This window comes from Variovorax frigidus (genome assembly GCF_051216515.1).
GTDB lineage: Bacteria > Pseudomonadota > Gammaproteobacteria > Burkholderiales > Burkholderiaceae_C > Variovorax.
On record NZ_JBPJZF010000007.1, the window covers coordinates 277,435 to 391,803 of the forward strand.

The following is a 114,369-nucleotide window of genomic DNA, read 5'->3' on the forward strand; positions in this document are numbered from 1 at the left end:
CGTCGCCGCGGATCGGCGGGCAGCGCTCGTCCAGCTCGCTGTGCAGCGCGATCGGACCGCTTTCGGCAACGTAGAGCTGGAGCACGTCGCCCACCAGCGCGTTCAGGTCGACCGGCTTGAGGTCGGCCGCCGGCAGGCGCGCGTAGTCGCGGAATTCGTTGACCAGCCGCTTCATGGCATCGACCTGGTCGACGATGGTCTTGACCGACTTGGTGAGGATGGCCTGCTCGGGCGGCGCGACCTTGCCGGCCAGCTTCATCTCCAGCCGTTCGGCCGACAGCTGGATCGGCGTGAGCGGGTTCTTGATCTCGTGCGCCAGCCGGCGCGCCACCTCGCCCCAGGCCTGCGCACGCTGGGCCGAGACGATCTCGGAGATGTCGTCGAACACCAGCAGCCGCGCGGCGCCCGGCAGCTCCGCGCCGCGCGCGACGATGTTGATCGCATCCTGCTGGGCCATGCCGAAGTTGTTGGCGTGCAGTTCGAAGGCATGCTGCCAGTGGTCGAGCCCGTGCTGGGCACGCTCGACTTCGAAGTCGTCGAACTGCTGCTGCACGTTGTGCGCGAAGGCGGCCAGGCCGGGCACGTCGCGCAGGGGCTGCCCCTCGTAGGCGGCCAGCGGCGCCCGCAGCACACGCGTGGCGCCGGGGTTGGTCGACAGCACGGTGCCGACCTGGTCGAGCACGATCACGCCGGAGGTCAGGTTGTCGAGAATGGTCTGCAGGTTGCCGCGCGCAGCATCGAGCTCGCCCACCGTCTGCTCGACGGCCGCACGCGCATCGGCGAGCTGCTGGGTCATGACGGCAAACGAGCGCGTGAGCCCGCCCAGCTCGTCCTTGCCCTGCAGCACCACGGTCGGCCGGAGGTCGCCGCCCGCCACCTGCCGCACGCCGTCGGCCAGCACCAGCAACGGCCGCGCGAGCCCGTTGCCGAACAGCACCGCCAGCAGCACCGCGCCGAACACGGCCAGGAACAGGCACAGCGTGAGCGTGCCGATGTACATGCGGCGCAGGCCTTCGCGCGCCAGCGAACGCTCCTGGTACTCGCGGTTGGCCTCCTGCACCGCCAGGGCATTGGCGACCACCGCGGGCGGCAGCGGCTGGGTGACCTGCAGGAAGCGGGGGTCGGTGTCGAAGTCGAAGCCGGGGCGCTGCACCAGCGCCAGCGCCCGGACGCTGGCGGGCGCCACGGGCGGGCCGGTGGTCTGGGACTGCACCTCGTCCAGGCCCTCGATGTGCGAGATCACGCGGTCGGTGCGCACCTGGCGAAACTGCTGCGGCGTGGGCCGCTCGGGGTTGAGCTGGAAACGCGAGGCGCCGGCGCCGGCGATCAACTGGCCGGTGCCGGTCCAGAGCACCACGTCGCTGGCGCCCAGTTGGTCGCGCATGCGTTCCAGCTGCAGACCGGCGCTGGTGTCGGGCACGTCGGCCAGCTGGCTGCTGGCCGCGCGGGTCTTGGTCGCGAGGTCGGCGGCCAGCGAGTCGAGCGTGGCGCGTCCCAGGTTCAGGCCGGCATCGAGCGCGCCTTCGACCTTGACGTCGAACCAGCTCTCGATCGAGCGCGAGACGAACTGGTAGGACACGAAATACACCAGCACGCCCGGCACCACGCCGACCAGCGCGAAGATGGCGGCCAGCTTGATCAGCAGCCGGCTGCCGAACTTTCCCTGGCGCAGCCGCCGCACCAGCCGGAACGCGACCCAGCCGATCACCAGCATCAGCAGCGTGGCGACCACCACGTTGATGCCGAAGAGGCGCGCATAGTTCTGCTCGTAGAGCGCGCGGTTGTTGGTGGCCACCGCCAGCAGGAACATCAGCACCAGGCCCATGGCCGTGACCAGTGCGGCGATCACGCCGACCGCCCAGCGCATCGCCCGCGCCCGGCCGGCGGCCTTGACCGCCGCGGCGGTGCGGGGGTCGACGGTGCTCATCGCGCCTTGTCCACGCTCAGCCGCGCACTGCGCTCGGCCGTGATGTCCCATTCGGACAGGCCGACCACGCCGATCTGGAACGGCCGCGGCAATTGCGAGGTGTCGAGCCGGAAGCGGAACACCACGGGATGGGAAACGTCCTCGCCGATCTCCGCCTCGTCGCCAAGGCGCAGCCGGCCGACCCGCTTGACGGCATCGAGGGCCTCGTCCAGCGTGTCGAAGTTCTGGTTGAGCGAAACGCCGAAACCCACGTTGCCGCTGATCGGCACCGGCGCCACGTTGAGCCGCCAGCGCCGCGTCAGGGGCTGATAGGCCAGCCGCATGTAGCGCGAGACCTGCGCGACCTTGCGGTCGGTCCAGTACCAGCGCTCGCGGTAGAGCTCGGCCTCGGCCACGAAATGCACCGCGATGCCTTTCATGAGCACGTCCTCGACCAGCGTCGGCAGTTCGAACTGCACGGCGGCGCTCAGGTAGACGCCGTCGTCGCCACGCTCGAGGCGGAGCTGGGTGACCGAGGCGCCATGCTGCTGAGCCGCCGCCGGGGCGGGCCAGAGGCTGCACAGCCACAGCAGACAGGCCAGCAACAACCACGACCAGCCGCCCGGCGCCCAGGCCGCGCCCCCGCCACGCCGGTCAGCGGGGCTTTTCGAGCAGGGCGTAGAAGAAGCCGTCGTGATCACCCAGGGGATTGTCCGGGACGCCGCGTCCATTGCCGCCGCCTTGGGGCAGCAAATGACCTGGGGAAGGGAGCAATCGGGCATCGGTGTTGTGCGCAAGAAACGCCTCGATCTGGTAGGAGCCCTCTTCCCGGAAGACCGAGCAGGTGCAGTAGAGCAGCCGTCCGCCGGGGCGGACCAGCGGCCAGAGCGCGGCCAGCAGCATCGCCTGCTGCTGCGCGAGCTGAGGGGTATCGCTCTCGCGTCGGAGCCAGCGCACGTCGGGATGGCGCCGCACGATGCCCGAGGCCGTGCAGGGCGCGTCGAGCAGGATCGCATCGTAGGGCTGGCCGTCCCACCACTCGCCCGGACGGCCCGCATCGGCGACCACCACCTTGGCCTGCAGGTCCAGCCGGGCCAGGGTTTCGTCGATCCGGCGGCTGCGCACGGCATCGACCTCCAGCGCGGTCACCTCGATCGCGGTCCGGCCCGCGCGTTCGAGCAGATGCGCGGTCTTGCCGCCCGGGGCCGCACACGCATCGAGCACGCGCAGGGGGGCGGCGCCCGGCTTGCCCAAGGGCAGCCCGTCGAGCAGCAGCGCAGCCGCCAACTGGGCCGCGGCGTCCTGCACCGACACCTCGCCGGCGGCGAAACCGGGCAACTGCAGCACGGGTCGGGCCTGCGCCAGCTGCACGCCGTCGTCGCCGACGGGCCAGCCTTGCTGGTCGTCGTGCCGCAAGGCGAGCAGATAGGAGGCGACCGAGGTCTTCTGGCGATTGACCCGCAGCGTCATCGGCGCCTGCTGGTTGTCGGCCGAGAGCATGCGTTGCCAGTCGCGCGGATGGTCGCGCCGCAGGCGTTCGATCCACCAGCGCGGATGGTTCCACTGCGCCACCGGCTCGTGGTCGGTGGCGGCGACCAGTTCGTCGCGCTCACGCAGGAAGCGACGCAGGCAGGCGTTGATGAAGCTGGCCTGCGCGCGCGTCGTGGGATTGCGTTTGGCGGCCTCGACCGCCTGGTCGACCAGCGTGAAGGGCTCGTAGGGCGAGGACGCCGGGTCCCACGCCAGCGCGAGCGCCGTGCACAGCAGCGCGTCGGCCGGCGGCGGCGGCGTGCGCTTGGCCAGATGGCGGCGCAATGCCTCGGCGCGGCCCAGCCGTCTCAGCACCTGGAAGCCCAGCGACTGCACGCCCGGCCGCAGCGCCGGTTCGACCAGCTCGAAGGCGACCGAGCCCGAGGTGCCCGCGCGGATGGCAGCCAACGCCTGGGCGGTGAGCTGGAGTTGCCGCCAGAGCGGCGGCGAGAGGGAGGGTTCGGAGAGGTCTGACAAGCGGTGGATGGTAACAATGGCGGAAGAAAGGATGTCGCGAACGGCAACACGTCGTGTCGGAAGTGCCCTGAAGCTCGGGCGGCGGCTTTACTTCATGGTGGCCGCCCGACGCAGCTGCATGACCCACGCCACCAGCAGCGCCGGAAACTGTCCGACGGCGCTGTTGTACTGCTGTACGGCGAGGTTGAACTGATGGCGCGCGATTTCGGCCGTGGCCGAGGGTTCGGGCCAGGCCACGGCATGCTCGGCGGCGACTGTCGTCGCGCCGGCATCCGGTCCGGACGGCGTGTCGGGCAGCGGCTGCCGGCGCGACAGGGTGCCGTCGACCTCGAAGCTGTTGACCGCATCGGGATAGAGCCTCTGCCAGCCCGTCAGCATCACATAGAGGGCCGTGTCGAGTGCCGCCATGCCGGCCGGGTCGAGCGGACGCAGCCGCGTGGCGGTCAGCAAGGTCGTCAACTGCAGCGTGCTTGCGCGCAGCGAGGCCACGGCAGGCGAAGCGGCGCCCTCGCCCTCCTTCAGCGCCTGCGCCTGCAGATGCGCCTGCACGAAGTCGAGCTGACGCAACAGCGCCGCGTCGAGCGCGGCGTAGGCCTGCAAGGCCGCCGAGCGCAAACGCATCAGCCGGTTGTACGCGCCGACGAACCAGAACAGCAGGATGGCCGCGCCGATCCAGTAGGGCAGCAAAGGCGGAAGACGACTCAGCACGTGCTCACACCCCAAAAAAGGACCTCGCGCGGCATGCCGCCCGAAGACCGTTCGAATGAAAAAACGCCCCCCGGCCGCAAAGGGGCAGGAGGGCGCAGGGGGCCGTTCATGGCCGAGGAAGAAGCCGCCGTTTACTCGGTGGCGGTGCCTTCGCCGGCATCGACCGTGGCCGTCGTCGCTTCGTCCGAGCCGTTGCCGGCCAGTTCAGCCGCTTCGGACTCGGCGATGGCGCGGCGCTCGGCCTCGTCCATCTGGTCCTTGGCACGACGGGCCTGGTGGTAGGCCATGCCGGTACCGGCCGGGATCAGACGACCCACGATCACGTTTTCCTTCAGGCCGCGCAGCTCGTCGCGCTTGCCCATGATCGCGGCTTCGGTCAGCACGCGCGTCGTTTCCTGGAACGATGCGGCGGAGATGAACGAGTCGGTCGACAGCGATGCCTTCGTGATACCCAGCAGCAGGTTGGTGAACGTCGCGGGGATCTTGCCTTCGGCGCGCAGGGCGTCGTTGGTGTTGAGCATTTCGCTGCGTTCGACCTGTTCACCGGAGATGTAGGTGGTGTCGCCGATGTTGTCGACCACGACGCGACGCAGCATCTGGCGAACGATCACCTCGATGTGCTTGTCGTTGATCTTCACGCCTTGCAGACGGTACACGTCCTGCACTTCGTCGACGATGTAGCGCGCCAGCTCTTCCGAACCCAGCAGGCGCAGGATGTCCTGCGGATCCGCCGGACCGTCGACCACCGACTCGCCCTTGTTCACCACCTGGCCTTCGTGCACCAGGATGTTCTTTTCCTTCGGCACGAGCTCTTCGTACACGCCGCCTTCAGGATCGGTGATCTGCAGGCGCAGCTTGCCCTTGGTCTCCTTGCCGAACGACACGGTACCGGTCATTTCGGCCAGCATGCCCTTGTCCTTCGGCGAACGGGCTTCGAACAGCTCGGCCACACGCGGCAGACCGCCGGTGATGTCGCGCGTCTTCTGGCCTTCGACCGGGATGCGGGCCAGCACTTCGCCGGGGCCCACGTCCTGACCGTCACGGATCTGCACCAGCGAGCCGATGGGGAAGCCGATGGTCACCGAGTGATCGGTGCCCGGGATCTTCACTTCCTGGCCTTGCGCGTCGATCAGCTTGACCTGCGGACGAACGATCTTGGCAGCGCCGCGGCGCTTCGGATCGATCACCACCAGCGTGGACAGACCGGTCACTTCGTCGACCTGCTTGGCCACGGTGAGGCCTTCCTCGACGTTCTCGAACAAGGCCTTGCCCGCGAACTCGGTGATGATGGGGCGCGTCAGCGGATCCCAGTTGGCCAGGATCAGACCGGCCTTGACCTGCTGGTCCGCCTTGACTGCCAGGATGGCGCCGTACGGCACCTTGTGGCGTTCGCGCTCACGGCCGTGCTCGTCATGGATGACGATCTCGCCCGAACGCGAAATCACGACCAGCTCGCTCTTGCTGTTGGTCACGTAGCGCATCGTGGCGTTGAAGCCGATCGAACCGTTCGACTTGGCTTCCACGCTCGAAGCGACGGCGGCGCGCGAAGCGGCACCACCGATGTGGAAGGTACGCATCGTCAGCTGCGTGCCGGGTTCGCCGATCGACTGGGCAGCGATCACGCCGACCGCTTCGCCGATGTTGATCAGGCCGCCGCGGCCCAGATCCCGGCCGTAGCAGGTGGCGCAGATGCCGAAGCGGGTTTCGCAGGTCAGCGCGGTACGCACCTTGACCTCGTCGACGCCTTGCGCCTCGAGCTCTTCGATGTTGTCCTCGTCGAACATCTCGCCGGCCTTGAGCAGCACCGAACGGTTTTCCGGGTGCAGCACGTCGTCGGCTGCCGAGCGGCCGAGGATTCGGTCGCGCAGCGATTCGATGACTTCACCGCCTTCGACGATGGCGCGCATCAGGTAGCCGCCGTGCGTGCCGCAGTCCTGCTCGATCACGACCAAGTCCTGCGTCACGTCGACCAGACGACGCGTCAGGTAACCCGAGTTCGCGGTCTTCAGCGCGGTGTCGGCCAGACCCTTGCGGGCACCGTGGGTGGAGATGAAGTACTCCAGCACGTTCAGACCTTCGCGGAAGTTCGCCGTGATAGGCGTCTCGATGATGGAGCCGTCGGGCTTGGCCATCAGGCCCCGCATGCCGGCCACCTGGCGGATCTGCGCAGCGGAACCGCGCGCGCCCGAGTCGGCCATCATGTAGATCGAGTTGAACGATTCCTGCTCGACGTCCTTGCCGTGGCGGTCGATCACGCGTTCCTTCGACAGCTTGGACATCATGACCTTCGACACTTCGTCGCCGGCCTTGCCCCAGATGTCCACCACCTTGTTGTAGCGCTCGCCGGAGGTCACCAGACCGGAGACGTACTGCTGTTCGATCTCCTTCACTTCCTTGGCCGAGCGCTCGATGATGCCGTGCTTTTCGGCAGGCACCAGCATGTCGCCGATGGCGATCGAGATGCCGGCCTTGGTCGCGAGACGGAAACCGTTCTGCAGCAGCTTGTCGGCGAACACCACGGTCTCTTTCAGACCGCACTTGCGGAACGAGACGTTGATGAGCTTGGAGATTTCCTTCTTCTTCAGCGCCTTGTTGATGTTCGAGAACGGCAGGCCCTTCGGCAGGATCTCGGACAGCAGCGCGCGGCCCACGGTGGTGTCCACGAGCGAGGTCGACGGCGTGAAGACGCCGGTTTCCTTGTCCTTCGTGTACTCCGTGATGCGCACGGCCACCTTGGCGGTGAGTTCGACTTCGTTGGCGTCGAGCGCGCGCTGGACTTCACCGATGTCGGAGAAGATCAAGCCCTCGCCCTTGCCGTTGATGCGGTCGCGGGTCGTGTAGTACAGACCCAGCACCACGTCCTGCGAAGGAACGATCGACGGTTCGCCCGAAGCCGGGAACAGCACGTTGTTGGAGGCCAGCATCAGCGTGCGGGCTTCCATTTGCGCTTCCACCGACAGCGGCACGTGGACGGCCATCTGGTCACCGTCGAAGTCGGCGTTGAATGCCGCGCAGACGAGCGGGTGCAGCTGGATCGCCTTGCCTTCGATCAGGATGGGTTCGAAGGCCTGGATGCCCAGACGGTGCAGCGTGGGCGCACGGTTCAGCATCACCGGGTGCTCTTTGATCACCTCTTCCAGGATGTCCCAGACCACCGGCGTGCCCGATTCGACTTCCTTCTTGGCCGCCTTGATCGTGGTCGCGATGCCCATGGCTTCGAGGCGCGAGAAGATGAAGGGCTTGAACAGTTCGAGCGCCATCAGCTTCGGCAGGCCGCACTGGTGCAGCTTGAGCGTCGGGCCCACCACGATGACCGAACGGCCCGAGTAGTCCACGCGCTTGCCCAGCAAGTTCTGGCGGAAACGACCGCTCTTGCCCTTGATCATGTCGGCCAGCGACTTCAGTGCGCGCTTGTTGGCGCCCGTCATGGCCTTGCCGCGACGACCGTTGTCCAGCAGCGAGTCGACCGCTTCCTGCAGCATCCGCTTCTCGTTGCGCGCGATGATTTCCGGGGCCTTGAGCTCCAGCAGGCGGCGCAGACGCGAGTTGCGGTTGATGACGCGGCGGTACAGGTCGTTCAGGTCGGAGGTCGCGAAGCGGCCGCCGTCCAGCGGCACCAGCGGACGCAGGTCCGGCGGCAGCACGGGCAGCACTTCGAGCACCATCCACTGGGGCTTGATGCCCGACTTGCGGAAGGCTTCCAGCACCTTGAGGCGCTTGGAGTTCTTCTTGACCTTGACTTCGGAACCGGTCAGGTCGCCACGCAGGCGTTCGATCTCGCTGTCGAGTTCGATGCCTTCGAGCAGGTCGCGAATGCCTTCGGCGCCCATCTTGGCGATGAACTCGTCACCGAATTCCTTGCGCTTCGTGTCGTAGTCGTCCTCGGACATGATGCTGAACTTCTTCAGCGGGGTCATGCCGGGGTCGGTCACCACGTACGCTTCGAAGTACAGCACGCGTTCGATGTCGCGCAGCGTCATGTCGAGCACCAAACCCAGACGCGATGGCAGCGACTTCAGGAACCAGATGTGGGCGCAAGGCGCGGCCAGGTCGATGTGACCCATGCGCTCGCGACGCACCTTGGTCTGCGTGACTTCAACGCCGCACTTCTCGCAGATCACGCCGCGGTGCTTGAGGCGCTTGTACTTGCCGCACAGGCACTCGTAGTCCTTGATGGGGCCGAAGATCTTGGCGCAGAACAGGCCGTCGCGTTCGGGCTTGAAGGTCCGGTAGTTGATCGTCTCGGGCTTCTTCACCTCGCCGAAAGACCACGAACGGATCTTCTCGGGCGAAGCCATGCCGATCTTGATGGCATCGAAATGCTCATCGGGCGTGAATTGCTTGAACAGGTCGAGTAAAGACTTCATGTGATTCTTTCCTTGTCTGCTTATGAACGTTCGAGTTCGATGTCCAGGCCCAGGGAACGGATTTCCTTGACCAGCACATTGAACGATTCCGGCATGCCGGCTTCGATGGAGTGTTCGCCCTTGACGATCGACTCGTACACCTTGGTACGGCCCACCACGTCATCGGACTTCACCGTCAGCATTTCCTGCAGAACGTAGGCGGCGCCATAGGCTTCCAGCGCCCACACTTCCATTTCACCGAAGCGCTGGCCACCGAACTGGGCCTTGCCGCCCAGCGGTTGCTGCGTCACGAGCGAGTACGGGCCGGTGGAACGTGCGTGCATCTTGTCGTCGACCAGGTGATGCAGCTTCAAGAAGTGCATGTAGCCCACGGTCACGGGACGCTCGAACTGGTCGCCGGTGCGGCCGTCGTACAGGTAGGCCTGCGTACGCGATTCGGTCAGGCCCTTGAGCTTGGCGATCTCTTCCGGGTACGCCAGCTGCAGCATGCCGCCGATTTCCTCTTCGGTCGCGCCGTCGAACACGGGGGTCGCGAAGGTCACGCCGGACGACAGGTTGGCGGCCATTTCGAGCACGTCGGTGTCGCTCAGCGCGCTGAGGTCTTCCTTGCGGCCCGAGCCGTTGTAGAGCTTGTCGAGGAAGGCGCGCAGTTCGGCGATCTTCGACTCGGCCTGCAGCAGGTCACCGATGCGCTGACCGATGCCCTTGCCGGCCCAGCCCAGATGCACTTCGAGCACCTGGCCCACGTTCATCCGCGAAGGCACGCCCAGCGGGTTCAGGCAGATGTCGCACGGCGTGCCGTCGGCCATGTGGGGCATGTCTTCGACCGGAACGATCTTGGACACCACACCCTTGTTGCCGTGGCGGCCGGCCATCTTGTCGCCGGGTTGCAGGCGGCGCTTGACGGCCAGGTAGACCTTGACCATCTTGAGCACGCCCGCGGGCAGCTCGTCGCCCTGCGTGAGCTTCTTGCGCTTTTCTTCGAACGCGAGGTCGAAGCTGTGGCGCGTCTGCTCCAGCGAGTTCTTGATCGACTCGAGCTGCGAAGCCACTTCGTCGTCCGCCGGACGGATGTCGAACCAGTGGAACTTCTCGATCGAGGCGAGGTACGCCTTGTCGAGCTTGGTGCCCTTGGCCAGCTTGTTCGGGCCGCCGTTGGCGGTCTTGCCGCTGAGCAGCTTCTCGATCCGGTCGAACGCGTCGGCTTCGACGATGCGCAGCTGGTCGTTCAGGTCGAGGCGGAAGCGCTTGAGTTCATCGTCGATGATCTGCTGAGCGCGCTTGTCGCGCGTGATGCCTTCGCGGGTGAACACCTGCACGTCGATCACGGTGCCTTGCGAGCCCTGGTCCACACGCAGCGAGGTGTCCTTCACGTCGGAAGCCTTCTCGCCGAAGATGGCGCGCAGCAGCTTCTCTTCAGGCGTCAGCGTGGTCTCGCCCTTCGGCGTGACCTTCCCCACCAGCGTGTCGCCCGGCTGCACTTCGGCGCCGACGTAGATGATCCCGGATTCGTCCAGGCGGTTGAGCTGCTGCTCGGCCAGGTTCGGGATGTCGCGCGTGATTTCTTCGGCGCCCAGCTTGGTGTCGCGGGCCATCACCACCAGTTCCTCGATGTGGATCGAGGTGTAGCGGTCTTCGGCGACCACGCGTTCGGAGATCAGGATCGAGTCTTCGAAGTTGTAGCCGTTCCACGGCATGAAGCCGATCAGCATGTTCTGGCCCAGGGCCAGTTCGCCGAGGTCGGTCGAGGCGCCGTCGGCCACCACGTCGCCCTTGGCGATCTTGTCGCCGCGCTTGACGATCGGGCGCTGATGGATGTTGGTGTTCTGGTTCGAACGCTGATACTTGATCAGGTTGTAGATGTCCACACCGACTTCACCGGCTGCCGCTTCGGCGTCGTTCACGCGCACCACGACACGGGTCGCATCGACGTAGTCGACGATACCGCCGCGGGTGGCCGTCACGACGGTGCCCGAGTCGACCGCGGAAACGCGCTCGATGCCGGTGCCGACGAAGGGCTTCTCGGGACGCAGCACGGGCACGGCCTGACGCTGCATGTTGGCGCCCATCAGTGCGCGGTTCGCATCGTCGTGCTCCAGGAAGGGCACGAGCGAAGCGGCCACCGACACGATCTGTGCGGGCGACACGTCCATGTACTGGACGCGCTCGGCGCCCACCAGGATCGATTCGCCGGCTTCACGCGCAGAAACCAGGTCGCCGGTCAGCACGCCGTCCTTGTCCAGGGCCGCATTGGCCTGGGCGATCACGTACTTGCCTTCTTCGATGGCCGACAGGTAGTCGATGTCCAGCGTGACCTTGCTGTCGACCACGCGACGGTACGGCGTCTCGATGAAGCCGTATTCGTTCAGGCGGGCATACAGGGCCAGCGAGTTGATCAGGCCGATGTTCGGGCCTTCGGGCGTTTCGATCGGGCAGACGCGGCCGTAATGGGTCACGTGCACGTCGCGCACTTCGAAGCCTGCACGTTCGCGCGTCAGACCACCCGGGCCAAGGGCCGACACGCGGCGCTTATGGGTGATTTCGGACAGCGGGTTCGTCTGGTCCATGAACTGCGACAGCTGCGAGGCGCCGAAGAATTCCTTCAGCGCGGCCGAGATCGGCTTGCTGTTGATCAGGTCGTGCGGCATCAGCGGCTCTTGCTCCGCTTGACCCAGACGTTCCTTCACCGCCTTCTCGATCCGTGCCAGACCGGTGCGGTACTGGTTCTCGGCCAGTTCGCCCACGCAACGCACGCGGCGGTTGCCCAGGTGATCGATGTCATCGACTTCGCCGTTGCCGTTGCGCAGGTCGACCAGGATCTTCACGACGTGAAGGATGTCCTCGTTGGTCAGCACCATCGGGCCGGTGGATTCGTCGCGACCGACCTTGGCGTTGAACTTCATGCGGCCCACGCGCGACAGGTCGTACGTGTCCGGGTTGTAGAACAGGCGCTGGAACAGGGCCTGCACCGCGTCTTCCGTCGGCGGCTCGCCGGGACGCATCATGCGGTAGATGGCTACGCGCGCAGCGAACTCGTCGACGGTTTCGTCGATGCGCAGGGTCTGCGAGATGTACGCGCCCTGGTCCAGTTCGTTGGTGTAGATGACCTGGATGTCCTGCACGCCCGAGGTGCGCAGCTTCTTCAGCAGCGCTTCGGTCAGCTCGTCGTTGGCCTTCGCCAGAATTTCACCGGAGTCGGCGTCGACGATGTTGCGGGCGATCACGCGGCCGACCAGGAAGTCTTCCGGCACGCTGATGTGCGTGGTGGCCGACTGCTCGAGTTCGCGCGTGTGGCGCGCGGTGACGCGCTTGTCCTTGGCGACCACGACCTTGCCGGCCTTGTCGGTGATGTCGAAACGGGCCACTTCGCCGCGCAGACGCTCGGCGACGAATTCCATTTGCGCGCCGCTGTCCATCAGGCGGAAGTTGTCGTTCACGAAGAAGTTCGCGAGGATCGATTCCGGGTTCAAGCCGATGGCCTTCAGCAGGATCGTGACCGGCATCTTGCGGCGACGGTCGACGCGGAAGTACAGCATGTCCTTCGGGTCGAACTCGAAGTCGAGCCACGAGCCGCGGTAGGGAATCACGCGGGCCGAGAACAGGAGCTTGCCCGAGCTGTGGGTCTTGCCCTTGTCGTGTTCGAAGAACACGCCAGGCGAACGGTGGAGCTGCGACACGATGACGCGCTCGGTGCCGTTGATGATGAACGAGCCCTTCTCGGTCATGAGCGGCACTTCGCCCATGTAGACCTCTTGCTCCTTCACTTCCTTGACCACCTTCGACTGCGACGTCGACGACTCGCGGTCATAGATGATGAGCTGGACCTTGGCGCGCACGGCCGAGGCGAAGGTCAGACCACGGGTCTGGCACTCGCGCACGTCGAACGCCGGCTTCGCCAGGTTGTACTCGAGGAACTTCATCTCGACGAAACCGTTGTGCGAGACGATCGGGAACGCGGCGGTGAACGCGGCTTGCAGGCCGTCGATGGTGCGCTTCGTTGGCGCGATGCCAGCTTGCAGGAACGCGGTGTAGGCGTCCTTTTGCATCTGCAGCAGGTAGGGGATTTCAACGACGCTGTCGCGGCTACCGAAATTCTTTCGGATGCGCTTGCGTTCGGTGTAACTGTACGTGGACGTTTGGGCCATGAGAGCTCCGGGGCTTGAGATCTTGCGCGACTTGTCAGCGGTGCTTGCGCACCCCTGCTTGGCGGCTGGCCACTACCAGCCGTTGGCGGACAGTGATGCGTTGCACATCACCCGAACCAAGGGGTCTTCTGCAGTCGGGGTCAGAAGACACTCGAAAACCGTTTGGGGGGCTTTCCACCGACCTCTGGATCGGTGAAAGCCGGCGAAACAGGCCGGTTTTCGGGTGCGCTCTGAAAGCGGCAAAGGCTGGAGGGCTCTTGCGAGCACCTCCAGCCCTTGAGGGGGACTGAATTACTTCAGTTCCACCTTGGCGCCAGCTTCTTCCAGCTTCTTCTTGGCAGCTTCAGCGTCAGCCTTCGACAGGCCTTCCTTGACAGCCTTGGGAGCGGCTTCCACCAGGTCCTTGGCTTCCTTGAGGCCCAGGCCGGTGATTTCGCGCACGGCCTTGATCGCCGACACCTTGTTCGCGCCAGCTTCCATCAGCATGACGTTGAACTCGGTCTGCTCTTCAGCAGCAGCGGCAGCGGGGCCTGCAGCAGCGGGGCCTGCCATGGCGGCAGCGCTCACGCCAAACTTCTCTTCGATGGCCTTCACCAGGTCGTTGAGTTCCAGGACCGTCATCGCGTCGAGTGCGGTCAGAAATGCGTCTTTATCGAATGCCATTTTTGTTTCCTAACAATTGGGTTGAATGTTCCAACGAAGCCGGCTTACGCGGGCTGCGCTTCGGCTTCTGCCGGTGCATCGGTTGCGGGTGCGCCTTCGCCACGCTTCGCCGACAGCGCCGCGAGAACGCGTGCGGTACGGGAAATCGGGGATTGCATCAAGCCCAGCAACTGCGCCAGCAACACTTCCTTCGAAGGGATGCTTGCGAGCTGCTTCACGCCGTTCACGTCCAGGACCTTGCCGCCAAACGCGCCACCGCGAATCACCAACTTGTCGTTGGTCTTCGCGAAGTCGGCCACCACCTTGGCGGCGGCCACTGCGTCTTCGGAAAAGCCGTAGATCAGCGGACCGGTCATCTGGTCACCGATGACTTCGAAAGCGCTTCCCGCGACAGCACGGCGTGCCAGCGTGTTCTTGAACACGCTGAGCGTCACGCCCTGGCTGCGCGCGGCATTGCGCAATTTCGTCATATCAGCGACCGTGATGCCACGGTATTCCGCCAGCACGAGCGTTTGAGCTTTTGCGGCGAGGCTGGTCACGTCACCGATGACCGCTTCTTTCTCACTGCGATTCAGACTCAAGGTCTACTCCTTTTAATGCGCCTTTCGGCCGGACTTTCGTCCGGGCCTCCAGACGCGCTTCATGCAGCGACCAACTGTTTCGGAAACGAATTCCTTGCAGTGGGATCGCCATCTGCGCTGGTTGAGGGCTCCGAAGAATCCTCGATTAAGTGCAGCGAACTGCACGCCAGCGGTCTTGGATGGCCCGTCGCGCTCGCTGCTGTGACACAGCGCCGCGTCGGCCCACCACATCGCCGCGTCCCGAGAGACACGGCAAATTCTTCAAATCAGCTCTGTGCGATCGATTGGGTGTCGACGCGAACGCCCAGACCCATGGTCGACGACACCGCCACCTTGCGCAGGTACACACCCTTGCTGGTCGCGGGCTTGGCCTTGACCAGCGCTTCGATCAGCGCTGCCAGGTTGCCCTGCAGCTTGTCGGTGTCGAACGAGCGACGGCCGATCGTGCCGTGCACGATGCCTGCCTTGTCGACGCGGAACTGCACCTGACCGGCCTTGGCATTGCGGACCGCCTGCGCGACGTCCGGCGTGACCGTGCCGACCTTCGGGTTGGGCATCAAACCGCGCGGGCCGAGGATCTGGCCGAGCGTACCGACGACGCGCATGGCGTCCGGTGCAGCGATGACCACATCGAAAGGCATGTCGCCAGCCTTGACCATGGCAGCCAGGTCGTCCATGCCGACGATGTCGGCGCCGGCGGCCTTGGCTTCTTCAGCCTTGGCGCCTTGGGCGAACACGGCGACGCGCTTGGTCTTGCCGGTGCCGTTGGGCAGCACGACGGCGCCACGCACGACCTGGTCCGACTTCTTCGCGTCGATGCCGAGTTGCACGGCCACGTCGATGGATTCATCGAACTTGGCGGTGGCGGAGTCCTTCACGAGACCGATGGCATCGACCAGTGCGTACAGCTTGTTGCTGTCGACCTTGCCGACCTGGGCTTTTTGCTTCTTGGTGATCTTGGCCATTACACGCCTTCCACAGTCACGCCCATCGAACGGGCAGAGCCGGCGATGGTACGAACGGCGGCATCCAGATCGGCTGCCGTCAAATCCTTCATCTTGGCCTTGGCGATCTCTTCGAGCTGAGCGCGCGTGATCTTGCCGACCTTCGTGGTGTGCGGCGTGGCCGAACCCTTGTCCAGCTTGATGGCCTTCTTGATCAAGGTGACCGCAGGCGGCGTCTTGATGATGAAGGTGAAGCTCTTGTCCGCGAACGCGGTGATGACCACCGGCAGCGGCAGACCCGGCTCGACGCCTTGGGTCTGGGCGTTGAACGCCTTGCAGAACTCCATGATGTTCAAACCGCGCTGGCCCAGTGCGGGACCGATGGGCGGTGACGGGTTGGCCTTACCAGCTGGCACTTGCAGCTTGATGAAGCCGACGATTTTTTTCGCCATGCTTTGCTCCTTGCGGGTGATATCGCCTCGGCGCTTGGCCGTGGCTCCCCGGGGGTTAACGGCTCTTCGATACGGTTGATTGCCGAGCCTGAGTGGCAATCAACACACAAGGACGAGGCTCGTTTCGAGCCTCGTTATTCTCTGTTTAAGTCTTTTCGACCTGGCTGAACTCGAGCTCGACGGGGGTGGCACGACCGAAGATCATGACCGACACGCGCACCTTGCTCTTTTCGTAATTGACTTCTTCGACGGTGCCGTTGAAATCGGTGAACGGGCCTTCCTTGACGCGAACGAACTCGCCCGGCATGAATTCGACCTTGTGGCGCGGCTTCTCGGTGCCCTGCTGCATCTGGCTCACGATGTCTTCGACTTCCTTCTGAGAAATCGGTGCGGGACGGTTCTTCGCGCCACCGACGAAACCGGTCACCTTGTTGGTGTGCTTCACCAGGTGCCAGCTCTCGTCGTCCATGATCATCTCGACCAACACGTAGCCCGGGAAGAAGCGACGCTCGGTGGTGCGCTTCTGGCCGTTCTTGATCTCGACCACTTCTTCGGTCGGCACCATGATGCGACCGAACTTGTCCTGCATCGCGGCGCGGTTGATGCGCTCCGTGATGTTGCGCTCCACGGCCTTTTCCATGCCCGAGTAGGCATGCACGACGTACCAGCGGAAATCCGGGTTGGTCGGGGCGGCAAGCAACGGGGTGCTTTCCGCCGCGGTTTCGACAGCGTCCGTCATTATTTTCTCCAGCCCAGAATGAGGTCGAAGAACACCCACTCGAGCGTCTTGTCGGTGAGCCAGAGGAACACCGACATGACCGCCACGAAAGCGAACACGTAGGCCGTCATCTGGATGGCTTCCTTGCGGGTCGGCCAGACGACCTTCTTGACCTCGCGCCAGGCGTCGCGGCCAAAGGCCAGCAGCTGGCGACCGCTTTCGGAACTTGCGAAGGCACCCACGGCCGCTGCCAGACCCACCAGCAGCACCGCCCACTGCACCAGGGAACCCTGGCGCGCCAGCAGGTAGAACGCCACGACGGCGCCCACTGCGAGCACGACCGCAGCCGCCAGCTTCGCCTTGTCGGCACTGGTGCTCACGGTCTCGATTTGTGTTGTAGCCATCTTCGGCAAGTTCCTGCGGCCTGTCGGCCTTCAATTCAATGCGCCTCTTGAGACGCCGAAGCCCGTCGGGTTGCGACGGGCCTTGGGGGCCACCCTCAGGTGGCAGGGGCAGTAGGAATCGAACCTACAACCTTCGGTTTTGGAGACCGACGCTCTGCCAATTGAGCTATACCCCTCCGGAATTACGCAATCACCTTGGCCACGACGCCCGAACCCACGGTGCGGCCGCCTTCGCGGATGGCGAAACGCAGGCCTTCTTCCATGGCGATCGGGTTGATCAGCTTCACGGTGATGCTGACGTTGTCGCCAGGCATGACCATTTCCTTGCCTTCAGGCAGCTCGATCGCACCGGTCACGTCCGTCGTGCGGAAGTAGAACTGCGGGCGGTAGTTGTTGAAGAAAGGCGTGTGACGGCCGCCTTCGTCCTTCGACAGCACATACACCTCGGCGGTGAAGTGCGTGTGCGGCTTGATCGAACCCGGCTTGCACAGCACTTGGCCGCGCTGGACGTCTTCGCGCTTCGTGCCGCGCAGCAGCACGCCCACGTTGTCGCCCGCTTGACCTTGGTCCAGCAGCTTGCGGAACATTTCCACGCCCGTGCAGATGGTCTTCTGGGTCGCTGCGATGCCGACGATCTCGATTTCTTCGCCGACCTTGATGATGCCGCGCTCGACAGCGCCGGTCACCACCGTGCCACGACCGGAGATCGAGAACACGTCTTCCACGGGCATCAGGAATGCACCGTCGATGGCGCGCTCAGGCGTCGGGATGTAGGTGTCCAGTGCGTCGGCCAGCTTCATGATGGCTTCTTCGCCCAGCTTGCCCTTGTCGCCTTCGAGGGCGAGCTTGGCCGAGCCGTGGATGATGGGGGTGTCGTCGCCCGGGAAGTCGTACTTGTCCAGCAGCTCGCGCACTTCCATCTCGACCAGCTCGAGCAGCTCGGCGTCGTCGACCATGTCGCACTTGTTCAGGAACACGATGATGTAGCCCACGCCCACCTGGCGCGCCAGCAGGATGTGCTCACGGGTCTGGGGCATCGGGCCGTCGGCGGCCGAGCACACCAGGATCGCGCCGTCCATCTGGGCGGCGCCGGTGATCATGTTCTTCACATAGTCGGCGTGACCAGGGCAGTCGACGTGTGCGTAGTGGCGGTTGGCCGTTTCGTACTCGACGTGCGCGGTGTTGATCGTGATGCCGCGGGCCTTTTCTTCAGGCGCTGCGTCGATCTGGTCGTAGGCCTTGGCTTCGCCGCCGAACTTGGCCGACAGCACCGTTGCGATCGCAGCGGTCAGCGTGGTCTTGCCATGGTCGACGTGACCAATCGTGCCCACGTTCACGTGCGGCTTGGTGCGGGTGAATTTACCTTTTGCCATTTTCTCGACTCCGAAAAAAACGAGATCAACACATTCACATGGAGTTGCGTGCTCTTGACAGCAACCCCGACAAATTGGTGCCCTTTGCGGGAATCGGACCCGCGACCTCCCCCTTACCAAGGGGGTGCTCTACCACTGAGCCAAAAGGGCTTTGCTTAACCAAACGTAACCAAAACGCATGCCAACCACGAACCGGACCTCTGGAGCGGGAGACGGGAATCGAACCCGCGTCATCAGCTTGGAAGGCTGGGGTTCTACCATTGAACTACTCCCGCATTCGGGGGCACTGCAAGGCACCCAAAGCGCTAGATCCAATCGCTCTTAGAAACCAAATTCATCGCTGGTGGAGAGGGCTGGATTCGAACCAGCGTACTCGTAAGAGGGCAGATTTACAGTCTGCTGCCATTAACCACTCGGCCACCTCTCCGGCGAACCTCGAAATATAGCACGATTTTGTGACTACACAGAAATCCCAGCGACAAGTTGAAGCAAGGCCCTCTGCCGAGGTGTGAACCCATCGATTATCAACCAGTTTTGACGTCTCCCGGCGCCTGCGCCTCACGCCAGGCCCGGGCTTCGCTGAAATGTCCGCAGCCGATGAACGGCACGGGCGGCCGCAGCGCCGACAGCGGCGAAGGATGATTCGACATCAGCACCTTATGGCGCGCAACGTCTATCAACGCCCGCTTACTTTGCGCATGCGCACCCCAAAGCATGAAAACGACCGATCGCTCGCCCTGCGCCACATGGCGAATCACGGCGTCGGTCAGCACTTCCCAGCCGCGGCCCGCATGGCTGGCCGGCTGGGCTTCCTCGACGGTGAGGCAGGTGTTGAGCAGCAGCACGCCGTGGGTCGCCCATTTCACGAGGCTGCCGCCCGGGTTCGGAAAGGGTGGCGGCGGCGTGCCCAGGTCGCGCTGGAGCTCCTTGAAGATGTTGCGCAGCGAAGGCGGCAGGGCCACGCCGGAAGCCACCGAGAAGGCCAGCCCCTCGGCCTGCCCGCGCCCGTGGTAAGGGTCCTGCCCCAGGATCACCACCCGCACGTCCCCGGGCGGCGTGAGCTCCAGGGCCCGCAAGGGTTGCGGCGGGAAGATCACCGCGCCGGCATCGAGACGCTCGCGCAGGAAGCCCTGCAGCTTCCGGCCGGCCGAACCCGCGAAGAAATCGTCGACCAGCGGCTGCCAACCCGGCGCCACGGGCCAGTCGGCAGGATCGCTGCTGGCCAGCTGATCCGGCCCGCTCATTGGAACAACGCCGCCAGCGCTTCGCCCGGTTCGTCCGCGCGCATGAACGCTTCGCCGACCAGGAAGGCCTGCACGCCGGCCGCGCGCAATTGCGCCACGTCGTCGCGCGAGGTGATGCCCGATTCGGTGACCAGCAAGCGCTCCGCCGGCACGCGCGCGCGCAGAGCGAGCGTGGTCTGGATCGACACCTCGAAGCTGCGCAGATTGCGGTTGTTGATGCCGATCAGCGGCGTCTTGAGCTTCAGCACGCGATCGAGCTCCGCAGCGTCGTGCACCTCGACCAGCACCGCCATGCCCAGGCCGAGTGCGATGGCCTCGAAGTCCTTCATCTGCGCATCGTCGAGGCAGGCCGCGATCAGCAGGACCGCATCGGCGCCCATCGCGCGCGATTCGTAGAGCTGGTAGGGGTCGACCATGAAGTCCTTGCGCAGCACCGGCAGGTCGCACGAAGCGCGCGCCTGCTTGAGGAAGTCGACGCTGCCCTGGAAGAACTGGCGATCGGTCAGCACCGACAGGCAGGCCGCGCTGACCGTGCCATCGCCTTCGGCATAGCTCTGCGCGATGTCGGCCGGGATGAACTCGGCGCGCAGCACGCCCTTGCTCGGGCTGGCCTTCTTGACCTCGGCGATCACCGCGGCCTGGCCGGCGGCGATCTTGCGACGCAGCGCGCCCACGAAGTCGCGCGTGAGCACACGGCTCTCGGCATCGAAGCGCACAGCCTCCAGCGGGCTGCGCTGCTTCGCGGCGGCGATCTCTTCGTGCTTGACGGCCACGATCTTGTTCAGGATGTCGGACATGGTTCTTTTCTCTCGCTGTCTGCGGTTCTGTGTCAGGCGGCCTGCGTGGCGGCCACGAGTTGCGCCAGCTTGGCTTTCGCGGCACCGCTGGCGATGGCGCTGCGCGATGTCTCCACGCCGGCCGCGATCGAATCCACCACGTTGGCGGCATACAGCGCGGCGCCGGCGTTGAGCAGCACGATGTCGCGTGCGGCGCCCGGTGTGTCGTCGAGCACGCCGCGCAGCATCGCCATCGACTGCTCGGGCGTCTCCACGCGCAGCGCGCGGTTGCTCGACATCTGGAAGCCGAAGTCCTCGGGGTGCAGCTCGTACTCGCGAATCTCGCCGTCCTTGAGTTCGCCCACCAGGGTGGCCGCGCCGAGCGAGATCTCGTCCATGCCGTCGCGGCCGTAGACCACCACCGCATGCTCCGCGCCCAGGCGTTGCAGCGCACGCACCTGGATGCCCACCAGGTCGGGATGGAACACGCCCATCAGGATGTTGGGCGCGCCGGCGGGATTGGTGAGCGGGCCCAGGATGTTGAAGATGGTCTTGATGCCCAGTTCCTTGCGCACCGGTGCCACGTTCTTCATGGCCGGGTGGTGGTTGGGCGCGAACATGAAGCCGATGCCCACGTCCGCGATGCATTGTGCGATCTGCTCGGGCTTCAGATTGATGTTCACACCCAGCGCCTCCAGCACGTCGGCACTGCCCGACTTGCTGCTCACGCTGCGCCCGCCGTGCTTGCTCACCTTGGCGCCGGCCGCGGCCGCGACGAACATCGAGCAGGTCGAGATGTTGAAGGTGTGCGAGCCGTCGCCACCCGTGCCCACGATGTCCACCAGGTGCATGGTGTCGGCCACCGGCACCTTGGTCGACACCTCGCGCATCACCTGCGCGGCGGCGGTGATCTCGCCGATGGTTTCCTTCTTCACGCGCAAGCCGGTGATCAGCGCGGCCATCATCACGGGCGAGCACTCGCCGCTCATGATGAGGCGCACGATGTGCAACATCTCGTCGTGGAAGACTTCGCGGTGTTCGATGGTGCGCTGCAGCGCTTCCTGGGGGGTGATCATGAGAGAGTTCTCCTCGAGATGGAATCAGCGGCCGACGTGGACGGCGGGTGCATCGGTGAACGCAAGCTTGAGGCCGAAGCCGATGAACAGCACGCCGGCCGCACGGTCGAGCCAGTGCAGGCCCTTCTGCACCGCGCCACGGCGCGCCATCCAGCCCGCGGCCAGGGCCCAGCCGACATTGACGGGAATGGCATTGAGGTTGAACAGCACGCCCAGCAGCACGAAGTACAGCGCCTTGTCGTCCGCGCCGGGGGCGATGAACTGCGGCACGAAGGCCAAGAAGAACAGTGCGACCTTGGGGTTGAGCACGTTGGTCCAGAAGCCGCCGAGGAAGATCGCCTGGAGGCTGCGTTGCTCGCCCACGGCAGCCACGGATTCCAGGTCGGCGGGCGCCTTCGGACGCGACAGCACCATGCGCACGCCGAGGTACAGCAGGTAGGCCGCGCCGATGTACTTGAGCACCGTGAACGCCGCCGCCGAGGTCGCCATCAGCGTGCCGACACCGACCGCGGCCGCGAAGATGTGGACGAAGCAGCCCGCGGTGATGCCCAGCCCCGCCACGATGCCCGCGCGCACGCCGGAGCGCAGCGCGTTCGACACGACGTACAGCACGTCGGGCCCGGGCGTGAGGTTCAGCAACCAGCCGGCGGCGATGAAGGCGAGCAGATGGGGAAGATCAGGCATCGCGCACTCCTGGGGCTCAGGCCTTGAAGAAGGCGCGGATCGCGGTGACCGCGCGGTCGACGCCCGCTGCATCGACGTCGAGGTGCGTGACGAAGCGCAGCCGGTAGAGGCCGGTCGCGAGGATGCCCTGGCTGTTCAGGCTCGCGAGCAACTCAGAGGACCGCGCCTGCGCAGCGCCCGTGAGGTCGACGAACACGATGTTGGTGTGCGGCGCCTCGACCGTCAGGCCTTCGATGCCTTCGAGCCCTTGCGCGAGCCGCTGCGCCAGTGCGTGGTCGTCGGCCAGGCGGTCGACGTGGTGGTCGAGCGCATGCGACGCGGCCGCCGCCAGCAGGCCGGCCTGGCGCATGCCGCCGCCCGCCATCTTGCGGATGCGGTGGGCACGTGCGATGAACTCGCGCGAGCCCAGCAGCGCCGAGCCGACGGGCGCGCCCAGGCCCTTGCTGAAGCACACCGACACGCTGTCGAAGCACTGCGCGATGCGACGTGCTTCGGCGCGGACGTCGGTGCTGTGGTTCAGTGCCGCCTGCGCGGTCGCCGCGTTGAAAAGACGCGCGCCGTCCAGATGCCGCTGCAGCCCCTTGCGCTTGGCCAGCTCGGTCGCGGCCTGCACGTACTCGAACGGCAGCAGCTTGCCACCCAGCGTGTTCTCCAGCGCCAGCAGCCGCGTGCGCGCGAAGTGCGCGTCGTCGGGCTTGATGGCGGCTTCGATCTGCGCGAGCGGCAGCGTACCGTCGGGCGCATGGTCCAGCGGCTGCGGCTGCACGCTGCCGAACACCGCGGCACCGCCGCCTTCCCAGCGGTAGCAGTGCGCCTGCTGGCCCACGATGTATTCGTCGCCACGGCCACAGTGCGACAGGATCGCGCACAGGTTGCTCTGCGTGCCGGTGGGCACGAACAGCGCCGCCTCGAAGCCCAGCAGCGCCGCAACCTTTTCCTGCAGCGCGTTGACGCTCGGGTCGGTGCCGAAGACGTCGTCGCCCAGCGGGGCCGCCATCATGGCTTCCCGCATCGCGGGCGTGGGCTGCGTGACGGTGTCGCTGCGCAGGTCGACGATGGGGGAACGGTCGGTCATGGTGGTCAGTCCAGGAAGTTTTTCAGCATCGCGTGGCCGTGCTCGGTGAGGATCGATTCGGGATGGAACTGCACGCCTTCGATGCGCACCTCATGCGCAAAGCCGGTGTGCCGCACGCCCATGATCTCGCCGTCGTCGGTCCACGCGGTGACGGCCAGCGCCTTCGGGCAGCTCTCGCGCTCGATCGAGAGCGAGTGGTAGCGATTGACCGTGAAGCGCTCCGGCAGCCCCGCGAACACGCCCTCACGCGTGGTCGTGATCTCGCTGGTCTTGCCGTGCATCAGTTGCTGCGCCCGCACGATCTTGCCGCCGAAGGCCGCGCCGATGGCCTGGTGGCCCAGGCACACGCCCAGGATCGGCAGCTGGCCCGCGAAGGCCTCGATGGCTGCCACCGACACACCCGCCTCGGCGGGAGAACAAGGCCCCGGCGAAATCACCAGCCGCGTCACGCCGCGGGCGATGCGTTCGCCGATCTGCGCCACGTCGATCTCGTCGTTTCGCACCACTTCGACCTCCGCACCCAGCTCGCCGAAGTACTGGACGATGTTGTAGGTGAAGGAATCGTAGTTGTCGATCATCAGCAGTTTCATGGCTTGCTCACAATCCTGTGCACGCCCTTCACCACGGGAAAGACGTTGAAGTTGATCAGAAGGCCCAGCTTGAGGCCCGACAGCCGCAGCGCCGCCAGCACCTGCGCGCGGTGCAGGTCGGTCAGCACGTCGACCGCCTTGAGCTCGACGATGACCGACTGCTCGATCACGAAGCCCGCGCGGTACACATCGCCCAGCGAGCGGCCCTTGTAGCTGGCCGACAACGCGACGTCGCGCGTGAAGCCGATCTCGCGCTCGGCCAGTTCGATCGCCAGCGCGGCGGCATAGGCACCCTCGTCGAGGCCCGTGCCGAGCACGCGCTGCACTTCGACGGCGGCGCCGATGATCTCGTGCGAGAAGTCGTTCTGAATATCGGGTGCGGTGCTCATGCTTACTCCAGGCCTTCCTCGACCAGCTCGGCCGCACGCAGGAGTGCGCGCGCCTTGGCCTCTGTTTCTTTCCATTCCAGCTCGGGCACCGAATCGGCGACCACCCCGGCCGCCGCCTGCACGTGCAGCATCTGGTCCTTCACGATGCCGGTGCGGATCGCGATGGCCACGTCCATGTCGCCCGCATAGCTGATGTAGCCGCAGGCGCCGCCGTAGAGGCCGCGCTTGGTGGGCTCGAGCTGGTCGATCAGTTCCATCGCATGCACCTTGGGCGCGCCGGTCAGCGTGCCGGCCGGGAAGGTGGCCTTGAGCACGTCGATGGCCGTCATGCCGTCCTTCAGCGTGCCTTCGACGTTGCTCACGATGTGCATCACGTGGCTGTAGCGTTCGACCGCGAAGGCCTCGGTCACCTTCACGGTGCCGGTCTTGGCGATGCGGCCGATGTCGTTGCGCGCCAGGTCGATCAGCATCACGTGCTCGGCGCGCTCCTTCGGGTCGTTGATGAGCTCCACCTCGGCCGCCTTGTCGAGCTCGATCGACGCACCGCGTGGCCGCGTACCGGCCAGCGGGCGGATGGTGATCTTCTGCTCGCCGTCGTCCGTGTTCTCCTGGCGCACCAGGATCTCGGGCGAGGCACCCACCACGTGGAAATCGCCCAGGTGGTAGTAGTACATGTAGGGCGACGGGTTCAGCGAACGCAGCGCGCGGTACAGCGACAGCGGCGACTCGGTGTAGCGCTTGCTGATGCGCTGGCCCACCTGCACCTGCATGAAGTCGCCGGCGGCGATCATTTCCTTGGCACGCTCGACGGCCGCGATGTAGTCGGCCCTGGCGAAGCTGCGCTCGGGCGGGTGCGGCTGCGTGGGCTTCACGATGGGCGCGCTCACCGAGTACTTGAGCTTTTCCTTGAGCTCGCGCAGGCGGCGCTTGGCGTTGGCATAGGCCTCGGGCTGCTTGGGATCGGCATAGACGATCAGGTACAGCTTGCCCGACAGGTTGTCGATGACGGCCAGTTCCTCGCACTGCAGCAGCAGGATGTCGGGGCAGCCCAGCGTGTCGGGCGGGCAGCTTTTTTCGAGCTTGCGCTCGATGTGGCGCACGGTGTCGTAGCCGAAGTAGCCCGCGAGGCCGCCGCAGAAACGCGGCAGGCCGGGCCGCAGCGCCACCTTGAAACGCTTCTGGTATTGCGCGATGAAGTCCAGCGGATTGCCCGTGGCGCTTTCCACCACCTGGCCGTTCGTCACGACCTCGGTCCGGGCCTCGGCGCCGAAGCCGGTGGCGCGCAAGAGCGTCTTGGCGGGCAGGCCGATGAAGCTGTAGCGCCCGAAGCGCTCGCCGCCCACCACCGATTCGAGCAGGAAGCTGTGCTTGCCGCCGCCTTCCGAATGGGCCAGCTTGAGGTACAGCGACAGCGGTGTCTCGAGGTCGGCAAAGGCCTCGGCCATCAACGGAATGCGGTTGTAGCCCTGAGCGCTGAGGCTCTTGAATTCAAGTTCGGTGATCACGGATTCGTTCTCCAGTTGCCTGCCGGCGCGTCTTCGGCCGGTGGCAAGGTCATTCACAGGGGGTTCCGGCGTCGTCGTACAGGGGCCGATCCGGAACCGCGGGCGCACGGCGTGCGCCGTGCCATCAAACAGTCAGCGATGGTTGGCGACGCCAGGGCCAGGCTCCCCGGCTGCCTTCACCTGTTTGATGGATGTGATGAACGAACATGTTGCCGGGAGTTTAGCCCACGAAAACATCGAAACGTGCAACCGGGGGCTTCAGGGTTCCCCCGGAGCGCGGTCGGAAAGCGAAACGATAGATTCGCACGACCGTTCGCAAAAGATCGAGGAAATCCCCCCATGTCCTGTGTTTCGCTCCCTGCCCTGTGTGGCCGGCTCGTGCTGGCCATCAGCCTGAGCATGGCCGCGTTCGGCGCCTCGGCCGCCGCCGTCGATGTGGCCGGCGTCAAGCTCGACGACCGCCTGACACTGGTCGGCAGCCCGTTGCTTCTCAACGGCGCGGGCGTGCGCTACAAGGCCGTGTTCAAGGTCTACACGGCCGGCCTGTACCTGGGCCGGAAAGCGTCGACCCCGGAAGAGGTGCTGGCGGCAACGGGCGCCAAGCGCGTGGCCATCACCATGCTGCGCGACATCGACGCCAACGAACTGGGCAAGCTGTTCACCAAAGGCGTCGAGGAGAACTCGCCGCGCAGCGAGATGGTGAACCTCATTCCCGGCCTGCTGCGCATGGGCCAGATGTTCGCGGACCAGAAGCAGCTCAAGACCGGCGACACCTTCACCATCGACTGGCTGCCCGGCACCGGCACGCTGATCACGGTGCGCGGCGTGCCGCAGCCCGACCCCGTGAAGGAGCCGGCCTTCTACAACGCGCTGTTGCGCATCTGGCTGGGGCCGAGCCCGGCCGACTGGAAGCTCAAGGACGCGCTGCTGGGCAAGCCGTAGCGCCGACTCAGGCGGCCGCGAGTTCGGCCAGCGAATCGACGAAGCCGTCGGCGTCCACATCGCGCACCGGTTTGCCGTGGTTGTAGCCGTAGCTCACCAGCACCACCGGGCAGCCCGCGGCGCGCGCCGCACGGGCATCGTTGCTCGAGTCGCCGACCATCAGCGTGCGCGCGGGCACCGTGCCCAGCGCCTCGCAGGTCTTCAGCAACGGCAGCGGATCGGGCTTCTTGCGCGCGAAGGCATCGCCGCCGAACACCTGCTCGAAGAAGCGGTCGAGCCCCTTGGCCGCGAGCAGCGGCACGGCGAAGGCCTGGGGCTTGTTGGTCAGGCACGCCAGCCGCAGGCCCCGCGCGCGCAATGCCGTCAACCCTTCGATCACGCCCGCATAGAGCGCGGAATGCTGGCCGTTGATCGCGATGTAGTGGTGCTGGTAGCGCGCGAAGGCCCGTTCGTAGAGCGCGACTTCCGTGGACGCGCCCACGTGCGCCAGCACCGATTGCACGAGGTGTTCGGAGCCCTTGCCGACCATCGTGCCGACGGCCTGCGCGTTCACGGCCGGCAGGCCGAGATCGCCGAGCATCGCGTTCAGCGCGGCGACGAAATCGCCGAGGGTGTCGACCATCGTGCCGTCGAGGTCGACGATGGCGGCATCGAAATCCGAGAGGTTCAGGTGGGAGGCGTTCAAAGCAGGCCGATCGAGTTCAGGACGTGAAGCGACGCAACGCGAAGGCGCTGCGCGCGGAGCCCGCATTCTCGATCAGCAGGCCGACCGACTCAGTCCCGCATGCCGCAGAGAGCCTGCAGCACGGCGGTCCGCGCCTGCCCCAGCACCATGCCGCGCCAGTCGTCGGCATCGCCGTAGAAGGCGTCGCGCATGGCGGTCTTGACGGCCAGGATCTGTTCGGCCGAGGCCTCGCCCTTGCGACGGTGCAGCCAGTGGTCGCCGCGCACCGCATCGAGCACCGGCAAGACGGGCACGGTGCCGTACTCCAGCGCCACGCTCGCCTGCTCTGCCCCGGGGCAGGCCTGCGCGAGCAACAGGCTGACCGGTCCGCTGACCGGTGCCGACTTCGAGGTGGTCTCGCTGAGCGAGAACACGTCGGCGCCCCAGCAGCGACGCGCGAAGGGCAGTTCGGCGACGGCACCGGTGTGGATCTTCTCCGCATGCCCGCGCGGACCCAGGCCCGTATGGATGTCGAGCCAGGCCACGCTGCGCTTGCCGCGGCCATGCGTCTCCAGGATCCGCTGCAGCGTGCGCAGACTCCACGCGCGTCCGGCGCCGCCGTAGAACAGACCCTCGGGATGGTCGTACTGGCCCAGCGTGACCGCGAACTGGTAAGCCTGCTCACCCCGCTCGCGGATGAAGTCGGCCAGCGCCTGACGGTTGGCGTCGGTGGGCGGCCATTCGGCGGGCAGCAGCAGGTCGTGCAGTTCCGCGTAGCCCCGATTGGCCGGGCGCGCGCGCGCGAAGTCGACGCAGTTGCGGTTGAGGTCGATGTTGTCCTCATTGACGCGCCGCAGGTGCGAGAAGCCGTAGGGGTTGACCGCGTGCACCAGCAGCAGCGCGATGCCTTCGGCCGCGAGCCGGCCGTGCAGTTCCGTGTCGTGCAGCAGTGCGACCTGGCTGCCCGAACCGCAGAAGCCTTCGGGGCCGTGCGTGCCGGAGCTCATCACGATCAGGCGGGTGGCGTCGGCCGGGCCGAGCACCGTCGCATCCATCGACAGCGACTCGCCCTGCGCGCCCTGGTGGCCTTCCAGGACATGGGCCTCGAGCTCGGCGCCGGCGGTGCGCACGCCCGCGCGGAATTTGGCGCGTGCGTCGTCGTAGGTGCTGCCGAAGCATTCGGTGGTGGTGGGCATGGCGTTTCCTTTGTCGTTCTCAGGGAGAGGGTCGGTCGTCGCCCGGGGGGCATCGTCGGCAGTGGTGGTGGGCATCGGTCTCCTCGCCGCAGCAAATGTTCCTTGGCATGGGACCTCTTGGGCCAGGCCGGAGCTTAGGGACATTGACTGCAAAGGAAAAGACAACAAAAAAGGGCTCGTGATAACCTGAAGATTGCACCTTCCTCGCCGCCGAAGTGCGGGCCGCCCCATGACCTTCAACCAATTGCGAGCCTTCCTTGCGGTCGCGGAAACACAGGCCCTGCGCGCGGCGGCACGCCGCCTCAACGTGTCGCAGCCGGCCGTCTCCAAGGCGATGCGCGAACTCGAAAGGCAACTCGACGTCTGCCTGTTCGAGCGCCATGCCAATGGCGTGGTGCTGACCGACTACGGCCATGCTTTCCGCCGGCGGGCTTCACTGCTGATCGAGGAGATGCGTCGCACCCACGAAGAGATGGACGCGATCCGCCACGGCACCACGGAGAGCCTGTCGATCGCGGTCAGCTCGGCCATCGCGCTGTCGGTGCTGCCCGCGGCCTTCGAGGCCTTCCGGCAGGCCATGCCGCGCTCGCAGATTCACTTCTCCGAAGGCGTGATGCCGATGGCCCTGGCGCAGCTGCGCGACGGCAGCGTCGATTTCGTGGCGACCCACGTGCTGCCCGGCATGGTGAGCGACGAGTTCGAGGTCGCGCACCTGTTCTCCACACCGGTGGCCGTGTGCGCACGCAGGGGCCATCCGCTGGCAAAGACCCGGCGACTCAAGAAACTCGTGGATGCCCACTGGCTCGCCCCCGGGTATGCCGAGGAGAACGGGGACGTGCTGCGCCAGCTGTTCTCGCAGCATGGCCTGCCTGTGCCCGCCCACGCGGTGCGCTGTCAGTCCTTCACCGTCGCGCTGGGCCTGCTCGCGCAGACCGACACGCTGTCGGTGCTGGCCGAACCCATGGTGCGCGGCACGCTGAACGCGCAGGGCATCGTGGCCCTGCCCCTGCAGGACCGGATGCCCACCGTCGCCGGGATCGTCGTCACCCGCAAGGGCGCGGCACTCAGCCGCAGCGCGCAACTGTTCGTGCAGTGCCTGCGCGACGCGTGACGGGCGCTCGAGAAACGCCAGACAGGAGGCTCAGGCCTCGGTCAGCGTCTGCGCCGCCAACACCGCCTCGGTGCGATTGCGCACGTTGAGCGCGCGGAAGATCGCGGCGAGGTGGATCTTCACGGTGCCCTCGCTGATGCCCAGGCTGCGGCCGATCAGCTTGTTGGGTTTGCCCTGCGACAGCAGCTGCAGCACCTCGACCTGGCGGTCGGTCAGCACGTTGCGCAGCAGGTCGAGCGTCTGCACGGCGCTCGGGCCGCGCACCGCGGCAGCGACCACCGCGCCGGGCATGCCCGCCACCACGCCGGGCGGCACGGCCGACAGCATCATCGGCGGCACGTACACGCCGCCAGCCAGCACCAGCCGCACCGCCGAGATCATCACCTGCGGCGGATAGGCCTTGGGAATGAAGCCCCGCACGCCGCACGCGAGCGCGCAGCGCATCACGTTCGGATCTTCGGTGCCCGACAGCACGATCACCTGCATGGCGGGATATCGGCGCCGCAGTTCCTCGACGTGCGACTGGCCCTGGGCACCGGGCATGTGAAGGTCGATCACCGCGAGGTCGATGTCGTCCGACACCACGGCCAGCAGCTCATCGACGCTCAGGGCCTGGACGAAGACGATGCCGGGCTCGATTTCCGACAGCTTGGCCTTGACCGCCTCGATGACGAGCCAGTGATCGTCGGCGATCAGCATTTTCATGGCGCAACCTCTGGCTCAAGCGAACTCTTGAAAACCAAAGATAACGTCGATTGCCACGCACGACAAGCGAGAGCTAACCCGAAAGGCATAGTCCCCAAGCGCTAAGGCGCGGGCGGACCTCAGTTGCGCGGCGTGCGGGCCGAGCCGGCCACCATGTCGAAGCGGAACAGCCGGCATTCGATCGGCCCATTCCACATCGGCACGCGGCGCGACTCCTTGAGCCGCATGCGCTTGGGCAGTTGCAGGTCGGGCGTGAGCATCCAGGCGGTCCAGCCGGCGTAGTTCTTCTTCCAGTGGCTCGCGAGCTGGCTGAAGAATTCGCCGCCGTCCTCGGTCGCGGCCTGTTCGCGCGCGCCGATGCGGGCCACGCCACTGACCTCGATGCGCTCGCCGTAGGGCGGATTGAGCACAATCACGCCGCCCTGTGGCGCACCTTCCGGCGGCATGCGCTGCAAGGCGTCGCCGCCGCGGAACTGGATCGCCTCGGCCACGCCCGCGCGTTCGGCGTTGCGCTCGGCGAAGTCGACCATGCGGTGCGACACGTCGCTGCCGAAGATCGGCGGCGATGCGGTCGCGGGCTGGTCGGCCGCCTCGTTCTGGATCGACTCCCAAACGTGCGGCTGGAAGGGCAGCAGCTTCTCGAAGCCGAAGCGCCGCAGCGCGCCGGCCGGGATGCCCAGGCCGATCTGCGCGGCCTCGATGGCGATGGTGCCGCTGCCGCAGCAGGGGTCGTACAACGGCACGGCCGACACCGCGCCGGTCTCCGGGTTCCACCAGCCGCTGGCAGCCAGCATGGCGGCGGCCAGCGTTTCCTTGAGCGGTGCGTCACCCGTGTCCTGGCGCCAGCCGCGCTTGAACAGCGGCTCGCCCGAGGTGTCGATGTAGAGCGTGCAGCTGTCGGTGGTGAGGTGCGCGAACACGCGCACGTCGGGATGCTGGGTCTCGATGCTGGGTCGCACGCCGTGCGCCTTGGCGCGGAAGCGGTCGGCGATCGCATCCTTGATGCGCAGCGTGGCGAAGTTCAGGCTGGTCAGCGGGCTGTGCTGGGCCGTGGTCTCGATCTTGAAGGTCTGCTGGGGCGTGAACCAGATTTCCCAGGCCACGCCGCTGGCGATGGCGTAGAGGTCGTTCTCGCTGCGGTAGGGCGCATGCGCGAGCTCGATCAGCACGCGCTGCGCGAGCCGGCTGTAGAGGTTGAGCTTCATCGCATCGCGCCACGAGCCGCGCACGAACACGCCGCCGCGCGAGGCCATCAGGTCGTCGCCCGCAAGGCCGGTCAGGCCGTGCACCTCCTGGGCAAGAAAGTCCTCGACGCCGGCGGCGCAAGGCAGGAAGAGATGGAGCTGGTTCATGGTTCAGGCAGACGGAAGGAGGCCCGTCGATTGTCGCCGCTGGCGCGGCACGTGCTGCTTTGCGCTCAGAGCGCCTTGCGCAGGCTGGCCGGCGCGATGCGCAGCGCCTCGCGGTACTTGGCCACGGTGCGGCGTGCGCACTCGATGCCCTGTTCCTTGAGCATCTCGGAAATCTGGCTGTCCGACAGCGGCTTCTTGATGCTCTCGGAGCTGACGAATTGCTTGATCAGCGCGCGCACCGCGGTGCTCGATGCGTTGCCGCCGGTCTCGGTGCCCAGCGCCGAGCCGAAGAAGTACTTGAGTTCGACCGTGCCATAGGGCGTCGCCATGTACTTGGCGGTGGTGACGCGGCTGATGGTGGATTCGTGCAGGCCCAGCTCGTCGGCGATCTCACGCAGCACCAGCGGGCGCATCGCCAGTTCGCCGTGCACGAAGTAGCTCTTCTGCCGCTCGACGATGGCGCTGCTCACGCGCAGGATGGTGTCGAAGCGCTGCTGGATGTTCTTGATGAACCAGCGCGCCTCCTGCAGCCGCTGCGACAGGGCCTGGCTGCCCTCGCCCTTGTGCGACTTGAGCGCGCCGGCATAGATGTCGTGCACGCGCAGGCGCGGCATCACGTCGGGGTTGAGCATCACGCGGAACTTGATGTTCGCGCCCTGCCCGCTGCGGGTCACGATGACGTCGGGCACCACGATGTTGCGCTCGACGTCGACGAAGCGCCGGCCCGGCTTGGGCTCCAGCGTGGCGATCAGCTGCAGCGCGCTGCGCACTTCGTCCTCGTTGCTGCGCGTGAGCGTGGCCAGGCGCTTGAAGTCACGCCGCGCCAGCAGCTCCATCGACTGCTTGCAGATCGCGATGGCGGTCTTGCGCACCTGCTTGAGCGCGTCGGGTTCGTTCGGCACGGCCAGTGCCCGCAGCTGGATCGCCAGGCACTCGCCGAGGTCGCGCGCACCCACGCCGACCGGTTCCAGGCTCTGCAGCAGGCCCAGCGCCACCTGGAAGTGATGCACCAGGCCGTCGAATTCGTCGTTGTCGTCGCCCGCCAGGCCCGACGCCAGTGCCGGCAGCGAATCCTCGAGGTAGCCGTCGTCGTTGAGCGACTCGATCAGGAAGCGCAATGCGGCGCGGTCGCTCTCGTTGAGGCGCAGGCTCAGCGCCTGGCGGTGCAGGAAGGACTGCAGCGATTCCTGGCTGCGCGCCAGCTCGGTCGCATCGGCGCGGTCGCTGCCGTCGTTGGGGCCGAGGTTGTTGCTGCTGGCCGGGGCATCGCCGCCCCACTCGCTGTCGTCGGGCGCCATCTCGACGGTGCCGTCGCCTTCCCAGTCGGGGGCGGCTTCGGTCGCATCGACGGCCGGCGCGTCGGCCTCGGCGGCGGCGCTGCTGGTGCTGTCGGTGGCGCTCGTCGCGGAAGGGCCGGGCGTGAACTCGTCATCGCGCGGCGGTGGCGCATCGGCGGCATCGACGCCGAACTCTTCGCGTGCCGCTTCTTCGGCCGTGCGTTCCAGGAAGGGGTTCTCGTCGAGCATCTGCTCGACTTCCTGACTCAGCTCGAGCGTGGACAGCTGCAGCAGCCGGATCGACTGCTGGAGTTGGGGCGTGAGCGCGAGATGCTGCGAGACGCGCAGCGAAAGGCCTTGCTTCATGAAAAGATGGCCCCCCCCCAGGCTGCGCGCTGCGCGCTGCGCCAACCCCCTACATGGGACGGGCCGGCCGCTTCGGGCGGCCGTGCGCGGCGGCCCCCGCGAAGGCGTTCCGCGTGGATGACGGCCACGTTCGTGCTTAACCCTCGCCGCACGATCACATCCGGAAATGCTCGCCTAAGTACACGCGGCGTACCTCGGCGTTGTCGACGATCTCCGAAGGCGTGCCTTGTGCCAGCACATGCCCGTCGCTGATGATGAACGCGTGATCGCAGATGCCCAGGGTCTCGCGCACGTTGTGATCGGTGATGAGCACGCCGATGCCGCGGCTCTTGAGGAAGCTCACGATGCGCTGGATCTCGATCACGGCGATCGGATCGATGCCGGCGAAGGGTTCGTCCAGCAGGATGAAGCGCGGCTGCGTGGCCAGCGCGCGGGCGATCTCGACGCGGCGGCGTTCACCGCCCGACAGCGCCAGCGCAGGCGAATCGCGCAGATGGTCGACCCGCAATTCCGCCAGCAGTTCGTTCAGGCGCTGCTCGACGCGCGCAGAGGACAAGGGCACCAGCTTGCCCTTGGCGTCGGGCTCGAGTTGCAGTTCGAGCACGGCCCGCACGTTTTCCTGGACCGTGAGCTTGCGGAAGATCGAGGCTTCCTGCGGCAGGTACGACAGCCCCATGCGTGCGCGGCGGTGGATCGGCATGTGCGCGATCGGTTCGCCGTCGATGCTGATCTCGCCCGCATCGGCGCGCACCAGCCCGACGATCATGTAGAACGAAGTGGTCTTGCCGGCACCGTTGGGGCCGAGCAGACCCACCACTTCGCCCTTCTGCACGTCCAGCGAAACGTCCTTGACGACCTGGCGGCTGCCGTAGCGTTTCTGCAGGCCGCGCACCTGCAAGCGACTGCCCTGGGGCTCGGCCGCGTCGGTTGCACCGAGTCCCGAGCGCACGGTGTTCAGGCTGCCGTCCGTCACGGGCGCGGTCCCCCGTCGAGCGTGGTGCTCGGCCGCAGGCCACGGCCCGGCGCGGGCGTCGGGGTGGCTGGCGATGCCGGCGCGGCCGACGGATTGGCCGCCCCGGACGCCGCGGCCCTGGGCGTGAGGATGGTCCGGACCCGGCTGCCCGGCGCGCCCGCGGTCACGCTGGCGCCGGGCGCCGCGCTCGCGCCATTGACGGTGAAGGTGTCCCTGCCCTGGTCGTAGACGATCAGCTCGCCGCTGCTCTCGTCGTTGGGGGTGGAGCCGATCAGGCGGCGCATGACCGCGCGGCGGATGAACTTCACGTTGTCGGCGCGGCTGTCGTATTCGATCACCTCGCCTTCGCCTTCGGTCCACTCGTCGCCGGGCGTGTCACGCTTCTGCTTGTAGTAGGCCCGCTTGCCCGGCGCCGCCGTGACCACGCCGTACTGGTAGCCCTCGGGGTCCTGGCGCACGTCGATGCGCGCGCCGCGGATCAGGATGGTGCCCTTGGTCACCACCACGTTGCCGGTGAACACGCTGGTCTGCTGGAGGTCGTCGTAGCGCATGGCATCGGCTTCGATGTTCATGGGCTTGCTGCGATCGGCCTTCTCGGCCAGGGCCGGCACCGTGGCGCAGGCCAGCATCAGCACGGCAGCGCCGGCGCGCAGGAGGGAGAGGAGTGGGGAGTTGGAGCGCGAGGTCATAGAGGCACGAAACTTGCTCGATCATTGTATGCGGCACGGGGCACCGCATCGGTTGCGCAGACGAAAAAGCCCGCCGAGGCGGGCTGATTCCGGGAGAAGCCGCACAGGCCGCGGCGCTTTATGACTTGCGCGCTTCGGCGATCAGCACGTTGGTGACTTCCAGCGCACGGTCCAGCGAACCGGCGGTGTCACCGTCGATGTACCAGCGGCCCGCCACGCCCAGTGCGGGCACGCCCGCGACCTGGTAGTCGGCCGTGAACTGGGTGGCGCGCTTGGCCTTGCCGGCCACCGAGAAGGACTTGTACAGATCGGCGAACTTCTTGGCATCGAAGCCCGGCTGCTTCTCGAACCAGGCCAAGATCGCGGCATCGCCGAACAGCGGCTGGCGCTGCTGGTGGAGGGCCTGGAACACCTTCATCTGGAACTCGTCCACCTTGCCCATGGCTTCGAGCGTGTAGTAGAGGCGCTGCTTGGGCTCGGTGTCGTTGCCCACGAAAGGCACCGGGATGCGGCGGAAGACCACGTCGGCCGGCAATTGCTTGACCCAGGTCTCCAGGCGCGGCTCGAAGGCGGCGCAGTGCGGGCAGTTGTACGAGAAGAACTCGACCACCTCGACCTTGCCGGCGGGCGTGTCGACCGGCGCCCGTTTGCCCAGCACGATGTAGTCGGTGCCGGCCTTGGGTGCGCGGCCCTGGGCCTGCACGCCGGTGGCGGCGAAGGGAAGCAATGCCACCGAAGCGGCGGTCAGCGAAAAGTCACGGCGTTTCATCATCAAAGGTTCTCCAGTGCGGCTGACTGAGCCGCGAGACCGGTGCGGAGTTCCCGCACCGAAGAAATCGAGGGATGCGCGACATCGCCGCGGGCCGCAGCCCTGCGCCTATCGTTGGACGCGCACGAGGTTGGATTCGAAGCCGCCGCCGTCCAGGCGCGACTTCAGCCGGTCGGCATCATCCTTCTTGTTGAAAGGCCCGGCACGCACACGGAATACCGTGCGGCCGGCCTGTTCGCGCTCGGTGATCCGGGCTTCCACGCCCATCAGCGACATCTTCGCGCGCTGGGCCTCGGCGTCCTCGGTGGTGCGGAAGGCGCCCGCCTGCACGAAGTAGACGAAGGGATCGGGCCCCTCCGTCACCGTGCCGACCGTGCCGACCGCGCCGGCACGTGCGCGGGCCAGGTCGCCCAGCGGATCGGCCGACGCCGCGGGCTTGCCGACCTCGGCCGGCGACACCGTGCGCGGCTTGGCCGGCTGCGTGGTGCCGGAGGCATCTGGCGCGACCACCACCGGCACCGGGCCGGTCGAGGGCGGATTGAGCGGGCCGGCCGACGCCGGCTGCGAAGTCTCGGGCGGCGCGGCCGGACGTGCCGCCGGCTTGCCCGACAGCGGCGCGTTCGGGTTCCAGTCGCGGTTCTTGCGCGCCTCGGCCTCGTCCTGCTCGGCACCGCCGCGCTGGGTCTTGGTCATGAACGGGATCGGCACCTTGGTCACGTAGACCGCGATGCCGAGCGCCACGCCGAGTCCCAGCACGATGCCGATGATCAGGCCGATGGCCGTGTTGCCGCGTTGTCTTGTTTTCATGGGTGAGGAAGGGTTCACATCTTGCGCGGCGCACTGACGCCGAGCACCGCGAGGCCATTGTGCAGCACCTGCGCCGTGGCGGCGACCAGCGCCAGCCGCGCCTGCTTGACCGCCTCGTCGTCGACCAGAATGCGTTCGGCGTCGTAGTAGCTGTGGTAGCTGGCCGCCAGCTCGCGCAGGTAGAAGGTTACGTCGTGCGGCGCGAAATCGGCGGCCGCGGCCGTCAGCATGGCCGGGTACCTGGCCAGCAGCAGCATCAGCGCCTGCGCGGCCGGGCTCTCGAGCGCCGACAGATCGACGCCCTGCAGCGTGGCCACGTCGCCCCCCCAGGCCGCCAGCACCGAGCAGATGCGCGCATGCGCGTACTGCACGTAGTAGACCGGGTTGTCGTTGTTCTTCGCCACCGCGAGGTCGATGTCGAAGGTGTATTCGGTGTCGGGCTTGCGCGACAGCAGGAAGAAGCGCACCGCGTCGGTGCTGGTCCATTCGATCAGGTCGCGCAGCGTGACGTAGCTGCCCGCGCGCTTGCTGATCTTGACCTCTTCGCCGCCCTTGACCACGCGCACCATGGTGTGGAGCACGTAGTCGGGGTAGCCGGCCGGGATGCCGACACCGGCCGCCTGCAGCCCCGCCCGCACCCGCGCGATCGTGCCGTGGTGGTCGGTGCCCTGGATGTTCACGACCGTGTGGAAGCCGCGCTCCCACTTGGCGATGTGATAGGCCACGTCGGGCACGAAGTAGGTGTACGTGCCGTCCTGCTTGCGCATGACGCGGTCCTTGTCGTCGCCGTACTCGGTGGACTTGAGCCACAGCGCGCCGTCGAGTTCGTAGGTCTTGCCGGCGTCGATCAGCTTCTGCACCGTGGCGGCCACGCGGCCGCTGGTGTAGAGGCTGGACTCCAGGTAGTAGTTGTCGAACTTCACCTGGAAGGCCTGGAGGTCCAGGTCCTGCTCGCGGCGCAGGTAGGCCACGGCGAACTGGCGGATCGAGTCCAGGTCCTCGACGTCGCCGCTGGCCGTGTAGGCGCGATCGTCGGCGCTGACGGTCTTCTTCGCCTTGAAGTCCTCGGCGATGTCGGCGATGTAGTCGCCGTTGTACGCCGCGGCCTTCTCGCCGCTCGGCCATTCGGCGTCGCCGGGCTTGAAACCCTGCAGCCGCAGTTGGGTGCTGTGGGCCAGCGTCTGGATCTGCACGCCGGCGTCGTTGTAATAGAACTCGCGGTAGACGTCCGCGCCCTGCGTCGAGAGCAGGCTGCAGATGGCGTCGCCCAGCGCCGCCTGGCGGCCGTGGCCGACGTGCAGCGGGCCGGTCGGGTTGGCCGAGACGAACTCGACCAGCACGCGTTCGCCGCGCGCCGGCTGGCGGCCGAAGGCCCCGCCCGCGGCCAGCACCTCGCGCACGATCTGCTGCTTGGCGGTCGTCTTGAGCCGGATGTTGAGGAAGCCCGGGCCGGCGATCTCGACCGCATCGACCCACTGGCCGAAGGCCGGCGTGGCGAGCAGCGCGGCGCTGAGCGCCTCGGCGAGCTCGCGGGGCTTGCGCCCCAGGGGCTTGGCGAGCTGCATCGCCGCCGTGCTGGCGAAATCGCCGTGCGCCGCGACCTTGGGCGATTCGAAGATCGCCTTGGCACCGGCACCGGGGGAAAAGGATTCGAGCGTGTTCGCGAGCGCCGCGAGCAGCTCCTGTTTGACCAATAGCATCGCCGGATTTTACCGGGGGCAAACCCGAGCGCCGGAGACGATCGTCATCCAATCGTTGCCGTCGCCCGTTAGGATGGTCGGCCCCAGGGTGGGGCACGGGTCACAACCAACCTTGCAAGGACGTATCCCCTCATGAAAAAGCTCCTTTCCCTGGTCGCTTCCACCATCGCACTGGGCGCCTGCCTCTCGTTCGGCGCCCATGCGCAGGACAAGGCTGCCGCACCGGCAGCCGCGCCCGCCGCCGCAGCCGCCGCCAGCGCCAGCTGCGACGCCAAGGCCATCGACAAGAACGGCAAGGCGCTGGCCGGCGCCGCCAAGAACAGCTTTGTCAAAAAGTGTGAAAAGGACGCCAAGGCCGCCTCGGCACCCGCCTGCGCCGCCAAGGCCATCGACAAGAACGGCAAGGCACTGGCCGGCGCCGCGAAGAACAGCTTCGTCAAGAAGTGCGAGGCGGACGCCGCCAAGGGCTGACGCCGCACGACGCGGGCAGATGCGAACAGGAGGCCCGCTGCGTGCGGGCCTTTTTCATGGCCGCTTACTTCCCGAAACCGCGCGCCAGGAAGACGGCGAACAACGGGATCACGGCGATCAGGTGCGCCTGCACCATCACCAGTTTGCGGGTCTTCGTGACCTCGGCGGCGGCCGGCAGCGCGCCGGTCGTGCGCAGCGCCTTGCGCCAGCGCAGGTAGGTGAGCGTCGGGAAGATCGAGATCAGGCCGACCACGATGAACAGCGTGAGCTTCACGTGCAGCAGCGGGTTGGTCCAGTACCAGGCCGTGCCCTTCACGCCCAGCACCGTGCGGGCGATGCCGGTGGCCAGCACCGCGACCGCCGCGATGCCGTAGACCCGGTCCACCGTGGCCAGGCGCTCGACCACGGCGGCGTTGAGCCACTGCACGCGGCACAGCGCGGCTTCACTGGAGATGAACACGACCATCGTGAGGATGGCCAGCAGGTGCAGGTAGGCGAGGATGGCTTCGAAGGTCATCGATGGCTCTCTTCTTGAAGGGGCGTGTGAGGGGTGCGGCCGATTGTGCCGTCATCCAGCTGCCCAAAACTCGGGCCGGCCGTACTCGGCCTTGAGAAAATCCAGCCACAGCCGCACCCGCAGCGCCAGGTGCTTGCGCTGGGGAAACACTGCGTAGATGCCGTTGGGCGGCGCCGCGAATTCGTCGAGCAGCGGCACCAGCAGCCCGGCCTCGACCTCGGCTTCGATCTCCCAGCCGCTGCGCCAGGCGATGCCGTGCCCGGCCAGGCACCAGTCGTGCAGCACCTGGCCGTCGGAACAGTCGAGCGGGCCGGTCGGCTTCATGTGGACGGTCTCGGTCTCGCCCTGGGCCGACGTCACCCGAAATGCCCAGCCGCGGGTCTGCGAGGCGTCGCTCGACAAGGTCAGGCAGGCGAAGCGCGCCAGCTCCGACGGATGGCGCGGCGTGCCGTGGCGGCGCAGGAACTCGGGCGTGGCCACGCAGCGCCGACGGTTGTCGGCCAGGCGCAGGCTCACCAGCGAGGAGTCGGGCAGGTCGCCCACGCGCACCGCGCAGTCGAAGCTCTCCCCCGCGACGTCGACCACCCGGTCGCTCAGGTTGAGCGAGATCGTGACCTCCGGGTGCAGCGCGTGGAAGCGCGGCACCAGCGGCGCGACGTGCCGGCGCCCGAAGCCGGCCGGCGCCGTGACCCGCAGGTGGCCGCTGGCCTTGACGCCGCCCGCGCTGACGCTGGCCTCGGCGTTGGCGAACTCCGCCAGCAGGCGCTGGCAGTCCTCGAGGAAGGCGCTGCCTTCGTGGGTCAGCGTGAGGCGGCGCGTGGTGCGCAGCAGCAGCTTGACGCCCAGCCGCTCCTCCAGCGCATCGATGCGCCGTCCGATGATCGCCGGCGCCACGCCCTCAGCCTTGGCGGCCGCGGTAAGGCTGCCGCGGGTCGCGACCGAGACAAAGGATTCGAGTTGGGTGAGGCGGTCCATCGGTGGCGATTATGGGGAGCGCGGCCGCCCGCCAGCAGGAAATCCGATGTTTCGATACAATCAAGTTTCGAAACTATCTCGTTCCGTTATATTCATGACCACCGACACACCCCTGCCCACCCCCGGCCGCCCGCGCGATGCCGCGCTCGACGCGACCATCCTGCGCGCCGCCATGGAGATCCTGGGCGAGTCCGGCATCCATGCCGTGACCATGGACGCGGTGGCGCAGCGCGCGGGCGCGGGCAAGGCTTCGCTCTACCGGCGCTGGAAGTCCAAGGACGAACTGCTGGCCGACGCGCTCACGCTGCATTCGCCGATCGACGTCGAGGTCGACACCGGCTCGCTTCGCGGCGACCTGGCCAAGGTCTACGAGCACTACTACGGCCTGGGCAACCACGTGATGCAGGCCGCCGTGCAGGAGATGCTGGGCAACGTGCGCCAGCACATGGCCTGGACCGAGAAGGTCACGCCCGAACGGCTCACGGCGCGCCGCGCCAAGGTGCGCGCGCTGGTCGAGCGCGCGGTCGCGCGCGGCGAGATCGCGGCGCCGGAAGACATGGACATGCTGCTCGACCTGGTGCCGGCCATGATCCTGTACCGCTACAACACGCGCAACCAGAAGGTCAGCCGCGCCTCGATCGCGCGCTTCATCGACGGCCTGGTGCTGCCGTTGACGCGCGCGCCCGACAAGGACATGGCGAAGTGAGCGAGCAGGCCGTCGTCACCGCAGCGGCACCCGCGCCGGCCGCGCCCGAGGCCGCGCCCTACAGCGTGCGCGAAGGCGTCGCCTTCGGCGCGGTATCGCTGCTGCTCGCGCTCACGCAGGGGCTGGGCGTGAACCTGGTCAATTCGAACCTGACCGGCATCCAGGGCGCGCTCGGCGCCACGGCCACCGAGGCGAGCTGGCTCACCACCGCCTACTTCGCCACCAACATCACGGCCTCGCTGCTGCTGACCAAGGTGCGCTACCAGTACGGGCTGCGCCGCTTCGTCGACATCGTGATCCCGCTCTACCTGCTGCTGGCGGTGTCGCACCTGTTCGCGCAGCACCTGGGCTCGGCCATCCTGGTGCGCGCCGCGCTGGGCCTGGCCGCCGCGCCGATCAGCAGCCTGGCGGTGCTCTACATGGTGCAGGCCTTTCCCGCGCCCAAGGCGGTCGTCGCGCTGGTGGTCGGTTTCGCCGGGCTGCAGATCGGGGCGCCGCTGTCACGCATCATTTCCGAGGACCTGCTGCAGATCGGCCAGTGGCACGGCCTGCACTTCATCGACGCCGGCCTGGCCATCCTGTGCTTCGCCGCGATCAACGTGGTGCGGCTCAAGCCGATGCCCACGCAGCAGATGTTCGCCAAGGGGGACGGCATCGTCTTCACGCTCTACGCCGTGGCACTGGCGCTGCTGTGCGTGGTGCTGACGCAGGGCCGGCTGCACTGGTGGAGCGACACGCCCTGGCTCGGTCTGTGCCTGGCCGGCTCGGTGGTGTGCTTCGGGCTCTACATGGCGATCGAGCTGCAGCGCGAGAAGCCGCTGATCGACCTGCACTGGCTGGGCACGCCCTTCATGCTGCGCTTCATGGGCGCGATCCTGCTGTTCCGCATCGTGCTGTCGGAACAGACCGTGGGCGCAGTCGGCCTGATGAACACGCTGGGCTTCACCAACGACCAGATGCACGTGCTGTTCGCCTGGGTCACGGTGGGCACGGTGGTCGGCTTCCTCGCGGCCGCGCTGGCGATCCCGTCGAAGCGCTTCGACGTGCTGGGCGACATCGCGCTGGTGCTGATCATGGTGGCGGCCGTCATGGACGGGCGCTCGACCGTGCTCACGCGTCCGCACGACCTGTACCTCTCGCAGACGCTGCTGGCCGCGGCCAGTTCGATGTTCCTGGCCTCGGCCATGCTGCAGGGCTTCCTGCATGTGATCGCGGGCGGCATGAAGAACCTCGTGAGCTTCATCGCCATCTTTAGCGGCGGCCAGGCATTGGCCGGCCTGGTCGGCCAGGCCTGGCTGTCGACGCTGCTGGCCGAACGCCAGCGGCTGCACTACGCCCAGCTGGTCGAGCACCTGACGCTGACCGACCCGCAGGTGGTGCAGCGGCTCACGCAGCTCGGCGGCGCCTACGCCTCGACGCTCAACGACAGCGCCGCGCGCGCCAACCAGGCGCTCACGCTGCTGGGCCAGCAGGTCACGCAGCAGTCCTATGTCATGGCCTACAACGACCTGTTCCACACCGTGGCGCTGGTCTCCACGCTGGGCTTCCTCGTCTTCGCGGGCGTCAAGACGCACCGCTGGCACCGCGCCCGCAACACGGCACCGGCCGCGCCGCTCGCTCCTGTCTCTTCCTGATCGCCTCATCATGTCCTTCGCTTCCAAGACTCTCCGTTCGCGCAGCACCTGGATCGTGCTCGCCGCCACCCTGCTCTGCCTGGGCCTGGTGCTCTACGCCTGGCGCCTGCCGCCCTTCCGCACCGGCACCGAGACCACCGAGAACGCCTACGTGCGCGGCATGGTGACCCTCGTCGCGCCCAAGGTCGACGGCTATGTGGCCGAGGTGCTGATCCAGGACTACATGGCGGTGCAGGCCGGCCAGGTGCTGGTGAAGCTGGACGACCGCATCTACCGCCAGAAGCTCGAGCAGGCCCGCAGCGCGCTGGCCGCGCAGGAAGCCAACCTGGCCAACACCGTGCAGGCGCGCCGCTCACGCGAGGCCGCGATCGGCAACACGCAGGCGCAGATCGCGAACGCCAAGGCGCAGCAGGCCAACGCCCGCGCGCAGCTTGCGCGCGCCCAGGCCGACATGCGGCGCGCCACGCCGCTGGCGCAGGACGGCTCGCTGTCGCAGCGCGAACGCGACCAGACCGAGGCCGCGCTGCACCAGGCCGAGGCCACGCTCAAGCAGGCCGAGGCCGGCGCGGCGCAAGCGCAGGCCGGCCAGGCGGTCGCCACGCAGGACCTGCAGACCGTGGTGGTCAACCGCAGCGCAGTGGAAGCAGCGGTCGAATCGGCGCGCGCCGCGGTCAGGCTGGCCGAGATCGATCTCGACAACACGCAGATCCGCGCACCGCGCGACGGCCACGTGGGCGAGGTCGGCGTGAAGCTGGGCCAGTACGTGACGCCAGGCACGCAGCTGGTGGCGGTGGTGCCGCAGCAGGTGTGGGTGGTGGCGAACTTCAAGGAAGCGCAGACCGCGCGCATGGCGCCGGGCCAGGTGGCGCGCTTTCATGTCGATGCGTTGTCGGATGCAGCGCTGACCGGGCATGTCGAGCGCCTGTCGCCGGCCACCGGGTCGGAGTTCAGCGTGATCAAGCAGGACAACGCAACCGGTAACTTCACCAAGATCCCGCAGCGGCTGTCGGTGCGCATCGAGGTCGATCCGGACCAGGCACAGAGCGCACGCCTGCGCCCGGGCATGTCGGTGGTGGTGAGCGTCGACACGCGCTCGGCCCAGGGCGACGCCCCGAGGAGCACACCGTGACACGCCTCGCACTCATCGCCGCGGCCCTGAGCGCGACGCTCCTGCTGCAGGCCTGCGGCAGCGTGCCGGCCTCGCATGCGCTCGCGGCCGACGTGCCCGACGCATGGCAGCTGAGCACGCTGTCGACCTCGGCCACCACCGTGCAGTCCGGCTGGTGGCGCGCGCTCGGCGATCCTGTGCTCGACGGTCTGGTCGAACGCGCACTGGCCCGTAACACCGACCTGCGCAGCGCCGCCGCGCGCGTGGCCGAAGCCCGCGCGCTCAGCGACATGCAGCAGGCCGCCGCGCTGCCCACGCTGGACTTCGGCGTCGGCGCCAACCGCAGCCGCAGCATCAGCGCCGCCACCGGCAAGCCCTACCTGTCGACCGTGCTGCAGCCGCAGTTCCAGGCCGCCTACGAAGCCGACCTCTGGGGCCGCGTCGACGCGCTGGGCCAGGCCGCCGATGCGCAGCTGCAGGCCAGCGCCGCCGCCCGCGACAGCGCCGCGCTGAGCGTGGCCGCGACGGTGGTTTCGGGCTACGTCAACCTGCGCGCGCTCGATGCGCGCGTCGAGGTCGCGCGCCAGACGCTGGCGGCGCGCGCGTCGGCGCTGGACCTCGCGCGCTCGCGCCAGCAGCGCGGCTACACCTCGGCGCTGGAAACGCAGCAGAGCGAAGCCGAATACCGCGCGACCGCCGCCGTCGTGCCGCAGCTCGACCTGGCCATCCGCCGCCAGGAACATGCGCTGCGCCTGCTGACGGGCGACGCGCCCGCCCCCGTGGCACGCGGCCTGGCGCTGACCGCGCTGCGCATGGCCGCGCTGCCCTCGATCGGCGTGCCTTCGGAGCTGCTGCGCCGCCGCCCCGACATCGCGAGCGCCGAGGCGCAACTGGCCGCGACCGATGCGCAGATCGCCGCGGCGCGTGCGCAGCTGCTGCCGTCGATCCGGCTGTCGGCCACGCTGGGCAGCATCAGCTCGAGCGCACTCACCGGCGACCCGTTCAAGCTCTGGAGCCTGGGCGGCAGCGTGCTGGCCCCCTTGTTCGAGGGGGGCAGGCTGCGCGCGGGCGTGCGCGCAGCCGATGCACGGCGCGACCAGGCGCTGGCCGCTTACGAGAAAACCGTGCTCACCGCCTTCGGCGAGGTCGAGGACCAGCTGGCCGCGATCGACGAACTGGCGCGGCAGGCGGTCGAGGTCGAGGCCCAGCGCATGGCGCTGCAGGAGACGCTGCGCGTCGCGAGCAACCGCTACCGCGAGGGCTATGCCTCCCACCTCGACGAGCTCGATGCGCAGCGCAACCTGTTCAGCGCGCAGCAGACGGCGCTGCAACTGCGGGCGGACCAGCTTGCCGCCCGCATCGCGCTCGACCGTGCGCTGGGTGGTGGCTGGCAGACGGCGGATCGCGCGCAGGCCGTGCAGCGCACACCGTGAAGCCGCGCGCCGCGCGCTTCAGGCCTCGCGCGCGCAATCGCGCATCAACTCGCGCAGCCACTCGTGGGCAGGCGAATGGTCGGTGCGCGGATGCCACAGCATTCGCACGTCGAACAGCGGCAACTCCAGGGGCAGGTCGAACAGCGAGACCGCGGCCATGCGTGTCATGCGGCGTGCCAGGCGCGCCGGCACGCTCGCCACCATGTCGGAGGTTTCCAGCACGAAGGGCAGCGCGAGGAAACTGGGTTTGATCATCTGCACCCGGCGGCGCAGGCCGTAGGGCTCGAGCGCCGCATCGATCTGCACGTTGTAGATCTGCGCGGCCACCGGTTCGATCGTCATGTGCGGCAACGCGCAGAAGCCCGCCACGTCGAGCGTCTGGCCGAGCACCGGGTGGTCGCTGGCGCACAGGCCGAGGAAGCGGTCGGAAAACAGCTTGCAGCCCTTGAGGTAGTCGGGCGCGCCGGGAAAGTAGGTGAGGGCCAGGTCCAGCTCGCCAGCGGCCATCATCTCGCCGAAATGGTGGGGATTGGTCTGCAGCACGTGCAGCTTGACGCCCGGCGCTTCCCGTCGGATCCGGCGCATCACCGCCGGCATCATGAGCAGGTCGATGTAGTCGATCACGATCAGGCGGAAGGTCTGGACGGCGGTGGCCGGATCGAAGCGCGGCGGCTCCAGCACGCGCTCGAGCGCGGCGATGGCCTCCTGCACCCGCGGCCAGAGCAGCAACGCCAGTTCGGTCGGCATCCAGCCGGTCCCGGTGCGCATCAGCAGTTCGTCACCGAACAGGTCGCGCAGCTTGGCGAGCGACACGCTCATCGACGACTGGCCCATCTCGAGGCGTTCGGCCGCGCGGGTGACATGCCGCTCGCGCAGCAGCGCGTCGAAGGCGCGCAGCAGGTGGAGGTCGAGGTCCTGAAGCTTCATGGGACCGCATCTTGCCGCGACCGCAGCGCCCTGCGGTCGATCCGGCAACGGGAAAACCCGCATCCTCCATCACGAATCCGATGGCCGTCATCGAGGGCCGCGATTGCCGCGGGAGGGTCGACTGCCAATACTTGGCCGCTGCGTTCCACTTCCATAGAGAGACATTCCGATGGCCATCCCCCAGATCCGCGTCACACGCGAAGAGATGCGCAAGCGCGTCGCCTACTTCAAGGACCTCAAGGGCTTCGACGGCGGCCTGCCCGACAGCCGTTACCCGAGCGCGATGCGCAAGCTGTACAACGCGGTGGGCTTCCAGCCGCCAGCCGGCAAGGGCGGCGCCGACGTGGTGTCGCCGGTGGGTGCGCAGGCCGCGGAGAACGCCGCGATCCGCATCAGCGAGGGCTTCAACCTCGGCTTCTGCGAAGCCAAGCCGGGCAACGGGCCGATGATGCACAACCACGACACCAACGAGACCTTCATGCCGCTGACCGGTACCTGGCGCTGCTCGTGGGAGCTCGACGGCAAGGACGAGTACTTCGACGTCGGCCCCTGGGACATCTGCTCCTTCCCGCCGGGCGTGAACCGTCGCTTCGAGAACGTGACGCACGGCGAGCCGGACAAGACCCACTTCCTGATGTTCGTCATCGGCGGCAACGCGCCGGAAGCCGACTTCACCGAGAAGGCCAAGACGACGCTGCGCGAAGAGGGCTACCTGGCGTGACCGAAGCGGACACCTACGCGGCGCCGGCGCCTCTGCGGGCTTACGCCGCGCGCACGCCGCTGCGGCATTTCACCGACGGCGAAGGCGCGCCCTGGCAAGTCCGCGACAACGGCCGTGCGGGCACGGCGCAACCGCTCGTGCTGCTGCCGGGCGCCCTGGGCGACGGCAGCACGGCATGGCGCGTGGCCGAAGCCTTCGATGCGGAGCGGCGCGTGATCGCCGTCACCTACCCGGGCGGCTTCGACCCGGCGCAGCTGGCCGACGGACTCGCTGCCTTGCTGCGCCACCTCGAGACCGGCCCTGTGGCGCTGTGGGGTTCGTCGTACGGCGCCTGGTGGGCGCAGACCTTCGCCGCCCGGTACCCGGCGCAGGTCGTGGCGCTGTGGCTCGGCAACACCTTCGTGGACGGCGCCGACGTGGCGCACTCGCCGCTCTTCGAGGCCGCCTGGCTCGACGCGGCGCCGAGCGCCGAGGTGATCGACCGCTGGCACACGGCGTTGGCCGCGCGGCCGGACGATCCGCTGCGCGCCGTGCAATTGCACATGCTGCACCACGGCCTGCCGGCCGAAGCCTTCCACCAGCGGCTGCGGCAAGTGGCGCACGCGGCGGCGCACGCGGCAGTGCCCCGGATCGCCAACACCGTGGTGTGCGACTGCGAAGACGACCCGACCCTCACCCCACAGGTGCGTGCGCGCGTGCGGGCACGCCATCCCGATGCGCGGCATCTGACGCTGGCGAGCGGCGGGCACTACCCGCACATCGTCGCGGCAGAACCCCTGATCGCCGCGATGCGCACCTGGCTGGCCTGAGTCCCCCGAACAGCACCCCACGATCCCAACGAGAGCACCCCATGCCCCATCTCCTTTCCCGCCGCACTGCCCTCGGCCACTTCGGTGCCGCTGCCGCAGCGGCCGTGGCCACGCCCCTGTTCGCGCAGGGCCAGTGGCCCGACCGGCCGATCAAGGTCATCGTGCCCTTCGCGGCCGGCGTGTCGCCCGACGTGGTGACGCGCATCATCAGCGAGCCGCTCGGCCGCGCGCTGGGCCAGCCGATCGTCATCGACAACCGCGCCGGCGCGGCCGGCATCATCGGCGCCGAGGTCGCGGCCAAGAGCCCGGGCGACGGCTACACGCTGTTCATGACGGTCAATTCGATCATGGGCGTCAACCCCAACGTCTACACCAAGCTGCCCTATGACACCTTCCGCGATTTCGCGCCGGTGACGCAAGTGGCGCTGGTGCCCTACGTGCTGATCACCGGGCCGAACCAGCCCGACGCCAGCCTGAAGGACCTCATCGCCCGCGCCAAGGCCAAGCCCGGCTCGGTCGACTACGGGTCGCTGGGCATCGGTTCCGGGCCGCACGTGGTGATGGAGATGATGAACAACATGGCGGGCATCCAGATGGTCCATGTCCCCTACAAGGGCAGCCCGCTGTCCGACGTGATGGCCGGGCAGATGCCGCTCGCCTTCGAGCCGGCGACGACGGCGATCCCGCTGATCAAGAGCGGCAAGCTGCGCGCGCTGGCGGTCACCAGCAAGAAGCGCAGCACGGCGCTGCCCGACGTTCCCGCCGTGGCCGAGCTGCTGCCGGGCTACGACGGCGACGGCTGGCAAGGCTTCTACGTGCCGGCGGCGACGCCGAAGGACATCGTCGCGCGCTTCAACACCGAGATCGTCAAGGTGCTGGGCCTGCCCGAGGTCCAGCGCAAGCTGATCGACCTGGGGCTGCAGCCCGTCGGCAACTCGATCGAGGCTTTCGCCAAGGTGTCGCGCGACGAATACGCGAAGTGGGGAAAGATCGCGAAGGCCAACAACATCCGCATCGAGAGCTAAGCCGCCGAACCGCCGGCCTTCAGGGCAGCGATGTCCGCATCCCCATAGCCCGCTTCGCGCAGCAGCGCGTCGGTGTGCTCACCGAGCAGCGGCGGCTGCAGCCGGATGCCGGGCCGCTGGCCGCCCAGCGTGAACGGCATCAGGGGCACCTTCGATTCGCTGCCGTCGTTCATGCGCACGGGGGCCAGGCCGCCGGTCGCGTTGAGGTGCGGATCGTCGAACAGGTCCTGCGGCTTGACGATCGGCGCAAAGGGCAGTTCGTTGTGCTCGAACACCGCACTCAGTTCAGCGGCGCTGCGCGAGGCCAGGTGCGATCGCAGGATCGGCATCATCCATTCGCGTGCGCGCACGCGGTCGTTGTTGGTCGCGAGCCGCGGGTCGGCGTGCATCTCGGCGAGGCCGAAGGCCTTGCAGAAGATGGCCCACTGCTTGTCGCTCACCACGGCCAGGAAGATCTGCTCGCCGCCCTGCACCGTGAACACGTCGTAGATGCCCCAGGCCGAGATGCGGCTGGGCATCGGGTCGGCGGCCTTGCCGGTGGCGGCGAACTGCATCATGTGCTGGGCCACCAGGAAGATGTTGTTCTCGAACAGCGCCGACTGCACCTCGCAACCTTCGCCGGTCTGTTCGCGCTGGCGCAGTGCGGCCATGGCGCCGATGGCGCCGAACATGCCGCCCATGATGTCGTTCACGCTGGTGCCCGCACGCAGCGGGTCACCGGCGCGTCCGGTCATGTAGGCCAGGCCGCCCATCATCTGCACCACTTCGTCGAGCGCGGTGCGGTGGTCGTAGGGGCCGGGCAGGAAGCCCTTGTGGCTCACGTAGATCAGGCGCGGGTTGAGCTGCTTGAGCGTCTCGTAGTCCAGGTCCAGCTTCTTCATCGTGCCGGGCTTGAAGTTCTCGCTCACGATGTCGGCGCTGGCGATGAGCTTGAGCGCCGCCGCCACGCCTTCGGGCTTCTTCAGGTCGAGCGCGATGCTTTTCTTGTTGCGGTTGAAGGTGGGAAAGAAGCCGGCGCCCGAGCCCAGCAATCGGCGTGTGTCGTCACCGGCGATCGGCTCGACCTTGATGACCTCGGCGCCCAGGTCGCCCAGCAGCATGCCGCAGGTCGGGCCCATGACCATGTGGGTGAATTCGACGACGCGGATGCCCGCATAGGGCAGGGGTGGAGCATGGGACATGGGTGAGCCTGAGACGCTGGAAAAGCGCTATTTTCGGGGCGATCGGCAGCCGGCGCGGCGTGCGGCATCCCTCTTGACAGGGATGAAAACCATAAGGGGCGCTGATGCTTGGGAGCGCAAACGTCAGGGTCGCGCCAGGACGTCGGAGCGCAGCAGCCCCAGGTGCTTCTTCAGCGTGTCGAAGACCTGGCGCGTGACCGGGTTGACGACGTGGCTGCGCACGTAGAGGTAATAGACGAGGTCGGGCAGGCGCGGCATGCCGTCGCCCGGCCCGAGCACGCGCAGGCCGGCATCGAGCTGCTCGACGCCGCGCGCCGTCACGCCCAGGCCTGCGCGCAGGGCGGCCTTGATGCCGATCAGGCTCGAGGAGGTGTAGCGCGGCGTCCAGGCGATGCCGGCGGCGTCCAGCGCCTCGTGGCCGATGCGGCGAAAGATGCTCGGACCGTCCGCCATGATCAGCGGCACCGGCTTGGCCGGATCGTGCAGGTAGCCTGCGCCGCACAGCCACACGGTCGGCGAGGTCCGCAGCACCACGCCTTCGAGCTGCGGATCGCTGCGATTGGAGATGATCATGTCGAGCTCGCCGCTCTGGATGGATTTCATGAGGAAGGGACTGCGGCCGATGTGGATGTCGAGCTGCAGCAGGGGCGAGTTGCGCGCGATCTCGGTCAGCAGCAGCGGCAGCATGGTGTCGGCCACGTCGTGCGGCGCGCCGATGCGCAGCACGCCTTCGAGCTGACCCTGCTGCAGGCTGCGCAGGGCCTCGTCGTTGATCGCCAGCAGGTGGCGGGCGTAGACGAGCAGCCGCTGCCCATGGTCGGTGAGGCGCTTGTTGCGGCCGTGCTTCTCGAACAGCGGATGGCCGATCTGCTCCTCCAGGCGCTGCATCTGCTGCGTGACGGCCGACTGCGTCTTGCCCAGATGCACCGCCGCGGCGGCGAAGCCGTCGTGCGCCACGATGGCGGCAAGCGCGCGCAGCAGTTCGAGATCGAGTGTGCTCATTGATTAACTTTACTGATGTTTTCCGTGCCGCAGATGGATTGTTCGAACGGACGGTCGTCACTAAAGTGAAGTCCAGGCGAATCAAACCGACACGAATTCCGAAGGAGCCATTTCCATGACCGCGACCCCCTCTTCCCTTGCCGACGAACGCCAGCAGGCGGTGCAATCTGCCATCGCGCAAATGAAGGACACGCTGCGGGGCGGCGAGGCGACCCGCGACACGCTGGTCCCGGTGCTGGACGCGCTGCTGCAACTCGCCGCGCGGAAGCCGCTTTGGCAGGAAGACAGCTTCCAGGCGCCCGCGGCCGGCGAGCATCAGGCGCGCTACCTGATCGCCGAGGACGCCGACCAGAGCTTCGCGCTCTATCTCAACGTGATGCGGCCCGGCAAGCGCATCGTGCCGCACAACCACACGACCTGGGCCTGCATCGCAGCGGTCGAAGGCACCGAACACAACCGCGTCTACGAGCGGCTTGACGACGGCACGGTGCCCGGCGTGGGCCGGCTGCGGGAGACCGCGTGCGTGGTCGTCGCGCCCGGCACCGGCATCGCGCTGATGCCCGAGGACATCCATTCGGTGGAAATCCAGGGCGACCAGGTGATCCGCCATCTCCACATGTACGGCCGGGCGCTGGAAACGCTGAACGCGCGCACCGGCTACGACCTGGACGCCGGCACCTGCCAGACCATGGGCATCGGCGTGCAGACGCGCCGCTAGCCCGCCGCGGCGGCCGCCGCATGTCCACGCCTCCACACAAGCTCTGCTGCGACGGCACCCCGTGCCGCGGCGGCAGCGACCGCGCACGCCGGTCGCACACCCACCCACCCAGCCCCTTCTCCGCATGACGACCTACCTGTCCCCCTCCACCCTGAAATCCTGGCTGCACGACGGGCAAGAGATCGCGCTGCTCGACGTGCGCGAGCATGGCCAGTACGGCGAAGCGCACCTGTTCTATGCGGTGCCGCTGCCCTACAGCCGGCTGGAGATCGACGCGCCACGGCTGGTGCCGCGCCGCAGCGTGCGCCTGGTGGTCTACGACGCGGGCGACGACAGCACGCCCCAGGTGGCCGAGCGTGCCGCCGCGCGGCTGGAGGCACTGGGCTACACCCAGGTGCGGGTGCTCGAAGGCGGCACGCGCGCATGGAAGGCGGCGGGCTTCGTTCTGTTCGCGGGCGTGAACCTCCCCTCCAAGACCTTCGGCGAACTCGCCGAGCAGACGTACCACACGCCCCGCATCGGGGCCGACCGCCTGGCGCAGATGCTGGCGCAGGGCGAACCCGTGGCGGTACTCGACGGCCGCCCGCTGTCCGAGTTCCACAAGATGAACATCCCGGGCGCCACCTGCTGCCCCAACGGCGAACTGGCCTGGCGGGTGTCGACGCTGGTGCCCGACGCCACGATGCCCATCGTCGTCAACTGCGCGGGACGCACGCGCAGCATCATCGGCGCGCAGACGCTCATCAACCTGGGCGTGCCCAACCCGGTCTACGCACTGGAGAACGGCACGCAGGGCTGGTACCTCGCGGACCACCGGCTGGCACACGGCGGTACCCAGGGCTACGCCGTGGACTCGGGCAGCCCCGCACTGAAGCCGGCCGCCGAGGCGCTCGCGCGGCGCTTCGACGTGCCGCAGGTGGATGCGTCCACCGTCCGCGACTGGGCCGCCGACCCGCAGCGCACGCTGTTCCTGTGCGACGTGCGCACGCCCGAGGAGTTCGCCGCGGGCAGCCTGCCGGCGGCACAGCACACGCCGGGCGGTCAGCTGATGCAGGCCGGCGACCAGTACGTCGGCGTGCGCGGCGCACGCCTGGTGCTGATCGACGACGACGGTGTGCGCGCGCCCACGGTGGCGAGCTGGCTGCGCCAGATGGGCCACGATGCCAGCGTGCTCGCGGGCGGGCTGGCCAGCGGCCTGGCGTTCCCGCCGGCCGATGCGCCGCAGCCGCCGACGCTGGCCGGCATCGACGCTGCGACCCTGGCCGCGCGCCTGCACCGCGACGAGGTGGCGCTGGTCGACCTGCGCCCCGGCATGGCCTTCCGTGCGGCGCACATCCCGCAGGCGCGGTGGTCGATCCGGCCCGCGCTGGCCTCCCTGCTGCAGCACGAGACGCGACCGGTCGTGCTGGTCGCCGACACGCCGGCGCTCGCCGCGTGGGCCGCCACCGAATGGCCGGCCGGGCGCCCCGCGCCGCTGCTGCTCGACGGCGGCATGGCGGCCTGGCGCGAAGGCGGACGGCCCGTGGTCGCGAGCCCGGACACGCCGCCGGATGCGCAGTGCATCGACTACCTGTTCTTCGTGCACGACCGGCACGACGGCAACAAGGAGGCCGCGCGCCGCTACCTGGCCTGGGAAACCGGCCTGGTCGCGCAGCTCGACGCCGACGAACTCGCCGGCTTCCGGCTGCCGGCTGCATCGGCCTAGATCTCGCTTGCGCCATTCCCGTTTCCCGCTCTCCGTCTCTTCCACTTTCAGGAGTTTCGCCATGCCTTCCGTGCTTCGTGTGCTTCGTCTTCCGTCCTTGCTGCAATGGGCGGCCATCGCTGGCTGCGCCGCCTCCTTCATGCTGCCTGTCGCGTCCGCCGAGCCGCTGCCGCAGCGCAACGGCTTCCCGTCGCAGCCGATCCGCTTCATCTCGCCCTTCCCGCCAGGCGGCGGCAACGACGGCACCACACGCTTCGTCACCACCCGGCTGTCGGAGGTGACGGGCCAGTCGGCGGTGGTGGAAAACCGCGGCGGCGCGGGCGGCAACATCGGCGCCAAGGCCGTCGCCGAAGCCAAGGCGGATGGCTACACCGTGCTCACGGCCCAGGTGTCGCTGATGGCGGTCAACCCGAGCCTCTATGCCTCGGCCGGCTTCGACCCGCTGAAGAACTTCGTGCCGATCACCCAGATCAACGCCGCGCCGCTGGCGCTGGTGGTGGCGGCCGAATCGCCGTACAAGACCTTCGCCGATCTGGCGGCGCGCACCAAGAGCCATCCGGGCACCGTGACCTATGCGACGCCCGGCAACGGCACCCTGTCGCACCTGGTCGGCGTGGTGCTCGGCAAGGACAGCGGCATCGAGATGACGCACGTGCCCTACAAGGGCGCGGGGCCGGCCATCACGGACCTGCTGGGCCGCCAGGTGGACGTGCTCGTGAGCTCCACCGCATCGGTCGCCGGCATGCTGCAGAACGGCAAGATGCGCGCCCTCGCCGTCACCAGCCCGCGCCGCATCGGCGTGTTCGCGAAAGTGCCGACGCTGGAAGAACTCGGCTACCCGAACACCCGCTTCGAGGACTGGTACGGCTTCTTCGCGCCCGCCGGCACGCCGCCGGAACGCGTGGCTTACCTCAACGAAGCGCTGGTGCGCACGCTGCGTATGCCCGATGTCAGCCGGCTGATCACCGACGGCGGCAGCGAGGTGGTCGCCGGCACGGCCGACGCCTTTGCCGCCCAGCTGCAGCAGGACATCGTCCGCTGGGCGCGCGTGGTGAAGCTGTCGGGCGCGAAGATCGACTGACCCGGCACGAGCGACCATGAATGCCCCGTCCCCCACAGCGCCCGGCCTGGGCTTGCAGACCCGCCTGCTGCACGCGGGCAAGGCGCCCGCCTATGCCGGCGGCAGCGCGGTCAACCCACCACTGGTGCGCGCCAGCACCGTGCTGTTCGACAGCGTCGCGGCGCAGCGCGAGATGCGGGCGCGCCGCGGCGACGAGCGCCTGTTCACCTACGGCGCGCGCGGCACGCCGACCACCTTCGCGCTCGAGGATGCGGTCACCGAACTCGAAGGCGGCTTTCGCACCCGGCTGTTCCCGACCGGCCTGGCGGCCGTCGGCATGACGCTGCTGGCCTACCTGAAGCCCGGCGACCACGTGCTGATGTCGGACAGCGTCTACGAGCCCGTGCGCAGGCTGGCGGACGACTTCCTCGCGTCCTACGGCATCGGCTGCACCTTCTTCCGCGCCGACGGCAGCGACGTGGCGGAACTGCTCACGCCCGCGACGCGCATGGTCTACGCCGAATGCCCGGGTTCGCTGGTCTACGAGATGTGCGATGTGCCCCGCCTGGCCGCGCTCGCCCACGCGCACGGCGCCTGGCTCGCGGCGGACAACACCTGGGGCTCGGGCTGCCAGTACCGGCCGCTCGCCCTGGGTGCCGACATCTCCATCATGGCCGCGACCAAGTACCTGTCGGGTCACTCGGACGTGATGATGGGCACCGTGTGCACCACACGCGAGGCCTGGGAACCGCTGGCGCGGCGCAGCGACACGTTCGGCATGACGGTCAGCCCGGACGATGCCTGGCTGGTGCTGCGCGGCATGCGCACCCTGTCGGCGCGGCTGCAGATGCACGAGCGCCACGCGCTGCAGGTCGCCGCCTGGCTGCAGTCGCGGCCGGAAGTCGCGACCGTGTTCTGCCCCGCGCTGCCGACGCATCCGGGCCACGCGCTGTGGCTGCGCGATGCCGACGGCACCAACGGGCTGCTGTCTTTCGAGCTGCAGCCGCAGATCTCGTCGCTGGCGGCCGAACGGCTGGTGGACAGCCTGTCGCTGTTCGGCATCGGTGCTTCCTGGGGTGGCTTCGAGAGCCTCGCCATCCTGGTCGACATGACCCGCGCCCGCAGCCGCGCGGACTGGCAGGGGCGCGGACCGGTGGTCCGCCTGCACGTGGGACTGGAAGACCCGGCGGACCTGCTGGCCGACCTGGACGCGGGCTTCGCCGCGATGCAGGGCGCCAGCCTGGGCGCCCGATGACCCTGCTGTCCGCCGCAGCGCCGGCGCAGCGCCGGTTCGAGCGCGCCCGCACGCTCTGGCCGGGCATTGCCGTGGCGACGATGGCGATGCTGTCGGCCACCTTCATGGCCGAGCACTACGGCGGCCCGCTGCTGCTGTATGCGCTGCTGATCGGGCTGGCCCTGCATTTCCTCTACGACGACGGCCGCTGCCGGCCCGGCATCGACTTCTGCACCCGCACCGTGCTGCGCGTCGGCGTGGCGCTGCTGGGCGCGCGCATCACGCTGGGGCAGGTGGCGCAGCTCGGGCTCGGGCCCTTCTGCGTGGCCGTCGCGGGCATCGTGAGCACCATCGGCCTGGGCGGCTGGCTGGCGCGGCGCATGGGACTCAAGACCGATTTCGGCCTGCTGTCGGGTGCTGCGGTTTCCATCTGCGGCGCCTCGGCCGCGCTGGCGGTGTCGGCCGTGATGCCCAAGTCGGAGGAGAACGAGCGCCACATGCTGCTGACCGTGGTCGGCGTGACGGCACTCTCCACGCTGGCGATGGTGTTCTATCCACCGCTGGCGCGGCTGCTGGACCTGCCCGACGCGGCGGCGGGCATCTTCCTTGGCGGCACCATCCACGACGTGGCGCAGGTGGTCGGCGCCGGCGCGATGATCTCGCAGGAGGCGGCCGAAGCGGCAATCATCGTCAAACTGCTGCGCGTGCTGCTGCTGGTGCCGGTGGTGGCCGTGCTGGCGCTGTGCTGGCGGCGTCAGGGCCTGCAGGCGGCCGGCGCGGGACCGGCAGGGTCGCAGCCGGCGCCCCGACCGCCGCTGGTCCCGCTGTTCCTGGGCTGCTTCATCGCACTGGTCGTGCTCAACAGCGCGGGCGGCGTGCCCGCGGCCGCCGGCCGTCTGTTGAGCGACATGTCGCGCGTCTGCCTGGTCGTCGCGATCGCGGCCCTGGGCATGAAGACCTCGCTGGCCCGGCTGATGGGCCTGGGCTGGCGGCCGCTGGCATTGATGCTGATCGAAACCGTGTGGCTCGCCGGCCTCGTGTTGGTCTACCTGGCGCTGGCCTGAGCGCTCGCATCAGGGCCGAAGCCCTTGGGCAGGCCCGCCTCGGGCGTCATGCCGTACACCGGCTCGCCGGGCAGGCCGGCCATGAGCGGCGCGCGCGCCGCGATCAGCTTCCGCAGATCGATGCCGGTGCGCACGCCCATGGCCTCGAACATGAAGACCAGGTCTTCGGTGACCACGTTGCCCGATGCGCCCGGCGCGTAGGGACAACCGCCCAGGCCGCCGAGCGAGGCATCGAAGGTGCGCACGCCTTCTTCGTAGGCCGCCAGGCAGTTGGCCAGGCCCAGGCCGCGCGTGTTGTGCATGTGCGCGGCACCGGCCTTGGGGCCGAGTTCGGCGCGCAGCCGGCGGAACAGCCGGCGCACCTGGGCCGGGTTGGCATAGCCCACGGTGTCGGACAGGCCGGCTTCGTCGGCGCCGGCCTCGATGCATTGCACCGCGAGACGGATCACCTCGTCCTCCGGCACCTCGCCCTGCAGCGTGCAGCCGAAGGCGGTCGACAGGCCGGCCTCGAAGCCGACCTGCGGCGCGAGGGTGCGGCGCAGGTCGGCAATGGCGCGCACTTCCTCGACCATCTGTGCGCGCGTCTTGCGCACGTTGGCCAGCGAATGCGCCTCGCTGGCCGACACCGGCACGGTGAGCTTGTGCACGCCCGCGGCCAACGCGGCTTCGGCACCCCGCAGGTTGGGCACCAGCGCCATCACCGTGAGGCCGGGCAGCGTGATCGCATGGCGCACCACCTCGGCGGCATCGGCCATCTGCGGCAGCAGCCGCGCCGGCACGAAGGAAGCGACCTCGATCTCGCGCACACCGGCGGCGTGCAGCGCATCGATCCAGCGCAGCTTGTCGACCGTCGGCATCGTGGCATGGACGGACTGCAGTCCGTCGCGAGGGCCGACCTCGCTGATCAGCACCTCAGGCTGGGGCATGGGACATCCGTGGCGTTCGAGAGAAGAGGCCTGCATTGTCGCCACGCGCCGGTGTCGACGCGATCTCCGCGTCATTACATTCATTTTGGTCATCAATCAAAGGAGTTTCTGGCGATTAATTGGCAGCCGGAGATGCAATAAAGTAGCGCATCAGGGCACCGTCGCGCGCGCCCGCGCACTTTGCCCCTCCATCCACCAGACGAGGTTTCCATGACCGATCGCACCACCGTCCACGGCCTCCAGGTCGCCAACGAACTCCACCGCTTCATCGAAGACAGGGTGCTGCCCGCCACCGGCGTGGACAGCGCGCGCTTCTGGCAGGGCTTCGATGCCATCGTGGCCGACCTCGCGCCCAAGAACATCGCGCTGCTGGCCGAGCGCGACCGGCTGCAGAGCGAGCTCGACACCTGGCACAAGGCCAACCCGGGCCCGATCGGCGACATGCCCGCCTACCGCGCCTTCCTCGAGAAGATCGGCTACCTGCTGCCGCAACCCCAGGACGTGACGGCCACCACCGCCAACGTCGACGCCGAACTGGCGCTGCAGGCCGGCCCGCAGCTGGTGGTGCCGATCCTGAACGCGCGCTACGCGCTCAACGCGGCCAACGCGCGCTGGGGCTCGCTGTACGACGCGCTCTACGGCACCGACGCGATCCCAGAAACCGACGGCGCGGAAAAGGGCAAGGGCTACAACCCGGTGCGCGGCGCCAAGGTCATCGCCTTCGCGCGCGACGTGCTCGACCAAGCCGCCCCGCTGGCCAACGGTTCGCACAAGGACGCGACCAGCTACAGCGTGAAGGACGGCCAGCTGGCCATCGCGCTGCACAGCAGCAGCACGTCGCTCAAGGACCCGGCGGCCTTCGTCGGCTACCAGGGCGACGCGGCCGCGCCGTCGTCGGTGCTGCTCAAGCACAACGGCATCCACCTCGACCTGCAGATCGACCGCACCACCGCCATCGGCAAGACCGACGCCGCCGGCGTGAGCGACCTGGTGCTCGAAGCCGCGCTCTCGACCATCCTCGACCTCGAGGACTCGGTGGCCGTGGTCGACGCGGCCGACAAGGTGCTGGCGTATTCGAACTGGCTGGGCATCCAGCAAGGCACGCTGACCGAGGAAGTCGCCAAGGGCGGCAAGACCTTCACCCGCGGCCTGAACCCCGACCGCGAATACACCGGCGCCGACGGCCAGCCGCTGAAGCTGCACGGCCGCTCGCTCATGTTCCTGCGCAACGTGGGCCACCTGATGACCAACCCGGCCATCCTCTACGGCAAGGGCCAGGAGATCCCCGAGGGCATCCTCGACGCCGTGGTGACCACCACCATCGCCACCATCGACCTGAAGCGCAAGGGCAACTCGCGCACCGGCAGCGTCTACATCGTGAAGCCGAAGATGCACGGCCCGGCCGAAGTGGCCTTCGCCAGCGAGCTGTTCGGCCGCGTCGAACAGCTGCTGGGCCTGCCCGCGAACACCGTGAAGCTGGGCATCATGGACGAGGAACGCCGCACCAGCGTCAACCTCAAGGCCTGCATCGCCGAAGCCGGCGCACGCGTGGCCTTCATCAACACCGGCTTCCTCGACCGCACCGGCGACGAGATGCACACCGCGATGCATGCCGGCGCGATGCTGCGCAAGGGCGACATCAAGGGCACGAAGTGGATCGCCGCCTACGAGAAGAACAACGTGCTGGTCGGCCTGTCCTGCGGCCTGCGCGGCAAGGCGCAGATCGGCAAGGGCATGTGGGCCATGCCCGACCTGATGGCCGACATGCTCAAGCAGAAGATCGGCCACCCCAAGGCCGGCGCCAACACCGCCTGGGTGCCTTCGCCCACGGCCGCCACGCTGCACGCGCTGCATTACCACCAGGTCAACGTGGCCGAGGTGCAGAAGGAGCTGGAGAAGATCGACGCGAATGCCGAGCGCGACAACATCCTCGACGACCTGCTGCAGATCCCGGTGGCGCCGAAGCCGGTCTGGAGCGACGCCGACAAGCAGCAGGAGCTCGACAACAACGTGCAGGGCATCCTGGGCTACGTCGTGCGCTGGATCGACCAGGGCGTGGGCTGCTCGAAGGTGCCCGACATCCACAACGTGGGCCTGATGGAAGACCGTGCCACGTTGCGCATCTCGAGCCAGCACATCGCCAACTGGTTGCTGCACGGCATCGTGAGCAAGGAACAGGTCAACGCGACCTTCGAACGCATGGCCGCGGTGGTCGACGGCCAGAACGCGGGCGACAGCCTCTACCAGCCGATGGCCGGCCACTTCAAGACCTCGTCCGCCTACCAGGCCGCGCAGGACCTGGTGTTCAAGGGCCTCGAACAGCCCAGCGGCTACACGGAGCCGCTGCTGCATGCCTGGCGGTTGAAGGTGAAGGGCGAAGCCGGATAAGAAGAATGGCGCCTCACGGCGCCGTTTTTTTATGTCCCGGGGGTCACCGCAAACTGAAAGAAATCCTGCAGTCGCTTGTCTTCTGTCACCTGTTCGTGCGGTACCAGCAGATAAAGCCACGGCTTCGCCCCGATGTCATCTGCATTCTTCGAAGCATGCCGACACCAAAGCGCGCCAGCCTTGGCCTTTGCCATCACGTCTTCTGCTTGCATGTCCTTGCGTGCCTTGGTTTCGCACAACAGCAAATGATCGGCGGTCTCGACTACGAAGTCGGGCACGTATTCGGGGTGTTCGTGATCCAGCTTGTAGAAGATTTGAAATTGCCCTTTTGCTGGCTTGAACCACTTACTTGAATCCCGCTCAAGAATCACGGCAAAGCGGCGCTCGGTGTCCGAGTCGAACTTCTGAATCGGATAGAGGCAATGCGAGAATCCACCGAACAGCATCTGCTTGATGCGACTCGGATCCTCAACTGTCAGGCGATAGTCCTTCGGCACCTGACCTGCAGTGGTTGTATAGGTCGGCGCCTTCAGCGCTGTGAATCCTCGTCGCACTTCCACGTCGTACTGGATGACTTCTGACTCAAAAAAGTGCTGCGCCATCTGCGCATGGATGTTTCGCGCGATGAGTTGCCGATCGAGATCAAGGACATTGCGAACCTCCGTCTCATCAGACAGATAGCTGCGCAAATGCGAGACCAGTTGCCCCGCAAGGTCGTACAGCAAAGACGCATGCGTCATGTAGTCGATGTCGTCGAAGTCGATGAGCGCATGCACGATGTAGTCTTCCAAGCGGCGCTCGATGCGCCCGCTCTGCGCAGACAGCGTGAACTGCTCGTGCGTGCGCAACGTTTGGCCGACGAGCGAGCGATCCTTCGGCTGCAGATGCAGGCTTGAGACATCCAAAGTGAAAGGACTGAAACCGCTCGTCACCTCCCCTTTGGGAGCCACGACGATGCGAGGGATATCAATCGTTTGCTGGACAAGATTTTCAACGGCACGCCGCACGACATCCGCAAGATCGATCTCCGGCGGCGCATCGTCGCCCTCCAGCAGCGTGACTTGTTGCGGCGGCAGTTTGGCTCGCACAGCTTCCGTGATGCGGGCCTGAAACTCCGGGGTGAGCAGGGTCTGCCGGGTGGGTGCGGCTTTCGGGAGCAGCTCGTAGGTTGCGGCCGCCTCCATCGCCAGAACGGCCGCCTGCCGCTCAGGCTCTGTGTTGAACAACAGAGGGAGCGACGTGCTGCCTCCGGTCGGCTGAACTCCTGTTGAACTCTGTGTCGCCAGTCCGCCGATGGCACGCTCCCAGTTCGGCTGCACCACCACGCTGCGCGGCATGCCGCCGGCTTCTCCATCCATTGCATCCAGGTAGAACGCCTTGAGTCGTATCGGCGAGTCTGCCCGATTCGCGTCGTCGATGATTTCCTGAAAGCGATCGTGCGCAATGATGCTCAGCCGATCGACTTCCGCCACCCCTGTCCGCTTGCCATACGGCAAACGTAACCCGCGCCCGATGGATTGCTCCACCAATGTCCGCGCATTGGCTGCACGCAGCGGAACGATGGTGTAGAGGTTGGTGACGTCCCAGCCCTCCTTAAGCATGTTGACGTGAATCACGATCTCGGTCGGTTCGTCCACACTTTCCACCGCCAGCAGGCGACGCACCATCTCTTCCTCCTGTGCGCCGGTCTTGCTGCTGTCGACCTGAATAACCTTGCCTTTGTAGCGGCCGCTGAAGAACTCATTCGACTGCAGGTGCGTCATCAGCTGGCCGGCATGCGTGGTGTCGCGCGCAATCACCAGCATGAAGGGCTTGACCTCCTTCACGCCGTTCGTCCGCGCGTAAGTCTGCAACTCAACCTTGGTGGCTTCGTGCATGCGCACACCGTCTTGCAGTTTGACGCGCTCCACCTCTTCCGAGGGCATCTTGTCAGCGTCGAAATTTCGTTGAGTCACCACGGCCGGCTCTTTCACGAAGCCGTCTTCCATAGCCTGTGCCAACGGATAGTTCATCACCACGTTCTTGAATGGCACCGGCCCCTTGGTCGTTTCGACGAAGGGTGTTGCCGTCAGCTCCAATCCTATCAACGGCTTCAAGTCGTTGATAGCGCGCACGCCTGCGCTGGCGCGGTAACGGTGCGACTCGTCCATCAGCAGCACCAAGTCAGGCAAGCCCGCCAGATAGTCGAAGTAGCTCTGCCCGATGTACTCCGACAGCCGCTTGATGCGCGGCGACTTGCCGCCACGCACTTCGGAATTGATCTTCGAGATGTTGAAGATGTTGATGGTCACCGGCGAGAGCAGGTCGCCCAGTGCCTGAGCTCGCTCTTCGTAGTTGTCGCCCGTGATGATCTCGGGCGGATAGGCCGCGAAGTCGGCCACACCCTTGAATACGTACTTGGGTGTGTTGGGCGTGAAGTCGCCGATCAGCTTGTCGTAGATCGTGAGATTGGGCGCCAGCACGAAGAAGTGCTTGATGCCGTGCGCCTTGTACAAGTAAGCGATGAATGCGCCCATCAGCCGCGTCTTGCCAACGCCCGTCGCCAAAGCGAAGCACAGCGACGGAAACTCCCGCTCGAAGTCTTGCAGCGACGGGAACTGCCCCTTGAGCGTTTCCAAGACCTCGGCCACGTCTGCTGCATCGCGCTCATGCTGCAGCATGCCGGGCGCCGCCTCCAGCGCAGCGGCGAGCTTGACGAGCGATTCCCTCTGCGGCGCGCGCAAACTCATGCGCCCGGCGGTATCGTTGACATCGCGCTGACTCATGACTTGTCCTCTTTCGTCTTTTTCTTGGTTGGCACCTTGGCCGGTACGCCGATGGAAAGCTGCCGCAGTTCACGGCGAAGCTCATGCTCCAGTTCCTGCTCCGTCGGCAGGTGCAACTGGTAGCGGCTCGTGAAGATGTTGCGTTCCTGCTGTTCGCCCAGGGTGTACTTCACCACCGCGTCATTCTTGTCCGGGCACAGGATCACGCCGAGCGTCGGGTTGTCGCCCTCGGTGCGGCGCTCACGGTCGTAGTAGTTCACATAGAACTGGATCTGGCCCAGGTCGCCATGGGTCAGCTTGCCGACCTTGAGATCGATCAGTACATAACACTTGAGCACTGCGTGATAGAAAACCAGGTCGATATAGAAGTGATCGCCATCGACTGTGATGCGCTCCTGGCGCGATACGAAGGCAAAGCCCTTGCCCAGCTCCAGCAAAAAGGTTTGCAGGTTGTCGATGAGCGCCTGCTCCAGCTTCGACTCGACCAGCTTCGGCGATTCGGGCAGCCCCAGAAACTCGATCACCAACGGATCCTTCAGCGCGTCGAGCGGTTGCATCACTTCCTGCCCGTGCGTGGCGAGGCGCATCAAGCCCTTCTTGTCCTTGCTCTTGGCCAACCGGTCGTACAGCAGGCTGGCCGTCTGGCGCGACAGCTCGCGCACCGACCATGCATTGCGAATCGCCTCGATCTCGTAGAAGGCGCGGGCCTCGCTGCGCCCGACGCGCAGAAGCTGACGGTAGTGGCTCCACGACAACGAGGGATGAAGCACGCCGGGTTGCCAGGCTTCATCAGCCTTCGATGATTTCCGAGACGGCGTCTCGGGCGTTGAGGCCAAGGGCAGCACGAGGGAGCCTGCCGCCGATTTCCGAGACAACGTCTCGGAAATCAACTGCGGGTAGTCGAGATAGAACTGCCGGAACGCTTCGAGGTTGTCGACCGAGTAGCCACGCCCGAACTCGGCATTCAACCGCGCCGACAGCTCGGCCAGCAGTTTGGCGCCGTAGCCCGCGCGTCGCTGCCCGCGCTGCTCTTCCTCCACGATTTCCCGGCCAATCAACCAGTTGGCCGCCACCTGCGTGGTGTTGACCGTGCGCACCACTCCCGCACGCGCAGCCTCCAGGATGTCGCGCACACGGCCATAGAACGGCGGCGCAACGTCCACAAGTTTCTTGCGCGATGGCGTTGCCACCTCAGCCAGCCTCACCGTCGGCGGCATCGGTGAAGAAATCAGGCTGCGCTGGCGAGTCCACCGTCTTCTGCGCCATCGGCAAGTTGGCGACATTCAGGCTGTAGTCGTCATGGCCCCATTCGCAGCGGTCCTTCACCATCTTGGGAATCTTCTTGATGGTGAGGTTGGGCCAACGCTCTGCCGCTTGCGCTGCTGAAACACCGCGCCACGCGCCGCAGCAGACCAGCAAGGAACGGTCGGAGCCGACCTCGTCGCTCAGGGCGGAGAGTTGCTCGGCGGACAGGGTTTGCGTCGTGACGTAGATGAAGTCACGCTCGCTGGAATGGCCTTGCTGCCACCACAACACGTCGGAGGGCGCATAGCTGAAGCCCTCGAGCTTGCACATGGCCGCTGCCAGCATGCCGGCGTCGTACTCGGGATTGATGACCAGATTGCCCCAGCGGTCGGTAGACAGAAGTGTGGGGGCGAGTTCGTAGTAGCGGAAGCCGCCGCCGCCTTCCCAACCCGTAGGCTCGGTCACACCGCCCGAATCTTGGCCGTCGATGACTTTTTGAAGACGCGGGACGATGTGCGTCTGGCAGTGCTCTCCAAGCTCAACCATGATCCAGCGGCGCCCCATCTTGTGAGCCACGGCGCCAGTCGTTCCCGAACCGGCGAAGGAATCAAGAACGAGATCACCACGGTTGGTCGCAATATGAAGGATTCGATTCAGAAGTCCTTCAGGTTTCGGCGTACCAAACGGCTCAATACCAGTCAACAGCTTATTCAAGTGATCACGCTTAGCACCTTGGTTTGTTCCGACCTCATCAGCGGACCACCATGTTCGCGGTGCCACACCGTCTCGAACTTCCGACAAGTACCTTTTGATAATGGGTAGGCGATCACCATCTATACCAAAATAGGCGCGACCTTCGCCTCGTGCTTTTTCAAGCGTATCGGGAGCGAACGCCCAATATCTACCAGGGGGCGGAGTTACAGCGCGACCGGAGGGAAGAATCACAGAAAACCGTTGCTTTTCACTCCCGCTCTTAGCTGTACCGTCATCTCCTTGGCGCCAAGGCCCACGCGGATCGTCATCCGGATTCTTGAACCGTCCAAGCTGGGTATCAGTGCGGGGCAGCAGATTGCGGATCTTCGACCACACTCCTCTTTCTCGCGCGTAGAGGAGCACGTAGTCATGAGACGACGAAATGTCAGCGTCGCCTCGGCCTCCTTTGTCCTTCTCCCAAACGCAAGAAGCTACAAAATTCGACCGACCAAAGATTTCGTCGCACAAGACCTTGAGGTAGTGCGCCTCGTTGTCATCAATCGTGATCCAAAGCGAACCATCTTCAGACAGCAAGCGCCGAATGATCTCCAGTCGATCACGCATCAGTCCTAACCAGATCGAATGCTCTAACCCGTCGTCATAGTGCGTGAATGCGCTACCTGTGTTGTATGGTGGGTCAATAAACACACACTTCACCTTGCCCGAAAACTCCGCCTCCAATGCCTTGAGTGCAAGCAGGTTGTCGCCTCTGATCAGACGGTTGTCGAATATGTCTGAATCGGACTTCCGCGAAGACGCGTGGTAACTGCGCTTCGGGTCTTCCAGCAGGATGCGAGGCTCCAAGCGCGGCCGCTGGTCCTTGCCGATCCATGTCAGCTCTAGTTTTTGTCGAGTCATGCGAGTTATTTTGCGGTGTTCAAGGCGCGTATCACGTCGGCCTTGAGGGTCTGTAGATTTCCCGGATCGGAGAAAATTTCGGCCGCGGGCTTCCCAACCCAGTGGGCACCTGCGCAGGCTTTGGCCAACTCGCTCCGGATGTCATCGATGGCGACCGAAATTTCCATGCGTTCCGCGCTGGTCAAGGTCAGCGTCACGGCGTCGATCAGCGTTCTCTTGCGCGTGAAGACAAGATGCGAAACCAGTTCGATCGTTTCTCGGGTGAAGGCGGCACCCTCCAAAGACTGCGTCCCCAGGTCGGCGTTGATGATCGTTCGGACCATGCGGCCGATCTGCGTGGTCCGCCACAGCTTGCGGGCCGTCAGTTCGTCAGGAAACAACTGCCCGTAGAGCGAGTCCGCAGTCTGTGCAACCGCATCGCCCGCCAAATTGCGTCTGCGGTCCCACAGGCGCTCTGGCGTGCTGCGCAGCGCGCAGAGCAATTGCATACTCGCCGTACCCATCAGGGAACAAGCCAAGCAATTGGCAGCCTCTTGCGCAGTGAAGACTTTCTCCGCAGCATGCGGGTCCGATGCGCTTTGCTTGTAGATGTACGTGATACCGGCAGCCTTCAACGTGCGGCGCCAGTCTTCCTGGTTGTCGTCCAGCGCAATGAAGTCCTGCACCGTCACCGCGTTTTGACTGTTCCGATATTCCGTCACCCGGTCGCCGAAGTCGGCGGCGCCGCCTTCCTGTATGCACGTCACCAAGACATACGCCTCGTGCGTTTCGTAGTGCGCCAGTGGTTGCTGGGCTACCGTGCCCGCGGTCTGGGCGCCATTGATGATGGAAACCCCGGTGAGCCTGAAACGCCCACGGGATCGCTGCGCATCCATGGGGCCGACCGGCGTGATCCTCTGGCACAAGAGGGTGATGCCGTTGTTGAAATAGAGAAAATCCCCTGGCGCCTCCGTCAGGGTACGGGTAATCTCCGCGTTGACTTCAGACGAGCCTCGGTATCGGCGGATGTTAGCGCGCACCAATGCATGGTCGTGCGTTTGATAGAGGGCCGCCAAGTCCCGCACCCGCATAACCCCATAGAAGGCGCGAGCGGGCGCATCGACCAACCCGAAGTTCTGTAGTTCGATCTCGACCTCGATGACCTGTTCGGCACGACGCGCCATGAGAACGTCGTGGAGGTCGCTGAGGCCAAAGCGCATGAACTGGGCACGCCCCGGATGGATCGCATTGATGCGCTGCATCGCATCGGAGAACAGTGTGCGGCGATCTTCGTCCAGCGATGTTCCGGTGTAGACCAGCGCAAACCTGAGTTTGTAGTCGCCATTCATAGCCGCTTCGATCGCCGCCTTGCGCTGTTGCAGCGCGGCATTGAATCGCTCGAACTTTCCTGCGGCGAAATCCAATACGCCCAGTTGAAATTTGGAAGCGTCACCCAAGATCGGCTCACCTAGCCCGCTGTGGATGTATTTGGACTGAACGAGCCAGATCACGCCGGTCGTGCCGATGTAGACCGAGTCAACGCCGTGGTCTTGCCCCCCATCAATGCTTGCCGCCACCGCCTCAGCCTTCGAAGCGCCGGCCTGTGACATCAGGAAGAAGGCGGCCAACGCTTTCGATAGGAAGTTGCGTTCTTTGTCCTGCTCTGTCTTTCCGAGGCCCTCAATGGACCCGGTGAATTCAGCCTTGAGAGAAGCCTGGATCTGCTGGACTTCCAACGGACGCGGCGGTGCGGTCGCCATTACACCAACTCCCAGGCGATGACGAAAACGTCTTGCAGCCGGGCCGCACTTGACAAGCGCGACTCCAGGTCGTCGATCAGTCGGCTGCGCTGCACATCAATCTCATCCTGTCTGTCGAAAATCCGTCGCCGCAATTGACCGCGCTTATCTTCCAGCGCCCTCTGCTGCTTCTGCCAATGCAGCTTTTCGTCGAGCGTGCCGGACACGCTGGCCGTCCGGCGAACGTCCTTGATCTCGCGATCTAGCTCTTTGACTTCATTTTCCAACCCGATCTTCAGATCGTCGGCCCAAGCGTCGAGCTTCTGCACTTCGCCATCGAAATACCCCAAGTTGCGCAAATTGATCTCGCCCAGACGAGCGCTTTGCAGTGCCAACATCTGGCTGTCGAGCGATGCCGGAGGTTCGTCGAAAAGTTGAGCTTCCAGCAGTTGCGCAGGAAGGCGCAGCAGCTTTTCAGGGTCCTCGTCGTGCAACGGCTTACCCTGGCTATTAATCGCCGTGACCAGCAAGTGTTCCTCCTGCGCGCCAAGCGACTCCACCGACAACACACTGACCGCCAGCCATCCATGCTGGCCTCGGAGATCGCGCAGGGTTGCGACGTGGACGCCATGGGCGGCATAGTCGAAGCGCAAACGTGCGCGCGGCAAGCGTCGCGCACGAGCACTGGCAATGAGCGCTTGCGCCAGTGGATGACCCACCCGATAGAGATGAGCATCACCGCTACCGCGAGGCAACTCATAGCGCCCCAATGGGACGCTTTCGGCATCGGCCGCTTCTACCACTTGTGGAAGCTCATGCAGGTCGAAACCACCTTCATCGGCACTGGCCAGACCTTTCAATTCAGATCGCGTCAGGTCCAGCAGCAAACGCTCGAAGCGCGTTCGCGAGCTCTTGCTTTCGGTCTCCCGCAGTTTGAGTTTTTCTTGCACCGCCTCGTCGAAGTTCTCCAACAGCAGTTGCCGCGTCTTCAGCATGGTGGTGCTGATTTCCCCTGCCAGATCGAGCTGCAGTTGGCGAAAAGAATCTTCGATCTCCTTGGGCTCCCGGCAGCTCTCATAGATTTCGGCGATGCGCCGCTCGAAATCGACGCCGCTCCCGATCGTGCCCAGCACTTCATCGCTGGCGCCAAAGACGCCCTCGAAAAGCTGAAACTTCTCGGCCAGGAGGTCATAGACGCGCCGATCTGCCGCGTTGCTCAGATCGATGAAGTTGACCACCACCACGTCGTGCTTTTGCCCATAGCGATGGCAGCGACCGATCCGCTGCTCGATGCGCTGAGGGTTCCACGGCAAGTCGTAGTTGATGACGAGCGAACAGAACTGAAGGTTGATGCCTTCGGCGCCCGCCTCGGTCGCAATCATGATGTTGGCGTGATCTCTGAAGTGCTCGACTAACGCTGCACGCGTGTCTGCGGTGCGCACGCCCGTGATGCGGTCGGTGCCCTCGTGACGAGCGAGCCAGCCTTGATAGAGACCCGTCGCTTGAGCGCTGTTGTTGGTGCCATTGAAAAGCACCGTTTGGCCAGCCCATTTGCTGCTTTCGAGCAGTCCGAGTAGGTAATCCTGAGTTCGCCTGGACTCCGTGAAGATAAGCGCCTTCTTTGCGGCACCAAGACTTTCGAGCTTAGCAAAAGCCAGGTCGAGCGCTTTCAGCAGGGCATCGCCCTTAGCATTGTCGTGCAAAGTGCCGGCACGCCGCTGGAATTCCCGTAGCTCGGCGATTTCCTCTGCAACACTCGAACCGGCCATTGAACCCGGCTTTTCCTCTCGCTCCGACCATTCTTCTTCGGTCTCGTCGAGCGCTTCGTAGTCCTCATCCAGAGTCTCGGTCAACGACTCGTCCAAAGGTTTGCTGACCAGCACCGCCTCGAGCCGCGTGGCCATCGTTCCCAACGCACCCGCGATAGCGAAGCTGGAGGATGCCAAGAGCTTCCATAGCACCAGCGAGATCAGCTGCCGCTGAGCGCCGGGAAGCGCGTTGAGAACCGGTCGACGGAGATAGTCCGCAACATCTTCATGCAGCGCTTGCTCCGCGGCCATGGGCGTGAAGTCCTGAACCATCGGGATGCGCCGCGTGTACGGTATGAAGGGCTGAACTTGCCGACGAAGCGTGCGAATGCAGACAGTATCGAGCCGGCTGCGCAGGCGCGCGAAGGTATCAGGGTTGCCGAGTCCGCTGAACTGCTCACGAAAGCTGTCGGCATCGCCAAATACCTTGTCATCCACCAGGCTGACAAGGCCATAGAGTTCCATCAGCGAGTTTTGAAGCGGGGTGGCCGTGAGCAAGACTTTGGGTGCATGACTCAGCGCCTCCTTCAGCGTCTTTCCAATGACGTTGCCACGCTTGTAGACGTTGCGCAGGCGATGAGCTTCGTCCATAACGACCAAGTCCCAGGCGACGCCCCTCAACTCGTCTGCTTTCGCCTTGGCGAACTGGTAAGAGCAAATGACGATTCGGTCAGCCAGTTCGAACGGATTCTTGAGCCCCTGCTTGCGCAGCTGCCTGAAGCTCTTGGCCTCAAGCACGGCGCCGTTCAAGCTGAACTTATCCTGCAATTCCTGGTGCCACTGCTTTCGAAGATTCGCCGGAACGATGATCAGGATCTTCCGCTTCCGTTCTGCCCAGCGCTGCGCGATAACCAAGCCGGCTTCGATCGTCTTTCCCAATCCGACCTCGTCGGCGAGGATGACGCCTTTGGACAGCGGGCTGCGGAAGGCGAACAAGGCCGCATCGACCTGATGCGGGTTCAGGTCTACCTGTGCATCCACCAGGGTCGACGCCAACTTGTCGGCGGCGTCACCCGCGATCTGGCGCGAGAGCAGCCAGGCGAAGTACTGGGTCTGATACTGAGTAAAGCCGGCAGCCAAGCGTGAATCCTTTGGAAAGCCGTTGGATTATCAGCGCGCTCCGGCAATGCCAGGGCAACGCGATGCTCAGGTGTGCGACCGCTCTACCTAAACGCGCCGCCTTGGGGACAGTCACGCAGGTCAGCAGACAATCGACCCCATGCCTTCACTTCCCTCGCCCGACCCCACGCGTTGCCCGCTGTGCGGCGCGTCGAACGTCTGCGCGATGGAGATCGCCAAGGCCACCGGCGAAGTGCAGCCGCCGTGCTGGTGCCTGTCGATCGATTTCGACGCAGCGGTGCTCGCCCGCATTCCCGCAGCGGCGCGCGGACAGGCCTGCATCTGCGCGCGTTGCGCCGTATCGGCCGACGCTCAGTGCGGCGCCTTGCCCATGCCGTCCTGAAACATGCCCTGGTATTGCTGCAGGCCGGTCTGGCAGAAGGGCTGCTGCGCCTGCATCTGGCCCTGGCTCTGGCTCTGGTTGTTCGCCAGCGGCATGTCGGCCGGTAGCGGCACCGGGGCGGCGTCGGCATCGAGCGGCACGTCGGTGGTCGTGGCCTCGTTCTGCGGCGCACCGGCCTGACCGCGCTGGCGTTGCTCGGTGATCATCTGGTGGATGAACTGCAGCTTGCCCACGGTGGCGCGCGGCAGCACGAAGGGGTAGTAGTCGGGCTGGCCCATGCTGCGCGACAGCTCGTTGAGCACGTTGGTCAGGCGCACCCAGCCGTTGAGGAAGTCGAGGAATTTCATCGCCCCCGGATGTTCGGTCTGCCAGAGGTCTTCCGCGGTGAACAGGTCGCTCGCCAACTCGACGTTCTGCGCGTCGACACCGAAACTCATCGCGGTGTCGGCCGTGTCGGCCATGTGCAGGTAGTGGGCCCAGGTCTCGGCCCAGTCCTCCCAGGGATGCGAACTCGCGTAGCTGGTCACGAAGCGCACCGCCCAGTCGGCCGGCGGGCCGTTCTCGTAGTGCGTGCGCAGCGCGGTCGCATAGTCGGCGCGCTCGTCGCCGAACAGGCCGCGGAAACCATCGATCCAGGGCGTGGGCGCGACCAGCAGGTCCCAATAGTAGTGGCCGATCTCGTGGCGGAAGTGGCCCACCAGCGTGCGATAGGGCTCGCGCATCTCGGCGCGGATGCGCTCGCGCACCGCATCCTCGGCCTCTTCGGCGTTGAGCGTGATCACGCCCATCTCGTGACCGGTCAGCACATGGGGGCCGCCCGGCACATTGCTCAGGAAATCGAAGGCCAGTCCGTGCACCGGATCGGCATGGCGCGTGACCACCGGCAGGCCCAGCGCGAGCAATTGCGAGAGCAGGCGGCGCTTGCCCTGCTCGAGCTTGCGCCACAGCGTGCCGTTGGTCTCGATGGAGAGGTCGGGAATGGTGCGGGTCGCGCTGCACGACAGGCAATAGCCCGGCGCCAGCCCGTGCGGCGCCGGCGCTGCATCGTCGCCGGCGCCCGGTGCGGGCACCATCCAGTTGCAACCGGCGGCGGACAGGAAATTGGTGCAGCGACGCAGCACCGGGCCGCCGGCATCGCCGAAGACGGTGAAGGTGTCGACCTCCGCGGCGGGCGCGAGCGGCACCACACCCAGCCGCTCGGGCACGAAGCCCAGCGGCGTGCGGCAGGCCAGGCACTGGCTGTTGCCGAGGAAGACCGGCCGGCCGCACTGGCACTGGTAGGCGCGGCTGATGGTGGGCGCGCGCAGCTCGGCCGCCAGCGACGACGCATTGCCGTCGGGCGGCACCTGCGGATCGGCGGCCTGGCTGCCGTCATCGGTGAGAGAGTCCATGATGTATGTTCTTTTGGGTGGGACGGTGGGACAGCGCAGGCATTGTCTCCCCCGCCCCACGGCGCTGCGAAGCGCAAAGACCGATATCCTTGTAGGACAGGCCGACCCCGAACGGCCGCCCGCCCGCCGCCCCATGACCGCCTCGCCTCTCCCCTCCCTCAGCCAGCGCTACGGCGAACGCTACCGCTGGCTGCTGCTGCTGTCGGTGATGGTCGGCACCATGGCCTCGATCATGTCGTCGACCATCGTCAACGTGGCGATCCCCGGCATGAGCCACTACTTCTCGCTCGGGCAGGAACGCGCCCAATGGGTGAGTTCGGGCTTCATGGTGGCGATGACGGTGTCGATGCTGACCACGCCCTGGCTGCTGGGCCGCTACGGCTACCGGCGCACCTACGTGGGCACGATGGTGCTGCTGCTGGCCGGCGGCATCGCGGGCGGGCTGGCCAACAATTTTTCGCTGGTGCTGATCGCGCGCGTGGCCGAAGGGCTGGCCGCGGGGGTGGTGCAGCCGATCCCGGCCATCATCATCCTGCGCGCCTTCGAGCCGCACGAGCAGGGCCGCGCCAGCGGCATCTTCGGCATGGGCGTGGTGCTGGCACCGGCCATCGGGCCGAGCATCGGCGGCGTGCTGGTCGATCTGTTCGGCTGGCGCTCGATCTTCTTCATGGTGGTGCCCTTCTGCCTGGCCTCGATCTGGCTGGCCTACAAATTCGTACCGACCACCGCGCCCGGCGGCGTGAGCGCGGCACGCACCAGCGGGCTCGACTGGCGCGGCCTGGTTATCGGCACCGTGGGCACGCTGTGCCTGCTCAACGGCCTGGTCGCGCTGCGCGGCGATGCGCCGCTCGAGGCCTGGGCCCTGCTGGCCGGCGCCGCCGCCGCGCTGGTGCTCTTCATCTGGTGGCAGAAGCGCCTGCTGGCCGACGACGGCGCGCCGCTGATGAACATGGCGCTGTTCGGCTACCGGCAGTTCTCCATGGGCACCGTGGTGGCCTTCATCTACGGCGCGGCGCTGTTCGGCTCGACCTACCTGCTGCCGGTCTACATGCAGGTCGCGCTGCACCTGTCGGCCTCGCACGTGGGCACGATCATGCTGCCGGCCGGCATCGTGCTGGCCTTCACCATCGCAGGCGTGGGCCGGCTGGCCGACCGCCAGCCGACCTGGCTGCTGGTGAGCATCGGCCTGGCGCTGCTGGCGGTCTCGTTCACGCTGATGCTCGCGCTCTCGCTGGGCAGCGCACTGTGGCTGCTGGTGGTCTTCGCGGTCATCGGGCGCATCGGCCTGGGCTTCATCCTGCCCTCGCTCAACCTGGGCTCGATGCGCCCGCTGGCCAAACCGCTGATCCCGCAGGGCGCGAGCACCATCAGCTTCCTGCGCATGCTGGGCGGCGCGGCCGGCGTGAGCCTGTGCGCGATCGCGCTCGAATGGCGGCTGGCGGCGCACGGGGATTCGCTCGCCAACCCGCTGAGCAGCCCGGCGCGGCTGGCCGCCTTCAACGAGGTCTTCCTGATGCTGGCCGCGCTGTGCGCGCTCGCCATCTGTGCGGCCTGGCAACTGCGCGTCCCCGCGCCCTCCCCCACTCTCTCGCCCGAGGAAAACTGAGCATGTGCCAACTGCTGGGAATGAACAGCAACACGCCGACCGACGTGACCTTCAGCTTCACCGGTTTCGCGCAGCGCGGCGGCCGCACCGACCACCATGCCGACGGCTGGGGCATCGCCTTCTTCGAGGACCGCGGCCTGCGGCATTTCGTCGACCACCTGCCGGCCTGCACTTCGCCGGTGGCCGAGCTGATCCGGCGCTACCCGATCCAGAGCAGCCACGTGATCGCCCACATCCGCAAGGCGACGCAGGGCCGGGTCAATTTGCAGAACTGCCATCCCTTCGTGCGCGAGCTGTGGGGCCGCTACTGGGTGTTCGCCCACAACGGCGACCTCAAGGACTTCCGGCCACGGCTGCACGGCAACTTCCACCCGGTGGGCGACACCGACAGCGAGCACGCCTTCTGCTGGCTGATGCAGGAGCTCGCCAAGTCGCATGCCGACGTGCCCAGCGTGGAGGAGCTCACGCTGACGCTGCGCGAACTCGCGCCGCGCATCGCGAAGCACGGCACCTTCAACTTCATGCTGTCGAACGGCCAGGCCCTCTGGGCGCATGCCTCGACCCACCTCTGGTACATCGAGCGCCAGCACCCCTTCATGCTCGCCCATCTGGCCGACGAGGACGTGGCGATCGACTTCGCGAAGCACACCACGCCCGACGACCGCGTGGCCGTGGTCGTGACCGCGCCGCTCACCACCAACGAGACCTGGACCGCCTTCGCGCCCGGCGAGCTCGCGGTGTTCGTGGACGGTCGCCGGGCCGGCTGAGCCCGGCGCCGGCCGCCGACACGCAAAAAAACAACGCGCGGGCACCGTCCGGCGCGGATTCCGTGCGTACGCGACCATGGCATTGAACAATAATGGTTCGCATTTGCAATTCAGCCTCATCACGCCATGTCCTCCACTCCTTTCCTCCTGCGCCCGGTGACGATCGCCGCCGCATTGGCGCTGCATTCCTGGGTCGTGTTCGCGCAGACCGCGCCGGCTGAACCTGCAGGCACCCTTTCGACCGTGACGGTCGAGGCCAGCGCCGACGCCTCGGCCGAAGGCCTGGCCAAGCCCTTTGCGGGCGGCCAGGTGGCGCGCGGCGGACGGGTGGGCATCCTGGGCACGCAGGACATCATGAGCTCGGCCTTCTCGACCACCAGCTACACCAGCGAACTGATCCAGAACCAGCAGGCGCGCAGCGTGGCCGACGTGCTGCAGAACGACCCTTCGGTGCGCGTCGCGCGCGGCTTCGGCAACTTCCAGGAGTCGTACTTCATCCGCGGCTTCATCGTGAATTCCGACGACATCGCCTACAACGGCCTCTACGGGCTGCTGCCGCGCCAGTACATCGCCTCGGAGCTCTTCGAACGCGTCGAGGTGCTGCGCGGCGCGAGCGCTTTTCTCAACGGCGCGACGCCCAGCGGCGGCGGCATCGGCGGCAACATCAACCTGCTGCCCAAGCGCGCGGGCAACGACCCGCTGACGCAGGTGAGCACCGGCGTGAGCAGCGGCCAGCAAGGCCATGTGTCGACCGACATCTCGCGCCGCTTCGGCCCCGACCAGAGCACCGGCATCCGGCTCAATGCCCTGCATCGCGAAGGCGGCACGGGCGTGGACGAGGAGAAGGTCAAGCTCGACCTGTTCTCGCTGGGCCTCGACTGGCGCAGCCGCGACGCGCGCATCTCGGCCGACTTCGGCCACCAGGAGCACCGCCTGACGCGCCCGCGCCCGAACGTCACGCTGGGCGCCGGGCTGACCTCGGTGCCCTCGGCCGCCGACAACCGCGTCAACTACGCGCAGCCCTGGACCTACTCGAACGAGCGCGACACCTTCGGCTCGGTGCGCGGCGAATACGACATCACTTCCGATGTGACGGTCTGGGGCGCGGCCGGCGCGCGCCGCAGCTTCGAAGGCAACCGGCTGGCCGGCATCACGGTCACCCACGCGAATGGCGCGGGCAACATGTCCCGCTTCGACAACGAACGTCAGGACGACACGCGCACCGCCGAGTTCGGCGTGCGCGCGAAGCTCGGCACCGGCCCGGTCAAGCACGCGCTCGTGGCGTCGTACTCGTTCTACGAGCTCGAGGAAAAGAACGCCTATGCCTGGGACTTCTTCAACACCACGGTGAGCAGCATCTACAACCCGGTGGGCATCGCGCTGCCAGGCTTCTCGGCCGGCGCCTTCCGCGGCAACGACCTGGCCAACCCGTCGCTGCTGACCAAGGTGCGGCTGAGCAGCCTGGCGGTCGGCGACACGCTGTCCTTCCTCGACGACCGCGCGCTGGTCACGCTGGGCGTGCGCCACCAGACGCTGTCGAGCACCGACTACGCCTACTTCACCGGCGTGGCCTCACCCTACGACAAGAGCCGCACCAGCCCGATGGCCAGCTTCGTCTACAAGCTGCAGCCGCAGGTCTCGCTGTACGCCAACTATGTCGAAGGCCTGAGCAAGGGCGACACCGCACCGACCACTTCGACCACCGGCCCGGTGCTCAACGCCGGCGCGCAACTCTCACCGTACGTCTCCAAGCAGAAGGAGATCGGCGTCAAGTACGACGGCGGCACGATCGGCGGCGGCATCGCCTTCTTCTCCACCGACAAGCCGCGCGCCTTTGTCAACAGCCAGCAGTTCTTCGTCGAAGCGGGCAAGGACCGCCACCAGGGCATCGAGCTCACCACCTTCGGCGAGGCCTACAAGGGCCTGCGCCTGCTGGGCGGCCTGACCTTGCTCGACGCCAAGCAGAAGTCGACCGGCGTCGCCGCCACCGACGGCCGGACGGTGATCGGCATTCCGAAGGTCCAGGGCAGCATCGGCCTCGACTGGGACGTGCCCGGCGTGCGCGGCCTGTCCTTCGACGCCCGCGTGGTCGCCACCGGCCACAGCTACGCCGACAGCGCCAACACGCTGCGCGTGCCCGGCTGGGCCCGGCTCGACCTCGGCGCGCGCTACATCACCGAGATGGCCGGCAAGCTGGTGACGCTGCGCGCGCGCGTGGACAACGTGGCCGACCGCGACTACTGGTCCTCGGTCGGCGGCTACCCCGAGAACGGCTACCTGGTGCTGGGCAACCCGCGCACCTTCAGCGTGAGCGCCTCCTTCGACTTCTGACCGTCGAAGGCCGCCGCGCCCGTACCGGAAGGGACCTCAGGGTCCCTTTTTCAGTTCCGCCTCGAGCGCATCGATGAACATCGCGGGCACGTCGAAGCCGGTCTGCTCGGTGATTTCCTGGAAGCAGGTCGGGCTGGTCACGTTGATCTCGGTGACCGAGTCGCCGATCACGTCGAGCCCGATCAGCAGCAGCCCGCGCGGCGCGAGCGCGCGGCCCACGGTCTCGGCGATCTCGCGGTTGCGCGCGGTCAGCGGCTGGGCCACGCCCTTGCCGCCGGCCGCGAGGTTGCCGCGCACCTCGGTGCCCTGCGGGATGCGCGCCAGCACGAAGGGCGCGGGCTCGCCGCCGATGATCAGGATGCGCTTGTCGCCCTCGACGATCTGCGGCACGAAGCGCTGCACCATGATGGTTTCGGCACCGCCCTTGTTGAGCGTCTCGACGATCGAGCCGAGGTTGAGCGCATCCTGCCGCACGCGGAAGATGCCCATGCCGCCCATGCCGTCGAGCGGCTTGAGAATGATGTCGCCGTGCTCGGCGTGGAAGTCCTTCACCGACTCGGCGCTGCGCGTGACCAGCGTGGGCGTGGTGAACTGCGGAAACTCCATGATCGCGAGCTTCTCGGGGTGGTCGCGCAGCGCGCGCGGTTTGTTCACCACCTGCGCGCCTTCGCGCTCGGCCTGCTCGAGCAGGTGCGTGGCATAGATGTACTCGGCGTCGAAGGGCGGGTCCTTGCGCATCAGCACGCCGTCGAAGTCCTTGAGCGCACGGGTCTCGGTGATGTCGACCGTGAACCAGTCGACCGGGTCGCCGGTCAGCGTGATCTGGCGCACGGTGGCCGTGACCTGGCCGCCCGAGACCCACTGCAGGTCTTTCGGCAGGCAGGCCGCGATGCGATGCCCGCGCCGCTGCGCCTCGCGCATCATCGAGAAGGTGGTGTCCTTGTAGATCTTGAATTGATCGAGCGGGTCGGCGACGAAGAGAAGGTTCATGGTGTCTTTCCGGCGGCCGGTTCGACCGCCTTGCTTTCTTGCCGAATCTTGCAGGCAGGCGCGATGTCCTTGCTCGCCACGGCCTTTTTGCCGAGCTGCTGGATGGCCAGCGCGAGCGCACCGGCCACCACGCCCCAGAAAGCCGAGCCGATGCCGGCGATCGTCACGCCCGAGAGCGTGACCAGGAAGGTGATCAGCGCGGCCTCGCGGTGCGACTCGTCGCGCACCGCCGCGGCCAGGCCGCCACCGATGGTGCCGAGCAGCGCGAGCCCGGCGATGGCCGCGACCAGTTCCTTGGGGAAGGCGGTGAGCAGGCCGGTGACTGCGGCGCCGAACAGGCCGATCACCACATAGATCGCGCCGCAACTCACGGCCGCGGTGTAGCGCCGGGCCGGATCCTCGTGCGCCTCGCGGCCCATGCAGATGGCCGCCGTGATCGCGCTCAGGTTGAGCGCGTAGCCGCCGAAGGGCGCGAACACCAGCGTGACCAGGCCGCTCATCGTGATGAGCTTGGAGACCGGCATGTCGTAGCCGGCCGCGCGGATCGCCGCCACGCCGGGCAGGTTCTGCGAAGCCATGGTCACGACGAACAGCGGCAGCGCCAGGCTCACGGCCGCCTGCCAGGTGAAGACAGGCATCACGAACACCGGCATCGCGAGGCTGAAGTGCACCGACGACCAGGCCAGCTGCCCGCGCACCGCCACATGGACGATGGCCACCAGCAGCGTCAGCGGCACCGCGTAGCGCGGCACGAACCGCTTGCCGAGCAGGTAGGTCGCGAGCATCAGCAGCACCAGGGGCAGCGCGGTCTGTGCCGCGGTGAAGGCCGAAAGCCCGAAGCGCGCCAGCACACCGGCCAGCAGTGCCGAGGCGATCGCCATCGGGATCTTGTTCATCACGCGTTCGAACAGGCCCGTGGCGCCCGACAGCGTGATCAACACGGCGCAGACGATGAAGGCGCCGACGGCCTCACCCATGCCGAAGCCCGCGCCTGCGGTCGCCAGCACCGCCGCACCCGGTGTGCTCCAGGCGATCATCACCGGCTTGCGCAGCCACAGGGAAGGCAGTGCGCTCGCGAGCCCCATGCCCAGGCCCAGCGCCCACATCCACGAGGCGATCATCTCCGGCGTCGCACCGAAGGCCTGCGCGGCCTGGAACACGATCGCCACCGAGCTGGTGAAGCCCACGAGCACCGCAACGAAGCCCGCGGTGAAGGCCGACAGGCTCAGGTCTTTGAAGAATCGCATGCGGGGATTGTGCCGTCAGCCTGGCGACCCGCCGATCTCGGTGACGGCTTCATTTGCCCGCGCTTCCCGGCGGTGGCACGAAGCCCAGCCCGTCGAGAAACGCACGCACCCTGGGCTGCCAGACCTCCGGGAACCGCGTGAACAACGAATGACCGTCTTCGCCATGCGGCGGGTATTGCTCGAACTCACCGACACCCCCTCCGTCCTTGAAGCCCTTGAACCATTCGCGCGGGTGTTCGGCCCCCAGGTACTGGTCGTTCTGGGTATAGATCCAGAGCGTGGGCACCCGAGCTGTCTTGCCATAGGAACCGAACAGGCGCTCCATTGCCTGCGGTGCGCACGGCCTCTGCGGCCGGGTCTTCGGATTGCCGCCGCCACCGCCTGCGAAGTTGATCGCCGCCACGACGCCCGGGAGGCGCTGCGCTGCTGCCGCAATGGCCGTGGTACCACCGAACGATTGACCCGCGATGACGGCGCGTTCCCGATCCGCATCAGGCCGACTGCGGACGGCATCGAGAACTGCCACGGTCTGCGCGAGGGCGACGGCATAGCCGGGTTCGTAGCGCTTGGTGCTGCAGTTGCCGGTGTCTTCGACGTCCTCGCCTCCCGTGTCGCCGTAGCCGATGCGGGTCGGCACAGCCACGATGAAGCCCTGCGCCACGAAGTAGCGCGAAGCCTTGAGGTATGTCGCGCGGCCCATCGCGGCACGTTCGGAGGCCTCCGCCGAACGGCCATGGTTTAACACCAGCACGGGCGCGGGTGTGGGGTTGCGGTCGTCCCGAAAGAGCGTGAGTTTGATGGACTGCGCGATCGTCTTGCCGTAGCTGTCGCTGACCTGGACGGGCAGGTCCATCTGCTCCTCGATCCACTTGGCCTGGGCTGGCGCCAACGCGGCCAACTGCAGCACGATGGCGCAGCCGGCAGCGATGCGCTTTCTCAGGATGCGCTGCGGGCGGTTGGAAGCGCGCGCGGCACGCGGTTCACTGGCCGCGCCACCTGCACCCCGGCCTGCCGTCGCTTCCGGCAGCACTGTCTTCTCGACCGTCATCTTTTGCCTCCCATGCCGAACTCTTCGTTTCAGATGACCGAAAGATAACGGCCCGGGACGCGAAGGCGGCTCGAAAACTCAGGAATTTCTGATCGGTGGCTTGTACACGACGCAATGTGACTTGCACGCAATGAACCTCCACGGCGCGACAGCCACACCTTGCCTTGGCGCATGCACCGCGGGGCCATGCCCAAGCCCGACAGGACGAGCTAGATCTCGATCTTCGACCCCAACTCCACCACCGCGTTGTTCGGCAGATTGAGGAAGTTCGCCGCCCCGCTCGCGCTGTGGTGCATCTGCGCGAACAGCTTCTCGCGCCAGGGTGCCATGCCGCTGCCCAGCGTGGGGATCACGACGTCGCGCGAGAGGAAGTAGCTGGTGGTCATGGGCTCGAGCTGGCAGCCGCGCAGGCGCGCGTTCTCGAGCGCGCGCGGCAGGTCGATGTCGTTCTTGAAGCCGTAGTTCACGATCACCTGCCAGCAGTGGTGGCCCAGCGGCTCCATCTCGATGCGCTTGTCCATCGGGATCCAGGGCACCTCATGGTTGCGCACCGTGACGAACAGGTTCTGCTCGTGCAGCACCTTGTTGTGCTTGAGGTTGTGCAGCAGCGCGTTGGGCACGCTGCCGGGCTCGGCCGTGAGGAAGACGGCCGTGCCCTCGACCCGCGCGGGGGGGCTCACGAAGACCGCACCGAGGAAGCTGCGCAGATCGATCGCATCGGCGCGCTGGGTCTCGCCCATGAGCCGGCGGCCTTCCTTCCAGGTGATCATGAGCGTGAAGACGGCCAGGCCGATCATCACGGTGAACCACCCGCCCTGCGGCAGCTTGAGCAGGTTCGATGCGAAGAAGGCGAAGTCGATCACGAAGAAGATCGCGGTGGCGCCGATGCACAGCAGCAGCGGCAGCTTCCAGGCGAAGCGGATCACGAAGAAGGTCAGCACCGTGGTGATCAGCATGTCGGTCGTGACCGCGATGCCGTAGGCCGCGGCCAGGTTGCTGGAGTTGCGGAACATCACGACGGCCAGCACGATGGTGACGAACAGCGCCCAGTTGACGAAGGGGATGTAGATCTGGCCGGCCGAACGCGCGCTGGTGTGCTCGATGTGCAGGCGCGGCAGGTAGCCCAGCTGGATCACCTGGCGCGTGACGCTGAAGGCGCCGGTCAGCATGGCCTGCGAGGCGATCACGGTGGCCGCCGTGGCCATCACCACCAGCGGCACCAGCGCCCACTCGGGCGCCATGCGGAAGAAGGGGTTGGTGACCGCGCTCGGGTCGCCCAGCAGCAGCGCGCCCTGGCCGAAGTAGTTGAGCACCAGGCAGGGCATGACCACCGAGAACCAGGCGATGCGGATCGGCCGCTTGCCGAAGTGGCCCATGTCCGCGTAAAGCGCCTCGGCGCCGGTCACGCACAGTACCACGGCGCCGAGCACGATGAAGCTGATGCCGGGGTTGTCCCAGACGAAGCGCGCCATGTAGTGCGGACTCACCGCCGCGAGGATCTCGGGGTGGGTAACGATCTGCGAGATGCCCAGCAGCGCCAGCACCAGGAACCAGGCCAAGGTGATCGGTCCGAAGAACTTGCCGATGCCCGCGGTGCCGCGCTTCTGCACGGCGAACAGGCAGAACAGCACGATCAGCGTGATCGGGATCACGTAGCCCTTGAAGTGCGGCGAGATCACTTCCAGGCCCTCGACCGCCGACAGCACCGAGATCGCCGGGGTGATGACGCCATCGCCATAGAACAGCGCCGTGCCGAAGATGCCGATGGCCAGCAGCACGTTGCGCAGCTTGGGCCGGTCGACCACGGCGCGCGACGCCAGCGCCAGCATCGCGACCAGGCCGCCCTCGCCTTCGTTGTCGGCACGCAGCACCAGCACCACGTACTTGAGGGAGACGATGACGGTCATCGTCCAGAAGATCATCGAGAGCATGCCGTACACGTTCTCGACCGTGAACGGCACGTGGCCGTGCCCGAAGATTTCCTTGATGGCGTAGAGGACGCTGGTGCCGATGTCGCCGTAGACGATGCCGATGGCACCGAGCACGAGCGCGGCGGAGGACGTTTTAGGAGCGGACACGAGGTCGATGGAACAGGCGAAGCGGTGTGAGCATCACACCCCTCCTGGGACGACGGCGCGCATCGTGATGACGCGCACCGCTCAACGCCGACCTGGTAATTCCGTTGCTGTGGGACCGCTATTCTGCCGTTGCCGCCGGTCTCCGCAAAGACACGGCAGCGACGTCGTTACTCGTAGACCTCGGCGTCCGGGTCGGTCGCCTCGAGTTCGTAGCTGGCCGCCACCATGGCCAGACGGCCGATCACGCCATACATGTAGAAGCGATTGGGGGCGCTGGCGCCCGGCTTGGCGCCCGGTTGCGGCAGGTGCGCACTGTCGGAAAAAGCCAACGGAACGAAGCTCGCGCCGGGCGACTTGAGGCTTTCGTCGCTGCCACGGTCGGCGTGCACGCGGTAGAAACCGCCCACCACGTAGCGGTCCATCATGTAGACGACCGGCTCGGCCACGCCCTCGTGGACGCGCTCGTTGGTCAGCACGCCCTCCTGGATGATCAGGTCCTCGAGCTCCTGGCCGGCGCGCCCCGGGCTGGTCCGGCTGTGGGCCTGCTGGCTCAGGCCCAGCACTTCCTTGGCGTCGCGCACCGTCATCACGCTCGTGCCGCCCGGGCCGCTGTCGGCCTTGACGATCACGAAGGGCTTCTCGTTGATGCCGTATTCCTTGTACTTGCGGCGCACCTTGGTCAGCATCGCGTCGACATGGCTGGTGACCACGTCGACCCCCACGCCCTCGCCCAGGTTCACGCCCGCGGCGCGGCTGGACATCGGGTTGATCAGCCAGGGGTCGATGCCCAGCAGCTTGCCGAAGCGCTTGGACACTTCCTCGTAGCTGCGGAAGTGGTTGCTCTTGCGCCGCACCGACCAGCCCGCGTGCACCGGCGGCAGCAGGTACTGCTCGTGCAGGTCTTCCAAAATGCCCGGGGCGCCGGCCGACAGGTCGTTGTTCAGCAGGATGGTGCAGGGATCGAAGTTCTTGATGCCCAGGCGGCGCTTGGTGCGCACCACGGGCTCGAGCGTGACCGTGTCGCCATTGGGCAGCTCGATGGTCTTGGGCGACTTGATCGCCGGATCGATCGAGCCCACGCGCACGTTGAGCCCGGCCATGTGGAAGATGCGCACCAGTTGGGCGATGTTGGCCAGGTAGAAGGTGTTGCGCGAGTGGTTTTCCGGAATGACCAGCAGGTTGCGTGCTTCCGGACAGATCTTCTCGATGGCGGCCTGGGCCGCCTGCACCGCCAGCGGCAGCATCTGCTGCGTCAGGTTGTTCCAGCCGCCGGGAAACAGGTTGGTGTCGACCGGTGCCAGCTTGAAGCCCGCGTTGCGGATGTCGACCGAGCTGTAGAACGGCGGCGTGTGCTCCATCCATTCCAGCCGGAACCAGCGCTCGATGGCCGGGGTGGAGTCGAGAACGCGTTGTTCGAGTTCGTTGATGGGGCCGGTCAGGGCGGTGACGAGGTGGGGGACCATGCGGCGGCCTTGTGTGCGTTCAGCGGAAAGGTGGAGTGGAATTGTAGGATTTGGGGCCACCGGGCCAGATGACAAGCCAAAAAAACGCTGCCAGAAACGAAAAGCCCCCTGAATAAGGGGGCGATGCGATGCGGACTGGCCGAGGGTGCGGCTCAGCTCCTGACTTCACCCTGACCCAGCACCACGTATTTGAGCGAGGTCAACCCTTCGATGCCGACCGGCCCGCGCGCATGGAACTTGTCGGTGCTGATGCCGATTTCGGCGCCCAGCCCGAACTCGAAGCCATCGGCGAAGCGTGTGCTCGCGTTCACCATCACGCTGGCCGAATCGACCTCGCGCAGGAAGCGCTGGGCGTTGATGTGGTCGCGCGTGAGGATCGCGTCGGTATGGTGGCTCGAATAGCGGTTGATGTGGGCGATGGCCTCGTCGATGCCTTCGACCACCTTGATGCTGATCACGGCCGCGAGGTATTCCTCCGACCAGTCGGACTCGACCGCATCGACGATGGTCGCGTGGCCGCCGTGCAAGGCGTCGTCGGCCCGCAGGATCCGCGCCGCGACCGGGTCGCAGCGCATCTCGACGCCCTTGGCCGCGAACACCGCGCCGATCTCGGGCAGGAACAGGTCGGCCACCGAGGCCGCCACCAGCAGCCCCTCGGCCGCGTTGCAGGGGCTGTATTTCTGGGTCTTGGCGTTGTCGACCACCTTGACCGCCATGTCGAGCGAAGCGCTGTCGTCGACGTACACATGGCAGTTGCCGTCGAGGTGCTTGATGACCGGCACCTTGGCGTCGCGGCTGATGCGCTCGATCAGGCCCTTGCCGCCGCGCGGGATGATCACGTCGACGAACTCGGGCATGGCGATCAGCTGGCCCACGGCCTCGCGGTCGGTGGTCTGCACCAGCTGCACCGCCTCGACCGGCAGGCCGGCCTCGGCCAGTGCCGCCGACACCAGCGCCGCCAGCGCCTTGTTCGACTCGATGGCCTCCGAGCCGCCGCGCAGGATGGCCGCGTTGCCGCTCTTGATCGCCAGGCTCGCGGCCTCGATGGTCACGTTGGGCCGGCTCTCGTAGATCATGCCGAAGACGCCGATCGGCACCCGCATCTGGCCCACGCGGATGCCGCTGGGCTGCTGCTTCATGCCGATGATTTCGCCGATCACGTCGGGCATGGCGGCCAGCTGCTCGCAACCCAGGGCCACGGTCTCGATGACCTTGGGCGTGAGCTTGAGCCGGTCGACCATCGGGGCCGACAGGCCGGCCGCGGTAGCGCGCTCGACATCGCGGGCATTGGCCGGTGCCAGCGCGGCCGCGCCTTCGCGCAGCAGGCGGGCCAGCGCCTTGAGCGCCTTGTTCTTGACGGCCGCATCGGCGCGCGCCATCAGTGCGGAGGCGGTTTTGGCTTGCAGGCCCAGGGTTTGGACGTATTCGTTGACGTTCAGAGCATTCATCGCCGCATTTTCCCACTCCGTCCCGGCGCGCGGACCGGCAAGGACATTCAGGCGCGGCGCGCGGCGGCGTCGGGCGCCATGCAGGCGCGGCACAGCATCAGCGCGAGCCGCTGCAGCGCCTGCCAGCCACTGGCCGGCCAGTCGGGCTGGCGCAGGCCCTTGACGATGCCGTCGACGGTGTGCGCGGCCTTGAGCAGCCGCGCCAGCGCGCGGTCGTCGAGCCGCGGCAGCGCGCGCTCGAAGGCCTGCTCGCGCGCACCCCAGATGCGGTTCTCGCGCAGCGCCATGGGCAGCGGACGGCCCGCGCCCATCGCGTCCTTCACGCGCTTGAGCGCGCGGATGTCCTCGGCCAGCGTGTAGTGCACCAGCACCTCGGCCTCGCCCTCGGCACGCAGGCCGTCGAGCATGCGCGCCACGCGCACCGGGTTGCCGGCCAGCACGGCCTCCGACAGCTTGAACACGTCGTAGCGCGCCACGTTGTTGACCGCGCCCTCGACCTGCTCCCAGCCGAGTTCGCCCGCCGGGTGCAGCAGCGCGAGCTTCTGGATTTCCTGGTGCGCGGCCAGCAGGTTGCCTTCGACGCGGTCGGCGAAGAACTGCAGCGTGCGCTGGCCTTCCTCGCCGGCCTTCACGCGCTGGCCCTGCAGCGCCAGGCGCTGCGCGATCCATTGCGGCAGCGCCGCGCGTTCGACCGGGTCGACCTGCAGGCTCGCGCCGTGGTTCTCGAGCGCCGAGAACCAGGCGCCGGTGCGCGTCGCGCGGTCGAGCTTGGGCAGAATCACCAGCGTGAGCGTGCTGTCGTTGCCCTGCGCGGCCTCGGCGATCTGCTGCAGCGCCACGCTGCCGTCCTTGCCCGGCTTGCCCGACGGAATGCGGATCTCCACGATCTGCCGGTCGGCGAACAGCGAGAGCGAACCGCCCGCGGCCAGCACCGCGCTCCAGTCGAAGTGCGCGCCGGCCACGGTGTACGAACTGCGCTCGGTGTAGCCCTGCGTGCGGGCGGTCGCACGGATGGCGTCGGCCGCCTCCTGCGCGAGCAGCGGCTCGTCGCCGTGGATCGTGTAGAGCGAGCGCAGCCCCTTCGCGAGGTGCGCCTGGAGTTGGGCGGCCGCGAGCTGCATGCGCGCTAGAGCGCCTTGACCGCGGCGATGCGGCGCAGCATCTGCTGCGCCACGTCGTTCTGCATGTCGCGGAACAGCAGCTCGGCCTCGGCGTCCTTGGCGAGTGCACTGGACTCGTTGTAGGTCAGGTCGCGCTTCTGCGAGATTTCGGTCACCAGCAGTTCCTTGCCGGCCGGCGTGCGCAGGCGGAAACGGATCGTGAGCCGCAACTCGAGTTCGCGCACTTCGCCGGCCGCGTTGGTCGCGAGCACCACGCGGTCGCGGTTCTCGCCGAGGATGTCGAGCACCGCTTCGGCCTCGGACGCACGCGCCGCCGGGATGAGTTCGACCGTGCCGGCGGCCGCGAGGTTGCGGCGCAGGTAGTTGATGAAGGCCGAGTTGCCCGGCACCGCGATGCTCTTGAACGCGAAGATCGGCGCCTTGCGCAATTCGAAGCCGCAACCGGCCAGCGTGACCAGCACGGTCACGGCAGCGGCAGATGCCAGGAACAGGCGGCGTGAAGGCTGAGGTTGTTTCATGCGATCAGAGCACCACGTTGACGAGCCGGCCCGGGACCACGATCACGCGCTTGGGCGGAGCGCCCGCCGCGTGCAGCACGAAATCGTCGCTGGCCAGCGCCAGCGCCTCGATCTCGGTCTTCGAGGCGCCCGCGGGCACCACCACCTTGCCGCGCAGCTTGCCGTTGATCTGCAGCATGAGCTCGATCTCGTCCTGCACCAGCGCGGCGGCGTCGACCGCCGGCCAGGGGGCGTCGAGCAGATCGCCGAAGGCCTGGTCGTAGCCGAGCTGCTGCCACAGCTGGTGCGCGATGTGCGGCGTGGCCGGGTACAGCACGCGCAGCAGGATGCCGAAACCTTCGCGCAGCACGACACGGTCGCCGGCGTCGCCGGTCGGCTTGAAGCCTTCGAGGGCGTTGAGCAGCTTCATCGCGCCCGACACCACCGTGTTGTATTGCATGCGCTGGTAGTCGTAGTCGACCTGGCGCAGCACGCTGTGCACCTCGCGGCGCAGCGCCTTGGCTTCCTTGCCGAAGTCGGCTGAGGCGCCGGGCCGGCCCGCGCCGGCATCGAAGGCATGCTGCGCGGCACCGAAGTTCCAGACCCGGCGCAGGAAGCGCGAGCTGCCCTCGACCGCCGCGTCGTTCCATTCCAGCGTGGCCTCGGGCGGTGCGGTGAACATGGTGTAGAGCCGCGCGGTGTCGGCGCCGTAGCGCTCGATCAGGTCCTGCGGATCGACGCCGTTGCGCTCGCTCTTGCCCATCTTGCCCACGCCGCCGTACTCGACCGACGAACCGTCGGCCAGCGTGCCGCCGACGATGCGGCCCTGCGCGTCGAGCACCGGCGTGACCTCGAGCGGCGGGAAGTAGTTCTTGCCGCCCGACGCACCGCGCCGGAAGTAGATGTGGTTGAGCACCATGCCCTGCGTGAGCAGCTTGGCGAAGGGCTCGTCGACCTTCACCAGGCCCAGGTCGCGCATGACCTTGGTCCAGAAGCGCGCGTACAGCAGGTGCAGGATCGCGTGCTCGATGCCGCCGATGTACTGGTCCATCGGCATCCAGTAGGCCGCGCCCTCGCCGACCATCGCCTGGTCGTTCTTCGGGTCGCAGTAGCGCATGAAGTACCAGGACGAATCGACGAAGGTGTCCATCGTGTCGGTCTCGCGGCGCGCGGGCTTGCCGCACACCGGGCACACCACGCCGGCATGGAAGCCTTCGTGTTTGTGCAGCGGGTTGCCCGAGCCGTCGGGCACGCAGTCGGTGGGCAGCACCACCGGCAGGTCCTTCTCGGGCACCGGCACCGCGCCGTGTTCTTCGCAATGGATGATCGGGATCGGCGTGCCCCAGTAGCGCTGGCGGCTCACGCCCCAGTCGCGCAGGCGCCAGGTGGTCTGCAGCTCGCCCAGGCCCTTCTGGCCCAGCGCATGCGCCACGGCGGCCACGGCCTCCTTGTGGGTCATGCCGCTGAAGTTGTCGGAGTTGATGGTCACGCCGCGCTGCTTGTCGCCGTACCAGTCCTGCCACTTGTGATAGTCGAAGTGCGGCTCGTCGTCCACCAGCACGACCTGGATGATCTCGATGTCGTACTTGTTGGCGAACGCGAAGTCGCGCTCGTCGTGCGCGGGCACGCCCATCACCGCGCCGTCGCCGTAGCTCATCAGCACGTAGTTGCCGACCCACACCGGCACCTGCTCGTCGGTGATCGGGTGCGTGACGGTCAGGCCCGTGGGCACGCCCTTCTTTTCCTGCGTGGCGAGCTCGGCCTCGGTGGTGCCGCCGTTCTTGCACTCTTCGATGAAGGCGGCGACCTTCGGGTCGGCCTTGGCCGCGTGCGCGGCCAGCGGATGCTCGGGCGCGACCGCGCAGAAGGTCACGCCCATGATGGTGTCGGCGCGCGTCGTGAAGACGTACATGCGGCCGTCCTGGATCGGCTTGCCGTCCGCACCCCGGATGTCGTGCGTGAAGGCGAAGCGCACGCCTTCGCTCTTGCCGATCCAGTTTTCCTGCATCAGCTTCACGCGCTCGGGCCAGCCCGGCAGCTTGTGCTGGGTGTGCTCGAGCAGTTCGGGCGCGTAGTCGCTGATCTTCAGGTAGTAGCCGGGGATCTCGCGCCGCTCGACCGTGGCACCGGTGCGCCAGCCCTTGCCGTCGATCACCTGCTCGTTGGCCAGCACGGTCATGTCGACCGGGTCCCAGTTCACGACCTGGGTCTTGCGGTAGGCGATGCCCTTCTCGAGCATCTTCAGGAACAGCCACTGGTTCCACTTGTAGTAGCTCGGATCGCAGGTCGCGATCTCGCGGCTCCAGTCGATCGCCAGCCCCATGGCCTGGAGCTGGCCCTTCATGTAGGCGATGTTCTCGTAGGTCCACTTGGCCGGCGGCACGCCGTTCTTGAGCGCCGCGTTCTCGGCCGGCAGGCCGAAGGCGTCCCAGCCCATGGGCATGAGCACGTTGTAGCCCGACATGCGCAGGTAGCGCACCAGCATGTCGTTGATCGTGTAGTTGCGCACGTGCCCCATGTGCAGCTTGCCGCTGGGGTAAGGCAGCATCGAGCAGGCGTAGTACTTCTTCTTGAGATCGCCGCGCGCATCGCGCAGGTTCTCGACGACACGGTAGGCGTCGGCCGCGGTCCAGTGGGACTGGGCAGCGGATTCGACGTCGGCGGGTTGGTAGCTGGGGTTCATGAGGCTTTGGCAACAGCCCGGCGCTCGGTCGGCCGGGGGAACGCGGATTATCGCGGCTGTCAGGCGCTCGGCCTGTAACGCGGGGCTTGGCGCGGATCTGGCGCGGTTTTCGCATGCACAATGAAACGACCGACCCCCGACATGCTGACCGCAGGCCTCCCCTTCCCCCTGGGCGCGACAGCCGGCCCGCAGGGCCTGAACTTCGCGCTCGCGGCGCCACGCGCCACGCGGGTCGAGCTGTGCCTGTTCGATGCCGGCGGCCGCCACGAGCAGCAGCGCCTGCCGCTGCCGGCCTGCACCGACGGTGTCTGGCACGGCCATTTCGCGGGCGCGCAGCCCGGCCTGGTCTACGGGTATCGCGTCCACGGCCCCTGGGCGCCGCACGCGGGCCAGCGCTTCAACCCGGCCAAGCTGCTGCTCGACCCGTACGCACGCGAGATCGTCGGCCGCTACGACGGCAGCGACCTGTTCCTCGGCCATGTGCCCGGCCAGCCCGCGCAGCGCGACGGCCGCGACAACGGCGCGGTCGCGCTCAAGGCCCGCGTGACGGCGGCCCCCGGCCCCTTGAACGTGGCGCGCCCCCGCGTCGCCGCGGCCGAGCGCGTGCTCTGCGAGCTGCACGTGCGCGGCCAGACGATGCGGCATCCGGCCGTGCCCCCCGCGCTGCGCGGCAGCTACGCCGGCCTGGCCGAGCCGGCCGTGCTCGACCACCTGCAGGGCCTGGGCATCACCACGCTGAGCCTGATGCCGGTGCAGCACCGCGCCGACGAGGAGCGGCTGCTGAAGATGGGGCTCAGCAACTACTGGGGCTACACCCCCATCGGCTGGTTCGCACCCGAGGCACGCTACTGGAGCGGCCGGCCCGGCAGCACGCCGAGTTCGGAGTTCCGCGCGCTGGCCGACGCGGTGCACGCACGCGGCATGGAGCTGGTGATCGACGTGGTCTACAACCACAGCGCCGAGACCGACGAGTCGGGCCCCACGCTGTCGCTGCGCGGCATCGACAACGCGCTCTACTACCACCTGCGCGCCGACGACCGCGCGCTGTACGAGAACTGGACCGGCTGCGGCAACTGCCTGAACTTCGCCGAGCCGCGCGTGGTGCAGCTCGCGATGGACAGCCTGCGCCACTGGGTCACGGCGCTGGGCGTCGACGGCTTCCGCTTCGATCTCGCGCCGGTGCTGGCGCGGCGCGGCGGCGGCGACTTCGACGCCCGCGCCCCGCTGCTGGCCGCGCTGGCGCAGGACCCGGTGCTGTCGCGTGCGCTGCTGATCGCCGAGCCCTGGGACATCGGCCCAGGCGGCTACCGGCTGGGCGAGTTCCCGCCCGGCTGGCTCGAATGGAACGACCGTTTCCGCGACACGCAGCGCAGCTTCTGGCTGGGCCATGGCGCGGGCCTGGGCGATTTCGCGCACCGCTTCACCGCGTCCAGCGGCGAGTTCCGCCACGACGGCCGCGCGCCCACGGCCAGCGTGAATTTCGTGACCGCGCACGACGGCTTCACGCTGCGTGACCTCGTGAGCTATACCGAGCGTCACAACCTGGCCAACGGCGAAGACAACCGCGACGGCAGCGGCCACAACCTGAGCCGCAACGGCGGCGTCGAAGGCGAGACCGACGATGCCGCCGTGCGGGCCGGGCGCGCGCGCCTGCAGCGCGTGTTGCTCGCCGCCTTGCTGCTGTCACAGGGCACGCCGATGCTGCTGGCGGGCGACGAGATCGGCCACACGCAGGCGGGCAACAACAACGCCTATTGCCAGGACAACGAGACGACCTGGCTGGACTGGACGCATGCCGACACGTCGCTGCAGCGCTTCGTGACGCAGGTGCTGGCGCTGCGGCGCGAGGCGGTGCCGCTGCGCAGCGCGGCCTGGTGGCCCGCGGACGGTGCGCCGTCGGGCCTGCGCTGGCTCACGCCGGAAGGCCTGCCGATGACGCCGGCCGACTGGGAACGCGGCGACCGGCCCGCGCTGATGGTGCTGTTCGATGCACCCGCGCAGGACGTGGCATGGCTCGTGCTCATCCAGGCCGGGACCGAGGCCGTCGACTTCGCGTTGCCGCCCGGCACCTGGTGGCGCCGGCTGGCCAGCGAAGACGACGACCGGCCCCACCGGCTGCTGCGCCGCGAAGAAACCTTGTCGCCCGCCACCCTGTGGCTGGCGCAAAGGGTGCGCGACGAAGCCCCCGGTGCTACGCTGAAATGACCCACAACAACGGGAGACAAGCCGCATGACCGAGAACGCCAAAATCCAACCCTTGCAGGCCCATCAACTGGTTCGCCGCACCATCGCCCTGGTGCTGGCCGGCGGCCGGGGCTCGCGACTCAAGCAGCTGACCGACCGGCGCGCCAAGCCGGCCGTGTATTTCGGCGGCAAGTTCCGCATCATCGACTTCGCGCTGTCGAACTGCCTGAACTCCGGCATCCGCCGCATGGCGGTGGTCACGCAGTACAAGTCGCACTCGCTGATGCGCCACCTGCAGCGCGGCTGGAGCTTCCTGCGCGCCGAACTCAACGAGATGGTCGACGTGCTGCCGGCCCAGCAGCGCGTGGGCGACGAGCACTGGTACCGCGGCACGGCCGATGCCGTGTTTCAGAACCTCGACATCATCCAGACCCGCTCCACCCCGCACGACTATGTGGTGGTGCTGGCCGGCGACCACATCTACAAGATGGACTACTCGATCATGGTCAAGGACCATGCCGAGCGCGGCCTGGGCTGCACGGTCGGCTGCATCGAGGTGCCGCGCCATGAGGCCTCGGCCTTCGGCGTGATGGCGATCACCGACGACCGCACCGTCACCGAATTCCTCGAGAAGCCGGCCGATCCGCCCGCCATGCCCGGCCACCCCGACCTGGCGCTCGCGAGCATGGGCATCTACGTGTTCGATTCCGAATACCTCTACCAGCTGCTCGAGGAGGACGCCGTCAACCCCGACTCGAGCCACGACTTCGGCAAGGACATCATCCCGCGCGCCGTCGCCCAGGGCCGTGCGCTCGCGCACCCGTTCAGCCTGTCGTGCGTGACGCGCGGCGCGCGCGGGCCCGAGGCGCCGGTGTACTGGCGCGACGTCGGCACGATTGATGCATTCTGGGCGGCGAACCTCGATCTGGCGTCCATCACCCCGGAGCTCGACATCTATGACACCGACTGGCCCATCTGGACCTACCAGCGGCAGCTGCCGCCGGCCAAGTTCGTGCTCGACCATAACGGCCAGCCCGGCATCACGGTCAACACCATCGTGTCGGGTGGCTGCATCGTCTCGGGGTCCAAGGTGAGCAGCTCGGTGCTGTTCTCGGGCGTGCGCATCCACTCCTTCTGCGAAGTGCGCGAGGCCGTGCTGCTGCCCGACGTCGAGGTCGGCCGCCATGCGCGGCTCTCGAAGGTGGTGGTCGACCGCGCCTGCGTGATCCCCGAAGGCATGGTGGTGGGCGAGGACCCGGTCGCGGACGCGGCCCGCTTCGAGCGCACGGAGACCGGCGTGGTGCTGATCACGCGCGAGATGCTGCAGCGGCTCGCCGAGGCACCGCACTGATGCGCATCCTGCAGGTCAGCGCCGAGTTCTTTCCCCTTCTCAAGACCGGCGGGCTGGCGGATGTCGCCGGTGCGCTGCCGGCGGCACTGGCGCAGGCCGGGCAGGACGTGCGCGTGCTGCTGCCGGGTTTTCCTGCGATCCTGGCCGGCGTCAGTGGACTCGCCGAGGTGGCGGCCTTCGACGCACCCTGGGGCGAGCGCGCGGTGCTGCGCGCCGGCCGCATCGGCAGCGTGCACGCCTATGTGATCGATGCGCCCGCGCGCTACGACCGCCCGGGCAACCCCTACGAAGACGCCGCGCGCCAGCCCTACGCCGACAACGCGCGCCGCTTCGCGCTGCTGGGCTGGGCCGCGGCCCGGCTGGCGCGCGGCCTCGATCCGGCCTGGCGACCCGAAGTGGTGCATGCGCACGACTGGCATGCGGCGCTCGCGCCCGCCTACCTGGCCTTCGACCCCACGGACGGCCCGCGCGTGGGCAGCGTCTTCACGGTCCACAACCTGGCCTACCAGGGGCTGTTCCCGCCCTGGGAGTTCGCGGGCCTGGGCCTGCCGCCGGCCGCGTTCCACATGAACGGGCTCGAATACCACGGCCAGCTGTCGTTCATGAAGGCCGGGCTGTACTTCTCCGACCGGCTCACCACCGTGAGCCCGAGCTATGCGCGAGAGATCCAGACCCCGGCGCAGGGCTGCGGCCTCGACGGCCTGCTGCGCGGGCGCAGCGGCGTGCTGAGCGGCATCCTCAACGGCGTGGACGACGCGGTCTGGAACCCGGCCCACGATGCGCTGCTGCCTACGCCCTTCGACGCGCGCCATCCGGGCGGCAAGGCGGTGTGCAAGGCCGCGCTGCAGCAGGCGCTGGGCCTGGCCGTCGCGACCGACGCGCCGCTGTTCGTGATGGTCAGCCGGCTCACCGAACAGAAGGGCCAGCACCTGGTGCTGGGCGCCATCGACACGCTGCTCGCGCAGGGCGGGCAGCTGGCGCTGCTGGGCACCGGCGAGCGCTGGCTCGAGGAGGCTTTTCGCGCGCGCGCCGCCGCGGCGCCGCAATCGGTGCATGCCACACTGGGCTACGACGAAGGCTTCGCGCACCGCCTGTTCGGCGCCGGCGACGTGACGCTCGTGCCTTCGATGTTCGAGCCGTGTGGTCTCACGCAGATGTACGGTCTCAAGTACGGTAGTCTGCCCCTGGTGCACCGCGTGGGCGGCCTGGCCGACACGGTGGTCGACTGCACGCTCGAGAACATGGCCGACGGCAGCGCCAGCGGCTTCGTCTTCGACGACTTCGACGCCGCCGGCTTCGACCGCGCGCTGCGCCGCGCCTTCGCGCTGTACCACCGGCCGGCCGACTGGCGCCGCGTCCGCACGCACGCGATGCGGCAGCCCGCCGACTGGCAGACCGCCGCCGCGCACTACATCGCGGTCTGCGAGCAAGCCCTCGCCTGACCTTCCCCGATCCACACACCACACGACGACCCACCCATGACGATCGAAGAATTTGCCTACGACCATCCCGACCGCGACGTGGCCGCCTTCAAGCGCGCCGTGGCCAACAAGCTCATCTATGCGGTCGGCAAGGACCCGTTCGCCGCCAGCCCCGACGACTGGCTCAACGCCACCGCGCTGGCGGTGCGCGACCAGCTGGTCGAACGCTGGATGGCCACCACGCGCGCGAGCTATGCGCAGGACGTCAAGCGCGTGTACTACCTGTCGATGGAATTCCTGATCGGGCGCACCTTCACCAACGCACTGCTGGCGCTCGAGCTGCAGGACATCGTGAAGCAGGCGCTGAGCGACTTCGGCGTCGACATCGCGGCGCTGGCCGAGCGCGAGCCCGATGCGGCGCTGGGCAACGGCGGCCTGGGCCGGCTCGCGGCCTGCTTTCTCGACTCGATGGCCACGCTGGGCGTGCCGGGCTTCGGCTACGGCATCCGCTACGAGTACGGCATGTTCCGCCAGAAGATCGTCAACGGCCAGCAAGTCGAGACGCCCGACTACTGGCTCACGCGCGGCAACCCCTGGGAATTCCAGCGGCCCGAAGTGACCTACCGGGTGCGCTTCGGCGGCCACGTGCAGAAGCGCGACGGCGGCAGCGCGGCCGACTGGGTCGACACGCACGACGTGCTGGCCGTGGCCTACGACACCATCATCCCGGGCTACGGCACGCAGGCCACCAACACGCTGCGGCTGTGGTCGGCGCGCGCCACCGAGGAGATCGACCTGTCGGCCTTCAACCGCGGCAACTACATGCAGGCGGTGGAGAGCAAGAACCACTCGGAGAATGTCTCGCGCGTGCTCTACCCCGACGACTCCACGGCCTCGGGCCGCGAGCTGCGGCTGCACCAGGAGTACTTCTTCGTCAGCGCCAGCGTGCAGGACCTGCTGCGCCGCTACCTGCGCACCCACACGACCTTCGACGACCTGCCCGACAAGGTCAGCATCCACCTGAACGACACCCATCCGGTGCTCGCGGTGCCCGAGCTGATGCGCCTGCTGCTCGACGAGCACGGCCTGGACTGGGACACCGCCTGGGGCCACACGCAGAAGGTGTTCAGCTACACCAACCACACGCTGATGCACGAGGCGCTCGAGACCTGGCCGGTCGAGATGATGGGCCGCATCCTGCCGCGCCACCTGCAGATCCTCTACGACCTGAACGCGCGCTTCCTCGCCACCGTCACGCAGAAGCTCGGCAACGACGTCGAGCTGCTGCGCCGGCTGTCGCTGATCGACGAGACCGGCGAGCGGCGCGTGCGCATGGCCTACGTGGCGGTGCTCGCGAGCCATTCGATCAACGGCGTGTCGGGGCTGCACTCGGAGCTCATGAAGCAATCGATCTTCGCGGACTTCAACCGCATTTTCCCGGAGCGCTTCAACAACAAGACCAACGGCGTCACGCCGCGGCGCTGGCTGGCGCAGGCCAACCCGTCGCTCGCGGCGCTGCTCGACCAGCGCATCGGCCGCGGCTGGCGGCGCGACCTGACGCAGCTCGAAGCCCTGCGCCCGATGGCGCAGCAGCCGGCCTTCGTGCGCGCCTTCCGCCATGCCAAGCGCGAGAACAAGCTGCGGCTGGCCAACTGGATCGAGCAGCACCTGGCCATCACGGTCGACACCGACGCGATGTTCGACGTGCAGGTCAAGCGCATCCACGAGTACAAGCGCCAGCTGCTCAACGTGCTGCACGTGGTCTCGCGCTACCAGCGCATCGTGGCCGCGCACGAGGCCGGCCAGACCAGCGAGCTGGTGCCGCGCGTGGTGGTGTTCGCGGGCAAGGCGGCTTCGGCCTATCACGCGGCCAAGCTGGTGATCCGGCTGATCAACGACGTGGCGGCGGTGGTCAACAACGACCCGCGCGTGGGCAAGCTGCTCAAGGTGGTGTTCCTGCCGAACTACAGCGTGAGCCTGGCCGAGGTCATCATGCCCGCGGCCGATCTGTCGGAGCAGATCTCCACCGCCGGCACCGAGGCCTCGGGCACCGGCAACATGAAGTTCGCGCTCAACGGCGCGCTCACCATCGGCACGCTGGACGGCGCCAACGTCGAGATGAAGGACAACGTCGGCGACGACAACATCTTCATCTTCGGCAACACCACGCCCGAGGTGGCGGACATCCGCGCGCACGGCTACCAGCCGCGCAGCTTCTACGACGCGAACCCCGAACTGCAGGGCGTGCTCGATGCGATCCGCGACGGCAAGTTCTCGCCGGGCGAGCCCGCGCGCTACCAGGGCATCTACGACACGCTGGTGAACTGGGGCGACCAGTACCTGCTGCTGGCCGACTACGCGAGCTACGTCGAGACCCAGGCCCGCGTCGATGCGCTCTACCGCGACCCCGAGGCCTGGACCCGCATGGCGATCCTCAACGTGGCAGGCATGGGGGCGTTCTCGTCGGACCGGACCATCGCGGAGTACGCGCACCAGATCTGGAAAACGAAACCCGTGATCCTGGATTGAGGTTTTCCTCCCTCCCCCGCTGGGGGAGGGTTGGGGTGGGGGCACGACAGCGCCTGCACATCGAGAACGTCGAATGCGGGGGCGGCCCCCATCCCAACCTTCCCCCAAAGGGGGAAGGAGCAAGACAAAGACCTCAGCGCGGCTTCTCGACCGTCGGCGCTTCGGTCACGAAGCCGATCCGGTTCAAGCCCGCCTTGTTCGCGATGCCCATGAGCACCACCACGCGGCCGTAGGGCACGGTCTGGTCGGCGCGCAGCTGGACTTCGGTGCCGCGGTCGCTGGCGGCGGCCTGGGCCAGGCGGCTCGCGAGTTCCTCGTCGGTGACCGGCTGGTCGTTCAAAAAAGTCTGGCCCTTGGCATCGACCGACAGGCCGACGAACTTCGGCGTCTCGTTGGCGGTGCCGGCGCCGGTGCGCGGCAGGTCGAGACGGATCGCGCTGGCCATCAGCGGTGCGGTGATGATGAAGATCACCAGCAGCACCAGCATCACGTCGACCAGGGGCGTCACGTTGATGTCCGACATCGGGCGCTGGCCGCCCGCGCCCATGGCGCGCCCGCCGCCGCCGGCAGCGGAACCCAGGGAGGTGCGACCGAAGGCCATGGCGCGAATCGCTAGACGGGCATGGGCCGCGCGGGCGGCAGCGGGGCCGGCGCGGCGGGCTCGCCGAACAGGCCCAGCAGGTCGTGCGCGAAGCCTTCGAGCTCGGCCTCGATGCGGCCGATCACGCGGCCGAACACGTTGTACGCCAGCACGGCGGGGATCGCGACCGCCAGGCCGAAGGCCGTCATGATCAGCGCCTCGCCGACCGGGCCGGCCACCTTGTCGATGGTGAAGCCACCCGTCTGGCCCGCGATGCCCGCCAGCGCGCCGTGAATGCCCCAGACCGTGCCCAGCAGCCCGACGAAGGGCGCGGTGGCGCCGACGGTGGCGAGCAGGATCTGGCCCGACTGCAGCCGGCGCAGCGCGGCATGCAGGGCGTCGCGCAGGGCGCGCGTGAGGCGCTGGTTGCGGTCGCCGCCCTGGCCCAGCGTGGCGCCTTGCGCATTGCCGGAGAGGGACTTGAGGGCCGAGACGGCCGGCAGCACCAGCCGCGTGGCGTCGAAGCTGGCCACGCTGCGTTCGGCCTCGGTCAGGGTGGGCGACTGCCAGAAGGCCGCGATGCTGCGCAGCACCGCCCGCGTGCCGCCGCGCAGCAGCCACGCCTTGAGCAGGATCGCGATCCAGCTGGCCATGGACATCGCGAGCAGCAGCGTCGCCACCGCGCGGCTGATGCCGTCGCCCTGGGTCAACAGCTGCAGCACGCTCATGGGAAAACCTCCGCGCTGCGCGCTGCGGTGCGAGCTTGCTTGGGGCGGCCCGGCGCTGCGCTCATTGCTCTATGTCCTACTTCAGGCCCAGCACGTCGAACATGTCGAACAACCCGGCCTTCTGCGTGGCCAGGAAGCGCGCGGCGCGCAGGCTGCCTTGCGCGTAGGTCGTGCGGCTGGACGACTTGTGCGTGATCTCGATGCGCTCACCGGTGCCGGCGAACAGCACGGTGTGGTCGCCCACGATGTCGCCGCCGCGGATGGCCGAGAAGCCGATGGTCGAAGGGTCGCGCTCGCCGGTGATGCCTTCGCGGGCGTACACCGCGCATTCCTTGAGGTCGCGGCCCAAGGCGTCGGCGATGACCTCGCCCATCTTGAGCGCGGTGCCCGAGGGCGCATCGACCTTGTGGCGATGGTGCGCCTCGATGATCTCGATGTCGTAGCCGGTCGAGAGTGCCTTGGCCGCCATCTCGAGCAGCTTGAGCGTGACGTTGACGCCCACGCTCATGTTGGGCGCCATCACGATGGCGATGTCCTTGGCGATCTCGGCGATCTCGGCCTTCTGGGCCTCGCTGAAGCCGGTGGTGCCGATCACGGCCTGCACGCCGAGTTCGCGGCACACCGCCAGGTGCGCCAGCGTGCCTTCGGGGCGGGTGAAGTCGATCAGCACCTGCGCGTTCTGGAGGCCGGCACGCAGGTCGGCCACGATCGGCACGCCGCTGGTGAAACCCAGGAAGGCCGCGGCATCGCTGCCCAGCGCTTCGCTCTCGGCGCGGTCGAGCGCGCCAGCCAGGGCGAGGTCGTCGGCGTTGCGCACGGCCTCGATCAGCATGTGGCCCATGCGGCCGGAAGCGCCGGCGATCGCGATGCGACGCGCAGTGGAGGACGGGGCGGAGAGTTCGGTCACGCGGGTTCAGCCTTCAGCAGAGTCGAGAGAATTCGGGAACGACGGAGCGAGCCGTCCCGGGGGCGCGGTGAGCGCAAGAGCCGGCACGGTGGCCGGCGTTCGCCTCAGCGCGCGGATTCCAGCGGCGGGTAGCTCGGCGGCAGCGGTGCCAGTGGCGCGGGCGGCACCGGCGCGGCATCGGTCTTGGCGGGCGCCACCTTGTTGAGCTGTTCCTCGGTCGCCTCGAGCGGCGGAATCTTGCCGCTGAACTTGCGCACGTCGAGGCCGGCCACGAACTCTTCCTCGCTGGGCATCGGGTCGCCCTGGAAGCGTTCGAGCAATTCACCCTTGAAGAACAGGGTCAAACGGCGTTGCTGAGGCTCCACGCCCTGGCGACGGATCGTGAACACGTAGTCCCAGCGATCGGAATGGAACACGTCGGTGAGCAGCGAAGTGCCGAGGATCTCGCGCACCTGCTGGCGCGACATGCCGGGCTTGAGCGCCTCGACCTGTTCCTTGGACACGAAGTTGCCCTGCACCACTTCGACCTTGTAGGGCGTCACGGCATAGAGCATGCCGCGTGTGCGGTCGGTAACGCTGCTGCAGGCGCCGAGCGACACGCTCGCCACGACGGCGGCAGCCAGTAGGCACAGGCGGCTTTGGGAATTGGCAAGCATGGGGAAAAAGGGGAGCGATATGATCGACCCATTGTAGCGGCTGGCCTTTTTGCGGACGGCCGCACACACGGCTGGCGAGGAACGACCATGGGCAATATCGACGAACTCAAGAATACCGGCCTCAAGGCCACGCTGCCGCGTCTGAAGATCCTCGAGATCTTCCAGACCGGCGGCCAACGCCACATGACGGCCGAAGACGTCTTTCGCGTGCTGCTCAACGAACGCTCGGACATCGGCCTGGCCACTGTCTACCGGGTGCTCACGCAGTTCGAACAGGCCGGCATCCTGGAGCGCAGCCACTTCGAGAGCGGCAAGGCGGTCTACGAGCTCAACGAAGGCACGCACCACGACCACCTGATCTGCACCTCGTGCGGCAAGGTCGAGGAGTTCTACGACGCCGAGATCGAACGCCGCCAGCAATTGATCGCCAAGGACAAGGGCTGGATCCTGCAGGACCACGCCATGTCCCTGTACGGCCTGTGCGGCGACTGCGTCAGCAGGAGATAGGCTCGCCCCCAGGCTGCGCGCACTTCGTGTCGCTGCGCCACCCCCGCCGGGGTCCCTGGCATGAGGCTGAGGCAGGGTCAGTCCTGGGCTGACTCCATGGCCTTGTGGTGGCGGGCGACGAAGTCGGCATAGGTGTCGATGCCCCGCAATTGCAGGATCGAATTGCGCACCGCCGCCTCGACCAGCACCGCGATGTTGCGCCCGGCCACCACCTGGATGATCACCTTGCGCACCGCGATGCCCAGCACGTCCTGGGTCAGCGGCGCGGCAGGCATGCGTTCGTAGTCGCGCTCGAAGCTGTCGCGGCGCACCAGGTGCACGATCAGCTTGAGCCGCATCTTCCGGCGCACCGCGGTCTCGCCGAAGATCGCGCGGATGTCGAGCAGGCCGATGCCGCGCACCTCCAGCAGGTTCTGCAGCAGCTCGGGGCAGCGGCCCTCGATGGTGTTCTGGTTGATGCGGAACAGGTCCACCGCGTCGTCGGCCACCAGGCCGTTGCCGCGCGAGATCAGCTCCAGGCCGAGCTCGCTCTTGCCCAGGCCCGATTCGCCCGTGATCATCACGCCCAGCCCCAGGATGTCCATGAACACGCCATGCATCGAGGTGCGTTCGGCGAAGTGCTTGGACAGGTAGGCGCGCAGCAGGTCGATCACGTAGGCCGAGCCGTCGCGCGTGGCGAACAGCGGCAGCTGTGCGCGCTCGCAGATCGCCAACAGCTCGTCCGGCGCGGCCTGGCCGTCGGCCAGCACCAGCACCGGCGGTTCCAGCGTGACGATGCGCGCGATGCGACGTTCGCAGTCCTCGGGCGTGCCGCGGGTCAGGTACGCGATCTCGCGCGCGCCCAGTATCTGGACCCGGTACGGGTGGATGTAGTTGAGGTAGCCGACCAGATCGGCCGCGGATTGCGCCCGGCTGATGACTTCCGCGTCGAACTGGCGCTCCGAGGCACCCAGCCCGGCCAGCCACTCCCAGCGCAGCGGCCCGCGGAATTCCTCGAACATCGCATCGGCGCTGATGACGGTGGGTTTCATGGACGACTCGTGAAACGAAAAGTCACGTTATGCCAGAAACACCGCAGAGCCGGCTTTGCCGGTCTGCTGGTGTTGCCCCCGGCAGGGGGAGGGAGGAGCGACACGAAGTGTCGCGGAACCTGGGAGCGCGCAACAGTTCAGGCGATCTGGGCCGACTGCCAGCCCGCGATCAACCCGTGCAGCACCGCCGCATCGGTGCTGGACTTGATCTGCTCGCGCAGGCCGGCGTCGCTCAGCAGCTCGGCGATCTCCGAGAGGATCTCCAGGTGCTTCTGGGTGGCCGCTTCGGGCACCAGCAGGAAGATCAGCAGCACCACAGGCTGCTCGTCGGGTGCATCGAAGCCGATGGGGTCGGCCAGCTGGAACACGGCCGCCATGGGCGACTTGAGGCCCTTGATGCGCCCGTGCGGAATGGCCACGCCGTGTCCGAGCCCGGTCGAGCCGAGCCGTTCGCGGGCGAACAGGCTGTCGGTGATCAGGGCACGACCCAGGCCATGGAGGTTTTCGAACAGCAAGCCGGCTTCCTCGAAAGCACGTTTCTTGCTGGTGGCGTCAACGCTCACGAGGACTTGAGCGGGCGGCAGGATGGACGCGAGGCGATTCATGGGTGGGGTCGAGGCGGGGGCGATTATGCACCCTTGCCGTAAAAAGCAAAGAGCCACCCGAAGGTGGCCCGCAAGAGTATTTGCCCGAACAGGTCTATATCGGACCTTACATCAGACGCTTGGGTGCTGCGTGGTGATGGTCCTGGAGCTTGTCCTTGTGACGCACGACCTGGCGGTCGAGCTTGTCGACCAGCTCGTCGACGGCGGCATAGAGATCAGCGTGGCTCGACTCCGCAAACATGTCGTTGCCCTTGACGTGGATGTTGCACTCCGCCTTCTGACGGCGCTCCTTCTCCTTCTGCTTTTCCACCGTGAGGAGCACCTTGACATCGACCACCTGATCGAAGTGCCGGGTGATCCGGTCCAGCTTGGTGGTGACGTAGCTGCGCAGTGCAGGGGTGACGTCGAGGTGATGACCGCTGATCGTCAGATTCATGAATGACCTCCTGGAATTGACGGTTGGGAAAAATGGCCGCGGCACCGGGATTGGCGCTTCGACCGGGGGGGAAGGAAACAGGGGAAGGGGAAGAGAAATGTGCAAAGAATTGAAGGGGTCGATTCACTATGCCCAAGCCGCGGAACGATTGCAATCCCTCGCCGACCCGGCCCGCCGAGCGGTGCAGCGGGCGCTTCCAAATTAATAGCATCCGATGCAGTACAGGCAACATCTTGCGACCCGATGAGAACCAAAGGTAACGCTCCGATTCGGGGCCGGACGACCCTTCTGCAGGCAGGGTGGCCGACGCCTTTCAGCGCCAGCTGGCCCGCATGCGCGCCAGCAGATCGATGGTCGCGGCCGGGGGTGGCGTGTGCGGTGCGCGCGGCGGCGGTGGCGGCCAGGTGACCTGCTCGAAGCGGGCCGCATCGGCCTCGGTGACGAAGCGGCTGCGCCCGGCATAGAGATGGCGGTCGCCGCGGGCCGACTGCTGCGTGACGTAGAAGCGCTGCGGCACCAGCAGGTGCAGATGGTCCTTGGCGCGCGTCATCGCGACGTAGAGCAGGCGCCGCTCTTCCTCGAGCTCCTGCGCGCCCTGGGCCACGTCGGCCGGCAGGCAGCCGTCGACCACGTTGAGCACGTGCACCGAGGTCCATTCCTGCCCCTTGGCCGAATGGATGGTCGAGAGGATCAGGTAGTCCTCGTCGAGCAGCGGCGGGCCCGCACGGTCGCTGGTGGCCTCGGGCGGGTCCAGCGTGAGTTCGGTCAGGAAGCGCTCGCGCGAGCCGTAGCCGGCCGCCAGCCGGGCCAGCTGCTCGACATCGCCACGGCGCACGCCCGCATCGTCGTGCAGGCGCTCGAGGTGCGGCAGGTACCAGCGCAGCGCGAGTTCCATGTCGGCCGGCCAGGCGAGCGAGGGGGCGCGCAGCGCGGCATAGATTTCTGCGAAGCGCGCCCATTCGACCAGCGCCGATGCGGGCGGCACGAAGGCCTGCACCGCCGCGGCCGGATCGGCCGCCCCATCCATCGCGTCGAGCAGCCGCGCGGCCGTGACCGGGCCGATGCCGGGGATCAGTTGCGTGACGCGGAAGCCCGCGATCCGGCTGCGCGGGTTCTGCGCGAAACGCAGCACCGAGAGCAGGTCCTTGACGTGCGCGGCCTCGAGGAACTTGAGCCCGCCGTACTTGACGAAGGGAATGTTGCGCCGCGCGAGTTCGAGCTCGAGCGCGGCGCTGTGGTACGAGGTGCGGAACAGCACGGCCTGCGACTTGAGCGCCAGCCCGCCCTCGCGGTGCGCGAGCACGCGGTTGGCCACCCACTGGGCCTGCTGCGCCTCGTCGGGCACCAGCACCAGCTGCGGGCGACCGGCCGAGGGCTTGTCGGTCCAGAGCGTCTTGGCGTGGCGCTCGGCGGCCGCGGCGATCACCGCGTTCGAGACGTCGAGGATGGGCTGCGTCGAGCGGTAGTTGCGCTCCAGCGTGACGATGCGCGCGGCCTGCGAGAACTGGTCCGGGAAGTCGAGGATGTTGCGCACCGTGGCGCCGCGGAAGGAATAGATCGACTGCGCGTCGTCGCCCACCACCGTGACGCCGCGCCCGTCGGGCTTGAGCCCGCACAGGATCGAGGCCTGCAGCCGGTTGGTGTCCTGGTATTCGTCGACCAGCACGTGGTCGAAGCGTTCGCCGATCAGCGCCGCCAGCGCGGGCTCGGCCACCATGCCGGCCCAGTAGAGCAGCAGGTCGTCGTAGTCGAGCGCGTGCTGCTGCTGCTTGGCCTCGACATAGCCGGCGAACAGGCGCTTGAGCTCGCTTTCCCATTCGGCGCACCACGGGAACGCATGCGCGAGCACTTCCGCCAGCGCGCCGCAGGTGTTGACGGTGCGCGAGTAGATCGACAGGCAGGTGCCCTTCTGCGGAAAGCGGCGCGCGGTGGTCGAGAAGCCGAGGTCGTGGCGCACCAGGCCCATCAGGTCCTCGGCGTCGCCGCGGTCGTGGATGCTGAAGTTTTCGGCCAGCCCGATGTGGGCGGCGTACTCGCGCAGCAGGCGCGCGCCGATGCCGTGGAAGGTGCCGGCCCAGGGCAGCGCGGGCGCCGCCTCGGAGCGCAGCCCCAGCACCTGCGCCGCCACCTGGCCGGCGCGGCGCGACATCTCCTGCGCGGCCCGGCGCGAAAAGGTCAGCAGCAGGATGCGCTGCGGATCGACGCCCTGCGCGACCAGGTGCGCCACGCGGTGCGCGAGCGTGCTGGTCTTGCCCGAACCCGCACCGGCGATCACCAGCAGCGGCCGCGCATCGGCGATCGCGGCGCCCACGCCATGCTCGACCGCTGCGCGCTGCGCCTCGTTGAGCGTGGCGAGCGCGGCCGCCAGGCGCTCGGCCTGGGGGGCGGGGACAGGGGAGGCGGTACGTGCGGCGGTGGGCATCGGGACCCGACTGTACTGGATGTTCATCCAGCCCTCGGCCGCGGCACGTCATGCTGCAGTGCCATAATCGCGCCTCACTGCAACCCCGGAGACCCGCATGGAAAGCTATCCGTCTCGGCAGCTTTCAACTCCCTCCTGAGCGTCGTTGGCGAGGGTCTTGAAAGCGCCCTTCCCGCCGCCAACCGCAAGACCTTTTCACGGGAGTGAGCCATGCTCAACATCTTCACGCTTGCCAATGGGCGCCTCGTTCAGGAAGAGATCGAGGCCCTCGAAGAGCTGTCACAGTTCCAGCCCATCTGGGTCGACCTCGAATCGCCGACGGTCGAGGAAAAGCGCTGGATCAAGCAGTACTACGGCCTGTCCATCCCCGAAGACGCGATGGACGAGGACATCGAGGAATCGGCGCGCTTCTACGAGGAAGACAACGGCGAACTGCACATTCGAAGCGACTTCCTGATCGACGAGGAAGAGAACGCGCGCTCGGTGCGCGTGGCCTTCATCCTGAACCAGCACAACGCCGAGCTGCGCAGCCGCGGCGTGCTGTTCTCGATCCATGACGAGGACATCCCGGTGTTCCGCCTGCTGCGCATGCGCGCACGCCGCGCGCCGGGCCTGATCGAAGACGCCAAGGAAGTGCTGCTGAAGCTGTTCGACGCCGACGCCGAGTACTCGGCCGACACGCTGGAGAACATCTACGACGAGCTCGAGGTCGCGGGCAAGAAGGTGCTCGAGGGCAACGTGAGCGACGAGCTGGCCGGCGAGGTGCTGGGCGCCATCGCGCGCCAGGAAGACTTGAACGGGCGCATCCGCCGCAACGTGATGGACACGCGCCGCGCGGTCAGCTTCATGATGCGCAGCAAGATGCTCAACGCCGAGCAGTTCGAGGAAGCGCGGCAGATCCTGCGCGACATCGAATCGCTGGACAACCACACGGCCTTCCTGTTCGACAAGATCAACTTCCTGATGGATGCGACCGTCGGCTTCATCAACATCAACCAGAACAAGACCATCAAGATCTTCTCGGTGGCTAGCGTCGCGCTGCTGCCGCCCACGCTGATCGCGAGCGTCTACGGCATGAACTTCCGCGTCATGCCCGAGATCGACTGGGCCTACGGCTATGCCTATGCGATCGCGCTGATGGTGGCGAGTGCGTTGGTCCCGATGTGGTATTTCCGGCGCCGGGGCTGGTTGAAGTAGACCACCCCCGAGGGCTTCGCCCTCCCCCTCAAGGGGGCGACACCGCTGGCCCGGCTAAGCCGGTTCCAGGGTGTCTCTGGTGAAGACACGTGAAGACGGGATCACCCCCGAGGGCTTCGCCCTCCCCCTCAAGGGGGCGATGCCAGCAGCCCGGCAAAGCCGGTTCTGCGGCATCTCTGGTGAAGACTTGAACCACCCCGAAGGGCTGGGCCCTCCCTCGAGGGGGCGACACCGCTGGCCCGGCTAAGCCGGTTCCAGGGTGTCTCTGGTGAAGGCCGCCCCTGCCGTTTTACTGTTGGGGTTTGGGCAACGCGCTTAGCAACGCATCCACGATCGCAGCCGAATACGGGCTCGCGACGGTGCGGATGAATGCCAGGAAGTCGCCGTGCGCGGCGTCGTCGGCGCGGTCGGAGATGGTGCGGACGGCCGCGAAAGGCAGGTCGAAATCGTGGCAGACCTGGGCGAAGGCGGCGCCTTCCATTTCGACCGCGAGCGCATCGGGCAACTCGGATTGCAATGCGCGCGCCTCGGCCGTGGTGGAGACGAAGCGGTCGCCGCTGATCACCAGCCCGTGGTGCACGCGGGCCTGCGGCAAGGCCGTGCGGGCGGCTTCGCGCAGCGCCGCAGCCAACGCGGCATCGGCCGGGAAACGGCTTTTCGCGTAGAGCGGCACCTCGTACCGCGGGGCGATCGGCGATGCGTCCATGTCGTGCTGCAGGAAGGCGTCGGCGACCACCACGTCGCCCACCTGCACGCCGGGGCCCAGGCCGCCCGCGACGCCGGTGAAGACCACGCGGCCGACGCGGAAGCGCTCGGCCAGCACCGTGGCCGTGGTGGCCGCCGCCACCTTGCCGATGCGTGCGAGCACCGCGATCACTTCGTGGCCGTGCAGGTGGCCCTGCCAGAAGTCGCGGCCCGCGACCGTGACCTTGCGCTCGTCGGGCATGCGCTCGAGCAGCGCGGCCAGCTCTTCATGCATCGCCGCGACGATGGCGATTGGCGCCGCTGCGTGCATCGTGCGGCCCTTACTTCTTCGCGTCGCGCAGTTCGCGGCGCAGGATCTTGCCGACCGGCGTCTTGGGCATGTCCGTGCGGAACTCGATGACCTTCGGACGCTTGTAGCCGGTGAGGTTCTCGCGGCAGAAGGCACGCACCTGCTCTTCGGTGAGCGACGGGTCCTTGCGCACGATCACCAGCTTGACCGCCTCGCCGGTCTTGTCGTCGGGCACGCCGACGGCCGCGCATTCGAGCACGCCGGGAATCAGCGCCGCGACGTCCTCGATCTCGTTCGGGTACACGTTGAAGCCCGACACCAGGATCATGTCCTTCTTGCGGTCGACGATCTTGAAGAAACCGCGCTCGTCGACGACGCCGATGTCGCCCGACTTGAACCAGCCGTCGTCCGTCATGACCTTGGCGGTCTCGTCGGCACGTTGCCAGTAGCCGGCCATCACCTGCGGTCCCTTGATCGCGATTTCGCCGCGTTCGCCGGGCGCCACTTCGCGGCCGTCGTCGTCGAGCAGCGTCATGCGCGTGCTCGGCAAGGGCACGCCGATGGTGCCGGTGTAGACGGTGCTGGTGATCGGGTTGCAGCTGACCGTGGGCGAAGTCTCGGACAGGCCGTAGCCCTCGCAGATGGGGCACCCCGTCTTCTCGAGCCAGAGCTTGGCCACGGCGCCCTGCACCGCCATACCGCCGCCGACCGAGACCTGGAGGTTCTTCCAGTTCACGGTGCCGAAGTCGGGATGGTTGGCCAGGCCGTTGAACAGCGTGTTGACCGCGGGGAAGCTGTGGAAGGTGTGCTTCGACAGCTCCTTGAGCGTGGCCGCGAGGTCGCGCGGATTCGGGATCAGCAGCACCTTGCCGCCGGTGCGCAGGCCCAGCATCATGTTCACCGTGAACGCGAAGATGTGATACAGCGGCAGTGCGCAGACGCTGGTCGGCTGCTCGCCGGCCGGCACCTTCTTCATCGCGGGCGCGTTCCAGGCCTCTGACTGCAGCACGTTGGCGATCACGTTCCGATGCAGCAGCACCGCGCCCTTGGCGACGCCGGTCGTGCCGCCGGTGTACTGCAGCACCGCCACGTCGTCGGGACCGATGGCCGGAGCCTTCAGTTCCCGCCGCCCGCCGTCGCCCAGCGCCTTGTTGAAGCGCACCGCGCTCGGCAAGACGTAGGGCGGCACCAGCTTCTTCACCTTGCGCACCACGTAGTTGACGAGCGTGCCCTTGAGCAGGCCCAGCCGGTCGCCCATCGCGCCGAGCACGATGTGGCGGATCGGGGTGGACGCGAGGCAGTGCTGCAGCGTCGCTGCGAAGTTCTCCATGATCACGATGGTCGTGGCACCGCTGTCCTGCAACTGGTGCTCGAGTTCGCGCGCGGTGTAGAGCGGGTTGACGTTCACCAGGATCAGGCCCGCGCGCAGGATGCCGGCCACCGCGATCGGGTACTGCAGGCAGTTGGGCATCATCACCGCCACGCGGTCGCCCTTGACCAGGCCGAGGCCCTGCAGGTAGGCCGCGAAGTCGCGGCTGCGGCGATCGACCTCCGCATAGCGCACCTCCTTGCCCATGAAGCTGTAGGCGGTGCGATCGGCGTACTTCGAGAAGCTCTCCTCCATCAAACCGACCAGCGAGGCATAGCTCGAAGGATCGATGTCGGCGGGGACGCCGGGGGGATAGCTGGCGAGCCAGGGACGGTCCGTCATGTTCTTGTCTCCACTTCAGAAAAAAGGAAAGCGCCGCGACGCGGCGCTTGCGGTCTCCAGGCGAAGGCCTACTCGATCGCCTTGCCCATGTCTTCCACGACCTTCTTGGCGTCGCCGAAGACCATCATGGTCTTGTCCATGTAGAAGAGTTCGTTGTCCAGGCCCGCGTAGCCCGCAGCCATGGAGCGCTTGTTCACGATCACCGTCTTGGCCTTGTAGGCCTCCAGGATCGGCATGCCGTAGATCGCGCTGCCCTTGGTGTGCGCGGCAGGGTTCACCACGTCGTTCGCGCCCAGGATGATCGCCACGTCGGCCTGGCCGAACTCGCCGTTGATGTCCTCCATCTCGAACACCTGGTCGTAGGGCACCTCGGCCTCCGCCAGCAGCACGTTCATGTGCCCCGGCATGCGCCCGGCCACCGGGTGGATCGCGTACTTCACCGTGATGCCCTTGTCGGTGAGCTTCTGCGCCAGCTCCTTGACCGCGTGCTGCGCGCGCGCCACCGCCAGGCCGTAGCCCGGCACGATGACCACCGTCTCGGCATTGCTCAGGACGAAGGCCGCATCGTCCGCGCTGCCGCTCTTCACGGGCCGCTGCTCCTTGGCACCGCCCCCCGCCGTGACCGCCTCGCCGCCGAAGCCGCCCAGGATCACGTTGAAGAAGCTGCGGTTCATCGCCTTGCACATGATGTAGCTCAGGATCGCGCCCGAGCTGCCCACCAGCGAGCCCGCGATGATCAGCATCGCGTTGTTCAGGCTGAAGCCGATGCCCGCAGCCGCCCAGCCCGAGTAGCTGTTGAGCATCGACACCACCACCGGCATGTCCGCCCCGCCGATCGGGATGATGATCAGCACGCCCATCACGAAGGCCAGCGCCAGCATCGCGAAGAAAGCCGTCCAGCTCTCGGTGAAGACGAACACCAGGCCCAGCGCGACGGTCAAGAGGCCCAGCACCAGGTTGAGCATGTGCTGGCCCTGGAACTGCACCGGCGCGCCCTGGAACAGGCGGAACTCGTACTTGCCCGAGAGCTTGCCGAAGGCAATGACCGAGCCGCTGAAGGTGATCGCGCCGATGGCCGCGCCCAGGAACAGCTCCAGGCGGTTGCCCGCGGGGATGGCGTAGCGCAGGAAGCCGTCGATCAGCACCGCCCCGCCATCGACCGCGACGCTGCCGATGGCCGCGGCCACCGGTGCGGCCGTGATGCCGAAGGCCCAGGGCTCGGCCACCGCGGCCACCGCGATGAACACCGCCGCCAGCCCGATCATGCTGTGCATGAAGGCCACCAGCTCGGGCATCTTGGTCATCTCGACCTTGTTGGCCATGTAGGCGCCCAGACCGCCGCCCACCACCAGCGCGACCAGCACATAGGCGATGCCGGTGCCGAAGTCGATGTTCAGCGCCCGGGCCTGGCCATGGATCAGCGCGATCGTGGTCAGCACGGCGATCGCCATGCCGCTCATGCCGAAGACGTTGCCGCGGATCGATGTGGTGGGGTGGCTCAGGCCTTTCAAGGCCTGGATGAAGCAGACGCTGGCCACCAGGTACAGCAGCGTGACGAGGCTCATGCTCATGCTGCGTCTCCCTTGCCGGCAGCGGGTGCGGCCCCTTCGACCTTGCTCAGGACAGGCTTCTTCTCTTTCTTCCTGAACATCTCCAGCATGCGCCGGGTCACCAGGAAGCCGCCGAAGACGTTCACCGCGGCCAGCGCCACGGCCAGCACGCCCATGGTCTTGCCCAGCGGCGTGGTGGTGAGCGCGGCCGCGAGCATCGCGCCCACGATCACGATCGCCGAGATCGCGTTGGTCACCGCCATCAGCGGCGTGTGCAGCGCGGGCGTGACCGTCCACACCACGTGGTAGCCCACGTAGATGGCCAGCACGAAGATGATCAGGTTGATGACGGTCGGGTTGACGGATTCCATGTCTCGGCTCCTTGTTTTTTTTACTTGCGGGTCACCTGACCGTCGCGCGTGACCAGGCAGGCCGCCACGATGTCGTCTTCGAGGTCGATCTTCAGACCCCCCTCCTTGGGCAGCACCAGCTTGAGGAAGTCCAGCACGTTGCGCGCATACAGCGCCGAGGCGTCCGCCGCCACGCGCGCGGGCAGGTTCGTCTCGCCCACGATCGTCACGCCGTGCTTGACCACCGTGCGGTCGGCTTCGGACAGCGGGCAGTTGCCACCCACGCCGTCTGCCCCCTTGCCCGCTGCGATGTCCACGATCACCGAGCCCGGCTTCATGGACTTGACCATCTCTTCGGTGATCAAGGTCGGCGCCGCACGACCGGGAATGAGCGCCGTGCTGATCACGATGTCCGCCAGCGCCACGCGCTTGGCCACCTCGACCTGCTGGCGCGCCAGCCAGCTCGCGGGCATGGGCTTGGCGTAGCCGCCCACGCCCACAGCCGCTTCCTTCTCTTCGGCGGTGTCGTAGGAGACCTCGATGAACTTGCCGCCCAGCGACTCGATCTGCTCCTTCACGCTGGGGCGCACATCAGAAGCCTCGATGACCGCCCCCAGGCGCTTGGCCGTGGCAATCGCCTGCAGGCCCGCCACACCGACACCCAGGATCACCACGCGCGCGGCCTTGACCGTGCCCGCGGCCGTCATGAGCATCGGGAAGAAGCGCTGGTACTGGTCGGCCGCGATCATCACGGCCTTGTAGCCGGCGATGTTGGCCTGGGAAGACAGCACGTCCATGCTCTGGGCGCGCGTGGTGCGCGGAGCGGCTTCCAACGCGAAACCCACGGCCCCGGCCGCGGCCAGGCGCTGCAGGCCCGCGGCATCGAAGGGGTTGAGCATGCCGACGACCACGGCACCGGGCTTGAGCAAGGCGGCTTCGGCGTCCGAGGGCGCGCGCACCTTGAGCACGATCTCGGCGGCGAAGGCCTCGGCCCCATCGACGATGCGCGCACCGGCGGCTTCGTAGGCCGCATCGGTCACGCTGGCCGACACCCCCGCGCCCGACTGCACCACCACCACGTGGCCCTGCGCCACCAACTTCTTCGCGGTCTCCGGCGTCACCGCCACGCGTGTTTCTCCGGCCAGCGTCTCGGCTGGTACACCTATCAGCATAGAGAATCTCCTCGGGGCAGCGCGGGGCTGCGTTGTTGTTGGCTCGGGAGCTTACCCGAAGGCCTCGCCGGCTGGCCGCACGCTTGCGCAGGCGTCGGGCCCTCAGGGTGCGGCCTTGCCCTGCGCCTGCACCGGCGCCTTGACGGCCAACCAGTCACCGCATGCCGAGGGCAGCCAATGCACGCTGCGCGCCACGCGCGCGCTGTCGAACCCCACTTTGTAGCGGCAGGTCGTCACACCGCCGCCGCTGCGAAAGTGAAAGATGTACTCCCATTCCCCGGCGCCGGCCGTGCTGCGCTCGTCGCCCGCATCCGGTGGGCCGAACCACCGCAGCAGATCGGCTGCGCGCACGCCGACTTCGGCCTGCGCCACCAGAGCCCGATCCGGAAAGCGGCCCTCCCCCCGCGCACCCTGCGCGCCGGCCGCAACGATGGATGGGGCCGCGCCCGGACCGCGATGCGACGTGTCCACCGGAAGGGCGCAGCCGGCCAGCAACCCGGCGCCTCCCGCCAGCCACGCGAATTTTTTCAGCGGAATCCTCTGGTTCATCAATGCGCCACCCCATCGGGTCAATTGCAAAATAATGTCAATTAAAAATAATTGGAAATTTTTCCGCATCCAATGTAATCATTCAAGCGACCACACTCCAATGCAATACGCGAATCTTTTGGCACTTAATGACACTTATTGACCATCTCACCCAACATCCGTGCAATAGTTAACAATTACAAGTGTCATTACACTTGGTCAACAGATGCCCCGCACCTAGACTCCGGACCTGAAAACAAAGGGAGATGCAATGCGAATTGCCGCACTTGATGACGAATCAGTCCAGTTGGACTTGATTCGCCTGACCATGGAAGGAATCGGCCATGAATGCCATGGCTTTTCCGACGGAACCACGCTGTTGCGCGAATTGCGCCTACAGACCTATGACCTGCTGATCCTCGACTGGGCGCTGCCCGATGTGCAGGGTCCCACGGTCGTGAAATGGATTCGGGAAGATCTCAACAGCCGTTTGCCCATCCTTTTCGTGACCAATCGTCGCGAAGAGGCCGACATGGTGGAAGGGCTCACGGCCGGCGCCGACGACTTCATGGTGAAGCCGATCCGGATCGCCGAACTGGAGGCACGCGTGCGTGCCTTGCTGCGGCGTTCGTACCCCGCGCAGTTCGAACCGGAACTGGTCTTCGGCCCCTACCATTTCCACCCCCATTCCCGCACGCTCAAGTTCAAGGGCGAGCCCACGGAGCTCAAGCACCGCGAATACGAACTCGCGCTGTTCCTGTTCCAGAACCTGGGCCGCCTGCTGTCACGGGAGCACCTGCGCGAAGCGGTGTGGGGCCTGGGCGCCGAGACGCCCTCGCGCTCGCTGGACACGCACATCTCGCGCTTGCGCACCAAGCTCGACCTGCGTCCCGCCAACGGTTTCCTGCTGTCGGCCATCTATGGCCTGGGCTACCGACTGGAATCCATCGACGGCACCGACTTCACGACCCTGAGGGAAGCGACGAGCGGCTTTTCGGCATGATCGTCGCGAAGTGCAGTGCGCAGGCTGCGCTGATGGCCTGCGCGCTGGTGGTGGGCAGTGTGCAGGCCGCGGTGCCGCCACGCAGCGACCTCCGACACAGGGTGGTGGCGGGCGAGACGCTGCAGTCGCTGGGCGAGCGCTATCTGCGCTCGCCTTCGCGCTGGCGTGAACTGCAGGCGATCAACCATCTGGCCGACGCCGCCGAGCCCGCCCCCGGGAGCGTGATCCACGTTCCGCGCGCACTGCTGCGTTCTGCCTGCCTGGCGACGGCCAAGGTGGAATTCGCCCAGGGCAAGGCCACGGGCTTCAATGCGTCCGCTTCGGCAGCGACAGCCGGGGATGCCAACGGCACGCCCGATGCGCCTCCCGTGCCGCTCGCCACCGGCGACGCCGTGACCGAAGGCCTCCGCATCCAGGTGCCCAAGGACGGTTACCTGCGGCTGCGGCTGGCGGACGGCTCGGTGGTACGGGTGCTGGCCGACTCCGATGTCGAACTCAAACGCCTGCGCAACAGGCGTGCCACCGGGTCTTACGAATCGGTGATCCAGGTGCGCCGCGGCAAGGTCGAATCGGAGGTGGAGCGACAGCCCAAAGGCCGCGTCTTCGAGATCCATGCGCCGGGCGCCGTGGCCAGCGTGCGTGGAACGCGCTTCGCCGTGGCCGTCTCGCCAGAAGGACGGGTCTCGACCGCCGTGACCAGGGGCATGGTCAAGGTGCAGCCCCAAGGGAAAAACAGCCTGTACGGCGCCGAGGTCCAGGCGGGCGAAGGCGCAGTGATCGAGGCCGACGGCCAGCTCCACAAACGCCCCGCGCTGCCGGCACCGCCCGACCTGTCGTCACTGCCGGCCGTCCTGCAGGATGCCGGCGCGCTGGTGTTCGACCTGCCGCCGCCCGATGGCACGCTGGCCGGCTACGAAGTGCGCATCGCGCGGCCGGAAAGCCTGCGCGAGGTCCTGCGCAACGGCACCTTCGAGAGCGGTCACATCCAGTTCCCGGCCCTCGACGACGGCGACTACATGGTCAGCGTGCGCGCCATCGATCGCGAAGGCCTGACCGGCCCCAGGACCCTGCGCGCCTTCCGCGTCCAGGCGCAGCCCGTGCCGCCCGCCGCCCCGTCGCCCGCGACGGGCGCACGCATCACCGGCAAGGCCCGCCAGACCTTCCGCGCGCAGCACTGGAGCGTCTCGGGCCTGAGCGGCCTGTTCCCGCCGGCCCGCCGCATGCACATCGGCCCGGCGGCGAACAGGTCGAGCGGCGATCTCCTGCGCATCGCGGATGGGCGGTCGGTCGCCCGAGGCTGACCACCGCGCGCCTCTGCCCACCATGCCTGCCGATTCCGGTGCCGCCACGGCCCCCGCGGGCCACCATCGCCGCCCGCGCTGGCAGAGCCGGTTGCGGCGGATGCTGGCGCGTCGGCTGGCATGGCTGCTGCTGGCGATCGGGCTGACCGCGCTGGTCACGGTGCT

95 protein-coding genes and 4 tRNA genes (2 of these 99 cut by a window edge) are annotated in these 114,369 nt (G+C 67.2%); 29 read left to right on the forward strand and 70 right to left on the reverse strand.

What is annotated here, in order from left to right; all coding sequences use genetic code 11:
- From ACSFBC_RS22025 to trpE, 25 genes are all read right to left on the reverse strand, one after another.
- Positions 1–1,927: the 5' portion of a sensor histidine kinase gene (locus ACSFBC_RS22025; RefSeq protein WP_435512480.1), read on the reverse strand. 407 nt of this gene lie to the left of the window's left edge; only the first 1,927 of its 2,334 coding nucleotides appear in the window; the start codon lies at positions 1,925–1,927; its stop codon lies beyond the left edge, outside the window.
- Complete coding sequence (locus ACSFBC_RS22030; RefSeq protein ID WP_435512702.1) at positions 1,924–2,511, reverse strand: DUF4390 domain-containing protein; 588 nt, start codon at positions 2,509–2,511, stop codon at positions 1,924–1,926. The genes ACSFBC_RS22025 and ACSFBC_RS22030 overlap by 4 nt, the downstream gene beginning before the upstream one ends.
- 49 nt (positions 2,512–2,560) lie before the next feature.
- Entirely contained in the window at positions 2,561–3,913 is a 1,353-nt protein-coding gene (gene rsmB, locus ACSFBC_RS22035) for a 16S rRNA (cytosine(967)-C(5))-methyltransferase RsmB (protein WP_435512481.1), read from the reverse strand.
- An 87-nt stretch (positions 3,914–4,000) separates the two neighbouring features.
- Positions 4,001–4,621 (reverse strand): lema family protein, encoded by a 621-nt coding sequence (locus tag ACSFBC_RS22040; protein WP_435512482.1) that lies wholly within the window; start codon positions 4,619–4,621, stop codon positions 4,001–4,003.
- Positions 4,622–4,752: 131 nt separating this feature from the next.
- Positions 4,753–8,988, reverse strand: coding sequence for a DNA-directed RNA polymerase subunit beta' (gene rpoC / locus ACSFBC_RS22045; RefSeq protein ID WP_435512483.1), 4,236 nt, complete (start codon positions 8,986–8,988; stop codon positions 4,753–4,755).
- Positions 8,989–9,008: 20 nt separating this feature from the next.
- Positions 9,009–13,133 (reverse strand): DNA-directed RNA polymerase subunit beta, encoded by a 4,125-nt coding sequence (gene rpoB, locus ACSFBC_RS22050; protein WP_435512484.1) that lies wholly within the window; start codon positions 13,131–13,133, stop codon positions 9,009–9,011.
- Between the two features lie 291 nt (positions 13,134–13,424).
- On the reverse strand, positions 13,425–13,796 hold the full coding sequence (gene rplL, locus ACSFBC_RS22055; RefSeq protein WP_219211519.1) for a 50S ribosomal protein L7/L12: 372 nt from the start codon (positions 13,794–13,796) through the stop codon (positions 13,425–13,427).
- A 44-nt stretch (positions 13,797–13,840) separates the two neighbouring features.
- Positions 13,841–14,377 carry a 50S ribosomal protein L10 gene (gene rplJ / locus ACSFBC_RS22060; RefSeq protein ID WP_435512485.1) on the reverse strand — a complete coding sequence of 179 codons (537 nt, stop codon included), beginning with the start codon at positions 14,375–14,377 and terminating at the stop codon, positions 13,841–13,843.
- Positions 14,378–14,643: 266 nt separating this feature from the next.
- Entirely contained in the window at positions 14,644–15,342 is a 699-nt protein-coding gene (gene rplA / locus ACSFBC_RS22065; protein WP_435512486.1) for a 50S ribosomal protein L1, read from the reverse strand.
- A complete protein-coding gene (gene rplK, locus ACSFBC_RS22070; protein ID WP_219211526.1) occupies positions 15,342–15,773 on the reverse strand; it encodes a 50S ribosomal protein L11 in 432 nt (143 codons plus the stop codon). Before rplK ends, rplA begins: the two co-directional genes overlap by 1 nt.
- Positions 15,774–15,918: 145 nt before the next feature.
- Complete coding sequence (nusG, locus tag ACSFBC_RS22075) at positions 15,919–16,512, reverse strand: transcription termination/antitermination protein NusG (protein ID WP_435512487.1); 594 nt, start codon at positions 16,510–16,512, stop codon at positions 15,919–15,921.
- A complete protein-coding gene (gene secE, locus ACSFBC_RS22080) occupies positions 16,512–16,895 on the reverse strand; it encodes a preprotein translocase subunit SecE (RefSeq protein ID WP_435512488.1) in 384 nt (127 codons plus the stop codon). Before secE ends, nusG begins: the two co-directional genes overlap by 1 nt.
- Positions 16,896–16,995: 100 nt before the next feature.
- Positions 16,996–17,071, reverse strand: a tRNA-Trp gene (locus ACSFBC_RS22085).
- A 6-nt stretch (positions 17,072–17,077) separates the two neighbouring features.
- On the reverse strand, positions 17,078–18,268 hold the full coding sequence (gene tuf, locus ACSFBC_RS22090) for an elongation factor Tu (RefSeq protein ID WP_435512489.1): 1,191 nt from the start codon (positions 18,266–18,268) through the stop codon (positions 17,078–17,080).
- 75 nt (positions 18,269–18,343) lie between these two features.
- A tRNA-Thr gene (locus ACSFBC_RS22095) sits at positions 18,344–18,418 on the reverse strand.
- Positions 18,419–18,469: 51 nt separating this feature from the next.
- Positions 18,470–18,543, reverse strand: a tRNA-Gly gene (locus ACSFBC_RS22100).
- A 66-nt stretch (positions 18,544–18,609) separates the two neighbouring features.
- Positions 18,610–18,695 (reverse strand) — tRNA-Tyr (locus tag ACSFBC_RS22105).
- A gap of 97 nt (positions 18,696–18,792) precedes the next feature.
- The gene (locus ACSFBC_RS22110; RefSeq protein WP_435512490.1) at positions 18,793–19,512 is read right to left on the reverse strand and encodes a uracil-DNA glycosylase; all 720 of its coding nucleotides are present in this window, start codon (positions 19,510–19,512) and stop codon (positions 18,793–18,795) included.
- Entirely contained in the window at positions 19,509–20,309 is an 801-nt protein-coding gene (gene trpC, locus ACSFBC_RS22115; RefSeq protein WP_435512491.1) for an indole-3-glycerol phosphate synthase TrpC, read from the reverse strand. Before trpC ends, ACSFBC_RS22110 begins: the two co-directional genes overlap by 4 nt.
- 32 nt (positions 20,310–20,341) lie before the next feature.
- The gene (gene trpD / locus ACSFBC_RS22120) at positions 20,342–21,364 is read right to left on the reverse strand and encodes an anthranilate phosphoribosyltransferase (RefSeq protein WP_435512492.1); all 1,023 of its coding nucleotides are present in this window, start codon (positions 21,362–21,364) and stop codon (positions 20,342–20,344) included.
- Between the two features lie 24 nt (positions 21,365–21,388).
- Positions 21,389–22,048 (reverse strand): LysE family translocator, encoded by a 660-nt coding sequence (locus ACSFBC_RS22125; protein ID WP_435512493.1) that lies wholly within the window; start codon positions 22,046–22,048, stop codon positions 21,389–21,391.
- Positions 22,049–22,064: 16 nt separating this feature from the next.
- Positions 22,065–23,123 (reverse strand): low-specificity L-threonine aldolase, encoded by a 1,059-nt coding sequence (gene ltaE / locus ACSFBC_RS22130; RefSeq protein WP_435512494.1) that lies wholly within the window; start codon positions 23,121–23,123, stop codon positions 22,065–22,067.
- A 5-nt stretch (positions 23,124–23,128) separates the two neighbouring features.
- Positions 23,129–23,713: an anthranilate synthase component II gene (locus ACSFBC_RS22135; protein WP_435512495.1), complete on the reverse strand. Its 585-nt coding sequence runs from the start codon at positions 23,711–23,713 to the stop codon at positions 23,129–23,131.
- Positions 23,710–24,102 carry a GxxExxY protein gene (locus ACSFBC_RS22140; protein ID WP_354359134.1) on the reverse strand — a complete coding sequence of 131 codons (393 nt, stop codon included), beginning with the start codon at positions 24,100–24,102 and terminating at the stop codon, positions 23,710–23,712. The genes ACSFBC_RS22135 and ACSFBC_RS22140 overlap by 4 nt, the downstream gene beginning before the upstream one ends.
- A 2-nt stretch (positions 24,103–24,104) precedes the next feature.
- A complete protein-coding gene (trpE, locus tag ACSFBC_RS22145) occupies positions 24,105–25,607 on the reverse strand; it encodes an anthranilate synthase component I (RefSeq protein ID WP_435512496.1) in 1,503 nt (500 codons plus the stop codon).
- A 339-nt stretch (positions 25,608–25,946) separates the two neighbouring features.
- Here trpE and ACSFBC_RS22150 point away from each other — a divergent pair, with 339 nt between their 5' ends.
- Complete coding sequence (locus tag ACSFBC_RS22150) at positions 25,947–26,549, forward strand: chalcone isomerase family protein (protein ID WP_435512497.1); 603 nt, start codon at positions 25,947–25,949, stop codon at positions 26,547–26,549.
- A gap of 7 nt (positions 26,550–26,556) precedes the next feature.
- Here ACSFBC_RS22150 and ACSFBC_RS22155 read toward each other — a convergent pair whose 3' ends face one another.
- A complete protein-coding gene (locus ACSFBC_RS22155) occupies positions 26,557–27,234 on the reverse strand; it encodes a phosphoglycolate phosphatase (RefSeq protein WP_435512498.1) in 678 nt (225 codons plus the stop codon).
- A gap of 89 nt (positions 27,235–27,323) precedes the next feature.
- Positions 27,324–28,409 (reverse strand): M14 family metallopeptidase, encoded by a 1,086-nt coding sequence (locus ACSFBC_RS22160; protein WP_435512499.1) that lies wholly within the window; start codon positions 28,407–28,409, stop codon positions 27,324–27,326.
- Positions 28,410–28,638: 229 nt separating this feature from the next.
- Here ACSFBC_RS22160 and ACSFBC_RS22165 point away from each other — a divergent pair, with 229 nt between their 5' ends.
- A complete protein-coding gene (locus ACSFBC_RS22165) occupies positions 28,639–29,520 on the forward strand; it encodes a LysR substrate-binding domain-containing protein (protein WP_435512500.1) in 882 nt (293 codons plus the stop codon).
- A gap of 30 nt (positions 29,521–29,550) precedes the next feature.
- Here the strand turns inward: ACSFBC_RS22165 and ACSFBC_RS22170 are convergent, their stop codons facing one another.
- The 8 genes from ACSFBC_RS22170 to argS form a co-directional block, all read right to left on the reverse strand.
- Positions 29,551–30,225 carry a LuxR C-terminal-related transcriptional regulator gene (locus tag ACSFBC_RS22170; RefSeq protein ID WP_435512501.1) on the reverse strand — a complete coding sequence of 225 codons (675 nt, stop codon included), beginning with the start codon at positions 30,223–30,225 and terminating at the stop codon, positions 29,551–29,553.
- A gap of 119 nt (positions 30,226–30,344) precedes the next feature.
- Entirely contained in the window at positions 30,345–31,577 is a 1,233-nt protein-coding gene (locus ACSFBC_RS22175; protein ID WP_435512502.1) for a THUMP domain-containing class I SAM-dependent RNA methyltransferase, read from the reverse strand.
- 65 nt (positions 31,578–31,642) lie between these two features.
- The gene (locus ACSFBC_RS22180) at positions 31,643–33,220 is read right to left on the reverse strand and encodes an RNA polymerase factor sigma-54 (RefSeq protein ID WP_435512503.1); all 1,578 of its coding nucleotides are present in this window, start codon (positions 33,218–33,220) and stop codon (positions 31,643–31,645) included.
- A gap of 154 nt (positions 33,221–33,374) precedes the next feature.
- Positions 33,375–34,169 carry an LPS export ABC transporter ATP-binding protein gene (gene lptB, locus ACSFBC_RS22185; RefSeq protein WP_435512703.1) on the reverse strand — a complete coding sequence of 265 codons (795 nt, stop codon included), beginning with the start codon at positions 34,167–34,169 and terminating at the stop codon, positions 33,375–33,377.
- A gap of 20 nt (positions 34,170–34,189) precedes the next feature.
- Positions 34,190–34,882 carry a lipopolysaccharide transport periplasmic protein LptA gene (gene lptA / locus ACSFBC_RS22190; protein ID WP_435512504.1) on the reverse strand — a complete coding sequence of 231 codons (693 nt, stop codon included), beginning with the start codon at positions 34,880–34,882 and terminating at the stop codon, positions 34,190–34,192.
- 118 nt (positions 34,883–35,000) lie between these two features.
- On the reverse strand, positions 35,001–35,651 hold the full coding sequence (locus ACSFBC_RS22195; RefSeq protein ID WP_435512704.1) for a thiol:disulfide interchange protein DsbA/DsbL: 651 nt from the start codon (positions 35,649–35,651) through the stop codon (positions 35,001–35,003).
- Positions 35,652–35,759: 108 nt separating this feature from the next.
- Positions 35,760–36,458 carry an SPOR domain-containing protein gene (locus ACSFBC_RS22200; protein WP_435512505.1) on the reverse strand — a complete coding sequence of 233 codons (699 nt, stop codon included), beginning with the start codon at positions 36,456–36,458 and terminating at the stop codon, positions 35,760–35,762.
- 14 nt (positions 36,459–36,472) lie between these two features.
- Positions 36,473–38,158, reverse strand: a complete 1,686-nt coding sequence (argS, locus tag ACSFBC_RS22205; protein ID WP_435512506.1) for an arginine--tRNA ligase — start codon at positions 38,156–38,158, stop codon at positions 36,473–36,475.
- A gap of 132 nt (positions 38,159–38,290) precedes the next feature.
- Here argS and ACSFBC_RS22210 point away from each other — a divergent pair, with 132 nt between their 5' ends.
- On the forward strand, positions 38,291–38,629 hold the full coding sequence (locus tag ACSFBC_RS22210; protein ID WP_435512507.1) for a hypothetical protein: 339 nt from the start codon (positions 38,291–38,293) through the stop codon (positions 38,627–38,629).
- A gap of 64 nt (positions 38,630–38,693) precedes the next feature.
- On the opposite strand, the gene ACSFBC_RS22215 is transcribed toward ACSFBC_RS22210, so the two are convergent.
- Both ACSFBC_RS22215 and ACSFBC_RS22220 read right to left on the reverse strand, forming a co-directional pair.
- Positions 38,694–39,146: a DUF2214 family protein gene (locus ACSFBC_RS22215; protein ID WP_435512508.1), complete on the reverse strand. Its 453-nt coding sequence runs from the start codon at positions 39,144–39,146 to the stop codon at positions 38,694–38,696.
- A 51-nt stretch (positions 39,147–39,197) separates the two neighbouring features.
- A complete protein-coding gene (locus ACSFBC_RS22220; RefSeq protein WP_435512509.1) occupies positions 39,198–40,121 on the reverse strand; it encodes a LysR family transcriptional regulator in 924 nt (307 codons plus the stop codon).
- A 94-nt stretch (positions 40,122–40,215) separates the two neighbouring features.
- Between ACSFBC_RS22220 and ACSFBC_RS22225 the strand changes: the two genes are divergently transcribed.
- The 4 genes from ACSFBC_RS22225 to ACSFBC_RS22240 are packed head-to-tail and all read left to right on the forward strand — an operon-like array spanning position 40,216 to position 45,002.
- Positions 40,216–40,827, forward strand: coding sequence for a TetR/AcrR family transcriptional regulator (locus ACSFBC_RS22225; RefSeq protein WP_435512510.1), 612 nt, complete (start codon positions 40,216–40,218; stop codon positions 40,825–40,827).
- Positions 40,824–42,461: an MFS transporter gene (locus ACSFBC_RS22230; protein ID WP_435512511.1), complete on the forward strand. Its 1,638-nt coding sequence runs from the start codon at positions 40,824–40,826 to the stop codon at positions 42,459–42,461. The genes ACSFBC_RS22225 and ACSFBC_RS22230 overlap by 4 nt, the downstream gene beginning before the upstream one ends.
- 10 nt (positions 42,462–42,471) lie before the next feature.
- Positions 42,472–43,590, forward strand: a complete 1,119-nt coding sequence (locus tag ACSFBC_RS22235; protein WP_435512512.1) for an HlyD family secretion protein — start codon at positions 42,472–42,474, stop codon at positions 43,588–43,590.
- Positions 43,587–45,002 carry an efflux transporter outer membrane subunit gene (locus ACSFBC_RS22240; RefSeq protein WP_435512513.1) on the forward strand — a complete coding sequence of 472 codons (1,416 nt, stop codon included), beginning with the start codon at positions 43,587–43,589 and terminating at the stop codon, positions 45,000–45,002. The genes ACSFBC_RS22235 and ACSFBC_RS22240 overlap by 4 nt, the downstream gene beginning before the upstream one ends.
- An 18-nt stretch (positions 45,003–45,020) precedes the next feature.
- Here ACSFBC_RS22240 and ACSFBC_RS22245 read toward each other — a convergent pair whose 3' ends face one another.
- On the reverse strand, positions 45,021–45,929 hold the full coding sequence (locus tag ACSFBC_RS22245) for a LysR family transcriptional regulator (RefSeq protein WP_435512514.1): 909 nt from the start codon (positions 45,927–45,929) through the stop codon (positions 45,021–45,023).
- A 169-nt stretch (positions 45,930–46,098) separates the two neighbouring features.
- Here ACSFBC_RS22245 and ACSFBC_RS22250 point away from each other — a divergent pair, with 169 nt between their 5' ends.
- The 3 genes from ACSFBC_RS22250 to ACSFBC_RS22260 are packed head-to-tail and all read left to right on the forward strand — an operon-like array spanning position 46,099 to position 48,484.
- Positions 46,099–46,650, forward strand: coding sequence for a cupin domain-containing protein (locus tag ACSFBC_RS22250; protein ID WP_435512515.1), 552 nt, complete (start codon positions 46,099–46,101; stop codon positions 46,648–46,650).
- Positions 46,647–47,459 carry an alpha/beta fold hydrolase gene (locus ACSFBC_RS22255; protein WP_435512516.1) on the forward strand — a complete coding sequence of 271 codons (813 nt, stop codon included), beginning with the start codon at positions 46,647–46,649 and terminating at the stop codon, positions 47,457–47,459. The genes ACSFBC_RS22250 and ACSFBC_RS22255 overlap by 4 nt, the downstream gene beginning before the upstream one ends.
- A gap of 41 nt (positions 47,460–47,500) precedes the next feature.
- Positions 47,501–48,484: a tripartite tricarboxylate transporter substrate binding protein gene (locus tag ACSFBC_RS22260; protein ID WP_435512517.1), complete on the forward strand. Its 984-nt coding sequence runs from the start codon at positions 47,501–47,503 to the stop codon at positions 48,482–48,484.
- On the opposite strand, the gene ACSFBC_RS22265 is transcribed toward ACSFBC_RS22260, so the two are convergent.
- Both ACSFBC_RS22265 and ACSFBC_RS22270 read right to left on the reverse strand, forming a co-directional pair.
- Positions 48,481–49,665, reverse strand: coding sequence for a CaiB/BaiF CoA transferase family protein (locus tag ACSFBC_RS22265; RefSeq protein ID WP_435512518.1), 1,185 nt, complete (start codon positions 49,663–49,665; stop codon positions 48,481–48,483). The two genes, ACSFBC_RS22260 and ACSFBC_RS22265, sit on opposite strands and share 4 nt — an antisense overlap.
- Before the next feature lie 123 nt (positions 49,666–49,788).
- Positions 49,789–50,667 (reverse strand): LysR substrate-binding domain-containing protein, encoded by an 879-nt coding sequence (locus ACSFBC_RS22270; protein ID WP_435512519.1) that lies wholly within the window; start codon positions 50,665–50,667, stop codon positions 49,789–49,791.
- Positions 50,668–50,782: 115 nt separating this feature from the next.
- Between ACSFBC_RS22270 and ACSFBC_RS22275 the strand changes: the two genes are divergently transcribed.
- The 5 genes from ACSFBC_RS22275 to ACSFBC_RS22295 all read left to right on the forward strand — a co-directional run bounded on the left by ACSFBC_RS22275 (position 50,783) and on the right by ACSFBC_RS22295 (position 56,448).
- A complete protein-coding gene (locus tag ACSFBC_RS22275; protein WP_435512520.1) occupies positions 50,783–51,385 on the forward strand; it encodes a cysteine dioxygenase family protein in 603 nt (200 codons plus the stop codon).
- Positions 51,386–51,509: 124 nt separating this feature from the next.
- A complete protein-coding gene (locus tag ACSFBC_RS22280; protein ID WP_435512521.1) occupies positions 51,510–53,090 on the forward strand; it encodes a rhodanese-like domain-containing protein in 1,581 nt (526 codons plus the stop codon).
- A 139-nt stretch (positions 53,091–53,229) separates the two neighbouring features.
- Positions 53,230–54,171 (forward strand): Bug family tripartite tricarboxylate transporter substrate binding protein, encoded by a 942-nt coding sequence (locus tag ACSFBC_RS22285; RefSeq protein WP_435512705.1) that lies wholly within the window; start codon positions 53,230–53,232, stop codon positions 54,169–54,171.
- 16 nt (positions 54,172–54,187) lie between these two features.
- Positions 54,188–55,405 (forward strand): cystathionine beta-lyase, encoded by a 1,218-nt coding sequence (gene metC / locus ACSFBC_RS22290; protein ID WP_435512522.1) that lies wholly within the window; start codon positions 54,188–54,190, stop codon positions 55,403–55,405.
- The gene (locus ACSFBC_RS22295) at positions 55,402–56,448 is read left to right on the forward strand and encodes a YeiH family protein (RefSeq protein WP_435512523.1); all 1,047 of its coding nucleotides are present in this window, start codon (positions 55,402–55,404) and stop codon (positions 56,446–56,448) included. The genes metC and ACSFBC_RS22295 overlap by 4 nt, the downstream gene beginning before the upstream one ends.
- On the opposite strand, the gene ACSFBC_RS22300 is transcribed toward ACSFBC_RS22295, so the two are convergent.
- Positions 56,430–57,374 (reverse strand): hydroxymethylglutaryl-CoA lyase, encoded by a 945-nt coding sequence (locus ACSFBC_RS22300; protein ID WP_435512524.1) that lies wholly within the window; start codon positions 57,372–57,374, stop codon positions 56,430–56,432. The two genes, ACSFBC_RS22295 and ACSFBC_RS22300, sit on opposite strands and share 19 nt — an antisense overlap.
- 210 nt (positions 57,375–57,584) lie before the next feature.
- On the opposite strand from ACSFBC_RS22300, the gene ACSFBC_RS22305 reads away from it, so the two are divergent.
- Entirely contained in the window at positions 57,585–59,762 is a 2,178-nt protein-coding gene (locus ACSFBC_RS22305) for a malate synthase G (RefSeq protein WP_435512525.1), read from the forward strand.
- 29 nt (positions 59,763–59,791) lie between these two features.
- Here ACSFBC_RS22305 and ACSFBC_RS22310 read toward each other — a convergent pair whose 3' ends face one another.
- The 5 genes from ACSFBC_RS22310 to ACSFBC_RS22330 are packed head-to-tail and all read right to left on the reverse strand — an operon-like array spanning position 59,792 to position 69,989.
- On the reverse strand, positions 59,792–62,527 hold the full coding sequence (locus tag ACSFBC_RS22310) for a DEAD/DEAH box helicase (RefSeq protein WP_435512526.1): 2,736 nt from the start codon (positions 62,525–62,527) through the stop codon (positions 59,792–59,794).
- Complete coding sequence (locus ACSFBC_RS22315; protein WP_435512527.1) at positions 62,524–63,744, reverse strand: PDDEXK nuclease domain-containing protein; 1,221 nt, start codon at positions 63,742–63,744, stop codon at positions 62,524–62,526. The genes ACSFBC_RS22310 and ACSFBC_RS22315 overlap by 4 nt, the downstream gene beginning before the upstream one ends.
- A complete protein-coding gene (locus ACSFBC_RS22320; RefSeq protein WP_435512528.1) occupies positions 63,719–65,383 on the reverse strand; it encodes a site-specific DNA-methyltransferase in 1,665 nt (554 codons plus the stop codon). The genes ACSFBC_RS22315 and ACSFBC_RS22320 overlap by 26 nt, the downstream gene beginning before the upstream one ends.
- 5 nt (positions 65,384–65,388) lie before the next feature.
- Complete coding sequence (locus ACSFBC_RS22325) at positions 65,389–67,122, reverse strand: AIPR family protein (protein ID WP_435512529.1); 1,734 nt, start codon at positions 67,120–67,122, stop codon at positions 65,389–65,391.
- Positions 67,122–69,989: an SNF2-related protein gene (locus ACSFBC_RS22330; RefSeq protein WP_435512530.1), complete on the reverse strand. Its 2,868-nt coding sequence runs from the start codon at positions 69,987–69,989 to the stop codon at positions 67,122–67,124. Before ACSFBC_RS22330 ends, ACSFBC_RS22325 begins: the two co-directional genes overlap by 1 nt.
- A 139-nt stretch (positions 69,990–70,128) precedes the next feature.
- Here ACSFBC_RS22330 and ACSFBC_RS22335 point away from each other — a divergent pair, with 139 nt between their 5' ends.
- Positions 70,129–70,371: a cysteine-rich CWC family protein gene (locus ACSFBC_RS22335; RefSeq protein WP_435512531.1), complete on the forward strand. Its 243-nt coding sequence runs from the start codon at positions 70,129–70,131 to the stop codon at positions 70,369–70,371.
- Here the strand turns inward: ACSFBC_RS22335 and ACSFBC_RS22340 are convergent.
- The gene (locus ACSFBC_RS22340) at positions 70,341–71,762 is read right to left on the reverse strand and encodes a zinc-binding metallopeptidase family protein (RefSeq protein WP_435512532.1); all 1,422 of its coding nucleotides are present in this window, start codon (positions 71,760–71,762) and stop codon (positions 70,341–70,343) included. The genes ACSFBC_RS22335 and ACSFBC_RS22340 overlap by 31 nt on opposite strands.
- 133 nt (positions 71,763–71,895) lie before the next feature.
- Here ACSFBC_RS22340 and ACSFBC_RS22345 point away from each other — a divergent pair, with 133 nt between their 5' ends.
- From ACSFBC_RS22345 to ACSFBC_RS22355, 3 genes are all read left to right on the forward strand, one after another.
- Complete coding sequence (locus tag ACSFBC_RS22345) at positions 71,896–73,368, forward strand: MFS transporter (protein ID WP_435512533.1); 1,473 nt, start codon at positions 71,896–71,898, stop codon at positions 73,366–73,368.
- A gap of 2 nt (positions 73,369–73,370) precedes the next feature.
- Positions 73,371–74,135: a class II glutamine amidotransferase gene (locus tag ACSFBC_RS22350; RefSeq protein WP_435512534.1), complete on the forward strand. Its 765-nt coding sequence runs from the start codon at positions 73,371–73,373 to the stop codon at positions 74,133–74,135.
- A 126-nt stretch (positions 74,136–74,261) separates the two neighbouring features.
- Positions 74,262–76,466 (forward strand): TonB-dependent receptor, encoded by a 2,205-nt coding sequence (locus ACSFBC_RS22355; protein WP_435512535.1) that lies wholly within the window; start codon positions 74,262–74,264, stop codon positions 76,464–76,466.
- A 36-nt stretch (positions 76,467–76,502) separates the two neighbouring features.
- On the opposite strand, the gene gshB is transcribed toward ACSFBC_RS22355, so the two are convergent.
- The 9 genes from gshB to leuS all read right to left on the reverse strand — a co-directional run bounded on the left by gshB (position 76,503) and on the right by leuS (position 89,041).
- Positions 76,503–77,456 carry a glutathione synthase gene (gshB, locus tag ACSFBC_RS22360; RefSeq protein WP_435512536.1) on the reverse strand — a complete coding sequence of 318 codons (954 nt, stop codon included), beginning with the start codon at positions 77,454–77,456 and terminating at the stop codon, positions 76,503–76,505.
- Entirely contained in the window at positions 77,453–78,703 is a 1,251-nt protein-coding gene (locus ACSFBC_RS22365; protein WP_435512537.1) for a benzoate/H(+) symporter BenE family transporter, read from the reverse strand. Before ACSFBC_RS22365 ends, gshB begins: the two co-directional genes overlap by 4 nt.
- Positions 78,704–78,752: 49 nt before the next feature.
- Positions 78,753–79,751 carry a dienelactone hydrolase family protein gene (locus tag ACSFBC_RS22370; RefSeq protein WP_435512538.1) on the reverse strand — a complete coding sequence of 333 codons (999 nt, stop codon included), beginning with the start codon at positions 79,749–79,751 and terminating at the stop codon, positions 78,753–78,755.
- Positions 79,752–79,960: 209 nt separating this feature from the next.
- Entirely contained in the window at positions 79,961–81,829 is a 1,869-nt protein-coding gene (locus ACSFBC_RS22375) for a potassium transporter Kup (RefSeq protein WP_435512539.1), read from the reverse strand.
- Positions 81,830–81,996: 167 nt separating this feature from the next.
- Positions 81,997–83,292: a glutamate--cysteine ligase gene (gene gshA, locus ACSFBC_RS22380; protein WP_435512540.1), complete on the reverse strand. Its 1,296-nt coding sequence runs from the start codon at positions 83,290–83,292 to the stop codon at positions 81,997–81,999.
- Positions 83,293–83,444: 152 nt separating this feature from the next.
- Positions 83,445–84,740, reverse strand: coding sequence for a glutamate-5-semialdehyde dehydrogenase (locus ACSFBC_RS22385; protein WP_435512541.1), 1,296 nt, complete (start codon positions 84,738–84,740; stop codon positions 83,445–83,447).
- A gap of 47 nt (positions 84,741–84,787) precedes the next feature.
- Positions 84,788–85,861 carry a DNA polymerase III subunit delta gene (gene holA / locus ACSFBC_RS22390; protein WP_435512542.1) on the reverse strand — a complete coding sequence of 358 codons (1,074 nt, stop codon included), beginning with the start codon at positions 85,859–85,861 and terminating at the stop codon, positions 84,788–84,790.
- A 5-nt stretch (positions 85,862–85,866) separates the two neighbouring features.
- On the reverse strand, positions 85,867–86,379 hold the full coding sequence (locus ACSFBC_RS22395; RefSeq protein ID WP_435512543.1) for an LPS-assembly lipoprotein LptE: 513 nt from the start codon (positions 86,377–86,379) through the stop codon (positions 85,867–85,869).
- 4 nt (positions 86,380–86,383) lie between these two features.
- The gene (gene leuS, locus ACSFBC_RS22400; RefSeq protein WP_435512544.1) at positions 86,384–89,041 is read right to left on the reverse strand and encodes a leucine--tRNA ligase; all 2,658 of its coding nucleotides are present in this window, start codon (positions 89,039–89,041) and stop codon (positions 86,384–86,386) included.
- A 141-nt stretch (positions 89,042–89,182) separates the two neighbouring features.
- On the opposite strand from leuS, the gene glgX reads away from it, so the two are divergent.
- Genes glgX through ACSFBC_RS22420 form a run of 4 tightly spaced genes read left to right on the forward strand, consistent with a single transcriptional unit; the run spans position 89,183 to position 96,526 of the window.
- Entirely contained in the window at positions 89,183–91,246 is a 2,064-nt protein-coding gene (glgX, locus tag ACSFBC_RS22405) for a glycogen debranching protein GlgX (protein WP_435512706.1), read from the forward strand.
- Between the two features lie 25 nt (positions 91,247–91,271).
- Entirely contained in the window at positions 91,272–92,576 is a 1,305-nt protein-coding gene (glgC, locus tag ACSFBC_RS22410; RefSeq protein ID WP_435512545.1) for a glucose-1-phosphate adenylyltransferase, read from the forward strand.
- Positions 92,576–94,018 (forward strand): glycogen synthase GlgA, encoded by a 1,443-nt coding sequence (gene glgA / locus ACSFBC_RS22415; protein WP_435512546.1) that lies wholly within the window; start codon positions 92,576–92,578, stop codon positions 94,016–94,018. The genes glgC and glgA overlap by 1 nt, the downstream gene beginning before the upstream one ends.
- Before the next feature lie 36 nt (positions 94,019–94,054).
- A complete protein-coding gene (locus ACSFBC_RS22420; protein WP_435512547.1) occupies positions 94,055–96,526 on the forward strand; it encodes a glycogen/starch/alpha-glucan phosphorylase in 2,472 nt (823 codons plus the stop codon).
- 133 nt (positions 96,527–96,659) lie between these two features.
- On the opposite strand, the gene ACSFBC_RS22425 is transcribed toward ACSFBC_RS22420, so the two are convergent.
- The 4 genes from ACSFBC_RS22425 to ACSFBC_RS22440 all read right to left on the reverse strand — a co-directional run bounded on the left by ACSFBC_RS22425 (position 96,660) and on the right by ACSFBC_RS22440 (position 99,397).
- The gene (locus ACSFBC_RS22425; RefSeq protein WP_435512548.1) at positions 96,660–97,127 is read right to left on the reverse strand and encodes an ExbD/TolR family protein; all 468 of its coding nucleotides are present in this window, start codon (positions 97,125–97,127) and stop codon (positions 96,660–96,662) included.
- 11 nt (positions 97,128–97,138) lie between these two features.
- Positions 97,139–97,834, reverse strand: coding sequence for a MotA/TolQ/ExbB proton channel family protein (locus ACSFBC_RS22430; protein WP_435512549.1), 696 nt, complete (start codon positions 97,832–97,834; stop codon positions 97,139–97,141).
- Between the two features lie 76 nt (positions 97,835–97,910).
- Positions 97,911–98,741, reverse strand: coding sequence for a 4-hydroxy-tetrahydrodipicolinate reductase (gene dapB / locus ACSFBC_RS22435; RefSeq protein ID WP_435512550.1), 831 nt, complete (start codon positions 98,739–98,741; stop codon positions 97,911–97,913).
- A gap of 104 nt (positions 98,742–98,845) precedes the next feature.
- Positions 98,846–99,397 (reverse strand): outer membrane protein assembly factor BamE, encoded by a 552-nt coding sequence (locus ACSFBC_RS22440; RefSeq protein ID WP_435512551.1) that lies wholly within the window; start codon positions 99,395–99,397, stop codon positions 98,846–98,848.
- 87 nt (positions 99,398–99,484) lie between these two features.
- On the opposite strand from ACSFBC_RS22440, the gene fur reads away from it, so the two are divergent.
- Positions 99,485–99,904, forward strand: coding sequence for a ferric iron uptake transcriptional regulator (gene fur / locus ACSFBC_RS22445; RefSeq protein ID WP_435512552.1), 420 nt, complete (start codon positions 99,485–99,487; stop codon positions 99,902–99,904).
- A gap of 77 nt (positions 99,905–99,981) precedes the next feature.
- On the opposite strand, the gene hprK is transcribed toward fur, so the two are convergent.
- From hprK to ACSFBC_RS22465, 4 genes are all read right to left on the reverse strand, one after another.
- A complete protein-coding gene (gene hprK / locus ACSFBC_RS22450) occupies positions 99,982–100,935 on the reverse strand; it encodes an HPr(Ser) kinase/phosphatase (protein WP_183024264.1) in 954 nt (317 codons plus the stop codon).
- Between the two features lie 137 nt (positions 100,936–101,072).
- Positions 101,073–101,540, reverse strand: coding sequence for a PTS sugar transporter subunit IIA (locus ACSFBC_RS22455; protein WP_435512553.1), 468 nt, complete (start codon positions 101,538–101,540; stop codon positions 101,073–101,075).
- Positions 101,541–101,646: 106 nt separating this feature from the next.
- Complete coding sequence (gene hpf / locus ACSFBC_RS22460; protein WP_435512554.1) at positions 101,647–101,976, reverse strand: ribosome hibernation-promoting factor, HPF/YfiA family; 330 nt, start codon at positions 101,974–101,976, stop codon at positions 101,647–101,649.
- A gap of 313 nt (positions 101,977–102,289) precedes the next feature.
- Complete coding sequence (locus ACSFBC_RS22465; protein ID WP_435512707.1) at positions 102,290–104,398, reverse strand: ATP-dependent helicase; 2,109 nt, start codon at positions 104,396–104,398, stop codon at positions 102,290–102,292.
- A 210-nt stretch (positions 104,399–104,608) separates the two neighbouring features.
- Between ACSFBC_RS22465 and corA the strand changes: the two genes are divergently transcribed.
- Positions 104,609–105,595: a magnesium/cobalt transporter CorA gene (gene corA, locus ACSFBC_RS22470; protein WP_435512555.1), complete on the forward strand. Its 987-nt coding sequence runs from the start codon at positions 104,609–104,611 to the stop codon at positions 105,593–105,595.
- A 289-nt stretch (positions 105,596–105,884) separates the two neighbouring features.
- Here corA and ACSFBC_RS22475 read toward each other — a convergent pair whose 3' ends face one another.
- The 6 genes from ACSFBC_RS22475 to bamE all read right to left on the reverse strand — a co-directional run bounded on the left by ACSFBC_RS22475 (position 105,885) and on the right by bamE (position 111,990).
- Entirely contained in the window at positions 105,885–106,610 is a 726-nt protein-coding gene (locus ACSFBC_RS22475) for a 5'-methylthioadenosine/adenosylhomocysteine nucleosidase (protein WP_435512556.1), read from the reverse strand.
- Positions 106,611–106,620: 10 nt separating this feature from the next.
- Complete coding sequence (locus ACSFBC_RS22480; protein ID WP_435512557.1) at positions 106,621–108,300, reverse strand: long-chain-fatty-acid--CoA ligase; 1,680 nt, start codon at positions 108,298–108,300, stop codon at positions 106,621–106,623.
- Between the two features lie 68 nt (positions 108,301–108,368).
- The gene (locus ACSFBC_RS22485) at positions 108,369–109,871 is read right to left on the reverse strand and encodes an NAD(P)(+) transhydrogenase (Re/Si-specific) subunit beta (protein WP_435512558.1); all 1,503 of its coding nucleotides are present in this window, start codon (positions 109,869–109,871) and stop codon (positions 108,369–108,371) included.
- The gene (locus ACSFBC_RS22490) at positions 109,868–110,221 is read right to left on the reverse strand and encodes an NAD(P) transhydrogenase subunit alpha part 2 (RefSeq protein ID WP_435509135.1); all 354 of its coding nucleotides are present in this window, start codon (positions 110,219–110,221) and stop codon (positions 109,868–109,870) included. Before ACSFBC_RS22490 ends, ACSFBC_RS22485 begins: the two co-directional genes overlap by 4 nt.
- A gap of 20 nt (positions 110,222–110,241) precedes the next feature.
- Positions 110,242–111,372, reverse strand: coding sequence for a Re/Si-specific NAD(P)(+) transhydrogenase subunit alpha (locus tag ACSFBC_RS22495; protein ID WP_435512559.1), 1,131 nt, complete (start codon positions 111,370–111,372; stop codon positions 110,242–110,244).
- Between the two features lie 102 nt (positions 111,373–111,474).
- Complete coding sequence (gene bamE / locus ACSFBC_RS22500; RefSeq protein WP_435512560.1) at positions 111,475–111,990, reverse strand: outer membrane protein assembly factor BamE domain-containing protein; 516 nt, start codon at positions 111,988–111,990, stop codon at positions 111,475–111,477.
- Between the two features lie 181 nt (positions 111,991–112,171).
- Here bamE and ACSFBC_RS22505 point away from each other — a divergent pair, with 181 nt between their 5' ends.
- The 3 genes in view from ACSFBC_RS22505 to ACSFBC_RS22515 are tightly spaced (at most 22 nt apart) and all read left to right on the forward strand, a layout consistent with a single transcriptional unit that may run on beyond the window.
- Positions 112,172–112,903, forward strand: a complete 732-nt coding sequence (locus ACSFBC_RS22505) for a response regulator transcription factor (protein ID WP_435512561.1) — start codon at positions 112,172–112,174, stop codon at positions 112,901–112,903.
- Positions 112,900–114,204 (forward strand): FecR family protein, encoded by a 1,305-nt coding sequence (locus ACSFBC_RS22510; protein WP_435512562.1) that lies wholly within the window; start codon positions 112,900–112,902, stop codon positions 114,202–114,204. Before ACSFBC_RS22505 ends, ACSFBC_RS22510 begins: the two co-directional genes overlap by 4 nt.
- A gap of 22 nt (positions 114,205–114,226) precedes the next feature.
- Positions 114,227–114,369, forward strand: partial view of a CHASE2 domain-containing protein gene (locus tag ACSFBC_RS22515; RefSeq protein ID WP_435512563.1) — the beginning only. It continues 2,290 nt past the right edge of the window; only the first 143 of its 2,433 coding nucleotides appear in the window; its start codon is at positions 114,227–114,229; its stop codon lies beyond the right edge, outside the window.

Excerpts from the sequence above, each read along its gene's own strand:
- ACSFBC_RS22125 (WP_435512493.1), bottom strand. The coding sequence starts at position 22,048 with ATGCCTGATCTTCCCCATCTGCTCGCCTTCATCGCCGCCGGCTGGTTG.
- ACSFBC_RS22160 (WP_435512499.1), bottom strand. The coding sequence starts at position 28,409 with ATGCCCACCACCACCGAATGCTTCGGCAGCACCTACGACGACGCACGC.
- ACSFBC_RS22345 (WP_435512533.1), top strand. The coding sequence starts at position 71,896 with ATGACCGCCTCGCCTCTCCCCTCCCTCAGCCAGCGCTACGGCGAACGC.
- ACSFBC_RS22510 (WP_435512562.1), top strand. The coding sequence starts at position 112,900 with ATGATCGTCGCGAAGTGCAGTGCGCAGGCTGCGCTGATGGCCTGCGCG.
- ACSFBC_RS22300 (WP_435512524.1), bottom strand. The coding sequence starts at position 57,374 with ATGCCCCAGCCTGAGGTGCTGATCAGCGAGGTCGGCCCTCGCGACGGA.
- ACSFBC_RS22235 (WP_435512512.1), top strand. The coding sequence starts at position 42,472 with ATGTCCTTCGCTTCCAAGACTCTCCGTTCGCGCAGCACCTGGATCGTG.
- glgC (WP_435512545.1), top strand. The coding sequence starts at position 91,272 with ATGACCGAGAACGCCAAAATCCAACCCTTGCAGGCCCATCAACTGGTT.
- ACSFBC_RS22505 (WP_435512561.1), top strand. The coding sequence starts at position 112,172 with ATGCGAATTGCCGCACTTGATGACGAATCAGTCCAGTTGGACTTGATT.
- gshB (WP_435512536.1), bottom strand. The coding sequence starts at position 77,456 with ATGAACCTTCTCTTCGTCGCCGACCCGCTCGATCAATTCAAGATCTAC.
- argS (WP_435512506.1), bottom strand. The coding sequence starts at position 38,158 with ATGCTATTGGTCAAACAGGAGCTGCTCGCGGCGCTCGCGAACACGCTC.
- ACSFBC_RS22165 (WP_435512500.1), top strand. The coding sequence starts at position 28,639 with ATGACCTTCAACCAATTGCGAGCCTTCCTTGCGGTCGCGGAAACACAG.
- ACSFBC_RS22280 (WP_435512521.1), top strand. The coding sequence starts at position 51,510 with ATGACGACCTACCTGTCCCCCTCCACCCTGAAATCCTGGCTGCACGAC.
- ACSFBC_RS22175 (WP_435512502.1), bottom strand. The coding sequence starts at position 31,577 with ATGAACCAGCTCCATCTCTTCCTGCCTTGCGCCGCCGGCGTCGAGGAC.
- ACSFBC_RS22135 (WP_435512495.1), bottom strand. The coding sequence starts at position 23,713 with ATGAAACTGCTGATGATCGACAACTACGATTCCTTCACCTACAACATC.
- ACSFBC_RS22480 (WP_435512557.1), bottom strand. The coding sequence starts at position 108,300 with ATGACGGACCGTCCCTGGCTCGCCAGCTATCCCCCCGGCGTCCCCGCC.
- ACSFBC_RS22350 (WP_435512534.1), top strand. The coding sequence starts at position 73,371 with ATGTGCCAACTGCTGGGAATGAACAGCAACACGCCGACCGACGTGACC.
- lptA (WP_435512504.1), bottom strand. The coding sequence starts at position 34,882 with ATGACCTCGCGCTCCAACTCCCCACTCCTCTCCCTCCTGCGCGCCGGC.
- ACSFBC_RS22140 (WP_354359134.1), bottom strand. The coding sequence starts at position 24,102 with ATGAGCACCGCACCCGATATTCAGAACGACTTCTCGCACGAGATCATC.
- nusG (WP_435512487.1), bottom strand. The coding sequence starts at position 16,512 with ATGACGGACGCTGTCGAAACCGCGGCGGAAAGCACCCCGTTGCTTGCC.
- ACSFBC_RS22385 (WP_435512541.1), bottom strand. The coding sequence starts at position 84,740 with ATGAATGCTCTGAACGTCAACGAATACGTCCAAACCCTGGGCCTGCAA.
- ACSFBC_RS22440 (WP_435512551.1), bottom strand. The coding sequence starts at position 99,397 with ATGCTTGCCAATTCCCAAAGCCGCCTGTGCCTACTGGCTGCCGCCGTC.
- ACSFBC_RS22420 (WP_435512547.1), top strand. The coding sequence starts at position 94,055 with ATGACGATCGAAGAATTTGCCTACGACCATCCCGACCGCGACGTGGCC.
- ACSFBC_RS22295 (WP_435512523.1), top strand. The coding sequence starts at position 55,402 with ATGACCCTGCTGTCCGCCGCAGCGCCGGCGCAGCGCCGGTTCGAGCGC.
- rplL (WP_219211519.1), bottom strand. The coding sequence starts at position 13,796 with ATGGCATTCGATAAAGACGCATTTCTGACCGCACTCGACGCGATGACG.
- ACSFBC_RS22370 (WP_435512538.1), bottom strand. The coding sequence starts at position 79,751 with ATGACGGTCGAGAAGACAGTGCTGCCGGAAGCGACGGCAGGCCGGGGT.
- ACSFBC_RS22150 (WP_435512497.1), top strand. The coding sequence starts at position 25,947 with ATGTCCTGTGTTTCGCTCCCTGCCCTGTGTGGCCGGCTCGTGCTGGCC.
- rplK (WP_219211526.1), bottom strand. The coding sequence starts at position 15,773 with ATGGCGAAAAAAATCGTCGGCTTCATCAAGCTGCAAGTGCCAGCTGGT.
- ACSFBC_RS22485 (WP_435512558.1), bottom strand. The coding sequence starts at position 109,871 with ATGAGCATGAGCCTCGTCACGCTGCTGTACCTGGTGGCCAGCGTCTGC.
- ACSFBC_RS22245 (WP_435512514.1), bottom strand. The coding sequence starts at position 45,929 with ATGAAGCTTCAGGACCTCGACCTCCACCTGCTGCGCGCCTTCGACGCG.
- bamE (WP_435512560.1), bottom strand. The coding sequence starts at position 111,990 with ATGCGGAAAAATTTCCAATTATTTTTAATTGACATTATTTTGCAATTG.
- glgA (WP_435512546.1), top strand. The coding sequence starts at position 92,576 with ATGCGCATCCTGCAGGTCAGCGCCGAGTTCTTTCCCCTTCTCAAGACC.
- gshA (WP_435512540.1), bottom strand. The coding sequence starts at position 83,292 with ATGGTCCCCCACCTCGTCACCGCCCTGACCGGCCCCATCAACGAACTC.
- ACSFBC_RS22490 (WP_435509135.1), bottom strand. The coding sequence starts at position 110,221 with ATGGAATCCGTCAACCCGACCGTCATCAACCTGATCATCTTCGTGCTG.
- ACSFBC_RS22275 (WP_435512520.1), top strand. The coding sequence starts at position 50,783 with ATGACCGCGACCCCCTCTTCCCTTGCCGACGAACGCCAGCAGGCGGTG.
- trpD (WP_435512492.1), bottom strand. The coding sequence starts at position 21,364 with ATGATCACCCCCCAGGAAGCGCTGCAGCGCACCATCGAACACCGCGAA.
- ACSFBC_RS22265 (WP_435512518.1), bottom strand. The coding sequence starts at position 49,665 with ATGTCCCATGCTCCACCCCTGCCCTATGCGGGCATCCGCGTCGTCGAA.
- fur (WP_435512552.1), top strand. The coding sequence starts at position 99,485 with ATGGGCAATATCGACGAACTCAAGAATACCGGCCTCAAGGCCACGCTG.
- ACSFBC_RS22200 (WP_435512505.1), bottom strand. The coding sequence starts at position 36,458 with ATGAAAACAAGACAACGCGGCAACACGGCCATCGGCCTGATCATCGGC.
- ACSFBC_RS22315 (WP_435512527.1), bottom strand. The coding sequence starts at position 63,744 with ATGCCGCCGACGGTGAGGCTGGCTGAGGTGGCAACGCCATCGCGCAAG.
- ACSFBC_RS22310 (WP_435512526.1), bottom strand. The coding sequence starts at position 62,527 with ATGAGTCAGCGCGATGTCAACGATACCGCCGGGCGCATGAGTTTGCGC.
- ACSFBC_RS22215 (WP_435512508.1), bottom strand. The coding sequence starts at position 39,146 with ATGACCTTCGAAGCCATCCTCGCCTACCTGCACCTGCTGGCCATCCTC.
- ACSFBC_RS22285 (WP_435512705.1), top strand. The coding sequence starts at position 53,230 with ATGCTGCCTGTCGCGTCCGCCGAGCCGCTGCCGCAGCGCAACGGCTTC.
- corA (WP_435512555.1), top strand. The coding sequence starts at position 104,609 with ATGCTCAACATCTTCACGCTTGCCAATGGGCGCCTCGTTCAGGAAGAG.
- ACSFBC_RS22305 (WP_435512525.1), top strand. The coding sequence starts at position 57,585 with ATGACCGATCGCACCACCGTCCACGGCCTCCAGGTCGCCAACGAACTC.
- secE (WP_435512488.1), bottom strand. The coding sequence starts at position 16,895 with ATGGCTACAACACAAATCGAGACCGTGAGCACCAGTGCCGACAAGGCG.
- ltaE (WP_435512494.1), bottom strand. The coding sequence starts at position 23,123 with ATGACCGACCGTTCCCCCATCGTCGACCTGCGCAGCGACACCGTCACG.
- ACSFBC_RS22180 (WP_435512503.1), bottom strand. The coding sequence starts at position 33,220 with ATGAAGCAAGGCCTTTCGCTGCGCGTCTCGCAGCATCTCGCGCTCACG.
- ACSFBC_RS22195 (WP_435512704.1), bottom strand. The coding sequence starts at position 35,651 with ATGAAACGCCGTGACTTTTCGCTGACCGCCGCTTCGGTGGCATTGCTT.
- ACSFBC_RS22455 (WP_435512553.1), bottom strand. The coding sequence starts at position 101,540 with ATGAATCGCCTCGCGTCCATCCTGCCGCCCGCTCAAGTCCTCGTGAGC.
- ACSFBC_RS22210 (WP_435512507.1), top strand. The coding sequence starts at position 38,291 with ATGAAAAAGCTCCTTTCCCTGGTCGCTTCCACCATCGCACTGGGCGCC.
- ACSFBC_RS22170 (WP_435512501.1), bottom strand. The coding sequence starts at position 30,225 with ATGAAAATGCTGATCGCCGACGATCACTGGCTCGTCATCGAGGCGGTC.
- ACSFBC_RS22320 (WP_435512528.1), bottom strand. The coding sequence starts at position 65,383 with ATGACTCGACAAAAACTAGAGCTGACATGGATCGGCAAGGACCAGCGG.
- rpoC (WP_435512483.1), bottom strand. The coding sequence starts at position 8,988 with ATGAAGTCTTTACTCGACCTGTTCAAGCAATTCACGCCCGATGAGCAT.
- ACSFBC_RS22465 (WP_435512707.1), bottom strand. The coding sequence starts at position 104,398 with ATGCCCACCGCCGCACGTACCGCCTCCCCTGTCCCCGCCCCCCAGGCC.
- ACSFBC_RS22225 (WP_435512510.1), top strand. The coding sequence starts at position 40,216 with ATGACCACCGACACACCCCTGCCCACCCCCGGCCGCCCGCGCGATGCC.
- ACSFBC_RS22475 (WP_435512556.1), bottom strand. The coding sequence starts at position 106,610 with ATGCACGCAGCGGCGCCAATCGCCATCGTCGCGGCGATGCATGAAGAG.
- ACSFBC_RS22325 (WP_435512529.1), bottom strand. The coding sequence starts at position 67,122 with ATGGCGACCGCACCGCCGCGTCCGTTGGAAGTCCAGCAGATCCAGGCT.
- ACSFBC_RS22365 (WP_435512537.1), bottom strand. The coding sequence starts at position 78,703 with ATGCGATTCTTCAAAGACCTGAGCCTGTCGGCCTTCACCGCGGGCTTC.
- hprK (WP_183024264.1), bottom strand. The coding sequence starts at position 100,935 with ATGAAACCCACCGTCATCAGCGCCGATGCGATGTTCGAGGAATTCCGC.
- ACSFBC_RS22110 (WP_435512490.1), bottom strand. The coding sequence starts at position 19,512 with ATGAGCGGGCCGGATCAGCTGGCCAGCAGCGATCCTGCCGACTGGCCC.
- ACSFBC_RS22335 (WP_435512531.1), top strand. The coding sequence starts at position 70,129 with ATGCCTTCACTTCCCTCGCCCGACCCCACGCGTTGCCCGCTGTGCGGC.
- rplA (WP_435512486.1), bottom strand. The coding sequence starts at position 15,342 with ATGGCCAAGATCACCAAGAAGCAAAAAGCCCAGGTCGGCAAGGTCGAC.
- ACSFBC_RS22430 (WP_435512549.1), bottom strand. The coding sequence starts at position 97,834 with ATGAGCGTGCTGCAGCTGTTGACCCAGGGCGACGGCATCAGCCGCGCG.
- ACSFBC_RS22395 (WP_435512543.1), bottom strand. The coding sequence starts at position 86,379 with ATGAAACAACCTCAGCCTTCACGCCGCCTGTTCCTGGCATCTGCCGCT.
- hpf (WP_435512554.1), bottom strand. The coding sequence starts at position 101,976 with ATGAATCTGACGATCAGCGGTCATCACCTCGACGTCACCCCTGCACTG.
- trpC (WP_435512491.1), bottom strand. The coding sequence starts at position 20,309 with ATGTCCGACATCCTGAACAAGATCGTGGCCGTCAAGCACGAAGAGATC.
- metC (WP_435512522.1), top strand. The coding sequence starts at position 54,188 with ATGAATGCCCCGTCCCCCACAGCGCCCGGCCTGGGCTTGCAGACCCGC.
- holA (WP_435512542.1), bottom strand. The coding sequence starts at position 85,861 with ATGCAGCTCGCGGCCGCCCAACTCCAGGCGCACCTCGCGAAGGGGCTG.
- ACSFBC_RS22260 (WP_435512517.1), top strand. The coding sequence starts at position 47,501 with ATGCCCCATCTCCTTTCCCGCCGCACTGCCCTCGGCCACTTCGGTGCC.
- ACSFBC_RS22250 (WP_435512515.1), top strand. The coding sequence starts at position 46,099 with ATGGCCATCCCCCAGATCCGCGTCACACGCGAAGAGATGCGCAAGCGC.
- tuf (WP_435512489.1), bottom strand. The coding sequence starts at position 18,268 with ATGGCAAAAGGTAAATTCACCCGCACCAAGCCGCACGTGAACGTGGGC.
- leuS (WP_435512544.1), bottom strand. The coding sequence starts at position 89,041 with ATGAACCCCAGCTACCAACCCGCCGACGTCGAATCCGCTGCCCAGTCC.
- ACSFBC_RS22495 (WP_435512559.1), bottom strand. The coding sequence starts at position 111,372 with ATGCTGATAGGTGTACCAGCCGAGACGCTGGCCGGAGAAACACGCGTG.
- rpoB (WP_435512484.1), bottom strand. The coding sequence starts at position 13,133 with ATGGCCCAAACGTCCACGTACAGTTACACCGAACGCAAGCGCATCCGA.
- ACSFBC_RS22355 (WP_435512535.1), top strand. The coding sequence starts at position 74,262 with ATGTCCTCCACTCCTTTCCTCCTGCGCCCGGTGACGATCGCCGCCGCA.
- ACSFBC_RS22270 (WP_435512519.1), bottom strand. The coding sequence starts at position 50,667 with ATGAGCACACTCGATCTCGAACTGCTGCGCGCGCTTGCCGCCATCGTG.
- glgX (WP_435512706.1), top strand. The coding sequence starts at position 89,183 with ATGCTGACCGCAGGCCTCCCCTTCCCCCTGGGCGCGACAGCCGGCCCG.
- ACSFBC_RS22425 (WP_435512548.1), bottom strand. The coding sequence starts at position 97,127 with ATGGCCTTCGGTCGCACCTCCCTGGGTTCCGCTGCCGGCGGCGGCGGG.
- ACSFBC_RS22340 (WP_435512532.1), bottom strand. The coding sequence starts at position 71,762 with ATGGACTCTCTCACCGATGACGGCAGCCAGGCCGCCGATCCGCAGGTG.
- ACSFBC_RS22220 (WP_435512509.1), bottom strand. The coding sequence starts at position 40,121 with ATGGACCGCCTCACCCAACTCGAATCCTTTGTCTCGGTCGCGACCCGC.